Genomic DNA, 87,810 nt, shown 5'->3' with positions numbered 1-87,810 from the left:
TCAGTGCCGGGGCTCCGCATGTGCCGCCGGCCCTCGATGAGCAGCTGGCGGAGGGTGGCCGGTTGCTCATTCCTGTAGGAACGAAGGAAGAACAGATGCTGACCGTGTTCACCAAGAAGGGGGGGAGGCTGGAGCGCCGTGACATCACACCGGTCCGCTTCGTCCCCTTGATTGGGGCGGGAGGATGGCCGGGCTGACCGGCCATCGCCGGTTTCCCGCGCTGAAGGTTTGCGCCTCGCCTGGTTGCCGGTCATTTTCGCCTTTCTGCTGACAGTGTTCTTCACTGATGGCAGAGGTGTTCGCCACACCCCGAGTCATCATAGAGTTCGCCATGTCCACGCCTGCCGTGCCATTGAATCCCGAGATGGGATCCTCGCTGCCGTCACCCGCCGCTCTGCCGCCCTACGCCGCCCCGGTTGCGGGAGGTAACGCGAGTCAGGGATCGGCTCGACTGGCCGCGCCGTACGTGCCGGCGGCATGGCGCACTCATCGACCCGCCGCACTCGTCCAGCCGGCCGGCCTGATGGCATCAATGCCCACGAGTCCAACCCCAGTGGGCGTGGAGTCGTTGTTCGGGGTGGAAGAGGAAGCGGTCACGGTGGTGGAGCAGGGGGGGGCTCCTCTTGCGGAGCAGGAGAGCACCGACGATTCACTGCCCTGGATCGACGCGTTTCTGTCCACGACGCCGGCGATGGCCATGCCGGCGATCAGTGAAGAACCCGAAGAAGCCGCGTACGTTGAGGCCACCGCTCCCGCGGATACGGAACCGACGCTGGTGCAGGATGACGAACCGGCGCAGTCAGAGCTTCCCCCAAAGCCACTCAGCCGGGCCGAGCGGATTGCGGCACTCTTCACGCCGGTTGATTCGCCAGTGGTCGCCGCGAAGACGCCAAGCAGTACGGTCGCTGCCGATTCGGCACGGGTCGAAGCCAAGGTCGTGCAGGAGGCCGAGCAACTGGAGGCGCCTGCCACACCATTCGTGGAAGCGTTGGCCGAGCCGTTCATTGCCATCGACGAACCATCCGATGCGGCGGACGCGGAAGATTGGCCGTTGGCGCAGGCAGCCAGCGAGCTCGACGCCATGGCGCATCAACTCGAAGCGCTCGCTCCGGTTCAGAGCACCGAGCCGTCCGCGCTGTTCGCGGAGCCCGCTCAACCTGAACCGTTGCCCGTGTGGAGCGACGACGACATGGTGGACATCATGCCGGTTCGTCAGCCGTTGTTCACGCCGCGCGGACAGTCGGCGCTTCGCGTGAGTGGCCTCGGTGCCCAGGTCGCCCGCCGCGACGAGAACGCTGAAGCGGCCGCCCATGCGCTCGAACTGCTGGCCGGCCGAGTGCGTGCCGGTGAGCTGCCGTTGCCCGGCTACGAGCCCCGCATGGGTGATGCCGCCGCACTGGTAGCGGCGTTGGCCGCGTTGTTGGGCGTGAAGCTCAGCTGAGCTGAACTGCCGCAGATCGAAGCCTCAGCGTAGAGGGCGGGACAGGAGTCGCAGCGCTAGCTTCCCCACATGACTCTGCAGCAGCGCCTCGAAAAGACCATTCGGGATGTGCCGGACTTTCCCTCGCCGGGCATCCTCTTCAAGGACATTACGCCAGTGTTGGCGGACCCGGCGCTCTTCGCCGACGTCATTGCCGCGCTCGCTGACCCATTTCGCGGGCGCGCGATCACCCATGTGGTGGGGATCGAAAGCCGAGGCTTTCTATTCGGGGTCCCGGTCGCAATGGCACTTGGCGTGCCGTTCGCGCCTGCCCGCAAACCAGGCAAGCTGCCATGGCGATCGGAGCAGGAGGCCTACTCGCTCGAGTACCGCCAGGACGTGCTCGAGATGCACGTGGATGCGCTGGTCGAAGCCGCAAACACCCAACAGGCGGGCGGCGTGAAGCGTGTCCTGGTGGTCGATGATGTCCTGGCTACCGGCGGCACGGCGGCTGCGGCGAGTCGGCTCGTGGAACGGCTCGGCGGTGAGGTGACGGCCATCGCGGTCGCCATCGAGCTCGGGTTTCTGGGTGGCCGGGTCGCACTCGGTGATCGGCCGGTGCACAGTGTGCTGGCGTACTGAGGTATTGGACGCCGGGTGACGCCAAAGGCCCTGCCAAATAGATTGTGCGGTGATTGGCCCCCGTAGCTCAGTTGGATAGAGCAGCAGTTTCCTAAACTGTTGGCCGGAGGTTCGAATCCTCTCGGGGGCACTTCGTTGTGTCGAAGAATCAGCTATCTTATCTGACTACCCACGAAAAGCCTGTGTTTCGGCATCGTGGACGTCCGAACCTTCTACCGCTGGCATTTACGTATGGCCCAGGCGCCCCGTACTACGAGCACCCCAACGCACGCCGGTGACGATCCGATGGAAACGGTCGCCAACTGGTTCCAGGCGAACTCCAAGCCGATCGTCTATGTGATCGGTGCGGCAGCCGTGGTGACGGCGTCGATCTTCGTCTACCGGAACATGGCGGAGTCGAAGCGCGAGAAGGCGTCGGCGGCACTGTACGAGGCGCAGACGCCGTTCGCGCAGGGTCGGTTGGACGTGGCGCAGAAAGCACTGGAGAAGGTCACCAGCCAGTATCCCAGCACATCGTCGGGTCAGCAGGCCGCTGTGCTTCTGGCGCAGGTCCTGTACGAGCAGAAGAAGTACGACGACGGCATCAAGGTGCTGGAGAAGGCGCTGGGGAGCTCGAATACCGAGTTCAAGGCGAGCCTGGAGTCGCTGATCGCTGGTGGTTATGAGATGAAGGGCGACATGACGAAGGCTGCCGAGCACTACGGTAAGGCTGCGGTGGCGACGCCGTTCGAGGCTGAGAAGTACGCGTTCGAAGCGTCGCAGGCTCGCAGCCTGATGGCCGCCGGCAAGGTGGATGAGTCGCGCAAGCTGTGGGAAGCGCTGGCGCAGTTGGACGGCCAGCCGGTCCAGCAGGAAGCCAACATTCGTTTGGGCGAACTGGCGGCGAAGAAGTAAGGTTCGCGGCATCACAAGAATGGGGCGATCTGGTTTATCCAGATCGCCCTTTTTGTTTGGCCACGAACGGCCAGTAAGAGGCATCTATCGTGACAGCAACTGGGCAGTGCATTGTCTCATTCGAATCATACAAATGCGCATAATACATGTTATGTAAACTTTGTGTGGTGGATAACTGTGGGAAACCCGGAAGTGGAAATCCCCTGTAATTGTGGATGATGCGCGTAATCTGTTCTGCCGCAACGTTTTATGTCCAATCCTCTCACCTCGGGTGACGCGTATCTCTCACGAATGGTCGATCTGTCCACCTGTCCACATTTCCCACGACGTTTTTTGAGTGCTGTGATTCCTTCTTGTTTTGTTGAAAAAAAAAGGACGTGACCACTGTGCAATGTGATCACGTCCTGGTCCTGCCGGCGCAGTGTCTGCCTGCTACAAAGCCACGATACTCCCTTCAAAGACCACACGCCCTTCACCGCGCAATGTGGGCCGGAAACCCCGTACGCCGGCCTCCGACAGCGTCTCCAGCGACACCTCCACATCCCGGCCCGAACTGGTGCGGATGGTTGTGCTGGGCTCCGTGGAGAGGCCCCAGGCCGAAAGCAGCACCGCAGTCGCCACCGCTCCGGTTCCACAAGCCAAGGTCTCGCCCTCCACGCCGCGCTCGAAAGTGCGGTAACGCCAGCTGCCGTCAGCCCGAGGAGATACCCAGTTCACATTGGCGCCCGCAGCACCTGTGGAGGGATGCCAACGGAGCGACGGACCTGCCCCTGCCACATCCACCGCGTCAGCGTCGTCGCAGAGAATGACCAGGTGCGGGATGCCGGCGACAGCAAACCCCACGCGGTTGCCCTGGGTCATCTCGATGGGCACCCCGATCTCTTCGCGGATATCAGTGACGGGCTGCAACGAAATGGCCGGAAGGTGATCCAGTCTGCTATTGATGAGTCCGGCACCCGTGGAAAGTCGCATGCCGGAGGCGTCGGCCAGCCCCCAGCGTGCGCTGAGCGCAGTCGAGCACAGCGTGGCGTTGCCACACAAATCGGCAGGCGTGCCGTCGCTGTTGTAGTAGTGCACCCGCACATCCGCATCGTGCGACAGTGGCTCCAGGACGACCAACCCGTCTGCGCCTATCCCGTTGTAGCGATTGCAGATGGACTTAATCGCCTCAGGTGATGTCACAAGGTCGATAGGGGTCGTCCGACCATCAAAGAACACAAAATCGTTGCCCGACCCAGTCATCTTGACGAACGGCAATCCACGGAGGCGTTCGGTCAGTGTGACTTGTTCGGCAGATGCGTCCATCGCGTCAGTCTTGCTCACAGGCGCCCCGTCATGGCCCACCAACGCAGCCGCCACACCATCCAGATCGCCTCCCGGACGATGCGCTTGGACATCTTGGACTCGCCCTCTGTCCGGTCGTGGAAAACGATCGGGATCTCGGCAATGCGGAAGCCCTTCTTCCAGGCCCGGAAACTCATCTCGATCTGGAAGGCGTACCCATTGGACTTGACCTGATCCAACGGAATGGCCTGCAGAACTTCCCGCCGGAAGCACTTGAAGCCGCCCGTGCCGTCGCCGAGCCGCATGCCGGTGACGGCGCGGGCATAGATGTTGGCACCGTAGGAGAGCATCAGACGGGTCATCGGCCAGTTCACGACGGTCACCTTCCCGTCCCGATACCGGGATCCCAGTACAAGGTCGGCGTCGCGCACGGCCGCGAGGAACTCCTGCAGATGCATCGGATCGTGCGAGAAATCAGCGTCCATCTCAAAGATGTACGTGTAGTCCCGCGCCAATGCCCAGGCGAAACCGGCGAGGTAGGCACGTCCCAACCCCTCCTTCCCCGGTCGATGCAGCACATGAACCCGAGGATTGTCCGCGGCGAGCTCGTCAGCCAGCTGACCCGTACCGTCTGGGGAGTTGTCGTCCACCACCAGCACCTCGAGTCGCGGATCCTGATCGAGAATCCGTGGCACAATGCGGGTGACGTTTTCGCTCTCATTGTAGGTCGGCACAATGACCACCCCGCGCTCTTCACCCCGGAGGGCGCCGCGGGCCGGCGTCTTCATTCGGCTCATGCGTGTCCTCGACGATCAAGCACGGACCCGATGACCCACCACAGCACGGCGGCGCCAAGCGCCAGCAGCGTCAGCAGTTGGCCCGTGTGATATGGCGCGCTGTCGAAGCGGAGCTGCACCTTCTTCGCACCGGCCGGCAGTTCCACGCCGATCAATGTGAAGTCGGCTCGGTTGGTCGGCGTCGCCTTCCCGTCCACCGTGGCCTGCCAGCCCGGATAGAAATTCTCCGAGACGACGAGCGCGCTACCGGCCGGTGCCGGCCCCTCGAGCGTAAGGTCGATGGCGCCCGGTTCGTAGCGGTCCACCTGCACTCCAAACGTCACCGGCTCCGGCAACGGCGAGTTCACCGGCTGGGATTCGATCACGGCCGCCGTGTCAAAGATCGCTACCCGGCGCACGTCGAAATTGGGATTGAGCAGCGTCGCCTTGGTGGTCGGATCATCCAGCTTGACCTTCATCGGCGTGACCCACGCGGCGGGATGATCGCCGGGTAGCTCGTACAGATAGGTCATGGTGCCGGCGGCGTTGCGCACCGGACCAGCCACGAGGCGCGATCCTGGGAACGGCAGTCCCGGGGTGTTGGTGTAGAAAAACCGGGAGTTGGTCAGCGACCAGAAGTTCGGATTGGCCACCGACTGGTAGCCTTCGTTCTTTGCGTAGAGTTCCTGGAAACGGCCGAGTTCGTTTCCGTGATACCCCAGCACCCCGCGCACACCGTGGTGCATCAGGGCGTCGCCCACCAGGAACGGGTCGTGCGGCGCCATGTTGTCGCCCAATGGCAGCGCGATCACCCGCCCGGGGGCATCCAGCTTCTTGAGGTAGCGGATGACATCGTCCTCCGCATAGAGCTCACTGGCCGGTGCCGAGAAGCGCCAGTACAGCCGCTCGATGCTCCAGAGGTCGAGCGCGACGACGCCCACCAGCAGCCAACCGCCAAGGGTGGGCGTGAGCTTGTTGCGGGAGACTCCGAACAGCAGGGCCAGTGTGGCGATCACGGCCAGCGCGGAACGCCACGCGCCAACCACCACATCGGTGGCGTTGGCCAGAATCACCTCTCCCCGCGCATCCCCCAGCAGCGACATCGCAAAATTGGTGAGTCCACCCGTGGTGGCCAGCACGGCCACCAGCAATGCGAATGTCGACCAGCCAAGCATGTACCGTACCGAGGTCTTGCCCGCGATGGCCCGCTCGGCCCCGAACGCCGCCAGCACCGAAAACGCGAACGCACTTACGTACAGGATGGTGCTGGGAGCTCGGAAGAACTTGGACCCCGGGACGACCGCGTACACCAGATGGTAGAACGGCGTGTTGCCACCCCATGCCCAGAACAGGGAAACCACCAGCGCGCCGAGCCAGAACCAGGCGTGCGAACGGTGCCGGTTCAGGAGGCCGCCGCCGAAGGCGAGGAAGGCCAGCACCAGCACGCTGGCCCCGACGTACTCGCTGTGAAAGTGAATGCCATTGCGTCCCCAGTAGTTGTCCAGAATGCCGGAGAACTGGGGGAGGTACATGTTGATCGTTTCCTCGAGCGGGAACGAAAAACTCGTGGCGTAGTCGTATCCCTTTCCACCAGCGCGTGGCGACCAGGACACGTACTCCCGGACCGGCAGGTACTGAATCGCACCCATGATGCCGCCGAGGAGCACCGCTCCCAAGGCGAGACCGAGACGGGGAAACCGCGGCGTGGCGTCAGCCACGGGGCCGTCCTCGGTGATCACGGTCTGCGGCTTGAGTGCCAGCCACAAAGCGTAGGCGCCGGTCGTGAGCAGCATGTACTGGAGCAGCTGCGGGTGCGGTGACAGCACGCCCAGGCCAACGACGACGGCGAGTGCGCCCCAGGCCGCGCGGCGTCCGTCTCGCATCCCCAGCGTGAGCGCCCAAAGCGCAGCGGGCAACAGCGAACTGACGAACAGCTTGCCATCGTGGCCGGGCGACGCATACGAGGCCATCGCCCCGCTCAGCAGGTAAGCGACCGCGCCGATGCAGGCGGCGTGAAATCGCACACCCGCCGCACGCAGGAAACCATACGTGAACACGCCGGCCAGCATCATGTGGATGATGAAGCCCCACGTCATGGCGACGTCGGTGGGCAGGATCATCCGAAGAATGAAGGTCGGGTAGAAGATGTCGCCGTGCATGGCGGCGACGTACGGCATGCCCCCGAACTGGAACGGGTTCCAGAGCGGGAATCCGTTGCCCTCTCTCAGTGACCGGGCGGCAAACTCACGAAACGAGTAGCCGGCGATGTACTGGTCGGAGTTCGGATTGACGAGGAACGCTCCGCCGAGCGCGGGCCATGCCAGCAACAGAGTGGCGATGGCGCTGACGATCGCCGCGATGGCGAACGGGTGGCGCGGCGTGGTTGCTGTCTGGGGGGCGTCAGTTCGAGCCATGTATGCGGTCGATGTGAACAGCTCAACCCGATCGGCGAAGTCCTGTGCGCTGGGTCGGCGACAGGGCGATCAGGCTGACAATGCCCGGGAGCACTTCGAGGATAGTCAACCATACCCGCGAGGTCACACTGAGTATCACGGCGTCACCATTGCCTGCCGCGCCAAGCGCGACGAGGAGAGCGACCAGCGCGAACTCCCGGAATCCGAGTCCACCGGGTGCAAAAAGCACCAGGTAGCCCACGAGATAGGAAGCCGAGAAAACTGCGATGAACACCGCCGGATTGCTACTGACGGAGGGTGTGACACCACGGGCAAAGGCGGCAAATGCCATTCCATATCCGACCCATGAGGCAGCATTGATTGCGGTCGCGATCCAGAGCGTGCCCGCGCTGATGTGGCGTGCTACCGGTGGTAGTCCGCGCCAGCGGGCAAAACGATCCAGCATCGGCGGCAACAGCCACGGCAGCGCGATCACGCCAATCAGGAACAGCAGGGCGAGCAGTGTGGCGATGTTGCCCATACCGCGCCCGAGCGCGTCGAGTCCGCGTGCACCGCTCAGCACCACCACCGCGAAGCCCGCTCCGATATTGAGTGCCGTTCCGAGCAGTGCGGCGCCAGCGGCGGCGGTCCCTGAAACGCCAGCGTCTGCCGCGAGCACGCCCAGCGCCCCGACGCTCCAGACCTTGCCCGGGATCCAGCGCCCGAGATTGGCAATGGTCCAGATGCGGACGGCCTCCGGATACGGCAGTGCCCCGCCCCATCCCGCCAACAGCATGCGCCAGCTCTGGATGAGGGCGGCATAGGTGGCAAGTACGATCGCGGTGGCAAGGCCGATCCAGGTCCAGTCGATGGAGATGTCGCGTGCGGCCTCGCGCATCGCCTGCCATTGACCCGCCAATGCCCAGGCGATGTAGCCGAAGCTGATAGAGAGCAGCACCGCACGAACAACAGGCCGCCGCAGCCACCATACGATGCCACTCATGCGCGCCCCGTGGGCGGCGTACGCCGGGCAGCTTCCTGATAGTGATCGAGGTAACGCGCGGATACCGCTTCGGGTGTGAAGCGCGCCAGCATGTCTTCACGCGCCTGAGCGCCGAGCGATCGGGCGCTTTCGTTGCTGGAAATCACGCGCGCCAGGCCCGCCGCCAGCGCGTCGATATCACCGGTCGGCACCAAGGTGCCGCCGTGATCGGGACGTACCACATCTGGCAGTCCACCGTCGGCATAGGCGACGACGGGCGTGCGGCACAGCTGCGCTTCAACGGCCACGAGTCCGAGACCTTCCCCACGTGATGGCATCGCCACCACCTGGGCCGCACGATACAGGGGCACCAGAGCCGACTGCGACAGCACGCGATGCCAGGTGATGCGATCGGCGACATCGAGCGCGTGTGCCTGCGCCTCCAGCGCTTCGCGATCGGGCCCTTCGCCAACGACATGCAATGGAACGCCGGCAAGTGCCGGGCGCGCCATCGCGGTGATAAGATCGGCAATGCCTTTCTGGGCATTGAGGCGGCCTACGAACAACACACCGTGGCGAACGGTCGCATTTTCGTCCGCCGTGGCTTCGCCAAACAGGCGCATGTCCACAGGCATGGGTGACACCAAGACTGGCGTGCCGGCGATGCGCTGTGCTGTTTCGGCAAGCCACGTTGATACCGCGGTGCACACCGAAGCCTCACCCAGCACGGCGCGCATGATTGCATGCGCTGGCTTCGTGCTTTCGGCAAGGCGCACATCAGAACCGTGCATGGTGATCACCAAGGGCGTCCCGGGCGTGGTGCGCGAACGCAGACGCCACAATGACAACGCCGATGGGAACCACCAATGGGCGTGCACAATGTCGTACGGTACACCGGCGCGCCGCGCGTCCTGCAACGCCTTTGTGGTGGCGCGACGCAGGGCCACCATGAGCTGCAGCAATGACCGCTTGCCACGCCACGAGGCGCGCACCAGTTCGGCCATGTTGCCTTCGTAGGCGAGCGTCATGTGCGCATCATCATCGTAGCGCACCCTCGTGATCGTCACGCCTTCAAGTATCTCGCGTGTGGAGAGGTCCGCCGCACCCGGTGCGAGGATGTCGACGTGCGCGCCGCGCTGTTGCAGGGCATGCGCGAGACGGAGCACAAACGATCCCGCGGCGTCGCCTACATGGCGCGGCGCATTGTGCGTGACAAAGAGGACGCGCGGCGATCCGGACACCGCAGCCAAAGCCGTGAAGGTGGTCAGTCGCGCGACGAGACGCCGCGGCGATGGTCCAGCTGCTCGTTGATATCAGACCCGATGTCGTCGAGTTCGCGGCGCAGTTCGCGCACTTCCGATCTTTGCTGTGCGATCTGCTCGCCGAGCAGGCCGGTGGCGAAGAAAACCGAGCCGAGAATGAGGCAGGTCTGAATGACCGTCCACACCCAGCGCTGGCCCTGCCCGGTAACGGCCAGCCAGGCCAGTGCGCCGAATCCGGACAGCACGCCGAGGGCAAAGAGCGCCACGCCCAGCATGCCGAATGCGAGCAACGGCTTCTGGCCGAAGCGGAGCTCGAACCACACGGCGACCATGTCGAGCACACCGACGGGGATGCGCGAGAGGCCGAACTTGGAGCGACCGGAGTGCCGCGCATAGAGCGGGATGGGCACTTCGGTGACCGTGAATCCCTGCGCCGCGGCCATCACGATCATGTAGCGATGGAAATCGGGGCGCATGGGCAGCGCGGCCATGATGTCACGCGTGTAGGCCTTCACATTGTTGAGATCCCGCACCGGGATGTCGAACAGTGAGCGGCTCAAGCCGTTGTAAATGCGCGACACGAACGCCTTCTCGTACTTGCCCTGCTTGAAGCCCGTGACCATGTCCGATTCGCCGGCGAGAATCGGATTGACGAGGCTCGGGATGTCTTCCGGCTTGAACTGCAGGTCGGCGGGATAGAACACCAGCACTCGACCAGCGGCATGCAAGTATCCGGAGCGCAGCGCCTCCGCGATGCCGCGCTGCGCGCGGTGGCGTACGGGGTGCAGGAAGTCGTAGCGCTCACGCAGCTCCTGCAGCAGCGCCCAACTCCCATCGGTGGACCCATCGTCCACCACAATGACTTCGTAGCGTGCCGACTGCGTGCGGATCATCGCATCGCACAGTTCGACGAACAACGCGAGGTTCCCCGCTTCGTCCTTCGCCGGCACCAGCACACTGACGTCGACGGGTGCGCGTCCGATGCGGCGCACGAGACGTTCGTTTTCGGAGTGCTGAGGTGTGGTGCTGGCGGCCATGTCGTGGAGAAACGAGCGCAGGTGAAGGAGCGACGCGGCGCTTAGACGCGCTTGCGCATGCGCGCTGGCAGCACGCCGAGTTGGTCACGGTACTTGGCCACCGTGCGTCGCGCAATCTGCACACCGGTTTCCTGCAGGATCTCGACGATTGCCTGGTCCGTGAGTGGATTTCGCGGATCCTCACCCGACACGAGCTTCTCGATCTGATCCTTGATGCCGCGTGCGGACACATCGTCGCCGTCCGCCGTGGACAAGCCGCTGGAGAAGAAGAACTTGAGCGGCAACACACCGCGCGGTGTCTGCACGAACTTCTCGTTTGTCACACGGCTCACGGTGGATTCGTGCATACCCACCGCTTCCGCCACTTCACGCAACGTGAGTGGACGGAGCCCCTGCACACCACGTTCGAAGAAGTCGCGCTGCCGGTCGACGATGTAGTGCATGACCTTGAGCATCGTCTGCCGCCGCTGCTCGATCGCCTGGATCATCCAGTTGGCCGAGTTGAGCTTGCTGGCGATGAAATCCTTGCTCTCGGTGTCGAAGCGCTTCTTGTCGCGGGCGATCTCCTGATAGGTGCGCGAAAGCTTGAGGCGCGGGAGATTGCCGTCGTTCAGGAAGATGTGGTAGTGACCATCGATTTTCTCGACGACCATGTCGGGAATGACGTAGTTGTCGCTACCCGCGCTGAAGCGCAGACCCGGCTTGGGATCGAGCTTGGCGATTTCATCGGCGGCCGCTTGCACGGCCTGCGGGCTGATACCGAATCGCTTGGCCACTTCGCCCCAGCGACGCGCAATGAGTTCGTCGAACGCCTCGACGACCAGGCGTGCGGCAAGCGACTCGGCTTGCCCGTCCGCGCGGAGCTGCAGCATGAGGCATTCACGCAGGTTGCGCGCGCCCACGCCTGGTGGGTCGAGCTCCTGGATGATGTGCAGCAGGGTCTCGACTTCGTCTTCACTGAACTCCGGCACATCACCTTCGATCTCGCGCTCTTCGGCTTCGCGTCGCAACACCTCGTTGGCGCCATGACGAATCTCTTCGAGCGAGCAGGCGAGGTAGCCGTCGTCGTTGATGTTGCCGACGAACTCCTCAGCGAGGAACGCCTGACGCGGTGAGAGTTCGAGCAGGGAGAGCTGTTCCGTCAGGTGATCGGCCAAGTCGCGGCTGGCGACTGTGACCGGCTCGTACCACTCCTGCTGTTCATGCTCTTCGCGCTGGCCCCCGGTCTCGAAGCCATCGAGAAGGACGGCTTCCCAGTCCACGTCATCGTCGCCCGTCTTTTCGGGCTCCGGCTCGGCGACCGCTTCCGGCTCCGTGAGGTCCTGTGCTTCGGAGGCCTCTTCGGCCTCAGGCGATTCGTCGTCATCCTCTTCCGGCTCGACGAGCTCGAGGAAGGGATTGGTCAGCAGCTCCTGCTTGAGGTGCTGCTGCAGGTCGAGGAGGGGCATATACAGCAGATCCATCGCCTGGTACAGGCGTGGATTGACCTTGAGCTCCTGACGGAGTCCGGTGGTCTGCTGCAGGCCTGTCCTCATGCGGTGAGCACCTCCTCGGAGCTCTCGACCGATTCCTCGCTCTCGTCGAATCGCGCCCGGAGGCGCGCCGAGAGCGTGGGACCAAGATAGTCCTTGGCGACGGCTTCGTCGAACACGAGTTCGCGCACCGTGCCAGAGACCTTCACCTGACCCTCGAACATGATGTAGGCGCGATCGACGATATCCAGCGTCTGTTCGACGTTGTGGTCCGAAATCAGCACGCCGATGCCGCGCGTCCGGAGGTCCGCCACGATGGATTGAATGTCGTGCACCGCGATGGGATCGACGCCGGCGAACGGTTCGTCGAGCATCATGAACTTGGGTTCGGTCACCAGGGCCCGGGTGATCTCGAGGCGACGGCGCTCGCCACCGGAGAGTTGATACGCCCGGCTCTTGCGCAGGTGCTTGATCTTGAGTTCATCGAGCAGCGACTCGAGCCGCTTGGCCCGCTCCTCTTTCGAGAGGGGGAGCGTTTCGAGGATGGCCAGAATGTTCTCTTCCACGGTGAGCTTGCGGAAGATGGACGGCTCCTGGGAGAGGTAGCCTATACCCTGCCTGGCGCGCTGGTACATGGGCATCTTGGTGATGTCCTTCCCGTCCAGGCGAATGCGGCCGAGCTGTGGCTCGATGAGTCCGACCAGCATGTAGAACGTGGTGGTCTTGCCGGCACCGTTTGGGCCGAGCAATCCCACGATTTCGCCCTGCGCCACGCGAAGTGCCACGTCGTTCACGACTTTGCGGCCGCGGTAGACTTTGACGAGACCTTCGGCGCTGAGAATGGATCCCTGTTCGATCGGTCCACGCCGCGCAGCGGCAGGGGCTGGCTGAGGGGCCGCAGGCGCTGGCGCGGGGCGACGGTGCTCACCGGTCTGGCGGAGCTGCGCCGCGATGTCCGCGCGGCGCGGGGCGATGGCTTCCCAGATAGCGGGCCGAAGTCGGACCTGGCCATCCGGATCGGTGCCGGATTCCCACGGCTCGATCACCTGAGCGCCAGCGAGGCGCGGCAGCACGGAGGCCGCCAGATGCTGCCGGACTTCATCGGGCGCCAGCCGCTGCTCGTCGGGATGCCGCGCGATGAAGCGGGTCACCACATGGTGCAACGGCGTCGCGCCCGCATCGGACGCTCCGTCGATGATGCCCTCGAGTGCGATGGCGAGCGAACGATCGCCATGCACGGCGCGCTCCACCAGCGACAGGGCGTCGGCGGGCGGGGCGTACGGTGATGGGGTTTCGGGATCGCTCATGGACGTCGCTGGAGTGCGGTGAAGCGTTGCTGCGGAAGGAACGACAATGAAACCGTCGGTGCCCGATCGCGCTTCCCGGGAGGTGCAGCGGGATTCGCAGGAGACACGGGCGCCACCGTATCAGGGGGAGTGCCCGGAGGTCGTCCCCGGGTGGGGGCGCGCCGGGTGCTGTCTGCTTTGCGGGTGCTGTCAGATAGACTATCGGGCTCGGGTTCGAGATACAGACCCGATGCGGCGGAATCTACTCGCACGGTACGGACGGAACCGGTGTCGAAGTTGACAAAGATGCGCGCGCCGCGAACGTAGTTGATGCCGGGCGGTGCTTCCCTGCCCCGGCTGTTGGCCATGTGAAAGAGGGAGCTTGCGTTACCGAGTGCGCGAATCTCGCTGATCTGCGTCTTGCGCAGCGTATCGGCGCCGACGCGCGGGGTACTGTCGAAGTAGGCGAACACCTTGTCGCCGCGCAGCACATCCTTCTCGGTGGTCTTGATGCGCAGGGAATCCGGTGTGCCGATGGCGACGGCCCCGCCGACCGCATGCACCTCACGTACTCGCTTTTCTTCCAGGCGGATGCGCAGCGAATCGGCCTCCACGTCCTGCTGGGGGGTCTTCGCCTTGGCGCGCCCGGGCCCAAAGGCATAGGCGTCCTTCAGCAACTGCTCTTCGAGGCGCAGGTCGATGCGCTCCGCATCAAGCACCATGTCGTCGTTCGTCGCCGATCCCTTGTGCAGCGCGACCACACGATTGAGCTGCCGGTTGGTGCTGTACATGTCGATCGTGTCACCCACCAGTACGAAGCTCTGCGCGGTGTCACGGTTGGTGATACGCGCGCCGCGCACGAGTCGCGCGGTCTCCTTGAGCTTGTCGAAGGAGGATGAATCGGATTTTCCATTGAGCTTGTCGCGGTCGATGATCACGTCACCCCACGCCATGAGCAGCGAGTCGCCCGCGTCTTCGAACCGATTGGCCACGATGACGGTGGGCGTGCTCATGCGACCGAGACTGTCCTTCTCGATGAGGCGTGCGGTGGATCGCGTCGGCGCGATCATGCGTGACACGGGACGGTCAGGCATGGCGCGGTAGTACTCGATCGCCGGACCGGAGAAACTACTGCCGGTCGCCAACTGCGTGGCCGTGACATTGCCGTCGGCATACAGCCGTCCCTCACGCGTGAAGTACGTGGCGTGCGACGCCCGGATCTGCATCTTGCCCGGCTCTTCGTACATCACGTTGCCATACAGATTCACGATGCCGGGTGCCTGGAACTGCTCGGCGCTGTCGGCGCGAATGCGATTGTTCTCGCCCTGGCAGTGCCCCACGAATCCACCACCGATGAAGGTGTTGGAGATCGAATCGGTCACGCGGCTGTACAACAGGCGCGTTTCCGGCGGAGACTCGGAGAAGTCCATGACGCAGGGTCGGCTGGCCGGACGCGCCTTCTTTCGTGCTTCTGCGACGCGTGCAATGGAATCGACGCGCGCCGTACTGTCGCGAATGGCCTTGATTCGCGCGGCTTCTTCAGGTGAAACCACGGCGTTGGCCAAGCTGTCGGCACGGGCCGCAGAGTCGGTTGGCGGCGTAGGGCGCGGCGTGGAGTCGGGGCGCACCGGCACGCTGGGCGGCGCCGAATCCGGACGGGGAGGCGCGACGACCGCGCCCGGTGGAGTGGGCGTTGGCGTCTGTGTTGGCGCAGGTTTGGGCGTACTGGAGCCGCCACGACCAAACACGCCGCACCCAGCCCCGATGGTGAGCAGCGCCACCAGCACCAGGCGTGCACCGGCACGCAATCGTACCGACGCGGGAGCAATCACCGTGTCGGCACCTGCACCGGCGCCGCGCCCTTGCATTCCTTGAGGCAGCGGAAGTTGGTGAGCTTCGGGTCGGACTCGAAGCCGACACCGGTGAATACCTTGTTCGGTTCGTTGAGCACGAAGGCCGAGTCGGTGAAGAACTGATTGCGCACCTGGTCGAACACAAGCTGTTGTGATGTGAGGCGCTTGCCGTCTTCACGCACCACCACCACGTCGCCGCGCGCTTCGATGCGCGAGAGGCGCATGTTGTACGTGCCGGCGCGCGATGTCATGACGCCGTCCTTGAGACCCAGCGAGTTGTAGAACGTGAGGTTGACCCGGCGCATTTCGAGGCGCGTGCCATCGTCGTAGGTGAACGACGTGTCAGCCAACAACTCGCCCTTGTTCACACCCTTGTCGGTGAGCACCAGGCGCGTCCCGAACCCGATCTGGTCGGCGGAGTCCGGCAGTACCGACTTGGCCACGGCGACGGGCTTGGCTGGCTTCTTGCCAGCCCGTGGGCACGCTGCACCGACGAGTACCAGGGCACCGGCCAACGCCAAGGCTATCCGGGCAGTCCGCGGTCGCCAAATCGCATGCATCGATGCCAGCATCACACGGCTCCCGCGCGCATCAGGTCATGCAGGTGCACGACGCCCACCAAACGCTCTTCAGCGTCGATGACCGGCATTGCCATGATGCCATGTGTTTCCATGCGATGCACTACAGCACTCCCCAGTTCGTGATCCACTGCAAGTCGTGGCGTGGCCGTCATCACCGATGCGACTGGCATCGACAGGACGTCCGCCTGTCGCTGGAGCAGCCGCGACAAGTCGCCTGCGGTGACGACCCCGGACACCCGTTCCTGTTCCACCACCACTGCTATACCCCGGCGGCCCGCAAGCAGCACCACGGCTTCCCGCATCGTCGCGCCGCGGTCCAGCGTGGGCAGATTGGTCTGCTCCATCACATCCCGCACCCGGGTCAGCAGCTTACGACCCAGCGCACCACCGGGATGGAATCGGGCAAAGTCCTCGGCCTGAAAGCCCTTCTGCTGCAGCACGGCCACCGCCAGCGCATCACCGAGTCCCATGGTCACCGTGGTGCTGGTGGTCGGGGCGAGATCGTGCGGACAAGCTTCCTCTTTCACGAGGAGATCGAGCGTGACCGTGGCGTGACGCGCCAGGCGCGAGCTCGCCACCGCGGTCATCGCGATCATGCGTACGCCCAAACGGGCCAGCGCTTCGATCAGGCCAAGCAGTTCCTCACTTTCCCCACTCTTGGAGATGAGGATGGCCACATCGTCCGGTCCAACGATGCCCAAGTCACCGTGTACGCTCTCCACCGGATGGAGAAACATCGCCGGCGTACCGGTGGACGTGAATGTGGCGGCCATCTTGCGCGCGACCAGCCCCGACTTGCCCACGCCGGCTACGATCACGCGGCCACGGCATTCAGCCAGCAAGTGCACCGCCTGCACGAACTCTTCACCCAGAGCGGCTTCCGATGCGCGCAGGGCGTCGGCTTCGAGACCGAGCACGCGACGTCCGCGTTCGAGAATGATGGCTGCCTCCGACGTGATCATGCACTCGTTCCCGCGCCGGCCGTTTCTTCCACTGGCGTGCTGCGACTCTGCACGTAGCGCTCCAGGGCGTCGATCCATTCGCCGCGTGCGTCGAGCAGCGCCTCCGTGAATTCACGCACGGCGCCATGCCCACCATGTCGTGTGAGCTGCAGACGGGCGACGCGGCGTACTTCGGGAACGGCATTGCCCACAGCCACCGGCAAGCCCACCACGCGCATCACCGACAGGTCGGGCAAGTCGTCTCCCACGAATGCCACCTCATCGAGACCGATGCCGCGCTGAGCGCACAACGCCTTGAGCGCTGGCAGCTTTCTGGCGTGACGATCCTGAATGCACGTGTCGATCTGCAGTTCGCGGGCACGTTGCGCCACACTGTCGGACACGCGACCCGTGATGATCGCGAGTTCGAGACCGCACGCACGCAGCAGCACCGTGCCAAGTCCGTCCTGGATGTCGTAGCGCTTGAGTTCGAAAGGTGCCCGCGTGTCCGTTGTGCCTGCGCCGAGATAGATGCCACCGTCGGTGAGCACCCCATCCACATCGAAACATACGAGACGAATGCGCTTCGCCAGCGCGGGATCGATGCGCGGGACGTCTACCATCAGCGGCGGCAACTGATCGTTCGTGCTCATCGCGTGACGCGGTCCCAGATGTCGACGGCACGCGCGACCAGATCGCCCAACTTGTCGAGCGGCATCATGTTCGGCCCGTCACTGGGCGCACGATCGGGATCGGGATGCGTCTCGAGGAACAGGCCCTGCGCGCCAGCCGCCACCGCGGCCAATGTGAGCGAGGGGATGAATTCGCGCGCGCCACCACTGGTACCACCAACACCCTGCCCCGGACGCTGTACACTGTGCGTCGCATCGAAGATGGCTGGCACACCGCAGGCTTCACGCATGCGCGCAAAGGTGCGCATGTCGACCACGAGGTCACCGTAGCCGAAGAAGGAGCCTCGTTCGGTCACGGCCAATGCTCCCACCTCACGACCGGCGAGTGCCGCGCCCGCTTCCACTTTACGAATGGCGCCGCGCATGCCTTCGGGGTGCATCCATTGTCCCTTCTTCACGTTCACCGCCTTGCCGGTCGCACCGGATGCGAGCAGCAGGTCGGTCTGACGGCAGAGGAACGCGGGAATTTGCAACACATCGACCACCTGCCCTGCCGCCGCGCACTGCGAAGCTTCGTGCACATCGGTGAGGATGGGCAAGCCTGTCGCTGCACGCACGCGATCGAGCGCAGCGAGTCCGGCATCGAGACCGGGACCACGCACGCCGTCCACATTGGAGCGATTGGCCTTGTCGAAACTCGCCTTGTAGATGATGCCACCCGGTACGTTCTCCGCGAGGCGAGCCAACGTCTCTCCCACGCGGAGATTGAGCGCATCATCCTCGAGCTGGCAGGGGCCAGCAATCAGGAACAGGCGATCGGCGGGGAACCGCGAAGCGGGGCTCACTGCGCGACGTGCTCCAGCGGCGGGGACACGGCATCGGTCGACTGGCCGCCCGCTTCGTCGCGACGGCGACGCGAGGCGGCGGCCACGAACCCCGCAAACAACGGATGTGGACGCAACGGGCGCGACTGCAGTTCCGGATGGAACTGGCACCCGATGAACCAGGGATGCGAGGGGAGCTCGATCATCTCGACCAGCGTTTCGTCGGGCGACAGACCACTGAGGCGCATGCCCTGTTCGATGAATCGCTCGCGATACCGATTGGACACCTCGTAGCGGTGACGATGGCGTTCGCTCACTTCCGGCTGTCCATAGATCTCGGCCGCGCGCGAACCGCGCTGCAGACGGCACGGGTACGCACCAAGGCGCATCGTGCCGCCCTTGTCGGTGACTTCGCGCTGCGAATCCATGAGCGACACGACAGGGTCGCTGCACTCGGGGGCAAACTCGCTCGAGTGGCTGTCGCCGAGTCCGAGCACATGGCGCGAGAACTCGATGATGGCGACCTGCATGCCGAGGCAGATGCCGAAGAACGGCAACTGCATCTCGCGCGCCGCACGAATGGCTTCGATCATACCTTCCACACCACGCACACCGAATCCGCCCGGCACCAGCAGGCCGTGATACTGCGAGAGAATCTCGCGAGCCTTTTCGGGCGACGTGAAGTTGTCGCTCGAGGTCCAGGCGAGTTCCACGCCGACATCGTTCGCGATGCCGCCGTGAATCAGCGCTTCCTGCACGCTCTTGTAGCTGTCGATGTAGTCGGTGTACTTGCCCACCACGCAGATACGCACGCGCTCGCGTGGATTGGTCACGCGCTGCACCATGCTGCGCCACGCCGACAAGTCGGGCGTGGGTGCGGTGAGACGCAGACGCTCCATCACGCGATCCGCAAAACCCTGCTGTTCGAAGGACAGCGGGATCTCGTAGATGGTCGGCACGTCGGGGCTTTCGATGACGGCACCGAAGTCCACGTTGCAGAACAGACCGATCTTGCGCTTTACATCGTCCTGCAGCGGCTTCTCGCTGCGGCAGATGAGGAAGTCGGGTTGAATACCGATTTCCATGAGCTCGCGCACGGAATGCTGCGTGGGCTTGGTCTTGACCTCGCCTGCCGCAGCGATGTAGGGCACGAGCGTGAGATGCACGAACAGCGCGTTCTCCTTGCCCACTTCGCGGCGGAACTGGCGAATGGCCTCGAGGAACGGCAACGACTCGATGTCACCCACCGTGCCACCGATTTCGACCAGCACGACATCGTTGCCCGGCGCGATGCGCTTGACGGCGTTCTTGATCTCGTCGGTGATGTGCGGAATCACCTGCACCGTGGAGCCGAGGTATTCACCACGGCGTTCCTTGGTGATCACGTTGGAGTAGATGCGACCCGTCGTGATGTTGTTGGCCTGTGACAGCGGGCGATCGAGGAAGCGCTCGTAGTGCCCGAGGTCGAGGTCGGTTTCGGCGCCGTCATCGGTGACGAATACTTCGCCGTGCTGGAACGGTGACATGGTGCCCGGATCCACATTGAGGTAGGGATCGAGCTTCATCATGGTCACGCGGAAGCCGCGCTCGACGAGCAGGCGGCCGAGCGAAGCCGCGGCGATTCCCTTGCCCAGTGACGACACGACACCGCCGGTCACGAAGATGTACTTCGGGGCGGACGCCTGACCCGGTGGGGTGAGGATGGTGGACATCAGCGGGATCTCGCGAGAAAACGTGAACGTCGACGCATCAACTTCCGCATCATGCGGAGTGATACGCCGACGGATTGGCGGCGTGCAGGGCGTCCCAATGCGCATTGGCGCGCACCAGGTCGTCTTCGGTATCAATGCCCCCTTCCGTGGCTGCGACGGTGGTCACACCGATCGACAAACCGTGGGCGAGAGGCCGGAGTTGCTCGAGCCGTTCGATCAGCTCGAGAGGGTGTGGAGGCCAGCTGACCCATTGCTGCAGCGCGTGCCGCGCATAGGCATAGACCCCCACGTGTTGCCGGACGAGCGGAGCGAGCACCGCCGCGTCGGCGGTGTCCCGCAGGAACGGAATCGCCGCTCGTGAAAAATAGAGGGCGCGACGGTCATCGGCGCAGACCACTTTCACGACATCCGGCCGCTGCAGGTGGTCCGCAGGCACCGGGACGGCTGCCGTGCCGATGGGTGCCAGTCCGGACGTCACAATCTCCACCGCGCCGGCGAGGGCCTCCCCAGAGACAAATGGCTCGTCACCTTGCACATTGAGGAGAACGTCAAAACTGGAAAATTCCGGGCGGGCGGCGACTTCTGCGACACGATCGGTGCCGCTGGGATGCTCGGCGCTGGTCATCACCACCGGAATACCGTGACGGGCGCAGGCTTCCTGCACTTCGGCGTGGTCGGTGGCGACGACACAGTGGTCGGCGACTCCCAGCTGCACAACACGCTGGTAGACCCGGACCACGATGGGTTCGCCTCCGAGGAGGCGAAGCGGCTTGCGGGGCAACCTGGTCGCGCCGAGGCGCGCCGGAATCACCGCGAGGACAGGCATTGGCCTGGGCATCAGCCGAGGCACACGCCGAGGTGAGTGCCGGTGCATCGGGTCAGTGTTGCAGCAAATTTCACGCCAACTAAGATACGCCGTTCGGTCCACGAAGGCAAACAGGACCGGCCGTTACCTCCCTTCCCGCAGGCATGCCGACAACAACGTGGTGGATTGGCTTCAACGCCCTGGTGCTGTTTCTCCTGGCGCTGGATCTCGGGGTGTTCAATCGCAAGGCGCATGCGGTGTCCGTCAAGGAGGCACTGGGCTGGAGCGTGGTCTGGATTTCGCTCGCCGTGTCGTTCGGACTCTGGATCGGCCATGAAATGGGCCGCCAGTCGATGCTGGAGTTCTACGCCGGCTATCTGGTCGAACAGGCGCTGTCGGTGGACAACCTGTTCGTCTTCATCCTGATCTTCGGTTATTTCCGCATCCCGGCTGAATTGCAGCACCGGGTGCTGTTCTGGGGCATTCTGGGCGCGCTGCTCATGCGTGGCGCCATGATCGGAGCCGGTGCGGTGCTGATCGCCCAGTTCCACTGGGTCATCTACATCTTCGGCGCGTTCCTCGTGATCACCGGCATCCGCATGGCCATGGGCGGCAATGAGGAGATCGAGCCAGAGGCCAATCCCGTCATTCGTCTCGTGCGGCGGGTCATTCCCATCACCACGCGGTTTCACGGCGAGCACTTCTTTGTGCGGGAGTCGCTGACGCCCGGCGGAGCGGTGCGCCTGATGGCGACACCCCTGTTCGTCGTGCTCGTGCTGGTGGAAACCACCGACGTGGTGTTCGCTGTGGACTCGATCCCGGCCATTTTCGGCGTGACTCGGAATCCATTCCTGGTCTACACGTCGAACGTGTTCGCCATTCTGGGCCTGCGTTCGATGTACTTCGTGCTCGCGAACGTCATCACCAAGTTCCACCTGCTCAAGTACGGGCTCTCGGTGGTGCTGGTGTTCGTGGGCGTGAAGATGCTGGTGTCGGAGATCCGGCCGATCGGGATCGGCGTGTCGCTCGGCGTGGTCGCGGTGGTGTTGGTGTCGAGTGTGTTGCTCTCGCTCGTGATCCCGCCGAAGGAGCGGTCGTAGAACGCTATCGTTGGCTCGGGACCGCCGTCCTCGCCATCGTCAGAAAATTCACGAGCAATGTGCGGCCATGCTCGGTGAGAATCGACTCCGGATGGAATTGCACGCCCCACACAGGATGGGTGCGATGCTGCAGGGCGTGAATCTCGGACGCGTCGTCGGTGGCGACGGCGGTCACCATCAACTCGGACGGCAGGGTTTCGCGCTTCACCACCAGTGAGTGGTACCGCATGACGCCAAACGGCGACGGGACATTGGCAAACAGTCCCGTCCCGTCGTGCACGAGCTGCGACATCTTGCCGTGCATGACACGCGAGGCGCGCACCACGTCGCCGCCGTACGCTTCACCGATCGCCTGGTGGCCGAGGCATACGCCCAGCAGCGGGATTTCGCCGCCATAGCGCCGGATCACGTCCACCGAGATGCCGGCTTCGCGCGGAGAACACGGCCCGGGCGACACGACGATCGCGTCGGGCTCCATGTCGCCCACCTGATCCACCGTGAGCGCGTCATTGCGGTGCACTTCGATCTGCTCGCCGAGCTCGCCGAAGTACTGCACCAGGTTGTACGTGAACGAGTCGTAGTTGTCGATGACGAGCAGCATGACGGCGTGGGCTGGCGCGCTGGGCCGCTGGCTCAGGAGCGCGGGTGAAACTGGCGGTGCACACTCCGAAGATACTCACGATCCACGTGGGTGTAGATCTGGGTGGTCGCGATATCGGCGTGACCCAGCATTTCCTGCACGGCGCGCAGGTCGGCCCCGCCCTCCAGCAGGTGCGTGGCAAACGAATGGCGCAGCGTGTGCGGGGACACCGGCTTTTCGATGCCGGCCATCTCCACGTATTTGCGGACGAGCTTCCAGGCCCCCATGCGCGACAGGGGCGCGCCGCGGCCGTTGAGGAACAGGATGCCCTTGCCCCCGCCCCGCTCCAGCACGGGCCGCAGCTCGCGCATGTACACGGCCACCGCACCGATCGCACTGCGTCCAATGGGCACCAGACGTTCCTTGTTGCCCTTGCCCAGCACCCGCACCAGGCTGTCTTCCAGCATCACGTCTTTTACCGACATCCCGATCCACTCCGATACACGCAGGCCGGCACCATATGCCAGTTCCAACATGGCGCGGTCACGAAATGCCAGCCGTTCATCGAGACCCGGTGCGGCCAGCAGACGCGTGACTTCCTCCACCGACAGCACTTCTGGAAGTGTGCGCCACCGCTGCGGTGTATCCAGTCGCTCGGTGGGATCGGCCGTGACCAGACCCTCCGCCACCATGATGCGAAACCACGTGCGCAGCGCCGATATGTTGCGGCGAATGGAGCTGCCGGCGAGCCCCAGATCCTTGAGGTGGTAGACAAACTCCCGCAGTGCGGCGGGCGTGATGTCCTTGGCCTGTGTGATCCCCATGGCCCGCATCTGCGACGCACAGCGAATCACATCGCGCCGGTAGGCCTCGACGGTGCGCGGCGACGCGCCTTCTTCGATCTGCAGCGCGTCCTCGAACGCTTGCAGGTGAAAGCCGCGCCGGACGGCCAATTCTTCGGCCGACGGCATTGACGGCGCGTCAGCCGGCTTCCGCTCACTCATCGGCCGCCGCCATCGGCCACCGCCTGTCTGCGGCGGCGCCACACCCACCACACGAGCAGCAGCACCAACGCCACGCCAACCGCAATGCCGCCGATCAATCGCTGCTGCCCGGCCACACTGGCCAGGAGTGTGTCTGCGTTTTCGCCGGCGCGAAATGCCAGCAGGCAGACGATGCCGTACCAAGCGCCAGACGCCAGCGTCATCGCGATACCGGCGCGCACCGCGCCAATAGCCAGCGCACCGGCCACCGGAGGCACCACCGCGCGAATGGCGGGCAGAAAACGGCTTACCACGACAGCCAGCATACCCTGCGCCTTGAAGCGCTCAGCGAATCGCTCACTGGCGTCGGCCGGCAACAGCGCCGGGAATCGCCGCGACAGCCACGGCAGCCCGAATCGATGGCCTATCCAGTACATGAACATCGCGCCGCCAATGTTGCCCACCATGGTGGCCGCCCACACGCCAAGCGCGGTACCGTTGCCTCTGGCTGCCACAAAGGCGCCCAGCGCGATCACCGTGTCGGCCGGCAATGGGGGAAACACATTCTCGGCGAACGCGGCCAGCACGATCGCACCATACAGCAGTGGATCGGGCAGCGTCGACAGCCAGTCGAGCAGTTCACGCATGAGTTCCGGGCTCCCTTGGTGTTACGAGTGGTGCCCGGAGCGCAGCGCTTCCGGCCAGCGTCACATGCTGCCGGTGTCGACGGGCAGGATGGAGGCGGTGGCTATCACGCCAAGCCCTTCTTCCCGACCAATCCACCCGAGTCCTTCGTTGGTCTTACCCTTCACGAAGACTTCCGTGCTGTCCACGCCGAGCACCGATGCCAGTCGCTCGCGCATGGCCGCGCGATGGGGGCCGATCTTTGGACGCTGGGTGATGACCGTGACGTCCACATTGCCCACACGCCAGCCCGCGGCATGCAAACGCTCCACGGCGGCGGCGAGCATGATCACCGAGTCCTTACCCTTGTTGGCCGCGTCGGTGTCGGGAAACATCTCGCCAATGTCGCCCAGCCCGGCCGCGCCGAGGATGGCGTCGGTGATGGCGTGACAAATCGCGTCGCCGTCCGAGTGACCGGCACAGTGGCGATCCGCAGGGATGTCGATGCCGCCCAGGCGCATCGGCCCCCCCTCACCGAAACGGTGCGAGTCGTATCCGATACCCACCCGCATGGTGCGACCTGCGTTCATGCGGCAGCCGATGCGTCGGCGGCGACTGCGGGTGCCGCGACCGGATCGCTCGTGAGCAACGAATAGTCCTGACGACGACGTGCTGGTGTGAAGCCGGCATCGACGATGAGTCGATCCAGTTCGTTGGTCGTAGTGCGGTGCGTGGTGTTGGCCGCCGACACCACGTTTTCCTCGATCATCAGTGAACCGAAGTCGTTGCATCCGAAACGCAGCGCCATCTGCCCCACCTTCATGCCCATCGTCACCCAGCTCGACTGCAGATTGGGCACGTTGTCGAGCACGATGCGGGAAATGGCGACCGTGCGCAGATACGTGGTCGCGTCAGTCTTGGGCATGTGCGACATGGCCGGCGTATTCTCGGGCTGCAGCGGCCACGTGATGAACGCGGTGAAGCCATTGGTGCGGGCCTGGAGTTCGCGCACGCGCTGGAGATGCTCGATACGTTCGGCCAGGGTCTCGCCAATGCCGTACATCATCGTCACCGACGTCTTCATGCCCTCGTTGTGCGCGAGCTCCATGATCTCGAGCCAGCGATCGGCGCCGGCTTTCTTGGGCGCTGCGATGTCGCGCACGCGCTGCACGAGAATCTCGCCGCCGCCGCCCGGGATGGAGTCGAGGCCGGCCGCCTTGAGCTCGCGAATCACGTCACGCGCATCCATGCGGAAACGCGTCGCGAAGAAATCCACTTCGCTGGGCGAGAAGCCGTGGATATGGATGGGATGATGCCGCTTGATGTAGCGCATCAGGTCCAGGTACCACTCGAACGGGATGTACGGGTTGTGCCCACCCTGAATCAGGATCTGCACACCGCCGAGTGCCTTGGTCTCTTCGATCTTGTCGCCGATCTGCTCGTAGGAGAGGGTGTACCCTTCCCCGTGCTTCGGTCGGCGATAGAACGCGCAGAAGCCGCAGTCCGCCACACAGACGTTCGTGTAGTTGATGTTGCGGTCGACGATGTACGTCACGATCCCGTGCGGATGCTTGGCCTCACGGACGCGGTCCGCTTCGAGGCCCAGTTCCAGCAGGGGCGCATTCGTGTAGAAGTCGAGCAGGTCACGCATAGTGGCGACTCTTTGCTGGCAGATACGCGGTCAGGCGGCGGGGAGGAAGGCCAGCGTCCCATTGGGCACGCGACCCGCCAGCACCAGCCGACGGAAAAACTCGGTCAACCCCGCGAGGTGCGGGTACGACAGTCGGTAGTCGAGTCCTGCGAAATACTCGGCGCACGCCTCGATCGGCACGCCGCTCGCTTCCGACGCCTGCTGCGACAACACATCGAGATGCTCGAGTCCCCAGTCACGCGAGGCGATGAGCGACGCGTGCGCGGAGAGCGCTTCGTGCACCGGTGTGGCACGACGCGCCACCCACACGGCGAACACGAACGGCAACCCGGTCCATGCTTTCCACGCGGCGCCGAGATCCTCGCGCCAGGGATAGCGCTCGGCCCATGCGCCGCCACGCGTGCTGTCGTCGAAGAGCTTGAGCGCCGCATCGCCAATGACGAGACGGGCATCGTGTGGCTCGTCCTCGAAGCGCGCGATGTCCGACATCTCGGCGTCACCCGGCACAAATTCCGGACGGCAGCGCCACACATGTTCGAAGAGCAATTCGAGCAGCGCCACCGACGTCATGCTGCTGCGGCTCACCACCACACGGCGTCCGCCGAGGTCCTGCGGGGCGCGCTTGCTGAACAGCATCACGCTGCGCACGGGGCCATCACTGGTGATGCCGATTTCGGGAAGCAGCAACAGCTTGGTCGCATCACGCGCATACTCCACCGCCGACACGACACTCACGTCGAGCTCACCGGCTGCCATGAGCCGATTGAGGTCGGTGGGCACGCCATTCACCAGCGACCCCGCGAGCGGCACGATGCCACGATCGATGGCACCGTACACGGGGTAGCAGTTGATGTACCGGATGCGGCCGACGCGGAGCATGGAATCAGGACGCGGCGGCGGTGAGCACGTCCGATTCCGGCAACGCTGTCTCGCCAGTCTCGTCGGGGCCGAACTCCCGGAGCACGCGATAGAACGAATCGCGCTCAGCAGGCACCTTGCCGGCGCCGCGAATGAGCGTCAGCAACTGTGGCAACGTCATGCCCTGCGGCGTATGGGCGCCGACGGCGTGATAGATCTTCTCGCGCACCACCGTGCCCTCGATGTCGTTCACGCCGAAGTGCAGCGCGAGCTGCGACACAGCTGACGTCACCATGATCCAGTGCGACTTGATGTGCTCGAAGTTGTCGAGGAACAGCCGTCCCACGGCCAGGTTGCGCAGGTCGTCAGCGCCCGTCGTGGATGTGCCCTGGCGACCGAGTGTCTTGCCCAGCTCGTTGTCGTCGGGGTGATAGGCCAACGGGATGTACGCGAGGAATCCGCCGGTCTCATCCTGCAGGTCACGCAGCATTTCGAGGTGCTGCATACGGTCTTCGATGGTCTCCACGTGACCGTAGAGCATCGTGCAGTTGGAGCGGATCCCGAGCTGATGCGCGGTGCGATGTACGTCGATGTAGTCGGTGCCGCCGAGCTTCTTGTTGGCGATCACATCGCGCACGGCCGCACTGAATGTCTCGGCGCCGCCGCCGGGCAGTGTGTCGAGGCCGGCCTCGCGCAGGGCGATGAGCACATCGGCGCGGCTCATCTTCTCGATGCGCGCGATATGCGCGATCTCCACGGCCGTGAGCGCCTTGATGTGCACCTGCGGGTGCCGTTCCTTGAGCGCGCGGAAGAGCGTCTTGTAGTACTCGAGCCCCGCCTGCATATCGAGGCCGCCGACAATGTGGAATTCGCGGGTGATGGTGCCATCGGCACGATCGGATTCCGCGAGTGCCTGGTCGAGCGTGTAGCGATAGGCGCCCTCTTCCTTGGGCAGCCGCGCGTATCCGCAGAAGGCGCACGTGGTGCGCAACACGCAGATGTTGGTGGGATTGATGTGCTGGTTGGACGCGAACGTGACGCGGTCCCCATGGCGTGCGCGATTCGCGGCATCCGCCATGGCACCCACCCCGAGCAGATCGGGAGAGCGAAAGAGCACCACACCATCTGCAACGGTGAGGCGCTCCCCGTCGATCAGCTTCTGGCCGATCGGGAGGAGCGCCGAATCGCGCAGCCTGGACAGATCAAACGGGACAGCGAGCGGCATCAGGACATCCGGACGTTGGCGCGACGATCACGTCAGCTGATCATCGCGCGTCACCTCGACCGCGGTCCCGACGGTGCTATTCGGTAAACCGTCGGAGTGCGATCGAGACGTTGTGACCACCGAAGCCGGAACTGTTCGACATGGCGATGCGCACCGGACGCGCCTTGGGCGTGTTGGGCGTGACATCGAGGTCGCACTCCGGATCGGGAGTCGTGTGATTGATCGTGGGGGGAATCATGCCATCGCGTACAGCCAGTGCGCAGGCGATGAATTCCACGCCCCCGGCGGCGCCAAGCAAATGCCCGGTGGCCGACTTGGTGGAGCTGACGGACAGTGCCTTGGCATGCTCACCGAACACCGATTTGATCGCCTTGATCTCGTTCGCGTCGTTGAGCGGCGTGGAGGTACCGTGCGCGTTGATGTAATCGACCTCGGAGAGGTCGAACCCACCGTCCTTGATGGCCTTGCGCATGGCGCGCTGCAGGCCCTCGTGGGCATCAGGCTGGCCCGTGAGGCTGTAGGCGTCACCCGTGGCACCATACCCCACGACCTCGCCGTAGATGCGCGCGCCGCGGCGGCGTGCGTGCTCGAGTTCCTCGAGCACCACCACACCGGCCCCTTCGCCCAGCACGAACCCGTCACGCGTCGCATCGAACGGGCGCGACGCCGTTGCCGGCGTGTCGTTGCGTTCCGAGAGCGCCGTCATGTTGCCGAAGCCGCCAATGGCCATCGGCAGCACGGACGCTTCCGAGCCTCCGGTGATCATGACATCGGCGTCGCCGTACACGATGGTGCGGAAAGCCTCGCCAATGGCGTGGGCGCTCGTGGAGCAGGCCGACACCGTGGCGTAGTTGGGGCCCTTGGCACCAAAGCGCATCGACACCACACCGGCCGCGATGTCGACGATGTACATCGGCACGAAGAACGGCGAAATGCGACGATTGCCGGAGTTGATCAGCACCGAGTGCTGCTCTTCCATGGTGGCCAGACCGCCGATGCCACTGCCGATGATCACGCCGCAGTCCTCGGGCACAAAATCACCCGCTGCGAGGCCGGCGTCCTGCATCGCCTGCACGGACGCCGCCATCGCGTACTGCGTGTACAGGTCCGCGCGCTTCGCTTCCTTGCGGTCCATGTACAATCCCACATCGAAACCCTTCACCTCACAGGCGAAGTGCACCTTGAAGGCGCTGGCATCGAACTTCGTGATTGGTGCCCCACCGGACACCCCAGCCAGCAGCGACTGCCAAGTCGTCGCCACGTCGTTTCCGACAGGCGTGACCGCCCCGAGCCCCGTGACGACGACCCGCCGCCGCATCAGCCGCCGACCTTCGCCTCGAGATAGGCGACCGCGTCACCCACCGTGCGGAGCTTCTCGGCGTCTTCGTCGGGGATGTCGATGTTGAATTCCTTCTCGAACTCCATCACCAGCTCGACGATGTCGAGCGAGTCAGCGCCAAGGTCCTCGATGAAGCTGGCTTCGGGGGTCAGCTTCTCGCGCTCCACGCCGAGTTCCTTTTCGATGATGTCCTTGATCTTCGACGCGTGATCCGCCATGGGAACGGTTCCTCTGGAGTTGTTTGAAAGTGAGAGTGGGAAGTTAGCCGGTGCGCTGCGACACAGGGAGGGCCCGGGACGTCCCGGACCATCCTGACGGTCGCGTCACATTACGAGGCCACCATCTACCACGAAGACCTGGCCCGTCACATAGCTGGTCAGGTCAGAGGCGAGCACGAGTACCATGTTCGCCACATCGTCCGGCGTGCCCAGGCGCTCGAGCGGGATCCCGGTGCTCAGGGTCGCCCGCGCTTCGGCCGTCATCGCCGCTGTCATGTCTGTCTCGATGAACCCCGGGGCCACCACGTTGGCCAGGATGTTCCGCGACGCGAGTTCCTTGGCAATCGACTTGGTCATGCCGATCAGCCCCGCCTTGCTCGCGGCGTAGTTCACCTGCCCCTTGTTGCCCATGATGCCCACGACGCTGGCCATGTTGATGATCCGGCCCCAGCGACGCTTCATCATGCCGCGGGTGGCCGCACGACACGTCGCAAAAGCGCCGCGCAGGTTCGCGTCGATCACCGCGTCCCAGTCGTCGTCCTTGATGCGCATCATCAGGTTGTCGCGCGTCAGCCCGGCGTTGTTCACGAGGATGTCGAGCTGACCAAAATCCTTTTCCACCGCTTCGATCAATGCGGCAGCTTGCGCCGTGTCCGACACATCGGCGGCATAGCCGCGCGCTTCCGCGCCTGTGGCGGCGGTGATCTCCTGTGCGGCCGCTTCCGCCTTGGCCGCATCACGCCCAGTCACAGCGACGCGCGCGCCGGCGCGTGCCAGCGTCTCAGCGATCGCGCGACCGATGCCGCGCGTGGAACCCGTCACCAGCGCGACGCGCCCGGTGAGATCAATGGCTGGCTTCGACATCACGCCTCCTGCTGTGCGAGTTCAAGCAGTTTCTCCACGTCGGCCACGGTGCCGCACGCCATCGTCTTGACCGACGGCGCAATGCGACGGGCCAGTCCGGTCAGCACAGCGCCGGTGCCGATCTCCACGAACACGGCGTCGGGGTGACGGTCGGCCAGTGCGCGCATCACGCGTGTCCATTGGACCGGCGCAGTGAGCTGCTGCACCAGCAAGGCGCGCGCATCGGCGGCATTGCTGATGGCTTCGGCATTCACGTTCGCCACCACCGGTACCTGCGGATCCTGCCAGGCTTCTGCGTCGAGCGCCGCCGACAGCCCCGCTGCTGCGGGCTCCATGAGCGGCGAATGAAATGCCCCACTCACTGGCAGCGGCAGGCAGCGCTTCGCGCCGGCTTCTTTCGCCAGCTCCATCGCGCGTTCGACGCCCGCCACTTCGCCGGAGATGACCACCTGCTCTTCGCTGTTGTAGTTGGCTGGGACCACCAGCCCACGCTCACGGGTCGCCTGCGCGCACAGCGCATCGATATCAGCCGTAAGCACGCCGAGGATGGCCGCCATCGCGCCGGGACGGGCGATGCCCTGTTCGTACATGAGTGTGCCGCGCTGACGCACAATACGCGCGGCGCCGGCGGCTTCCAGTGCACCCGTCACGTGGTAGGCCGAGAATTCGCCCAGTGAGTGACCAGCCGCCGCGCGCAGGCGCGTGCCGATCGCATCGCGCACAACGGCCCAGACGGCCGCACTGTGTGCGAGCAACGCGGGCTGCGCATTCAGTGTGCGCGTCAACTCATCGGCCGGGCCTTCGAATGCCAGTGTGGACAGCGTACTGCCCACGGCGTCGTCGATTGCATGGTAGACCTCGCGCGCTGCGGGAAACGCATCGTACAGGTCCTTGCCCATCCCCACCTTCTGCGATCCCTGACCGGGGAGCAGCAGCACAAATTCGGTAGCCATCATCCAGAACCAGCGTTGGTCAGGTGAAGATCAGAAACGCACGACGAGCGAACCCCACGTGAAGCCGGCGCCAAAGGCGGCAAACAGGACGGTCATGCCCTCCTTCACGAGCCCTTGCTCCACTGCGTCGTTGAGCGCAATCGGAATGGACGCGGCCGACGTATTGCCGAACCGGTCGACGTTCACAAACACCTTCTCCATCGGGATGCCCGCGTGCTTCGCCGTGGCTTCGATGATCCGGACGTTCGCCTGGTGCGGAATGAGCAGGTCGACATCGGCTGCCGTCAGTCGCGCGGCATCCAGCGCGCGATCCGTGGCCTCGGCCATCGAGCGCACAGCGTGCTTGAACACTTCGCGTCCCGACATGTGCACATAGTGCTGGCGCTGCGCGAAGGTCTCGGGCGAAAACGGCAGAACTCCACCGCCTGCCGGACGCCACAGCAACTCGGCGAGCGCGCCATCGGATCGCATGAAGTGCGACAGGACGCCGCGCTGTCCCTCTGAGCGCCGCATCACCGTGGCGCCCGCACCGTCGCCGAACACGATACACGTGTTGCGATCGGTCCAATCCACGATGCCGCTCAAGCGCTCGGCGCCGATCACCAGAACCGTGTTGGCGGTACCATTGGCGATCAACGACTCCGCGACAATGGTGCTGTACAGCCAACCCGAACACGCCGCCGAGAGATCGAATGCCGCAGCGCGTGAGCAACCCAACGCCGTCTGCACTTCTACCGCGGTGGCGGGCAGCAAGTGGTCCGGTGACGCGGTGCCGAGAATGATGATGTCGACTTCACCGGGATGGACACCGGCGCGTGTCATGGCCTGACGCGCGGCATCGGCCGCGATCGAGGTCAGGGTCTCACCATCTCCGGCAATGTGCCGCTGACGGATGCCGGTGCGTTCGATGATCCACTCATCGTTCGTATCGACGCCCATGGCGGCGATGTCGGCGTTGGTGACCACACGGCGCGGGACAGCATGCCCCGTTCCCGCGATAAAGGCAGCGGGACGCTTCACGTGGTCGGACCGTTCTTGTTCGTCGCGTCGGGTACGGAGGACGCATCAGGGAGGGACTCGGCGAGACGACGACCGATTTCGTCGGTCATACCCGATTCCCAGGCGCGGATGGCGACAGCGATGGCATTCTTGATGGCCTTCGGAGAACTCTTGCCGTGCGAGATGATGGAGACGCCGCGCACACCCAGCAGCGGAGACCCACCGTACTCCTCGACGTCGAACTGCTTGAGCGCGCCCAGTACCTGACGCGGATCGAGGTTGCCGACTTTCGAGACCATGCCGATGAGCATGGGGCCGATGCTCTCGTAGAACTTGAGGAGCACGTTGCCGGTGAAGCCATCACACACCACGACGTCGATGGCGCCACGATCGCAGGCACCGCGCGGGAGATCCCGCCCCTCGACGTTGCCGAGGAAGTTGAGACCGGCGGTGAGCAGGAGTTGGTGAGCTTCCTTGACGGCGGTGTTGCCTTTCTCCGCTTCTTCGCCGACGGACAGGAGGCCAACGGCCGGGTTGTCACGGCCGAGCAGGGCCTTGGCGTAGACGGTGCCGATACGGGCGAACTGGACGAGTTCTTCCGGGGCACAGTCGACATTGGCGCCGACGTCCAGCACCAGAATGGGCTGCGCGGCGGTCGGGAAGATCGTGCCGATGGCGGGCCGTGTAAGGCCGGCGTGCAGCTTGAGCAGCATGAAAGACACGGCCATCTGCGCGCCCGTGCTACCGGCGGAGACGAAGCCCTGTGCTGCCCCGTCGGCGACGCGTTTGACGCCGACGACCATGGAACTGTTGGGTTTACGGCGCAGCGCAGCGGAAGGCTTGTCCGTCATCTCGATGACGTCAGGAGCCTCCACGATGGTGATCCGATCGCGGACGTACGCCAACTCGGCGAGCTCGCCCGCCAACAAGGCGTCGAGCTCGGATTCGATGACGGCTGTCTGGCCGACCAATTCGATGTCGTGCTGCGGGGGCAGCGCTCCGAGCGCCTGGAGCGCTCCCGCGATGGGGGCCCGGGGGGCGAAATCCCCCCCCATGGCATCCACGGCGATGCGCGCCAAGCTTATGCTTCCTGCGCTTCTACCCGCTGCTCACCCGCGTAGTAGCCGCATTCCGCACAAACACGATGCGGACGCTTGGCAGCGCTACACTGCGGGCACGACTGGATCACGATGGCGGGCGCGACCTTGTGCGTGTTGCGGGCGCGCTTCCGCCGCTTGGATGTACGGCGCTTCGGTACGGCCATGGGACTCTGACCTGAACGTTCGAGACAAAAAAGGCCGTCAGGATTCCGACTCGCGCATTGCGCGCAAGCCATCCCAACGGGGATCCGAGGGTGGAGGACAGGTGCACGCCTCCGAGTTGCGGTCGGCACCGCACGATGGACAGAACCCCTGACAATCCTCCCGGCACAGCGCGAACGCCGGAACGGCCAGAAGCCATTCCTCACGCACCACCGGACGAAGATCGAGTTCCCGGTCACCGGGCGGGATCAGTACGACATCATCTTCCTCGGCTTCGTCGTTTCCCGACTCGGCAAAGATCAGATGCACGTCGTCCGACACCGATACCGTGACTTCACACAGGCACCGCCTGCACTCCGCCACCGCTGCACCCTCGAATCGGCCACTGAAATAAAACCGACCGGCACCCGCACTGGACAGGCGACCAACCACGTGCACCCCGGCTTGCACCGGACGTGAATCGTCTTCCTGCCATACCGGATCCGACGCCTCGAGCGTCCCATCGACGCTCTCGGCATGCGCTTCCAGACTGCGAATGTCGAAGTACAGCATAGCCGTTGAAAATAGAGCGGCCTACCCACCTACACAAGGGTCCGGCCGCTCCAATTCTTATCGGTTCGGCGCGCTCAAGTCACGCGCCCATGCAGACTTAGCGCGACGAACCCGACCACGCCAGCCGGCCGGACTTTTCAGCCGGCCAGAACATCCGATTCCGCGAAGAAAAAGCGGGCTTCACGCTCCGCGTTCTCATCGGAATCCGAGGCATGAATCGCGTTCCGACCCTTCGATTCCGCGTACAGCTTCCGCACCGTGCCCTCGGCCGCTTCGGCCGGGTCCGTGGCACCAATCACCGTGCGCAGCGTCGCCACCGCGTCATCGCGCTCGAGCACCAGCGGCATGCACGGGCCGCTGGTCATGAATTCCACCAGCTCGGGGTAGAAGCCGCGCTCCTTGTGCACGGCGTAGAACTCGCCGGCCTGGGCCTGCGTCAGATGCATCACGCGTGACGCCTTGATCGTGAAGCCCGACTTCTCGAGCAGCGCGATGATGAGGCCCGCCTTGCCATTGCCGAAGGCATCCGGCTTCACGATGGTAAGTGTACGACGACCAGCCATGGGTCAGGATCCGATCAATTTGCGAACGATGTCCCCGCGGGTCAGAAAGCCGACCAGACGGTCGTTCTTCACCACGGGCACTCGGTCGACGTCCTTGTTGAGCATGAGGGACGCCACTTCGGCGAGCGGCTGGTCGGGAGCGACACACAGAACCTGACGGGTCATCAGGTCGCTCACCGTCCGGCGCGCCGTTGCGGGCGTCTGGGGAGTTGCGACGCCCCCAGCCCGCGGAAGATAACGGCTCAGGAGGTCCCGCAGCAGCTCTCTTTCGCTCAACATGCCGACGACCCGATTGTCGGCGTCCACGACCGGCAATCCGCCGAGTCCGGACCGCACCATCTCCAGAACGGCACTCTTGAGCGGAGCGTCCGGTTCGACCGTACGGGGCTTGGCCGTCATGAGCTCGCGCACGGTCAGTTGGGCGGGCAGTTCGGCCGCCGTGAGGAACGGCAGTCCCATGACGGCGCCTGGCGTCTCCGCCGCAAGCATCGCATCCACATGCGGCGGCTTGGAGAGCACGCGGGCGAAGGCACCGACCACCTGGAGGTGGCGGGCCAGTTGCCGCGGCGGCGAGCACACCAGAATGACGATGCGCGCGCACTGGGTCTCGTCGTCGTCGAGCACCCGGCACACCGACTTCTGCGCCCGGCCGAGGGCGACCACCAGATCCTTCACCGCTTCGGTGCGGTAGTGGACCACGAAGGCACGGTCGGCGAGCCCCACCACGTCTTCCGGGCGGGCCTCCTCGATGCGCTCCTGGAGCAGCTCCGGATTGGACAGGCTACCGCTCTCTTCGAGGCAGCGGGCCAGTTCGTGGGCCGCATCGGCCAGCGTCGCCGCGCTCATCGGCACGCGCAGGCGCGACGCAGACAGCAAGTCAGCGAGACGTGAGGGCATCAGGCAGTATGGGCGAAAACACGAGCGGGGTACAAGGGATCACCCTTGTACCCCGCTCTGCTGTCCGAGGGTCGGATCAGGCCAGGCGCGCCTTGATCAGTTCCACGAAGTCGATCGGACGCTGGGCCACGCCCATGCCCGCCGCCTTGAACGAATCGATCTTCTCGGCCGCCGTACCCGCCGAACCCGAGATGATCGCGCCCGCGTGACCCATACGGCGTCCCGGCGGGGCCGTCTGGCCGGCGATGAAGCCCACGACCGGCTTGGTCATGTGCTCCTTGATGAACGTCGCCGCTTCCTGCTCGTCCGTGCCACCGATTTCGCCCATCATGGCGACGGCCTTGGTGTTCGGATCCTTCTCGAACGCCGCGAGGCAGTCGATGAAGTTGGTACCGTTGATCGGGTCACCACCGATGCCGACGCAGGTACTCTGACCGATGCCGGCCTTGGTGAGCGCGTTGACGACTTCGTAGGTGAGCGTGCCGGAGCGGCTGACGACACCGACCGGGCCCGGCGTGCAGATACGGCCGGGGATGATGCCGACCTTGCTCTCACCCGGCGTGATCAGGCCCGGGCAGTTCGGGCCGAGCAGGCGCGCGCCATGCTCCTTCACGTACGGGTACACCTTGGTCATGTCGAGGACCGGCACGCCTTCGGTGATGCAGACGATGAACTTCACGCCTGCCGCCGCTGCTTCCATGATCGCATCGGCCGCATACATGGGCGGCACGTAGATCACGGAGGTGTTGGCGCCCGTCGCCTTCACGGCATCGTGCACGGTATCGAAGATCGGCGCGGTGCCTTCGAAGGTCTGGCCGCCCTTACCGGGCGTGACGCCGGCCACGACCTTCGTGCCGTACTCGATCATCTGCTTGGCATGGAACGAGCCGTCGCGGCCCGTGATGCCCTGCACCACCAGCTTGGTGCTGTTGTCGATGAAGATGCTCACGCGGCACCTCCCTTCGTCGCGAGTTCCACCGCGCGCTGCACGGCCGAATCCATGTCGCTCGACGCGGAGAAGCCATTCTCCTTCAGGATCTGCAACGCCAGTTCCTCGTTGGTGCCAGTCAGGCGGATGACGATGGGCACCTTCAGCGGGTTCGCCTTCGTGGCCGTGACGATGCCATTGGCCACGTCATCGGTGCGCGTGATGCCGCCGAAGATGTTGAACAGGATACACTTGACGTTCGGATCGGCGGTGATGATGCGGAGCGCATTCACCACCTTCTCCGGGTTCGACGAACCGCCGATGTCGAGGAAGTTGGCCGGATCGCCGCCGTAGTACTTCACGAGATCCATGGTGGCCATGGCCAGACCGGCGCCGTTCACGACGCAGCCCACGTTGCCATCGAGCTTGATGAACGTGAGGTTCGCGTTGCGCGCATCCACTTCGCTCGGCGCTTCCGACGATTCGTCGCGCAGCGCGGCGATCTGCGGCAGGCGATCGAGTTCGTTGTCGTCGATGACCATCTTGCCGTCGACCGCGATGAGTTCATTCTGCGGTGTGACGACGAGCGGATTGATTTCCGCGATCGAGCAGCCGGCGCTCATGAACGCCGTGTAGAGCTGCTGCATGATCTTGGCCGCCTGGCGCGCGAGCTTCACATCCTGGTACAGGAAGAAGCCCATGCGCATCGCTTCGAACGGCAACAGGCCGTAGCGCGTGTCGACCGGGTGGTACAGAATCTTTTCCGGCGTGGTGGCCGCGACTTCTTCGATGTCGATGCCGCCCGCAGCGGAGACCATGAAGACCGGCTTCTTGGTTGCGCGATCAACGATGATGCCGACATAGGCTTCCGACGCAATGTCGGCCGCCACCGTGACGAGGACCTTCTCGACGATCAGGTCCTTGATGGTCATGCCGAGGATGGCCGTGGCCTTTTCCTTCGCCGCCTCGGGCGTCGGGCAGAACTTCACGCCACCAGCCTTGCCGCGACCGCCGGCATGGACCTGGGCCTTTACCATCACGGCGGTGCCAAGCTTCTTGGCAATGGCCTCCGCCTGTTCCGGCGTCGTGGCGATTTCACCGGGCGGGATTGGCACACCGGCCACCCGCAGCAGATCCTTCGCCTGATACTCGTGTAGGTTCACGCGCTCTCCAAGATCGGGGAATGTGTTCGGTTCAATGCTAGAGGGTCGGACCCGGCCACAGCAACCGCTGGCGGCAGGTACGTTCCTCGCGGTCCACCCGCCGGAACCGGCGACGGGTGAATCCGGCCGCATTCACGGCGGCGTCCGTCCCAATACGCGCCCCAGGCTATCGAACGCTGTCCCGAATGCGCCCCAGTCTCCGCGGCGCAGCGCCTGGCGCATGGAGTCGTACAGCCGGCCCGGGGCATCCTCGGGCGAGGGGGTCAGGAGCGTCACGGGAGCGCCCAGATTGGACGGGGCCCCCACCGTGGTCTCTCCAATGCCGGCGAGCGCCTGAGCCAACGTGGCTCCGATGCCCACCCGTTCACCGTCCGTCACTCCCACGCGGGCGACGACGAGACTGCCGTCGCCGCGGGACCAGAGTACGGGTTGCACCACGAACAGTCCGCTGGCGGTCGCGACGGCCTCGGGCCGGGCCAGACGGAGCCGATTGTCCCGTCGGGCGCCATCGGGCACGGCGGCACGGGCGCTGTCGAGGGCGCCGCCAAGGCGCTCCAGCATTTGGCGCCAGCGGCGGTTGGGTACCGCTGCGCTGGTCCAGTAGGTGGCCCGCGCTGCGCCACCGGTGGCGGTCGCCACCCCATCCACCTCATCGCCCGCGTCGAGGAGAGGCACGGACCAGCCCATGACCATGTTGGCGCCGACCTGTTGGGCGACCGCCGGTGGCGCTCCCCCGACCAGCACGCTGTCCGGCAGGTGGCGCACGACGGAGCCCTCGAGGCGCGATCCGTAGCGGGCAAACGTCCGCAACTGGGCCGTCGCACCGTCAGTAGCTGGTGGCAACTGGTTGACGAGACTGGCCGGCATCGCCGTTGCTGGTGCGAACAGTGCCGGTAGTTTGGCCATCCAGGTGCGGGCCAACGCATCGGGCCGATCGACAGGAATGAACCGTACGCGCCCGGTGGACGCATCCACGACCGCGGTGGCGGCCAGCTTGAAGTACGAGAAGACCCCGCCGGCGACCTGCCATCGCTGACTCAACGGATAGCGATCGGATGCACTGTAGAGGTGCAGCACCCAGTACAGGCGGTCTCCGTCGCGCACGGGATATACGTCGTCGCCTTGCACGAACACTGGCGCGAGGCGCTCGACACGCTGGCGGACATCCCGGTGTGTCACGATACGCAGGTTGCGCGCGCCCAGCGTGTCGGCCCGCAGCAAGGCCGCATCGCGCAGCGCCCAGGCGTGGGCAACACGGGCCCGCAGGCCGGACAACGAGGCGCCGGGCACTCCCGGCAGATCCGCGGCATCGATCAGTCGTGCGCCACTGACGCCGGGCCCAACCAACGGCCAGGTCGCATCGTGTTCTTCGCTGCGCGCTTCCAGCGGATCGAGCGCACTATCCTGCACGGCGGGCCGCGTGGCGTCCACCAGCGACAGGCGCCACGGCTCACCGGCCACCACCGGTTGCCGCACCAGGAGGGCCGAGATCCGGCCATCGGTGAGCGTCCACCCGGTGGGAGTCGCATCGAGCTGACGCTGCATCGTGCGTCCCAGGCGCTCCGGTGAGCGCACGGCGGATTCACTGTCGCTGTCCGCGTTTCCATCGAGCGACCGCGCGTCACGCACTGGCGAGAGGCTCGCGCCAAGCCCGCCGATCAGCGTGCGATCATCCCAGAGACTGGTCCGCAACGCCATGGTCGACGCGGGCAAATCCAGAACGCCCGCACCGGGGCGAATCCCGTCGACATCAAACGCGCGGCGACTGAACAGCGCGCGCGATGCCACATAGTCCTGGTCGCGCCGCCCGGATTCGCCGAACAGCGCCGTGCGCGCGACCACGGTGGGAGCGATGTGACGCAAGCCGATCGCCGATACCAGCACCAGTGTCAACGCGAGGAACGCGGCGCGCAGCTGACCGGTCCATCCCGTGCGCAGTACCACCAGGGCGGCGAGGCTGCAGGCGGCGGAGAGCAGCCAATCCACGCGCAACGTGAACCGGTGATCGACGTGCAGGAAGAGGCCGTCGGGGCCACTGCCATACTGCAGCAGATCGAAGGCGTCGAGGCGGTAGCTCCATGCCAGCAACAGCAGCACCAGGGCGCCCAGCACACTCAGGTGCCGGCGCACGTGGGTGGAGGCCGCCACCCGGCGTCCTTCGAGTCGCAGCGAGCGTGTGAGGGCGTACAGCACCAGCACCATGGCCGTGAGCGACACGATGCTGACCAGCGACCACAGGTACAGCGCTTCCTCGAATGGCAACCAGTAGACATAAAATCCGAGATCGCGATCGAGGATGCCTTCGATTTCTCCGAACGGCAGACCATGCCGGACGAGCGCGAGATCGGTCCAGTTGGTCATCGGCAGCGCCAACAAGGCTCCGACGATCATCGACAGGATGATGGTCGCCGAGAGCAGGCGCCGATGAGGAACCATCGAGGTGAACTCGATGTTGGCGACCCGGGATTGCATCGCCACCGTGGCAATGGTGCGGCGCACGGCGTAGAGGTTGGCAAACGCAAAGGCCGATCCCACCACCCACGCGCCACCCTGCAGGAGTAGCGAGTCGATCACCTCTTCCCAGAAGAGGGCCGGCGCATCCATGGCCGTGAACCATGCGTGGTCCACGATGAGCGCTGTCGCGTTGCGGCCGACCAACAGCAGCACCGCAACCACGAGCAGTCCGGTGAGGAACCAGCCTCGTGTCCGCATGGTGGAAATCAACCGTGGCGGCCGGGCGTCAACATGCGATCACGGCGTGACACCCTGCTCACGCAGCCAGCCTTCCATCACGCCACGAATCTCGGCCAGTCGCTCTTCGCTGCGCGCTTCGTAGCGCGCGACGATCACGGGTTGCGTGTTCGAGGCGCGCAGCAGTCCCCAGCCATCACCGAACAGCACACGCACACCGTCCACATCGATCACGTCGTGGGTGGCCTTGAAGTGCGGCACGGCCTTGTCCATGATCGCGAACTTCGTGGTGTCGTCGGTGTCGATGCGAATCTCCGGCGTCGACACGAAGTGCGGCACATCTGCGAGCAGTTCATCCACCCGACGCCCCGAGTCCGCCACAATGCGCAGCAGGCGCGCCGCCGCGTACAGCGCGTCATCATGGCCATAGAAGCCTTCGGTGAAGAACATGTGCCCCGACATCTCTCCGGCGATGGGCGCATGCATCTCCTTCATCTTGTCCTTGATGAGGGAGTGGCCCGTCTTCCACATGACGGGCGTTCCGCCTGCGGCCGCAATGGCATCGGTGAGCGCCTGCGAGCACTTCACGTCGAAGATGATCGGCTGCCCTGCCCCGGTGCGCGCCAGCACGTCGCGCGCGTACAGGATCAGGATATGATCGCCCCAGATGATGCGCCCATTGCGATCGACGACGCCAATGCGGTCGGCGTCGCCATCGAATGCCACACCCAGTTCCGCGCCCGAAGAGGCCACTGCCGCGATACAGTCCTCGAGGTTTTCGGGAACGGTGGGATCGGGGTGGTGATTCGGAAACGTGCCATCGCTCTCCGTGAATAGCCCCGTGCCCTGCACGCCGAGGGCGTTCATGAGCTGCGGGGCCACCAGGGCGCCGGCTCCGTTGCCGCAGTCGTAGACGACCTTGAGCGGCGAACCGTCCGGGTGCGTCAGCGGACCGATCTTCGCCACGATGTCGGCCACGTAGCGGTCGATCACCTCGACGTGGCGTACCTGTCCACTGCCCGTCGGGAACTGGCCACCGACGATGAGCTGGTACAGGGTTTGAATATCCGCGCCGTGCAACGACGCGGTGCCGAGGCACATCTTGAAGCCGTTGTACTCGGGCGGGTTGTGCGAGCCCGTGATCTGGATGCCGCCCACCACCGACTCGTGGTGCAGCGCCCAGTACAGCAGCGGTGTGGGGACCACGCCGACATCGACCACATCGACCCCGCACTCGGTCAGCCCGCGCACCAGCGCATCACGCAGCGCGTCGCCACTGGGCCGGTTGTCGCGGCCGACGGCCACCGCACCCTGCACGCCCCGCTGGGCCAACAGGGCCGCGTAGCCGCGACCCAGGCCATAGGCCACATCTTCGGTCAGGTCCTGCCCCACGATGCCGCGAACGTCGTACTGCCGAAAGATCGTCTGACTGATGGCCATGGGCTGGTGGGGCAAAGGCGGGAACGGCGTGCCGCCCGAAGGCCGCACGCCGGAAGTCAACGCGGAACGCTTGCGGTCTGCAAACGTATCTCGCCGCGCGGAGCAGCGGGACTTGTACTGGGAGAGGTCGTCGTCACGGCGCGTCGGGCCACTTCCATCATCGGTGTGGGATAGAGGCCGAACACCAGCAGGACCACGGCGGCGGCCGCAATCAACGACTGATTGAGCGGCGTCGTGGAAGGCACGGGTTGGCCTTCCGGGCGCGGGCGCATGAACATGGCCGACACGACGGTCAGGTAGTACGCAGCCGACACGGCGCTGGTGAGCACGAGGACCACGGCGAGCACGGTCTGTGGCGCGGGCGCCTGCAGGGCTGCCTGCAGGATGTACCACTTCGCAAAGAAGCCCATGCCGCCGAGCAACGGCATGCCCATGAACGCCAACAGGAAGACCGTCATCGCGATGGCCAGCCACGGCCGTACCAACCACAGGCCAGAGATGTCATCCAGCGTTGGCGCCTTGTCGCGTCCAGCGTTGATCGTCACCAGCACACCGAAGGCGCCCATCGTGGACAGGGTGTACGAGACCACGTAGAAGACCAGCGCCGACGTGCCCGAGGCATCACCCACCACGATGGACACCAGCAGGTAGCCGGCGTGAGCGATGCTCGAGTAGGCGAGCATGCGCACCAGGTTGGTTTGCGAAAGGGCAAACACGTTGCCGACGACCATCGTGATGACGGCGAGCCACCAGAGGCCCATGTGCCAACGCGGCGCGGCGACGGCCAGTCCTTCGATCATGATGCGCGTGAAGACGGCAAACGCCGCAGTCTTCACCGTGGCCGACATGTACGCGGTCACCGGCAGGGGCGCACCGTCATACACATCGGGCGTCCACAGGTGGAACGGCGCGGCAGCCACCTTGAACGCCAATCCGACCAAGAGCAGCGCCACGCCCGCCATGAACAGTGGGGTCAGTATCGCCTGCGACGCCGCCCACTCGGCGATGTCCTGCAGACGCGTACTGCCCGTGGCGCCAAACAGCAGTGCCATGCCATACAGCAGGAAACCGCTCGAGATCGCACCCAGCAGGAAATACTTCACCGCGGCTTCTGCGCTGCGCGCGCTGCGCCGATTGACGCCAGCGAGCACGTACACAGCGAGCGACATGAGCTCGATGCCGAGAAACACGAACATGAGGTCACGGGCACCCGCCAGCACCATCATGCCGGTGGAGGCGAGCAGCATCAGGGCGGGCACTTCCGGCCCGAACGCGGCGCTGCGCTGATGCTCAGCCTCGAGCAGCGTGAGCGCGAGGGCGGTGCCGAGCAGGATCACCAGATCCACGGCCCAGCGGAATCCGTCACCGGCGATGCGGCCATCCGGTGTGCCGGATACACCATCGCCCCACGCGATCACCACCGCGAGACCCACCAACAGGCACAGGACCACGCCGAAGCGGGCCAGTACCGACGTCCGTTCGGCACCTTCCGCCGCACCGGTCTGGTTGCCTTGCGGCGACCAGACGGATGCCAGCAGCAGCAACATCGCGCCGCCGGAGAGGAGCATTTCGGGAAACAGGGCGCGAAAGATCGCGCCGGCAGACATGGCGTCGGGCATCGTCAGCGACTCTGCGACACGGGCGGAAGCGTCGTCGGGGCGTTGGGGCCGAACCGAACCGACTCGATCAGGGCCTGCGACGCACGATCGGCGCGCTGCAGGATGGCGTGAGGAGCCACGCCGAGATAGACCATGGCGGCCACCAGCGTGACCATGACAAAGCGCTCGCGACCCGATAGGTCAGGCAAGGCTCCGTTGGTTTCGGTGTCCACCTTCTCGAACAGCAACTGCTGCACGGCGCGCAGGCCGTACACAGCGGCAAAGATCACGCCGGACGTGGCAATGACGGCCAGCGCCGGATACTCGGCGTAGGTGCCGATGAGCACCAGGAACTCACCGATGAAGCCGATCGTGCCGGGCAAGGCCACGGTGGACAGCATCGCGACGATAAGGGCGACGCTGAACCAGGGCAGCACCCGCGCGAGCCCGCCAAACGCGGAGAAGGCGGTGGTGGCCCGGCGATCCTCGAGCATGCCGGCCAGCAGGAACAGCGCCGTGGTGGCGATGCCGCTGCTGATGATGCTCATCACGGCGCCCTGCACACTCTGCTGGGTGAGCACGAAGCTACCCAGCATGATGAGACCGAGGTGGCTGATGGAGCTGTAGGAGATCACGCGCTTGAAGTCACGCTGCGCCATTGCCACGAGCGCCCCATACACCACCGCAATCACCGACAGCACGAGGATGGTGGTGCGCACCGTGTGATCCATCGCCGCCGCGGGAAAGAGCGGGATGGCAAAACGCAGGATGGCGTACGCACCGACCTTGAGGCCGAGCGTCACGGCGGCCACCGTGGGCGCGGCGCCCTGTGCATCAGGCAGCCAGGTGTGGAACGGGACCAACGCGGACTTCACACCGAAAGCGGCGAAGAACGCCAGGAACATCCACAGCTGCGTGCGGGGCGACAGGGCCACCTGCAGCAGGTTGTCGAGGTGCAGCGACGTGCCGCCACCGGCGTTCCACAGCGCGATGATGGCCACCAGCATGAGCAGCGAACCGACCAGCGTGAACAACACGTAGCGCAGGCTGGCCCGCGACGTGCCCGCCGCACCCCACACACCCACCAGCAGGTAGGTGGGGATCAGCATCAGTTCCCACGCCAGGTAGAACGCCAGCAGGTCGAGCGTGATGAACACGCCGATGAGCCCACTGGTCAACAGCAGCAGCAGTGCGCCAAACGCCGGCGTGCGCACGCGCACGTTGTTCCACGACCCCAGCAGCGCGAGCGGCACCACAAACGCCGTCATCACCACCATCGGCAGCGACAGCCCATCCACGCCGAGACTCAGCGTGGCGCCGAGGTCGGCGAGCCACGCCAAGTCCACGCGGGCCTGCCAGCCACGGCCATCTGCATCGAACACGCCCCACAGGGCCACAGCCAGCAGTGCTTCGATAGCCAGGGCCGCGACGGTCAGGACGCGCGCGTCCGGGCCGCCGCTTGGCGCCTCACCACCAGCCTCGTCGCGCGAGACATCGCGACCGCCCACACGCACCAGCAGCGCCGCGAGCACAGGCCAGAACAACATCGCCGGCAACACCCAGCGATCGATTCCCAGGGAAAGCAGCATATCGCGCATCATCAGCTCAGCGTGAGGGCCGCAATCAACGCCAGGGCACCGACCGCGAGCAGCCACGCGTACTTGCCCACATCACCATCCTGCAACCTGCTCCCCATGAAAGACGCGGTACGGGACAGCAGTGAGCCGCCCAGTGAGAACGTCTGGTCCACGCCGCGTTCCACGCCGCGGGCGAGCACCGTGTCCGCCACCGCGCTCACCGGCTTCACGATCACCGTGTCGACGATGTCGTCCACGCCATAGGCGCGCGCCAGCAGGCTGTCGTCCACGGGCGCATGCGCCTTGTCGGCCATCGGCTTGCGGTACAGCACCGCGGCGATGACGATGCCCAGCACAGCCACACCAGTGGCGATGCCAACGAGCACCATCTCGATCTCGTGCGACAGGTGCCCTTCCCCGGCCAGTCGCGCGGCGCTCTCCGCCGTGACTGGCGAAAGCCAGTGTTCGAGCACGCCCACCGGACCGATCGGAATGAGTGCCGGCAGGTTGAGCCAGCCGCCGGCCAGCGTGAGCACGCCAAGAACAAGCACCGGCGCCGTCATGATCAGTGGCGCTTCGTGCAGTGCGCTGCGCTCGGCTTCACCCGTGCGATTCTCGCCGTAGAAGGCCATCAGCAGCATGCGCGTCATGTAGATCGCGGTCAGCAGCGCGGTGATGATACCGATGCCGTAAGCGGCGTAGAGCAGCGTGCTACCGGGAATGCCCAGCAGCGACGCGTTGGCCAGCGGCGAGCCGTGCGCGCGAGCGAACACGTTCGCGAGGATCTCGTCCTTGGAGAAGAAGCCCGCGAGCGGCGGCACACCGGCGATCGCCAGCGTGGCCAGCGTCATCGCACCGGCCGTGGCCGGCATGAAGCGCGCGAGGCCACCCATGTTGCGCAGGTCCTGCGGATCATCGTGCCGGTGCGTGTGATGATACGCGTGATGCATCGCGTGGATCACCGAGCCAGCGCCAAGGAACAAGAGTGCCTTGAAGAAGGCATGCGTGACGAGGTGGAACACACCCGCCGTGTACGCGCCGCTGCCCACGCCCACGAACATGTAGCCGAGCTGGGAGACGGTGGAGTACGCCAGCACCTTCTTGATGTCCCACTGACGCAGCGCGATGGTGGCCGCGAACAGCGCCGTCAGCGCGCCGATGCTGGTGATGACCAGCGAGGCTTCCGGGGCACCGGAAAAGATCGGCGCCGCGCGAGCGACCAGGTAAACACCAGCCGTCACCATGGTGGCGGCGTGAATGAGTGCCGAGACCGGGGTCGGGCCCGCCATGGCGTCGGGCAGCCAGATGTAGAGCGGCAGCTGCGCGCTCTTGCCAGCGCAGCCCACGAACAGGAACAGGGCGATGGCCAGCACCACCGGCGTGCCACCCATGGCGCCCAGCACTTCGTGCGCGCCCGCGAAATCGAGATGCTGGGTCGTGCTCCAGATCAGGAACATGGCCACCAGGAATCCGAAGTCACCGACGCGGTTCACCACGAACGCCTTCTTGCCAGCGTCCGCATTGGCCTTGTCGCTGAACCAGAACCCGATGAGCAGGTAGGACGCGAGACCCACGCCTTCCCAGCCCACGAACATCACCGGGTAGCTGCCACCCAGCACCAGCACGAGCATGAAGGCGACGAACAGATTGAGATACGCGAAGTAGCGTGCGTAGCCCGGGTCGTCCTGCATGTAGCCGATCGAGAACAAATGAATCAGCGAGCCGACACCCGTGATCACGAGCACCATCACCATGGACAACTGGTCGAGCTGGAAGCTCCAGTCGATGGCGAGATTGCCCACGGGCATCCACTGACCCAGCGACACGATGGCGGGACCGGTGATGCCCACGCGCATGCGCATGAACAGCGCCATCGCCACGGCAAACGCGGCAATGATGACACCAGGGCCCACGACGGTCACCAGCGGATGCCGCGCGGTGGTACGGTCGCCCGCTCCACCGGCACGCGACAGCGCCACGGCGCCATTCACCAGAAAGCCGAGCAGCGGCAGCAGGATCAGGAACGGAAGCAGGGCGGCGATCATCCGCGGAGGGTGCGAAGGTTCGACAGGTCCACGGTCCCGAAGTGCCGGTAGATCGCGATGACGATGGCCAGGCCAAGCGCCGCCTCGGCTGCCGCCACCGTCATCACCATGATCACGAACACGTGACCGGTGACGCCGTGCAGGCGCGAGAACGCGACAAAGCTCAGGTTCACGGCGTTGAGCATCAGCTCTGCGCACATGAACAGGATGATGGCATTGCGGCGCGTCAGCACGCCGACCACGCCGATGGCGAAGAGAATCGCCGAGACGATGAGGGCTTCGGTGATCATGCGGTCACCCGCTTCTTGGCCAGCAGCACGGCGCCGATCACGGCGACGAGCAGCACGAGGCTGGTCAGTTCGAAGGCCACCAGATAGTCGGTGAAGAGCAAGGCCGCGACCGGCTCGACCACGTTGTCCGTGGGCGGCGAGAACTCGGGCACGTCGATACGCTGGCGCAGGGCCAGCAGCAGGTTGGCCAGCAGACCAAGACCCACGAAGCCACTGCCCAGACGCGATCCCAGCGACCGGATGTCGGAAATCTCGGTCTTGCCGAGATTGAGGAGCATGACGACGAACACGAACGTCACCATGATCGCGCCGGCGTACACCAGCACTTGAATGGTGCCCACGAACGGCGCGTCGAGCATGACGTAGAGGCCGGCCAGCGCGAACATCACGTTCACGAGCCACAGCGCCGCCGGCACCGGGTTCTTGCGCGTCACGAACAGCAGTGCCGACGCGATGGCCAGCAGCGAGAAGAAGTAGAACTGGAACTGATAGAAGGCGTTCATTCGCCCTTCGGGTCAGCAGGGTCCCACAACTCGCTCACCGGATGCGTCTGCGCGGTAAGGCGCTCCAGATCGTAAATGAACGACGCGCGATCGTATTCGGCGTTCTCATAGTGGCGACCGAGATGGATGGCTTCCTCCGGGCACACTTCCTGGCAGTAGCCGCAGAAGATGCAGCGGAACTCATCGATCTCGAACACGAGCGGGTAGCGATTGCCCTGCTCGTCTTCGCCGGGCGTCAGCTTGATGCAGTTGGCCGGGCACACCGTGGGGCACAGGCCGCACGCGACGCACTTCGCCTTGCCGTCTTCCGTGGTGAGCATCCGGTGCGTTCCCCGCCAGCGCGGCGAGAGATCCCACTTCGTCTCCGGATACTCCATGGTGACCTTGTGCGGGTCGACCAGGTGCTTGAAGGTGGTGGCCATGCCCGCGAGCGTCGAGCGGATATAGCTCACGCGCTCGAGCGGACGATGCATGACCTTCACGCCGATCGCCATCAGTTGCCCCCTTCGGAAATCACACCGGCGGCGGCGTTGGCCGCGCCAGGCAGTGCACTCTGCGCCGCGAGCTTGCGGCGCGACAGGTCGAGACCACGCGCGCGCAGGCGCTCGAGGTCGGTCGGCGCCACGCGGGCGCTGGCCGGGCTGATCAGCTTCCCGCGGTCGAGCCAGGCGAGCAGGATGGCGATCAGCACGACGTTCAGGCCGAGCAGTGCCAGCGAGAACAAGGGTCCGCGGGCCACACCCAGCGCATCCAGGCCGAGCGAGGCGGTCGCAATGATGACGATGTACGCCAGCGCCACCGGCAGCATGATGCTCCATCCGAGCGACATGAGCTGGTCATAGCGGAAGCGCGGCAGCGTCCAGCGCACCCACATGAAGACGAAGATGAAGAAACCCGTCTTCAGCGCGAACGCGATCAGCGTGACCAGCGTCTTGAGCACCGTGAACGGCGCGACGTTGTCCCACTGCGTGAACGGCAGATCCCAGCCACCAAAGAACATGGTCGACGTGAGCGCACTCACCGTGATCATGTTCGAGTACTCGGCGATGAAGAACATCGAGAACTTCATACCGCTGTATTCGGTGTGGTAGCCGGCTACGAGTTCGGACTCGGCTTCAGGCAAGTCGAACGGCAGGCGGTTCGTTTCGGCGAACGCGGCCACGAGGAACGTGAACCACGCGATGGTCAGCGAGAACACATTCCAGCCCATGCCGGCCTGCTGCTGCACGATGGTGTTGAGCGAGACATTGCCGGCCAGCAGCAGCACCGGAATGGTCGACATGCCCATCGCGATTTCGTACGACACCATCTGCGCGCTGGAGCGGAGACCACCCAGCAACGCGTACTTGTTGTTGGACGCCCAGCCGGCCAGCACCATGCCGTACACGCCCAGCGACGAGATCGCGAGCACGAACAGGAAACCCACCGGCACCGGCGCCAGTGCCATGTCGATGAGGCCCCATGGCGTGGGAAGTGGTGCGGCGAGCGGAATCACCGCCCAGGTGAGCATGGCGGGGATGAATGCCAGCGCGGGGGCAATGATGAAGAGCCAGCGATCCGCGAACGGCGGGTTGGTCTCTTCCTTCATGAAGTTCTTGATGCCGTCGGCTACTGGCTGCAGGATGCCGCCCGGTCCCGCGCGATTGGGACCACGGCGGTCCTGAAACCACGCGGCGAGCTTGCGCTCGACCAGGGTCAGCATGGCCACGGTGCCCATCCACACGGCGAAGATCACCAGCATCTTCACTACGCTCGCGGCCACGAACGTGCCGATCGCATCCGGTGCCTGCTGCGAATCCGCACGCGGGAACCACGCCGCGAGGTCGATCGCGGCCATCACGGGCTTGGCGATCATACCGTCACCTCGGCGGACGCCGTCGCACCCTGCGGCGCGAGCGGCAGGCCACGCAAGCCGAGGGCCTCGTAGTCGAGACCGGCGAACGTGGTGTGGGTGGCGCTGAGCGCCGCGAACACTTCCGACGGCAGATAGAACCGACCGTTGCCGCCGATGGCAACCAACAGATCGGCCAGCACATACCACGTCGGACGCGCCACACCTGGAGCGGTGCGCGCCTGCAGGTAGCGCTGCACACGACCACGGAGGTTGGTGAACGTGCCCTCTTCTTCGAGCGTGTTCGTCACGGGCAACACCGCAGTGACCGTTCCCGCGATGGACGCCGGCAACGCCGTGCCGATGTACACCACGCTGCTGGCCCCGGCGAGTTCCGACGCGTCGATGCCATCGAGCTGATCGCCCACCACGAACACCGCATCACCGCTGCGCACCGCATTGGTGAACTGCGTGACTTCGCTGAAGCCCAGCGAGCGGGCGCCCGTGGCATTGGCCGCGCGCTCGGCGCGCAGTGCGAGGTCCTTCGCGCCGGGCAACACCGACTCACCACCACGCGTCAGGCGGAACACACCCGCGCCGTTGCGCTCGCCGATCATGCGCTCGAGCAGGAACAGCGATTCGTTGGACAGGTTGGGCGATGCAATGACCACCAGACGACGACCTTCCGTGGTCTGAGCGGCGGCGTTGATCGCGTCTTCCCAGTCCGATACCTGCAACTGGCCGTTCAGGCGCACCAGCGGCTGATCGGCACGATCGCGGCGATTGAAATCGCGATAGCCCTGACGGCCCACTTCGCACATGTAGTACTGGTTCACGTCCTCATTGGGACGTGGCTTGAGGCGCACCACCACGTTGTCACGCGTTTCGGCGACGGCGTTACATCCCTGGCTGCAGCCCGTGCACACCGTGGGGGCCCGATCGAGCTCCCACGCACGCGCCTTGTTCAGGAAGTCCTTGGACAGCAGCGCACCCACGGGGCACAGGTCGACGACATTTCCCGCCCACGGGTTGGTGAGGTCGTGCCCTTCCGCCTTGCCGATGAAGGCCCGATCACCGCGCTCCGACACGTTGAGCACGGGCTCGTGCACCACGTCATCCATGAAGCGCACGCAACGGGTGCACAGAATGCAGCGGTTCTGCACGTACAGCACATCGCCGCCAAAGTCTTCCACCGGATTGAACCGCTTCGGCTCGCGATAGCGCGAATCGGCGCGGCCTTCGGCAAACGTGTAGTCCTGCAGTTCACACTCGCCGGCCTGATCGCAGATCGGGCAATCCAGCGGGTGGTTGATGAGCAGGAACTCGAGCACGCCCTTGCGCGCTTCGAGCGCCTTGGCCGAATGCACGTGCACCACCTGCCCTTCGCCAACCGTCGTGGCGCAGGCCGGTGCCAGCTTGGGGAACTTCTCCACTTCGACGAGGCACATACGGCACACGCCAGCCACCGGCAGACCCGGATGGTAGCAGTAGTGCGGCACGAGCACGCCGGCGGACTTCGCCGCTTCCAGGATCGAGGTGCCGTCCGGTACGGTGACCGGGCGGCCTTCGATCGTGAGCGATACCATCTTCACGTCAGCCATGATGACCTCACGCCGCGGAGGCGCGTGGCGCCCCCGGCACGGTGACCATCGAACGGTTCGCGGCAATCTTGGCCTCGAACTCGTGACGGAACTTCTTGAGGCCAGACACCACCGGCGTGGCGCACGAGTCGCTCAGCACGCAGATCGTCTTGCCGCTCATGTTGTCGGCGATGGACAGCAGCGTGTCGAGATCTTCCGCCGTGCCCTGCCCGTCGCGAATGCGCTCCATGATGCGCGTGGTCCACGCCGTGCCTTCACGGCACTGCGAGCACTGCGCGCAGCTCTCGTGTGCATAGAAGCGCGTCAGGCGCGCGATCTGGCGCACCATATCCTGACGATCATCGAACACGATGACACCGCCCGACCCCAGCATCGTGCCGGCGGCAACCATGCCTTCGTAGTCCATCAGTGCGCCTTCGGCTTCTTCCCGCGTGAGAATCGGCACCGACGATCCACCGGGGATCACGGCCTTGATCTCACGACCCGGCAGCGGACCGCCGCAGAGATCGTACAGGAATTCCTTGAACGGAAAGCCCAGCGCGACTTCGTAGTTGCCCGGACGGCTGATGTTGCCACACACGGAGAACAGCTTGGTGCCGATGCTCTTCGGGTTGTCGGCGCGACCGAACTGCTTGTACCACTCGGCGCCGTTCTTCACGATGTGCGGCACGGCGGTCAGCGTTTCCACGTTGTTGATCGTGGTCGGCTTGCCGAACAGCCCCGCCACCGCCGGAAACGGCGGCTTGATGCGCGGGTTGCCGCGACGGCCTTCGAGCGAATTCATCAACGCGGTCTCTTCACCGCAGATGTACGCGCCGGCCCCGCGGTGCACATGCACATCCACGCGCTTGCCAGTGCCCATCGCGTTCGCGCCAAGAATACCGGCGGCGTACGCCTCGTCGATGGCCGCGGCCACGCGGGCGTACGGTTCGGTGAACTCGCCGCGGATGTAGATGTACGCCGTTTCAGCGTAGATCGCGTGTGCACCCAGTGCGACACCTTCCACGAGCGCATGCGGCGTCCAGCGCATGATCTCGCGGTCCTTGAACGTGCCCGGCTCGGATTCGTCGCCGTTGCAGCAGAGGTAATGCGGCTTGCCGTCGGGCTTCATGAACGACCACTTCATGCCCGTCGGGAAGCCCGCGCCGCCACGGCCGCGCAGCCCCGAATCCTTCACCAGGTTCTGGATCTCCACCGGGTCGGTGGCGAGCGCCTTCTCCAGCGCTTCATAGCCGCCCCGCGCACGCCAACCAGCGAGCGTGCGCGCCTCGGGATCTCCGAAGTACTTCGACAGCACCGGCGTCTCGCGCGGGTGCGACGGATGCGGATAACCCATTACTTCAGCTCCGACAGAATGCGCGGCACCGACTCGGGCGTCACGGATTCGACGTAGTCGTTGTTGATCTGCACCGGCGTGGCAAAGCCGCAGGCACCGAGGCATTCCACCTCAATGACCGTGTACTTGCCGTCCGGGCTGGTGAGGCCGAGGTCTTCGCAGCCGGTGTGCTCGAGGAACGACTTCACCACGTCTTCGGCGCCGCACACGTTGCACGGCGTGGTGGTGCACACCTGGATGAAGTACGTCCCGACCGGATGCTGGTGGTACATCGTGTAGAACGTGACCACGCCCTTCACGTAGGCCGGCGTGATCTCGAGTGCGGCGGCCACTTCTTCCATGCCGGCTTCACTCACCCAGCCACGGGCGTCCTGCAGCATCCACAGGGCTGGCAGCAGCGCCGCCTGCTTGTTGGGATAGCGCGCCAGAATCTTGTCGAGCTCCGCACGCGTCGCGCCCACGAATACGGGCTCGTGCGGCTCGTCATGATGATGGCCGTGCGGTGGCGCGGCGACGATGGCGCCGCCGCTGGCAGATGGGCCGTGGCTCACCGGTCGATCTCTCCCATCACGATGTCGATACTGGCGTTGATCGCGATCACGTCCGAGAGCAGATGGCCTTCCACCATCTTCGGAATCGCGGACAGGTTCACGAACGACGGCGGACGGATGCGCCAGCGCACCGGCTTCGACGTCCCATCGCTCACGAAGTAGTAGCCCTTCTCACCCTTCGGGCTTTCCACCGGCACGTAGCACTCACCAGCCGGCGGACGCGGGCCTTCCATGACGAGCTTGAAGTGATGGATCATCGATTCCATCTCGCTCGTCGCCTTGTGCTTGGGCGGCAGGATGAGGCGCGGGTCGTCGATGTTGACGGGGCCGTCGGGCAAGCGCTGAATGGCCTGCTCGATGATGCGCACGCTCTGCCGCATCTCTTCCACGCGCACGAGGAAACGATCATACACGTCGCCCGTGGTGCCCACCGGTACCTCGAAGTCGTACGTCTCGTAGTCGAGGTACGGGAAGTCCTTGCGCACGTCGTACGCCACACCCGAGGCGCGCAGCATCGGACCGGATAGACCCGCGTTCACGGCGTCATGCGCCGAGATGGTGCCGAGGCCCACCGTGCGACCCGCCCAGATGGCGTTGGTCTCGAGCATGCGGACGGATTCGTCGAGGGTCTTCGTGAAGCCCTTGAGGAACGCCTTGAGGCCATCGAGCCAGCCATCGGGGATGTCCGCCGCCATGCCACCCACGCGCGTGGCGGTGGTGGTCAGGCGCGCGCCCACCCAGCCTTCGAGCAGGTTGTACACGTTCTCGCGTTCCTGGAACATCCATAAGAACGGCGTGAACGCGCCGATGTCCACCGACGTGGTGCCGAGCCACACGTTGTGCGAGATGATGCGCGAGAGCTCCATCAGGATCACGCGCAGCACCTTGCACCGCTCGGTCATCCCAACGCCAAAGAGACGTTCGGCCCCCAGTGAGAAAGCGACGTTGTTCCCGGGTGAGTTGAGGTAATCCTCACGATCGGTCCACGGGATGATCTGATTGTACTGCCGGTACTCACCGATCTTCTCGAAGCCACAATGCAGGTAGCCGATGTGCGGAATGCACCGCACGACGGTTTCGCCATCGAGTTCGAGCACCAGCCGCAACACGCCGTGCGTGGCGGGGTGCTGCGGACCGATGTTGATCAGCATGTGATCGGATGCGAGATCGGGCTCCGGAATCTGCGGCGACTCGAGCGCCACGGCGCGGCCACCCTGCGCCACGAGCGGGGCGCGCAGCGGCTGTCCCTGCGCGTCGAGACCGCTGGTGCCGAGGGCGACTTCGATGGTGCGACGGGCGCTCATTCGCCTTCTCCGAGTTCGCCGTGCGCGGCACGGTCTGCGATACGGCGCTTCATGTCTTCGGGCAGCGAATCGAAGGCGTCGGCGATGGAGAGTTCCTCCATCGAATAGCGCGCTTCGGGATCGGCCGACAGTGCCTGCTTGAGCTGCTCCGAACGCGAGAAGCGGCCACGCAGCGGGAAGTCTTTCCGTAGCGGATACCCTTCGCGGTAGGCCTCCCACAACAGGAGGCGGCGCAGGTCGGGGTGCCCAACGAAGCGAATGCCGAACATGTCGTAGCACTCACGCTCGAGCCAATCCGCACCGGAGTAGATGTCGAACACGCTGGGCACATCGAGTGGGCCGCGCTTCGGCAGTTCGACCTTGAGACGCAGGAAGCGGCGATGCTGCAGCGCGCGCAGATGCCACACCACTTCGATGGCGCGGTCGGCGTCGCGATACTCCACGGCCGTCACGTCGACGAGGTAGTCGTAGCGCTCGGACGGCTCGTCGTGCAGCCAGCGCACGATGTCGTGCAGGCGGGCCTTGGTGACGTAGACGGTGGTCTCACCCCAGATCACTTCGGTGCGCAGCACATCCGCGCCGAAGCGGTTGGCCAGCACGGCGGCCGTGGGGTTGGCCGGCGCTCCATGGCGCGGCACGTTGACGGGCGTGATCGGTGCGCCGTTGGCATCTTCGGCGACGGACGCATGGATCACAGGGGCCGGTGCCGCGTTGGCGGCAGGAACCGGCGCGGTCACGGGGCCGATCGAGTCTGATGGACCGAGTTGCCGAACGGCTCCGACAGTTCGTCGATGCGCGACGGAGGGATGTACAGCTGACTCGTCGGATCCGGATCGATCTCGACGTGTCGGGTGCTGTCCTTGAGACGCTCCTGCATGACCTTCTTCTGGAGCATGATGATGGCGTGCATCAACGCTTCCGGGCGCGGCGGGCAGCCGGGCACGTAGACGTCGACGGGGATGATGGTGTCGATCCCCTGCACCACGGCGTAGTTGTCGAACATGCCGCCCGTGGACGCGCAGGCGCCCATGGAGATGACCCACTTGGGCTGCGGCATCTGCTGATAGATGCGGCGCAGCACGGGAGCCAGCTTGAGCGGCACGCGGCCAGCGCACAGCAGCACGTCGGCCTGGCGCGGCGAGTAGCTCAAGCGCTCCATGCCGAAGCGCGACAGGTCGAAGCGGCTGGCCGCCGTCGCCATGAACTCGATGGCGCAGCAGGCCGTGCCGAACGGCATGGGCCAGAGCGAACCTGCGCGGCCCCAGTTGACGAGGAAATCGAGGCGCGTGGTGATCCAGCCGTCGTGCCCACCGGCATCGACCTGCGTGATCGAGGACGCGCCGCGTCCCTCAGCGGACGGAATCAGTCCCACGTCAGTGCTCCCTTCTTCCAGACGTAGACGAAGCCCACCACGAGGATGGCGACGAAGACCAGCATCTCGCCCAGTCCGAAGAACGAGAGTTCTCCGGCCGGACAAATGCCATTGACCATCGGTACGGCGCACGACAGCTGCCGGTAGTACACACCCCATGGGATCATGAACACCGTCTCGATATCGAAGACGATGAAGAGCATGGCCACGAGGTAGAACTTGACCGAGAAGCGTTCGCGCGCATCGCCCAGCGGAGTGATGCCGGACTCGTACGGGATCGACTTTACCGGTGTGGGCTGCGCTTTGATCGTCATGTGCGAGATGCCGAGGATCAGCACCGCGTTCATGATCACAAAACCGAGGAGCAGCAGGACCGGGAGAAAAGTGCGTAGCATCGCGTTGTGGTACTTTCTGGGTACTTCGTGAAAGAATTCACAAAGAGAGTGCCGGAAGCTACCAAAGGGACCAGAATCCCTCAACGGCATGTGGCACTCTCTTTACGGTCCCTCGTCCATTCCCTCCGGACCGTGTCAGCGCCATGGCACCGACCCAGACCGTCCCCTAGTTTACCGACCGGCGTGCCGCCGGTTTCGCGGCCGGAAATCCTCCACCTTTTGCCCGACCCGCCTCATGGGGCTCTGCTCTGACCGCTGGATCACGCGCATGGCGCGCGAGCACGGCATGATCGAACCGTTCGAGGACCGTCAGGTCCGCCAGGGAGTCATTTCCTATGGCGTCAGCTCGTACGGATACGACATGCGGGTGGCCCGCGAGTTCAAGATCTTCACCAACGTGCTGAGCTCGGTGGTGGACCCGAAGGCGTTCGATCCGAAGAGCTTCGTCGAGTTCGATGGGGACGTCTGCATCGTGCCGCCCAACTCCTTCGCCCTGGCCCGCAGCGTGGAATACTTCCGTATTCCGCGCGACGTGCTCACGCTGACCGTGGGCAAGAGCACCTATGCCCGGTGCGGCATCATCACCAACGTGACGCCCTTCGAGCCGGAATGGGAAGGCTACGTCACGCTCGAAATCTCCAACACGACCCCGCTGCCGGCCAAGATCTACGCCAATGAAGGCATCGCCCAAGTGGTGTTTTTCACGGGTGACGAGCCGCCCGAGGTCAGCTACGGGGACAAGAAGGGCAAGTACCAGGGCCAGCACGGCGTCACCCTGCCGCGGATCTAAGCGGCCGCGAAGATGATTCCTGCGCTGCTCCGGTCTTTTGACCTGCGACGGGATCAGCGCGACCCGGAAGCCATCCACGAGGCGGTCGAAGCCGGAGTGCGTTCGGCCGGCACCAATCTTTGGGTGCTCATTTTTGCCATATTCATCGCCTCGATCGGCCTGAACGTCAATTCGACGGCGGTAATCATCGGGGCGATGCTTATTTCGCCTCTCATGGGCCCCATTGTCGCTGTGGGTTATGGAGCCGGGGTGAGCGATTTTGCGCTCATCAAGCGGGCGCTCCGCACCTTGCTGCTCTTCGGGTTGATCAGCCTTGCCACAGCGACGATCTACTTCCTCCTGACGCCGCTGGCGCAGGCCCAATCGGAACTGCTCGCCCGGACGACGCCCACGCTCTGGGACGTGCTCATCGCGTTCTTCGGCGGTGCGGCCGGTATCGTCGCGCTCACACGACGGGAGACCTCCAATGTCGTGCCGGGTGTTGCCATTGCCACAGCACTCATGCCGCCCATGTGCACGGCGGGCTACGGCTTGGCACAGGGAAAGCTCGAGTACTTCGGTGGGGCGTTGTATCTGTTTTCGATCAACGCCGTGTTCATCGCGTTTTCGACGCTACTCATCGTGCGGGTACTGCGACTGCCGCAACGTCAGACCGTTCATGAGTCCGTGCGGCGGCGAGCCCGTCTGCTCATTGGGACGGCCGTGTTCGCTACGCTGCTGCCCAGTGCCTATCTCGCTTGGGACCTCGTGCGACAAGAGTTCTTCCGGGAGGCGGCCGGCAAGCTGCTGACTGAGGCCGTGGCCGATCCGCGCATCCTGGTGTTGGCCAACACGGTGGATGCTCGGGCGCGGACGCTCACACTCACCCTCGCCGGTCCCCCGCTCGACTCGATCGTCGAACGGGAACTGCAAGGGCACCTCGCCGACATGGCCCGCGGAAAGGCGCAGTTGGCGTTTCGCTACAAGAGCGCTGGCCAGATCGACCTGTCGACGCTCAAGCAGGAGCTGAGACAGGATCTGGCGGCTGGGCTGCCGAATGACGCGCAGCAGCGTCGCCTGCAGGAGGCACAGATGGCGTTGACCGGATTCACCAATGCCCAGCAGCGGCGGCGCGAAGTGCTGCGGGAACTGCAGGCAGAATTTCCTGAGGCAACGGAAATCACCGTGGCCGAGGGGGAGCAGCGGTTGGCCACCGACTCGGTGCCCCAACCCACTCTCGTTGTCGGAATGCGACTCGCTCGGCGTACCGTCGCTCCAGACCCCAAGCGTCTCGAAGCACGATTACAAGCACGATTTCCCGGCGAACGGGTTTCCTTGCTCATTTCGAATCTGCGCTGACGCTCGTTCGCCAGCGTTTCACTGCGTGTTCGCCGCAGTACCCGAGAGCACCGCGCTCCCTGGTTCTCTTCAGCCGCCGGCGTAGATGTAGCGACAGCCGCGATCCTGGGCCTGCTGCAGCGTCACGATCATCGCGGGCACCACGTCCACGCCGGGGAGCAGGTTGGCCTTGGCCTCCTCGGCAAATGCCGTTCGCGCCGCCGCGTCGCCCTGCTGGGCCACAGGCAGGAACCGCGACCCCGACGCCCGCAGCGAGTTGTTGCACGCCAGCACGATGACCCCACGCGGAATCAACGAGGCGACCAGTGGCGTGTGCGGGTTTTTGCCACCGGGCGCCCCCATGACCTCGCCAATGGTGGGATACTTGGCCCACAAGGCATCGTTGAAGAGCCAGCCGATGGAACGGCCATTGAGCCCCACCACCACGCTCGAATCGCGGTCGGTGAAGCCGTAGGTACTCTTCTGCGTGTCGAGGAACGTTTGTGCCCAGCGAATCGCCAGGCCATCGGTGGGCATGTGCGAATGGAACACCACCCGGTGTTTGCCGCTCAGCTTGGCCACCCACGGATCGTCGCCGGCCCGCACGGCGTCCAGTGCCGTCGACGCGTCCGCAAGGCGCGGAGTCGCGAGCCCGAGCGCAGCACCGAGACCGGCGAGCCGGGTGAGAAAAGAACGGCGATCGCGCGAGGGCGCGTGGTCAGGCGATGGCGTGGTCATTTGCTGAGCGAGTCCGGGGACACACGACGGGGAAGCAGCTGACGTGCCGGGGGCATGGGCTTGCCCGCTCGGCTCGCCGAATCGGTTGCATAGGCAACGTCGGCCGGCGGATCGCCGTTGGGCCAGTCCCGTTCCTTGCCTGGATGGTCCTGGCGGGCCTGCGTGAGCACGAAGGTCGCGATATCCGCCGCCTGCTGGTCGGAGAGTACCGTGGCCCGGTCATAGGGCATGGCGTGGCGCACGAACGTGGCCAGCGTGAACTGCCGCGCCATGCCAGCACCCACCGAGTAGCTCTCGGGGCCCCACACTGCCGGGGCCAACCCCTTCACGCCTTCTCCGTTGACGCCGTGGCATCGCGCGCACTGGCCGGCGTAGCCATCGCGCCCCGACGCCACCTGTCCCACGAGTTTGACCTGAGCCGGATCGGCAGGACGTGGGCGGTCACGCAACGATTCCATGTACGCCACCATGTCCTGCATGTCGCGTCCCGCCTCGGGAATCATCTTGCCGGCGAGACTGCGCGCGATGCACTCGTTGATGCGACGTTCCATGTTCTCCGAATAGCCCGGTCGCGCACGGTACTGCGGATATTTCGTCGCGCTCCCCAGCCACGGCAGGCCGCGCGTGCCATTGTCCAGGTGACAGCTCGTGCAACGCAGTGCATTGCCACTGTGCCCCGGCAACGAGTCGCGGAAGTTGTTGAGCAGCGCCAAACCGCGTTGTGCGTTCCCGGCATGCGCTACCGTCGTGGACACTGTGGCGGAATCGCCGAGCACGCCGGTGGCGGCTCGGCGTTTCGCCGCGATCGTGGTCTGTGCATTGCGCAGTACCAGCACGACGCCAAGCACCACGATGACGAGTGCCGCAATACGGATGGAAGAGCGAGCAGGCATGACCGGAAGCTAGGGAGAAAAACGAAGCGGCGACAGCATCAGAAGACGCTGTCGCCGCTCGATAGGTTGCCAGAACTCGATCAGCCCGAACCCGTGGCTGCCCGCGGTTCCTGACGACGTGCACTCGCCATGAGGTAGTCGCGGTTCATGCGCTTGATCACGTCGATGCTGATCTCCTTCGGGCACGATTCCTGGCATTCACCAGTCAGCGTGCAGTGACCGAAACCCTCGAGGTCCATCTGCTCGACCATGGCCAGCGCGCGCTTGTCACGCTCCGGCTGACCCTGCGGCAAGAGGCCGAGGTGGCTGATCTTGGCGCCAGTGAACAGCGAGGCGGACGCATTCGGACACGCCGCCACACAGGCGCCGCAACCGATGCACGCCGCGGCGTCCATCGACTCCTCGAGGATGTCCTTGCCGATGAGAATCTCGTTGGCGTCACGGGCACCGCCCGTGTTCACCGAGACGAATCCACCGGCCTGAATGATGCGGTCGAACGAACCGCGATTCACCACCAGGTCCTTCACCAGCGGGAACGGCGAGGCACGCCACGGCTCCACCGTGATGATGTCGCCGTCCTTGAAGGCACGCATATGGAGCTGGCACGTCGCCGCGCCCTTCCACGGACCGTGCGCCTGGCCGTTGATCATCATCGCGCACGAGCCACAGATGCCTTCGCGGCAATCATGCGCAAAAGCCACCGGCTCCTTGCCCGCTTCCGTCAGTTGCTCGTTCAGCATGTCGAACATCTCGAGGAACGACATGTCCGCGCTCACGCCATCGAGCGTGTACGTCTCGAGCTTTCCGGCTGCCTGCGACGCGGGCTGACGCCACACGTTCAGAGTGAGCTTCATTACTTGTAGCTCCGTGTGGAGAGATGCACGTTCTCGTACACCAGCGGTTCCTTGTTGAGAATCTGCGGCTTGCCTTCACCAGCGTATTCCCACGCAGCGACATAGGCGAACTCGTCGTCGTTGCGCTTGGCTTCGCCTTCTTCCTGGTACTCGGAGCGGAAGTGTCCACCACAGGACTCTTCCCGGTGCAGCGCGTCACGGCACATCAGCTCACCGAGCTCGATGAAGTCCGCCACACGCCCCGCGCGCTCGAGCGACTGGTTCAGCGACTCGGCACTGCCCGGCACGTTGAGGTTGCTCCAGAACTCTTCCTTGAGCGCGGGGATCAGTTCCAGCGCCTTGGAGAGGCCTTCACGCGTGCGCGCCATGCCGCAGTACTCCCACATGATCTTGCCAAGCTCCTTGTGGAAGGAGTCGACCGTGCGCTTGCCCTTCATGCCGAGGAACTTGTTCTGCTGCGCGCGGATGGCTTCTTCGGCTGCGCGGAACTCGGCGTGCGAGGCATCCACCTTGTCCAGCTTGTTGCTGGCGAGGTAGTCACCGATGGTGTACGGCAACACGAAGTAGCCGTCGGCCAGACCCTGCATGAGCGCGGAGGCACCCAGGCGGTTCGCGCCGTGATCGGAGAAGTTGGCCTCACCGGCGACGTGCAGGCCCGGGATGGTGCTCATCAGGTTGTAGTCCACCCAGAGGCCGCCCATCGTGTAGTGCACGGCCGGGTAGATGCGCATCGGCTGCTCGTACGGATTTTCATCCGTGATGCGCTGATACATGTCGAACAGGTTGCCGTAGCGTTCGGCGATGGTCTGCTTGCCGAGGCGCTTGATGGCATCGGCGAAATCGAGGTATACGCCGAGTCCACCCGGGCCCACACCACGGCCATCGTCGCACGCTTCCTTGGCCGCGCGCGACGAGATGTCACGCGGCGCCAGGTTACCGAAGCTCGGATACTTGCGCTCGAGGTAGTAGTCGCGCTCGTTCTCGGGGATCGCCGACGGAGCGCGGTTGTCGCCCTGCTTCTTGGGCACCCACACACGGCCGTCATTGCGCAGCGACTCCGACATCAGCGTCAGCTTCGACTGATGCTCGCCGTGCACCGGAATGCACGTCGGGTGAATCTGCGTGTAGCACGGGTTCGCGAACGCGGCGCCCTTCTTGTGCGCGCGCCACGAGGCCGTGACGTTTGAGTACTTGGCGTTGGTGCTCAGGAAGAACACGTTGCCGTACCCACCCGTCGCCAGCACCACCGCATCGGCGACGTGCGACTCGATCTTGCCGGTCAGCAGGTTGCGCGTGATGATGCCACGCGCCTGACCGTTGATGACCACGACATCGAGCATTTCCTCGTGCGTGTGCATCTGCACCTTCTTGAGGCCGATCTGTCGCTCGAGCGCCTGATAGGCGCCGAGCAGCAGCTGCTGGCCCGTCTGGCCACGCGCATAGAACGTACGCGACACCTGGGCACCGCCGAACGAGCGGTTGGCCAGCAGGCCGCCGTACTCACGCGCGAAGGGTACGCCCTGCGCCACGCACTGGTCGATGATGTTCACCGACACCTGCGCGAGGCGGTACACGTTCGCTTCGCGGGCGCGGAAGTCACCGCCCTTGATCGTGTCGTAAAACAGGCGGCGCACGGAGTCGCCGTCGTTCTGGTAGTTCTTGGCGGCGTTGATGCCACCCTGCGCGGCGATGGAGTGCGCGCGACGCGGGGAATCGTGGAAGACGAAGCAGGAGACGTTGTAACCCAGCTCGGCCATCGTGGCCGCAGCCGCGCCGCCGGCCAGACCGGCGCCCACCACGATGACGTGGTGTTTCCGCTTATTCGCCGGGTTCACCAGCTTCATGTTGAAGCGGTGGTTTTCCCACTTCTGTTCGAGCGGTCCGCTCGGAATCTTGGCGTTCAGTTCGAGCATGTCAGTGCGTCTCCGCCGCGGGCATCTCTTGCAGCGCCGGCGCTTCGGGGAAAAGACCGGCCAGCGTGGCAATCGGGATGATCGCGAAGCCCAGCGCGACGACGATCGCCAGCACCACCGCGATGCGACGCTTGAGGGGCTGCTGCGACGGACGCGCCACACCGAGCGTGCGCGTCACGGCCCAGGTGCCGTGGAAGAGGTGCAACCCGAGCGCCGCCATGGCGACGATGTAGAAACCGGCCACCAGCGGATTGGCGAGGCCGATGCGCAGGTTGTTGTACGGATCGAGGTGCGTGAACTGCGGATGCACCGTGCCCAGCGTCATGTGCAGGATGTGGTACACGATGAACACCAGCAGCAGGACACCGCCCCACTTGATGGTCTTCGCCGCGAAGGTCGTAACCTGCGGCTTGCGCGTCGCATAGTCCTGCGGACGCGCGGCCTTCGAGATCATGGTGAGCTGATAGGCCGAAACGACGTGCAGCATGACCGCCACAAGCAACCCGATGCGCACCGCCCACAGGAGCGGCATGCTGGTGCGGAGGAGGAGCGCGTACTGGTGCATCGCCTCCTGCCCCTTGAACATCAGGAAGTTGCCGGACATGTGGCCGATGACGAACAGGACCCCGATGATCCCGGTCACCGCCATCACGATCTTCTTGCCGATCGTGCTCTGCCAGAACTGCTTGAGACCGTACATAGGCGAGGTAGGTGATGAAACCGGCGCGACCATCGTGGTGGCCGCGCCGGTTTCGTCAGATCAGAGGGAGAGCACCGACATCGGTTCGCGCACCGCCTGAGCGGAGCGTTCGAGGGCGGCGCGTTCGTCGGCGGTGAGCTCGATTTCGAGGACCTTCTCGAGGCCGTTCTTGCCGAGCTTGCAGGGCACGCCGAGGAACAGATCCGACATGCCGTATTCGCCCTGCAGCCAGGCCGCGCACGGCAGGATGCGCTTGCGGTCGTGCACGATTGCATCGACCATCTCCACCGCGCCCGACGACGGGGCGTAGTACGCCGAACCCGTCTTGAGATACTTCACGATCTCGGCGCCGCCGTCACGCGCACGCTGCACGATCGCGTCGAGCTGCTCGCGCGGCATGAGCTGCGTGATCGGGATACCGCTGATCGTCGTGTACGAGATGAGCGGCACCATCGTGTCGCCGTGACCACCAAGCACCATGGCCTGGATGTCGCGCACCGACACGTCGAGCGCTTCAGCGATGAACGAACGGTAGCGCGCCGTGTCGAGCACGCCGGCCATGCCGATCACGCGCTCGCGCGGGAAGCCTGTCACATGCTTCGCGACATGGCACATCACGTCGAGCGGATTGGACACGACGATGATGATCGCGTTGGGCGACGTTGCCTTGATCTGCTCCGCCACCGACTTCACGATGCCGGCATTCGTGTTCAGGAGATCGTCACGCGACATGCCCGGCTTGCGCGCGATGCCGGCCGTGATGACGACGATGTCCGAACCAGCGGTCTCCTCGTATCCGTTGGAGCCGATGACACGCGTGTCGAACCCTTCGACCGGCGCCGACTCCCACTGATCAAGGCCCTTCCCCTGCGGGATGCCTTCCACGACGTCCACCATGACGACCGTGCGTCCGAGCGACTTCTCGGCGATACGCTGTGCCGTGGTGGCGCCGACATTACCCGCGCCTACGACCGTGATCTTGTTGACCATGTTGTGCCGGTTCTCCGTACGGCTGACGAAGCTGCAGAACGTGTACGTGAACTGGAGCGCCGCGGCAGGAGGGGCATGGCCACGTCAGGTCATACTCGACCGGGCGTCCAGATGAGTGCGTTTTCGCAACTTAGGGTGGCGTGGCCATGCGAGCAACTCACAACAGAGGGATCAGCCGCCGACCTCGCTCAGGGCACGCAGCCCGCCCACACGCAGCTGCAGCAATGCGTGCTCCTTCGGCTTCTCCGCCAATGCCTTCGCAAAAAGTGGGGCGAGCGGTTCACCCCGCCGCAGCGCGTCACGCAACGGCACTTCATGGTCACCGAAGAGACAGGTGCGCAGCCGACCATCGGCCGTCAGCCTAACCCGATTGCATCGCTCGCAATACGTATGTGTCATGGGCGTGATGACACCCACCGAGCCGGGGGCACCGGCGTAGCGGTAGTACACCGCCGGTCCGTTGCCATGCACGGGTGCGGCGTCTGGCTCGAGCGCCTGCACCGCATTCAGGCGCGCCAGGATATCGTCGCTGGGCACGACATGATCGGTCGTGAGACTGGCCAGCTCGCCGACCGGCATCAGCTCGATGAAGCGCACATGCCAGGGGTGGTCACGGGTCAGCGCCGCGAAGTCGGCGACCTCATCGTCATTGATGCCACGCATGACCACGACGTTGATCTTGATCGGACCGATGCCAGCCCGCTCCGCTGCCAATGCCGCCGTGCGCAGGTCGAATCCGAGATCCCGCCGGGCAATGGCCACCACCCGATCCGGGCGCAGGGAATCAGCGCTGATGTTCACGCGGTGCAGGCCCGCATCGGCGAGGGCGCCCGACATCGTCGGCAACTTCACGCCGTTGGTGGACAGGGCGATGTCGTCGATGCCGGGGATGTCGCGCAGCATGCGGATCAGGCGCGGCAACTCCGGCCGGATCGTGGGCTCACCGCCGGTGATGCGGAGTCGCTTGAGGCCCAGTGGCGCGAGCTGCGCCACCACATCGGCGATCTCCTCGTAGCGCAGAATGTCGCCCTTCGGGAGCCACGGCAGCCCCTCCACCGGCATGCAATACTGGCAGCGGAAGTTGCAGCGATCGGTGACCGAGATGCGCAGGTACTCGATCTGGCGCCCGAATTGATCACGCATTACTCGGAACCCTGCGTCGGCACGGACATGTCGGCGGCACCCTGCCCCTTGGTCGGGTCGATCCACACGCGATCCCCGTCCACGTAGTGCTCGCGCTTCCACACCGGCACGCGCTGCTTGAGCGACTCGATGATGGCCCGGGCACCGTCGCAGGCCTGCGCCCGGTGCGCGTGGGCCGCCACAATGGCCACACTGACGTCGCCGATACCGAGCGTGCCGATGCGGTGCTCCAGCGCCACGCGCAGCCCCGGGGTGGCCGCACACACCTCTTCAGCCACCGCCGCCAGCTCTTTCGCCGCCATGCCCTCGTAGGCCTCGTAGTCGATGCCCGTGACCGGCCGTCCGTCGTTGAGGTCGCGCACGGTGCCCAGAAACACTGACAGCGCGCCCACGCCGGTGTCCTGCGCACGCAGAATCAGCGCCGACACGTCGATCGGTGCGGAGACAATGGCGGCATGCAGCAGAGCCATGAGTCAGCCTCCTGCGACCGGGGGGATCAGCGCGACTTCGTCACCCGGCTGCAGCACCGCCGCGGTGTCGGCCAAGCGCTGGTTCACGGCCACGAGCACGCGCGGGGGAAGACGGTCACCGCCAGGCATGCCGCGCAACGTGTCGACCAAGGTCTGCACCGGACAGGGGGCTTCGACGGGCACCTCAAGCTCGCGGGTACCGAACGCGTCCGCATACGAAGCGAAGAGCAGGACAGGAATGCTCATGTTTCCTCAAGATACCCCGGATTGCGCAAGAACGCCCCGTCAGCGGGCTGACAGGGCGTTCGGCGACCAGCCAACGAGGCAGACTCAGCTCTCGTCGTCGTCGTCCTCGAGGAGGTTGGCATCGATGCCGGCCACCATGGCGCGCAGTTCTTTGCTGGGCTTGAACACCGGCACCGGACGGGCGGACACTTCCACCGGTGAACCCGTGCGCGGATTGCGCGCCATGCGAGTCTTGCGCTGACGGATCTTGAACGTGCCGAACCCTCGTACCTCGATGTTCTTCTGCTCCTGCAACGCGTCCTTGATCGCATCGAGGAAGGCGTCGACGACGCGCGCGCAGTCCTTCTTGGAAATCGTCGGTCCGGCCGTTTGGGCAATGCGAGCCGTGACGTTTTCGACGAGGTCGGCTTTGGTCATGGGGCGAGCGATGAGTACGGAGCAGAAACGCGTGCGGGCACCAAGCAGTGGCTCGGTGCCCGCAGCGAACGTATGGCCTTAGTGCTTATCAGTCAAGCGTTTGGGCCTCTTCACCCCGACGTCGTCTCAGTGCCGACAGGAACTGATCGAACAGCGGCACGGCATCATGCGGGCCTGGCGCCGCCTCTGGATGGTACTGCACCGCGAAGATCGGGAGGCTGCGGTGGCGCAGTCCTTCCACGGTGCCGTCGTTCAGGTTGATGTGCGTCACGGCCAGATCCGGAGCACCTTCCACACCGTCCGGCGAGCCAGCCACGGCAAAGCCATGGTTCTGGGCGGTGATCAGCACCTGCCCTGTGGCCAGATCCTTCACCGGCTGGTTTCCGCCCCGATGCCCATACGGCATCTTCACCGTACGACCGCCGAAGGTGAGCCCCAGCAGCTGGTGGCCGAGGCAGATACCGAAAATCGGTACCTCGGCCTTGGCAATCGTGCGGATGTTGTCCGGCGCGTAGGTGACCGCGGCCGGGTCGCCCGGGCCATTGGACAGGAACACGCCGTCCGGGTTCATCGCCAGCACCTGATCCGCAGGCGTCTCCGAGGGCACCACGGTCACGCGGCAGCCGTGCGCGTCGAACAGCCGCAGGATGTTGCGCTTGATGCCGTAGTCGTAGGCCACGACGTGATAGGGCGCCTGTGAGTGCCCCCAGTCGTAGCGCTCCTGCGTGGAGACCACCGTGGCCAGGTCGAGCCCTTCCATGCTCGGGCAGGCCTCGAGTGCCGCCAAGGCCTCGGCCGAGGGCGTTTCTCCCAGGGCGATCACCCCACGCATCACGCCAACGCTGCGCAGGTGCTTCGTGAGGCGACGGGTGTCGACTTCGGTGAGCACCGGCACTTCCGCGGCGGCCAGCCAGTCCTGCAGGCTGCCCGTGGCGCGCCAATTGGAATAAGTCGGCGAGAGCTCACGGCACACCACGGCGGCCACCTGCGGACGCGCCGATTCGGGGTCGTCCGTGTTGATGCCGTAGTTGCCGATCTGCGGCGAAGTCATGACGACGGTCTGGCCACGGAACGAGGGGTCGGTGAAGACCTCCTGGTATCCGGTCATGACGGTCGTGAAGACGATTTCCGCAACGGTGGGCGTGGTCGGCCCCACCAGCCGTCCGAGAAAAAGGGTCCCGTCCTCGAGGAGGAGGAACCCCTTTGGAGGCAGCGCGTTCACCGCGTCCTTACGGCTTGGCGGGCGTCGCCGGCTGACCGGCGGGAGCTGCTGCGGGAGCCGCTTCCTGCGTCAGCGGAGCGGCAGGTGCGGCCGTGTTGCCGTTGCTGGGGGCCACCGGGGCCGCCTGCGTGGCGGGCGCGGCCAGCTGGTCGAGCACCGACTTGGGCGCCGACGAGCGGGTGCTCATGATCTGGAGGATGAACGCCAGACCGAGGAAGATACCGCCGCACCACCAGCTCGCCTTCGTGAGCAGGTTCCCCGCCTGACGGGAGCCAATGACGGAGTCCGCCGACGAGCTGGCACCGCCGAAGCTGGCCGCCAGACCGCCACCCTTGCCCGACTGGAGAAGGATCGCCGCAGCCAACACCACCGCGTCGAGGATGAGGAGAATCAGCAGGAACGTGTACATGGGCAGAGCCGAGGCGATGTCCTAGAGCGCAAAGAGGGAATGCGCCCGAATGAGCCTCATAAGATCACCAGTTGCGGATGGTGAAACAAGGGAGCGGGCGCACTTCCGTCAGGTCAGGCGCGCACGATCCCGGCCCAACCGTCGGCGTCCAGCGACGCCCCGCCCACCAGCAACCCGTCCACATCGGACGCGGCGAGCAGCTGTGAGGCATTGCCGCGGTTCACCGAGCCGCCGTACAGGATCGGGATACCGCTTGCCACCTTGTCCCCCACACGCGACGCCAGGGCCTGCCGCAGCACGCCGTGGATTTCGGCCGCGTCGTCCGGCGTGGCCGTGCGGCCCGTGCCGATCGCCCACACCGGCTCGTAGGCGAGCATGATGGTGCCGACCTGATGGTCGTCGAGCTCCTTGAGCCCAGCCGTGAGCTGACGCTGCACCACCTCTGCCGTGTGCCCCGCCTCACGCTCGGCCAGCGTCTCGCCCACGCACAACATCGGCGTCAGCCGGGCCTGAGCAATGAGCGCCATTTTTTTTGTGGTGGTCTCGTCGCTTTCCCCAAACACATGACGACGTTCGGAGTGACCCACCAGCACCACACGCGCACCGGCGTCACGCGCCATGAGGACCGAGTTTTCACCCGTGTAGGCACCCTGCGCTTCTGAGTGCACGTTCTGCACACCCACCCAGATCTCCGGGCGATCGCGCAGCCCTTCGGCGACCGTGGTGAGCGTGATGGCGGACGGGAAGAAGATCACCGTCCGGTCGTTCAACCGAGGCGCCTGCGCGAGGAAACGCTGCAGAAACGCCTTCGCGTCCGTGGGGCCGTGGTTGAGCTTCCAGTTGGCCGCGATAACCGGCTTGAGATGCATGAGAGTGCGCGAAGGGAGTACGGAGAACGAACGGTGAGTACGAATCAGCGCTGATCGAGCGCGGATACGCCGGGAAGGTCCTTGCCCTCGAGAAACTCGAGCGAGGCGCCACCGCCCGTGGACACATGCGACATCTGCGATTCGAGTCCGGCTTCGGCCACCGCTGCCGCGGAGTCACCACCGCCAATGATGGTCGTGGCGCCCTGCCCTGTGGCGTGAGCCATGGCATCGGCCACGCTCCGGGTGCCAGCGTCGAACGGGGGCTTTTCGAACACACCCATCGGGCCGTTCCAGAGCACCGTCTTCGCGCCTTCGATCAGCGTGCGGTACTGCGCGGCGCTGGCTGGTCCGATATCGAACATCGCCTGACCGGCAGGAATGGCATCACGGGCCACCGCCGAGGCCTGCGCACCGGCGTCCATGGCCGGGGCAATCGTCGCATCCGCCGGCAGGACCAGCTTGTCGCCGCCGCGCGTCAGCAGATCACGCGCCATGTCGAGACGATCCGGTTCGACCAGCGAGTTGCCGGTCTCGAAGCCCATCGCGCGGAAGAACGTGCATGCCATCGCACCGCCGATCAGCAGGTGATCGACCTTGGGCAACAACGCTTCGACCACGTCGATCTTGCCGGAGATCTTGGAGCCGCCGAGGATGGCCACGAACGGTCGCTGCGGATTGGCGAGTGCGCCGCCGAGATACGCGAGCTCCTTCTCCATGAGCAGGCCGGCCACGGCCGGACGGCAATACTTCGCCACACCAGCGGTGCTGGCATGCGCGCGATGCGCCGCACCAAACGCGTCGTTGACGTACACATCGCCGAGCTGCGCGAGCTGCTGTGAGAGGGCGTCGTCGTTCTTCTCTTCGCCCGGCAGGAAGCGGGTGTTCTCGAGCAGCAGCACTTCGCCGGCGGCGAGCGCTTTCGACGCTGAGACCGCAGCGTCACCCACGGTTTCCCCGAGGAAGTGCACGGGGCGCGGCAGCAGCTCCCTGAGGCGGGCCGCGACGGGCGCGAGCGAATACTTGGCTTCGGGCGCGCCCTTGGGGCGTCCGAAGTGCGCCAGCAGAATCACGCGGGCGCCACCGTCGAGCAGTGTGGTGATGGTCGGCAGTGCCGCTGTGATACGCGTGTCGTCGGCCACCTGGCCAGCGTCGTTGAGCGGCACGTTGAAGTCGACGCGCACAAGCGCACGCTTGCCCTGCAGATCGGCAGGCGCGAGGTCGCGAATGGTCTTGGTGGTCATCACCGAATGCGAGGCGGGAAATAGAACCGGGAAAACGACAGGGAGACCCGTCCGTGCGGTCTCCCTGTCGTCAGGCCTGTGGCAGGCCGATGTCTCCGTGTGCGCTTAGAGGCGCGAGCCGACGAAACGCAGCAGGTCGACGCAGCGCGACGAATAACCCCACTCGTTGTCATACCAGCCCGAGATCTTCACCATGGTGCCATTGATGACGATCGTGCTCAGTGCGTCGAGCGTGCACGAGTTCGGGTTGCCCACGTAGTCGATCGACACGAGCGGCACTTCGCTGTAACCCAGCACGCCTTCCAGGGCGCCCGACTCCGACGCGGCCTTGAACGCGGCGTTGACTTCTTCCTTGGTCACCGGACGCTCGACAATGCACGTCAGGTCGGTGAGCGACACGTCGGGCGTCGGCACGCGCACGGCGATACCGTCGATCTTGCCCTTCACTTCGGGGATCACGAGCGACGTGGCCTTGGCGGCACCCGTCGTGGTCGGGATCATGGACACGGCAGCCGCACGCGCGCGGCGCAGGTCCTTGTGCGGCAGGTCGAGGATGCTCTGGTCATTCGTGTAGCTGTGGATCGTGACCATCGAGCCATGCACGAAACCGAAGTTGTCGCGGATCACCTTCACCATCGGCACGAGGCAGTTCGTCGTGCACGACGCGTTCGAGATGATGTGATGCGACGCCGGATCGTACTTGTCGCTGTTCACGCCCATCACGACCGTGATGTCTTCGTTCGTGGCCGGGGCCGAGATGATGACCTTCTTCGCGCCGGCTTCCATGTGCTTGCGCGCATCGGCGGCCGCGGTGAAACGGCCTGTCGACTCGAGCACGATGTCGACGCCGAGTTCCTTCCACGGCAGCTTGCCGGGCTCGCGCTCGGCGAGAATGCGGATACGATCGCCGTCGATGGTGATGGCGTCGGCTTCATGACCGACCTGACCGTCGAACTTGCCGTGCACCGAGTCGTACTGGAACAGGTGCGCCAGTGTCGCGGTGTCGGTGAGGTCGTTGATCGCGACGAAATCGATATCCGCCACGCCCTGCTGCTTCGCGGCGCGCAAAACCTGGCGCCCGATGCGGCCGAAGCCGTTGATGCCAACCCGAATGGCCATTCGTGTCAGTTCCTGAGTGAGTCGTCGTCGGGAACGGTGCGGTCGCCGGTATCCGGCGCCCGACCGAAGGTGACACAGCTGATGATGCGCGCGCCGCCCTCGAGCAAAGCCTGGGCAGCGGCGTTGAGCGTCGCGGCTGTGGTGATGACATCGTCCACCAGGACGACGTGCTGGCCGCGCAGCATCGCGCGCCGGGAATCCGGCACGGTGAACGCCCCGGAAACGTTGCTCGCACGCTGGGAGGGTGTCAACCGGACCTGTGATTGTGTATGGCGCGCACGTACGAGGACATTTGACCGGAGGGGGACGCGCCAGAGGGGCGCGAGGGCACGAGCCAACTCGCCGGCCTGATTGTAGCCGCGCTCTCGCAGCCGCTGTTCCGAGAGCGGCATAGGCACCACCGCCGCACGCTCCTCGAGGACATCCGTGGGCCAGTCGAGTCGGGCCATGCGACGGGCCATCGGCACCGCCACCGCGTGCCACCCCTGGTACTTGAGGGCGTGCACCAGCTCGCCACCGCTGCCGTCATCCATGCGGCAGACCGAGCGCACCGCGCGGATCTCGGGCGAGAGCCGCGCACACCAGCGACAGGGCATCAGTTCCTGCTCCGAAGCCAGCGCCACCGGTCCGCGCGTCGGACGGGCGGCGGGGAGTGGCACCGTCAGCGAGAGACGCGGGTGACCGCATCGCATGCACAGTGGCAGCGCGAGTGGCACCAGCCGGGCCATGCAGGTGCCACACACGATGCCATCGGGCGTGCTGTGAGAGGCATGGGCCCGCCGGCACAGCACACACGCGCCGGGCAGCAGGAAATCGAGCGCGCCCTGTGCGAAGCGGGACCACGCGGACATCGCCGATAGACCGCTGGAGCCTCTGCTGTGGTGAGGCGTGGGTGTGCGATCGCTGTGCCGTACCCCGACATGATCGTTGCTTCTCATGCAGCGCCACTCAGGGGCGAGGTCGGTCCGGCGCAGGCGCCTGCTCGCCAAGCGCCTGCCACATGACGTCGCGCGGTGCGTCGATGCCAAACCAGCTCCGAAACGCGGAAGCCCCCTGCTCCACCAGCATGCGCAGTCCGTCCTCTGCGGCGAGTCCATGCGCCCGCGCGGCACGCACCCACGGCGTGCCACCGGACTGACCAGCCGTCCGTCCGCGATACACCAGGTCGAAGACTGCGGCATGCGGAGACAGCGCACTGGGTTCGACCGGGAGCGCATCGTCGTCACGCAGTCCCAGCGGCGTACTGTTCACCACGAGGTCCGCGTTCCCCAGCGCGCCAGGAGCATCATCGTGTGCGTCCAACACGACACCACTCACTCCGGTGCGCGCGAGCAGCGCATGCGCGCGGGCTGGCGTGCGTGCGACGATGGCGATCTCGGTCGCGCCCATCTCGGCGAGTGCGAGCAACACGGCCGCAGCCGAACCGCCGCTGCCGAGCAACACGGCACGTCGCGCAGAACGACCGGCCATCAACGCCTGCATGGTCGCGCGCGCGCCATCCACATCGGTGTTGTGTCCGTGCAGGAGGCCACGCTCGAACCAAAACGTGTTCACCGCGCCGGCACGCCTGGCTGTCTCGGACAGCCGATCGGCCTCTGCCGCCACCGCTTCTTTGTGTGGGATGGTGACGTTGCCGCCGGTGTTGGTATCACGACACGTATGCAGTGCCTCGCGCAGACGCTCCGGGGGCACATCGCGGCGCGTGTACGTGAGCGCCAAGCCACTGGCTGCCAGCGCGGCGCCCTGAAACACCGGCGAGAGCGAGTGGGCCACGGGGTGACCCAGAATCACCAAGCCTGAGGGGCGCTCGCCGGCAATCATCGTCTATCAGGCCTGCCGACCGGCGCGATCAGCCACGACCTTGTCGAGGATCGCGCCGATCTCCTGTTCCAGTTCGGTATAGGTCGCGCGGTACACGTCGAGGTCACCACCAAACGGATCACTCACCGGCCTCGCGGCCTGCCCGGTGTAGCCGGTGAGCATCCACGCGCGCCCAGCGCCACCGAGGGCCTCCACGCGATCAAGATGGTGCGGGCCCATGGTGAGAATGAGATCGGCGCTGGCCACCACTTCGGGGGCCAGTGCCGTGGCGCGGTGCCCGCCGAGTTCGACGCCGTGCTCCAGTGCCACCAGCAGTGCGCCGTCGGACGCCGATGCGCCGGGCCATGCACTGGTGCCTGCACTGCCGATGGTGACGTCGGGAATGCCCCTCTGCGCCACGAGGAGCCGTGCTATGCCCTCGGCCATAGGACTGCGGCAGGTGTTGCCCGTGCAGACGAAGAGAAGGTGCATCAGGTATCTCCGATGAGATCAGCAACACAGGTGCGCAGCAATGAAGCCGGCAACGCCCCAGGGCGAATGACACGCGGTCTACGCCCCGTGCAATCCACCACCGTGGACGATTCCGATGGGGCGAGTCGACCGCCATCGAGCACACGCAGCGTGCCGCGATGAATCTCCGCGGGCCACTGCGATACAATTTCCGACGCGGTCATAGCGGGTGGCACCCGTGGGCGATTGGCACTCGTGCTCGTAATCGGCTCGCCATAGGCGGCGAGCAACCGCTGCAAACCCGGATGTGGTGTGAGTCGTACCGCCACACCACCTTCGGGGCCACGAGCACGTGCCGGCACCCGATGATCGCCACCGCGCAACACCAGCGTGAGGGGGCCGGGCCAGAAACGCGCGGCCAGCTGTGCGGCGTATGTGGGCAGATGCAGGTCGAGTCGCGCCACCTGTCCCGGGTCACCGATCAGGAGCAGGAACGGCTTGCCCGGTGGACGTCCCTTCATGCGCACCAGGGCTTCGACGGAGTCGTGATCGACGGCGGTGCCGAAGCCGTAGACAGTCTCGGTGGGATAGGCGAGCACTCCGCCGGCATCGAGGTGCTGGAGGGTGTCCCGCAACGACGCCTCGATCTCGGCCGGTGACCAGAACGGCGTCGACAGTTCGCTGAGGTTGATCACGCGCACCGCATGGTCGACGTCAATCCCGCAGGATGCTGAGCGCTTCCGCGCGTGCGAAGTCACCTTCTTCGGTGATCTTCATGCCGCGTTCACTGCCACGGACCACCACCACCGGATGCCCAAGACGCTCGAGCAAGGCGGCGTCGTCGGTGGCACCGATGCGATCACGCCGGGCGGCCACATGGGCTTCCTCGAGCAGCTCGCGGGGGAACGCCTGCGGGGTCTGCGCGCGCCAGAGATGCGTGCGGTCGACCGTGCGCACGATGCGACCGTGTTCGTCCACTTCCTTGAGCGTATCGACCACCGGCAGCGCCGCCACCGCACCATGTCCCTTGCGCGCCTCGGCAATCACGCGATCGATCGTGTCGTCGGTGACCAGCGGCCGAGCGGCATCGTGCACGACGGCCACCGTCACCTCTTCCGGCAGATCTTCGAGACCATTCACCACGCTCTGGTGTCGTTCGGCGCCGCCGACGGAGACCAGCAGACGATCGACATCACACTGGAACAACCAGGGCGGCGGATCGGCGGCGTAGGCCTTGGGCAACACCACGACCACGACGGCGACATCTTCACGAGCCATGAACGCCTGCACGCTGTGCAGCAACGCCGGCTTGCCGGACACCCATCGGAACTGCTTGAGCTCCGCGCTGCCCGTGCGCGATCCCGAACCACCGGCAACGATCACCACGCCCACATCGCGAACGGTATTGCTGGTTGGTGAGGCTTCTCCGCGCGAGGCAATCACAGGCGGCGGAATGATGCGTCGCGGCGGTTGCAGGCTGTCACTCATGAAATCTCTCGTTCCACACAGATCGTTGTACGCCGTTGCACATCACGCGGCGTCCTTTCCGACGGTGCGCTGCAGCACGTCATTAAGAGTACGCACGCCGATCACCGTGATATCGCCCGGAATGCGGCGCGGGATGGCGCGATCCGACATGTAGGCGGTGGTCATGCCCAGCTTGGCCGCTTCAGCAAGCCGTCGCTCGGCCTGCGAGACAGGCCGCACTTCCCCGCCCAGTCCAAGTTCTCCCAGGAACACCGCGTGTGACGGCAGCGGCCGGTCGACCACGCTGGACGCCAACGCGGCGACCACCGCCAGATCGACACTGGGCTCCTGCACCCGCATACCGCCCACCACGTTGCAGAACACGTCGAGCTGCGTGCAGGGAAACCCGCCGCGCTTGTCGAGTACCGCGAGCAGCAATGCCAAACGACGTGCGTCGATGCCATTCGCCACGCGCTGCGGCGTACCAAACCCTGCGCGTGCCGCCAGCGCCTGCACTTCCACCAACACGGGGCGTGTGCCTTCCATCAATGCGCACACCGCGCTGCCGCTGGCAATCTCCCGCCGGTCGCCAAGGAACAGCGCCGACGGGTTCTCCACGGGCACCAGTCCCGTGCCCACCATGCGAAACACACCAATCTCGTCGACACTGCCGAAGCGATTCTTCGTTGCCCGCAGTACCCGGTGGTCGAGTGTGCTGTCACCCTCGAAATACAGCACCGTGTCGACGATGTGTTCGAGCGTCTTGGGGCCCGCGATGCCGCCCCCCTTGGTGACATGGCCGATCACGAACACCGTGGTGCCCGTATCCTTGGCAAATCGCATCAGGCGCGCGGCGCACTCACGCACCTGCCCCACGTTGCCCGGCGCTCCTTCGAGCAGCTCGGTGTGCACCGTCTGGATGGAATCGACAATGAGCGCCCGCACCGGCCGGCCATCTGCTGTGGGCTGCGCCGCCGTGGCCAGAATCGTCTCGAGTGATGTCTCGGTCAGCAGGCTCACCGCACTCGCATCTTCAGCCAGCCGCTCGGCGCGCAGGCGCACCTGCAGCGCACTTTCCTCGCCGGAGACGTACAGGGTGGCTTGTCCGGACGCCTCGAGTCGCGCTGCTGCTTGCAGCAACAGCGTGCTCTTGCCGATACCAGGCTCGCCGCCCACCAGCACCATGCTGCCCGGCACGATACCGCCGCCCAGCACGAAGTCGAATTCGTCGAGACCCGTACGCCAGCGTGGCGTATCTGCGGCCGTGACCGAACCCAGAGTGACCGTGCGACCGGCCACCCCACCCGCCGCGCGCGCTGCGGTGCGCTTGCTCGTGGCCACCGGCGCCACGATCTCTTCCGCCAGGGTATTCCACGCACTGCAGCTCTCGCACCGGCCAGCCCACTTCGGGAACTCGGCGCCGCAGTCGGTGCAGCGATAGACCGTGCGCGTCTTCGCCATCAGAACGGCGTGCCGTTGAAGTCGTCCGGACCACGCACGAGTTTGGGCCCGCCAAAGCCGCCACCGTCGCTGTATCCCGTGTCCTGACGCGGCGAGAAGTTGTCGAAGCGCGTGTACTGCTTGTGGAAGAACAACCGCGCACTGCCGATCGGACCGTTACGCTGCTTGCCGATGATGATCTCGGCCCGCCCCTCGAGGGTAGGGTCCTTGAGCCGACCATTCTCGTCGCGCTCGGCGTACACTTCCTGACGGAAGATGAACATGATCACGTCGGCGTCCTGCTCGATGGCGCCCGATTCACGAAGGTCGGACAGCTGCGGACGGCCCTTGTCGTCGCCGGTACGCTGCTCGGGCGCACGCGAAAGCTGGGAGAGCGCCACCACCGGCACACCCAGCTCTTTCGCGAGGGCCTTGAGACCGCGCGAAATCTGCGAGACTTCCTGCTGACGGTTCTCCACGCCGGCGGGGCCCGTCATGAGCTGCAGGTAGTCCACGATGATGAGCCCAAGGTCGTGTTCGGCCTTGAGCCGCCGCGCCTTGGCGCGCATATCGAGCAGCGTGATGCCCGGCGTGTCGTCGATGAAGATCGGTGCATGGCTCAGAATACCAGCCGCCTTCGCCAAACGTGGCATCGATTCATCGAGCGCCCTACCACCTTTACGCAACGCCTGTGCATCGATGAGCGCTTCGGAGGCGAGCATACGCTGCACGAGCGATTCCTTGCTCATTTCGAGCGAGAAGAACGCCACGGGCACCTTGGCCGTGATGGCCGAATGCTGCGCGATATTGAGCGTGAACGCCGTCTTGCCCATGGACGGACGGGCCGCGACGATGATCAGGTCGGCCGGCTGGAAGCCCGACGTCATGTGATCGAGCTCGATGAAGCCCGTTGGCACGCCCGTGATGGCCTGGTCACGCTGCGAAAGCAGCTCGAGCTTTTCCATGGCCGGCCAGAGCAACTCCTTGATGCGCGCGAAGCCCGTGCGCTCCTTGCTCTGTCCAAGGCCGAAGATCCGTGACTCCGCGCTGTCCAGCAGGTCGGTCGCCATGACGCGTCCTTCGAACGCCTCTTGCACGATCTCAGTGCTGACTTCGATCAGCCGGCGCAGCAACGCCTTCTCCTTCACGATGCGCGCGTGGTACTCCACGTTGGCCACCGTGGGCACGGCATCGAGCAGGAACGCGAGATACTCTCGTCCACCCGCGTGCTCGAGCTCACCGCGACGTTCGAGTTCATCGGCCAGCGTGAGCGGATCCACCACGTCGCCACGCTCGGTGATGGCAATCATCGCGCGGTGCAAGCGGCGATGGCCTTCCCGATAGAACATCGTATCGTCGACATGCTCGGCGGCGCGCATGATCGCATCGGCATCGAGCAGCATCGCACCGAGCACCGCCTGCTCGGCTTCTTCGGACCAGGGTGGGCGGCGTTCCTTGTAGGGATCGCGTGAGGCCGGCACCTGTGCTGCGGCGGCGGGAACAAGACTGGTCATGTCAGCGAGACTCCAGCGTCGACGTGCCACCGGCTTCGCCATTGGCGGCGAGGGCAGCGTCGAGTACGCGGCGGGCCAGCTTCACGTCTTCCCAGGTGGGACGCTTCCACGACTCGTTGCGCAGCAGCGCCGCCGGGTGGTAGGTGACGATGAGAGGCACGCCATGAAAACGATGAATGCGCCCACGCAGCGCACTGATGGACGTGGTGGTCTGCAGCAGTGTCTGCGCGGCAAAACGACCCAGCGCGAGGATGACCTTGGGCCGCACCAATTCCACCTGACGCAGCAGGTAGGGCTGGCACGCCAGCACTTCATCCGGCAGCGGATCGCGATTCCCAGGCGGCCGGTGCTTGAGCACGTTGCAGATGTAGACGGACTCGCGGGTCAGCTGGATCGCACCGAGGATCTTGGTGAGCAACTGGCCGGCATCGCCGACGAAGGGACGGCCCTGAGCGTCTTCGTTTGCCCCGGGCGCCTCGCCGACGCAAAGAAAGTCGGCAGTCGGATTGCCTTCTCCGGGCACGGGATTCTTGGCCGACGCGTGGAGCGCGCACCGCTGGCAGCTCGCCACGTGCTGGGTGAGCGCTTCCAGCGATGGCAGCAGCGCCACCTCCGGGGCCAACGATGCCGATGTCGCGCCCGCTTCGAGTCCTGCTGGCAGACCCAGTGCCTCGAGCCAGGCCGGAAGCTGGGCCGGATTGCCCGCGGGCGCGGCTGAACCCTTGGACCGCTCTGCGGCGGACGGCGCCGCGTCGGCGCGAGCGGCTTCTGGATTGGACGATGTTGGCGCGCGATCGGCTTTGGCCGCCGGCTTCTGCGCGGCTGAGGGATCGAGACCCCGCAACGCCGTACGCCAGTCAGCGCTGGTGTCGGCATCGAAGCGCGGCGCAGGCGGCGGTGGCGCGAAATCCTGCACTGGCGGCGACCCTTCCGCTCCGCCTCTCTCGTCTGACACCTGATAGTCAGACGGCGGTGCAGCGGGCGTTGGTGCGCGGCTGCTCCCCGCGACGGCGCCACGGGAAGCCCCGCTATCCGCAGCCGGGCGGCGCGCTGGTGACGTGGACTTCGCCCCCACGATGTCGAGCACTGAATCCACCGACAGTCCGTCGAGTACGTACTCGGATTCACCGAGCTCGCGGCGCTGCTCGAGATATCGGCGTAGTCGGTCCCTGGCGTCCATGGTCAGTCCGTGCCCTCAGGTGTTCAACAAAGATGACGGACGACGCGGTGCGGACACGAAGGTGGGAATCTGGGGGACAGGGGTGGAAAAGGCGCCGCGCCGAACGCAAATCGCTTCGGCACGGCGCCTGATACTGCAGGGCGCAAAGGCTCAGCCCGGGCGACGGCGCGGCTGCACCTTGAACTCGATATCGCCGTCCGTCAGCTCTTCGAGCGCGCGCGTCGTGAGCTTCTTTTCGTTCAGCGAACGATCCCGTGGGAACTCGTTGAGCACCCGCGCGAACTTCGCGGCGATCAGCACGCTCAGGTACTTGTTCGTCGCGTGCTTCGTAACGTCCGTCGGCGTGAAAACCTGCATGCGTCAGTCGCCCCTGCTGAATGCGTGAATTTCCTGTTCGAGCTGCGCAATGAGCGCCTCGACCTGCGCTTCGACCGCGTGAACGCGATCATGGCGCAATCCTTCGGCATCGATGATGGCACTCACCTGGTCCACCGCCCGATCGAGATTGTCGTTCACGACCACGTAGTGGTAGCGACCAACTTCTCCCAACTCGGCGCGCGCATTGCGAAGACGGACCAGGAGCTTCTCCTGACTTTCGCTTTTGCGCGCCGACAGCCGGGACTTGAGCACTTCACCCGACGGCGGCAGGACAAAAATGAGCACGGTATCCGGGAACGCCGCGTGGAACTGCCGCGCGCCCTGAACGTCGATGTCCATGAGCACATGCCGGCCACCGGAGAGCACACGCTCCACCTCCGACCGCAGTGTCCCATAAAAATTGCCGTGTACCTCAGCCCACTCGGCGAACTCACCCGCATCACGCGCGGACAAAAACGCTTCCGGACTCAGGAACCGGTAATCGCGCCCGTCGACCTCTCCCTCACGGGGCGCCCTCGTCGTGCAACTAACAGAATAACCCAAATCGCTCCGCCGCTCCAGCAACCGGCGTGCAATTGTGGTCTTTCCCCCACCAGATGGGGCGGACAGGATGACCGGAAACGTGCTCACTCGAGGTTCTCGACCTGTTCTCGGATCCGTTCCAGCTCCTCCTTGAGTCCGACCACCTCATGGAGGATCGCGGCGTCCGCCGCCTTGCTACCCGTCGTGTTGGCCTCGCGCAGCATCTCCTGCAGCAGAAAGCCGAGGCGCTTGCCCACGGGCTCACCCGGCTCGGCCAGCGTGCCGCGGAACGCCGCCAGATGGGCGTGGAAACGGTCCAGCTCCTCGGCCACGTCCATCCGATCGGCCAGAATGGCGATTTCCTGGGCCAGACGGGTTTCGTCCACCGCCACGCCCTCGGCCAGTTCCTTGACCGACGCCCGCAACCGGTCGCGGTGAGCGACGATGCGCTCCGGAGCGCGGGCGGCGATGCGCCCGAGGGCCGCCTCCACCTGATCCACACGCTGGCGCAGCACCTCAGCCAGTCTCGCTCCTTCTTCGGCCCGTGAGCGAGCCAATGCATCGAGCGCCTGGCTGACAATCGTGACCAGGTCGGCCGCAGACCCCGTCTCATCGTCATCACGCGGCGCCGACATGACGTCGGGCATGCGGAGCACGCTGGCCAGATCCACACCGCCCGTGAGCCCGTGGCGTTCCACCAGCCCCTTGAGCTGGCTGGCGACCGCACTGAACCGGGCTTCGTCTATCGTGATGGCCGTCTCAGCCTGCCGCTCGGAGCGCACGGTGAGGGTCACGTGGCCCCGGCTGACCTTCTGGCGCATGGCCTCGCGCACGTCGGCTTCCCACCGTGCGAAACTCCCGGGCAGCTTGATGCTCGGCGAGAAAAATCGATGGTTCACGGTGCGCACGTCGACCACCACGTGCAGCGTGCCCATCGCCCCTTCGGCCTGGCCGAAGCCTGTCATCGAACGAATCATGTGGCGCTCATGGATTCGGCAATGAAATGCGCCACGGCATACCCGTCAATTGCAGGAACGTCAATCCGCCGCGAATCGGTCCGCTGCGGCCTCAGTTCCAGAATTCCCAGCGCATGCCATACATCTGCACGGCCGGCGGCATGGTGATGCCCCGAATCTGCTCGTACTGACCACCGGACAGATTGCGATACTGGTAAAAGAGCGTGCCCTTCTGGATGCGGATCTCGAGATGCGCGGTCGCCACCTGTGCCTTTTCCGTGACGCGAATGTCCGGCTCTTCCTCCTCGCCACGCACGCCGTAGTAGAACGGCACACCGCCTCGCATCTCGTAGCTGATGCGGGCATTGATGCTGAACTCGCCCTTCGGGAACCGGCGGCGCCAATCGCTGATGAGTGCCAGGTCGGCACGAATGGTCGACGGCGGGCGCTGGAACTGCTCGGTATCCCAGCGGATCGACTGGACCTCGAACTGCACGTCCTTGTACAGACGACCGCGGGCGCCGATCAGCATGCCCTGCGCGGCGGGTGCATCGAGCATCACGCCCGGGAGATTGAGCAGTTCGATATTGGCATAGCGCACCGCGTCCTCGCGCAGTACGCCACCGCTCAACCAGATATTCTTGTATCGCACCGCGGCTTCGGCGCGCAGGCTCGAGGACGCAATGCGCAGGCTGGAGTCGACGGGCGTGCGCGAGGCGTGCGACCCATTGACCACGAACCACGAAGTCGGCCGGAATTGTGCGACGACTTCGGTACGATCAGTGGAGTCGGGTCCCGAACGCTCGACCCATCCACCCAAGGAAAACGCGCGCCAGTTGGCGCTGCCGCGCGCTACAGGCGCATGTACCGACTGACCATTCAGCGGTCGGATCCGGTCGGTGAGCGAAACCGCCCAGTTGTTCGTGCGGTAGCCGACAGCCACGACCTGCTGCGTACGCGCGGTGATGGTATCAGGGCGCGGCAAGGCCCTTCCGCTGACATCGAGCACCGCAATGAACGTGTCTGGTTCGATCTTCACCCGCAGCGACTGCACCATGGCCTGCGACCAGAAACCGCGCAGCGTGTCACCGTAGCCCACCCGCACGTACCCTTCGCGATGCGATCCCTTGTAGCCAGGCAGATTGTTGAACAGGCTCGTATCGCGCGACGTGTGACGGTCACGATCACGTGCCCCACCCTGCCCGTACGCATCCACGCTCCACTTGCCGCGCGCCCAACCCAGTCGACCCAGGAACAACTGCACACTGCCATCGCTGCGAAGGCGCTGCCCCGTGTTGCCATCAAACGCGGTCACGCGCCCGGATTGTGTGGCCACCTGCTGACCACCTGCCTGAAACATCAGGCCATTGCGCCAACGCCGCGCCACAAACCCGCGGAAGGCGTTGGTGTTTAGGTCACCGGTGAAAATGTCCACGCGGGAATAGGGCGTGGTGTGTGTGGCCGCCACGGTGCGCATCCACACACGGATCTCACCGGCCCCTCGTTCAATCACGAGGTCCTCGAGCGTCCAGATCGGGATGTTCACGAGATCGATGGCACCAACACCACGCGTATCCACGCCATCCACTTCGATGCCATCGATGAAGTAGCGGATGCGTCGGGCGTCGCCGTTGTATGCGGCCGCATGGATACCGGCCAGCCATCCACTGCGGAATGTGGAGACCCCTGGAACGCGGTCCAACAGGTCGGCCAGCGTCATCGCACTCGATGACAGAATGGCGTTTCGATCGAAGCGCAGACGTTCGGAGATATCCAGCGCCGCCGACGGCATTTCAAAACGCGCGACCGGCGTCTTGATGGTGTCGCCGAGCATGAGGTTCCGGATGCTGTCGCTGCGCGCGAGGATGCGGGCCTGCATCGCCGAATCTGCTGCGGCGGAATCCCGCGGCGGGATCGGCAGTTCTACTCGCACGGAATCACGCCGCGTAGAATCGGGGCGCACCTGCGCCAAGACGAACGCCGGCATCAGCAGCAGGGCCGATGCCACACTCGCGACGAGCCGCCAGGCGCCGCGTCGTACGATGTTCTGCCTCGATTGGCGCACGGCGGGTGTGGTCACTGACGCGTGCGGGCGCGAACGATTTCGACGAACGTGCCCACGGGTGTCCCGGTGGGTCCCTTCGGAATCCAGCCGAGGTCCGTCTGCGAATACGCCGTGCCGGCCACATCGAGGTGCACCCACGGATAGCCGTCGACAAATTCCTGCAGGAACAGCGCGGCCGTGATCGAGCCCGCCGCCCGGCCGCCGGTGTTCTTGAGGTCGGCCACGTCGGACTTGATTTGCTCCTTGTAGTCATCCCACAGCGGCAGCGCCCAGCCGGGCTCACCGGCCGCCTGCCCGGCGTTGATCACTTCATCGATCGCACTCTGATCGTTGCCGAACACGCCGACGGCATTGTGGCCGAGACCGATGACGATGGCGCCAGTCAGCGTCGCCGCATCGATGGCAATGGCCGGATCGAAACGCTTGGCGAACACCAAGAGGTCGGCCAGTACCAGACGCCCTTCCGCGTCGGTGTTGATGATCTCGACGGTCTTGCCGTTCGACGCGCGCACGACGTCACCGGGCTTCACAGCTTCACCAGACGGCATGTTGGTCGTCGAACCGATGATGCCGACGACATTCACCGGCAGCTTGAGGCGGCCGATGGTTTCCATCGCCCCCATCACGCCGCCCGCGCCCGACATGTCGAACTTCATCCACTCCATCTCCGGCGCCGGCTTGATGGAGATACCGCCCGTGTCGAAGCAGAGTCCCTTGCCGATCAGCACCACCGGCTTCTGATCCGCCGGGCCGCCACGGTGCTCGAGTGCCACGAGCTTGGGATCCTGCGTGGTGCCCTGCGCCACACATAGGAACGACCCCATGTTCGCCGCGGCCAGCTGTTCGCGGCCCCACACGGTGAGCTCCATGCCATGCCGCTCGGCGATCTCGCGCCCCACTTCGGCGAAGGTATCCGGCGTGCAGACATTGCCCGGCATCTGGCCGAGACGCTTGGCGATGGCCTGCCCTTCCGCCATCGCGACGCCGACTTCGAAGCCAGCGGCGGTGGGCGCGCCGGCGGGCGCGACGATCGTGATCGACGACACGCGGGCGCGGCGATCCTTCTCCGGGGGCTGTGTCTGCAGGTCGGGATAGCTCCAGCTGCCTGCAGCGGCGCCGATCACCAGTCCTTCGGTGGCGCTGCCATCCGTGGTGGAATCGTCCGGCAGCAGCAGTGTGAGTGCGCCTGTGCCCAGCTTGGTGGCCTGCCGAGCGGCAATGGCCGCGGCGCGGCGCGCCGTGGTGCGCGTGAGCGGTGCACTGCCCCGACCCACGAGCAAGAGGCGTTGCACACCGGTCTCACCACCGACCAGCAACAGCGTTTCGTCACGACCGCCGCGGAAATCGCGCCGAGTCAGCGAGCGCCCAATGGCGCCATGCAGCTGTGCGTCCAGTTCTCCAAGGGCACCGCCAAGCACACCGTCCTGCAGCGAAGCGTCCTGCGGCAGGATGACCGCCAGCAGGGGGGTGTCAATCGACGCAGAGGCAGCGTGGGAAAGCTGAAACGAAAGCGACATGGGAACCGGGTAAGAGATGTCCGGAAGCTATACGACAGGGCTACAACGCACGATGCCCGGTGTTCCCTTGCGGGACACCGGGCATCGTGGGAAGCTGGGGCGGGTGGACTCGAACCACCAACCGTCCGATTAACAGTCGGATGCTCTGCCATTGAGCTACACCCCATCGGTTACTGTCCAGCAGCAACGGCCGAACAATAATCACACGGCCAGTGTACGCGGGAGTCCCCCTCACCGTTGAGATTGTAATTGGCCTCAATCCGGATGTTTTTGTGAATCCTTTGCAACTGCACCGCGGCGACCGAGCTACCCCTCGCCCCGCCATGACAACCTGGCGCCTTCTGATTCTGAGCGCCGGGGCCACGCTGCTGTCGTCGTGCTCCTTGTTTCGGGGAGACTGTGTGCTGGTCGGGACCTACGGCGTGAGCGTCTATGTGACGGATGCCCAGACCAAGAAGGCTCCCGACCCTGCACCGACGATGCGAATCATCAACGGCGACTACGTCGAAACGGCGCGCGGAATGCCGCAGGGCGACGCGCTGCTCTACGTCGCGGCAATGGAACGTCCCGGCCGGTATCGCGTCGAATTGGAGGCGCCGGGCTACGTCAGTGAGGTGCGGGATTCAGTGAGGTGCGGGATGAGGTTGAGGTGTCGCGGGGTGGCCACTGCGGCTATCTGCGCAGCGCCCGACTCGATATCAGTATGCGTCGAACGAACTGACCCGATGCAAGCACGATCCCGCCATGGCGGCGAACGCGCGCCCTGAGTACACTTGGATCTTCGTTGTAGCCCGGATGGCGGAATTGGCAGACGCAGGGGACTCAAAATCCCCCGAAGGCAACTTCTTGTGGGTTCGACCCCCACTCTGGGCACTGCAGGTATCAAGACAAGCGGGGAGCATCGGCCAATCGGCGATGCTCCCCGCTTTTGTTGTGCGCCCAACCCGGCCGCTCTTACCGGTCGCCCGGTTCCCGCTTGCGCGGCATTTCCGAGTCGCGCGGCACCCGGGCCTTGCTCGAGTCGTCCATGCCCATTCGGCGCCGCTGCATCTCCTGCATACCGCGTCGCAGTTCTTCCTGCAGGCCGAAGTACCGCACGCGCTGGATGGGTGACAGGAACTTGGCCAGTTCCTTCTGCTCGCGCTCCATGAGCTCCAGCCGGCGTCGCTCGAGGCCGGGCATCTGGTCGAGCAACTCGCCCACGCGCGTTTCGCTGGCTTTCTCGCCCGCCATGAGTTCGCGGCGCATCGCCATGCGCACCGACATTTCGTCGCGACGCAGCTGCCGCCGCGATTCTTCCGTGCGGCTCGCCACCTCCCGAAGCTTGGCGTGCTGCTCGTCGGAAAGACTCAGGCGCTGCTTCACGATCTCATCGAGCCGCTCCTGAAAGCGACGCTCGAGTTGCTCGCGCTGCGCCATCTCGTCACGGCCGGGACGACCCATCTTCCCCGGTTGCCCGCCCGATGGCGGACCGCCCTGTGCCTCGAGTGACGACGCGGCCGACAATGTCACCACCGCTGACAGCAGCACGACCAGCGTGCGCACAGCGGTCATAGCGCGCCTCCACGCGTGCCGACAATGGGCACCGCGGGCATGGGATCCGTGCTCGTGGCCCCGTCCCACTGATCCAGACGATCCAGCATCGCCTGCAACTCTTCCTCGGTGTAGTCGCCGAGATCTCCGTATGACACTGGCACATCCGGCTGCGACGCCAGCACACCGCGCGCATCGGTGCCCTGCACAGCCGACAACGACTCCGCCAGCAATGCCGGCATCTGCAGGCTTTCGGCGGCGGCCAGCTGAGACATCGGTGCCGTGCCGGACTCCGCGCCGCGACGCGCCACCAGCAAGGACGTGGCACCGGCCACCATCACCGTCATCGTGGCGGCAATGCGCCAGAGTGTGGGCCCGCTCGGCATACGCCGACGCGGACGGGTGTGAATGGACGGCGGTGTGGCGACCGGCGCAGTGGCACGATCGGTACCGGGCTTCTCGTCGACGGTACGCACCAGCATCGGCCGCGGCGGATGCGCCGTGACGGGCTGCTGCGGCGGTTTCGGGAGTGCCGCCACGATACGTGACAAGCGGGCGGCATCCAGCGCGACGGCCTGCGGACGCAAACCGCGCACGGTGCGCAGGAGCGCGACATCACCGGCGCACGCCGAGCACGTCACCAGATGCGCATGCACCTGCGACCGTTCCGCGTCGCCCAGCAACTCCGCCACGTAGTCGGGGAGCAGATCCTGCAGCTCCGGCGCTTGACACTCAGTCATCGAGAAACTCCTTCACCGCGCGTATCGCGTTGTGATAGTGCACCCGGGCCGACCCTTCCGTCGTGTCGAGAATCTCTGCGATCTCCCGGTAACTCCTGCCTTCCTGAACACGCAGCAGGAACACTTCCCGTTGCATGCGCGTCAATCGAGCCATCGCGTCCACTACCCGCTGTGAGGCTTCATCAGCCACCAGCGTGTCGAGTGCGTCGTACTCGGTTGCCATGTGTGCGTCTTCGACAGCCACCTCGTGCCCCCGTCGCGACTGCGCGCGCCGTCGGTCGATCACCAGTCGGCGTTCGATCGTGAACAACCAGGTTCGCAGCGAACTGTCCGACCGGAACGAGTCCAGCGCACCGAACGCGCGAATGAACGTTTCCTGCACCAACTCGTCGATGTCTTCCGTGATGCCGAGACGTACCGCAAACCGACTCAGCGCTTCCGCATGCCGCTCCACGATCGCCGTGGCCGCCCGCTCATCACCCGACTTCCACTGCTCGATGAGCTGACTGTCCATCGAGGCATCGTCCCGGGGATCGGCATGGATCATACGCTCCACCCTCTTGGACGGGACGAAGCGCGGGGCGTTAAGGCCGAATTCCGGGACGTGGATCCGGACGGGACGAACGGGCAGCCGGTGGCCGCCGACAGGGGGTCCGGAGCCGGGGACGAATGGAGCCGATTGACCCTGCCGCGCAGCGGGGGCAGGTTGCGGAGTATGACCGCCATGTCACGTCGTCGAAATCGGGTTCCCGGCATCCCTGAGATCATCGCGCATCGCGGCGCGTCGCGCGAGTGCCGGGAGAATAC

General features: G+C 65.2%; 88 protein-coding genes, 3 tRNA genes and 2 pseudogenes. 10 read left to right on the top strand and 83 right to left on the bottom strand.

Going from position 1 to position 87,810, the window contains the following annotated elements:
• The 5 genes and pseudogenes from VGE27_RS10040 to VGE27_RS10020 form a co-directional block, all read left to right on the top strand.
• A pseudogene (locus VGE27_RS10040) lies at positions 1-197 on the top strand (protein-L-isoaspartate O-methyltransferase); the annotation flags it as partial.
• A gap of 134 nt (positions 198-331) precedes the next feature.
• Complete coding sequence (locus VGE27_RS10035) at positions 332-1,441, top strand: hypothetical protein (RefSeq protein ID WP_331049515.1); 1,110 nt, start codon at positions 332-334, stop codon at positions 1,439-1,441.
• Positions 1,442-1,510: 69 nt separating this feature from the next.
• Positions 1,511-2,062, top strand: a complete 552-nt coding sequence (locus tag VGE27_RS10030) for an adenine phosphoribosyltransferase (RefSeq protein ID WP_331049514.1) — start codon at positions 1,511-1,513, stop codon at positions 2,060-2,062.
• Positions 2,063-2,118: 56 nt separating this feature from the next.
• Positions 2,119-2,192 (top strand) — tRNA-Arg (locus tag VGE27_RS10025).
• A 155-nt stretch (positions 2,193-2,347) separates the two neighbouring features.
• The gene (locus tag VGE27_RS10020) at positions 2,348-2,956 is read left to right on the top strand and encodes a tetratricopeptide repeat protein (protein WP_331049513.1); all 609 of its coding nucleotides are present in this window, start codon (positions 2,348-2,350) and stop codon (positions 2,954-2,956) included.
• Positions 2,957-3,388: 432 nt separating this feature from the next.
• Here the strand turns inward: VGE27_RS10020 and dapF are convergent, their stop codons facing one another.
• From dapF to kdsB, 15 genes are all read right to left on the bottom strand, one after another.
• Positions 3,389-4,279, bottom strand: coding sequence for a diaminopimelate epimerase (dapF, locus tag VGE27_RS10015; protein WP_331049512.1), 891 nt, complete (start codon positions 4,277-4,279; stop codon positions 3,389-3,391).
• Positions 4,276-5,028, bottom strand: a complete 753-nt coding sequence (locus tag VGE27_RS10010; protein WP_345788005.1) for a polyprenol monophosphomannose synthase — start codon at positions 5,026-5,028, stop codon at positions 4,276-4,278. Before VGE27_RS10010 ends, dapF begins: the two co-directional genes overlap by 4 nt.
• A 5-nt stretch (positions 5,029-5,033) precedes the next feature.
• Positions 5,034-7,430, bottom strand: coding sequence for a YfhO family protein (locus VGE27_RS10005; RefSeq protein WP_331049510.1), 2,397 nt, complete (start codon positions 7,428-7,430; stop codon positions 5,034-5,036).
• A gap of 22 nt (positions 7,431-7,452) precedes the next feature.
• On the bottom strand, positions 7,453-8,412 hold the full coding sequence (locus VGE27_RS10000; RefSeq protein WP_331049509.1) for a lysylphosphatidylglycerol synthase domain-containing protein: 960 nt from the start codon (positions 8,410-8,412) through the stop codon (positions 7,453-7,455).
• Positions 8,409-9,632 (bottom strand): glycosyltransferase, encoded by a 1,224-nt coding sequence (locus VGE27_RS09995; RefSeq protein WP_331049508.1) that lies wholly within the window; start codon positions 9,630-9,632, stop codon positions 8,409-8,411. Before VGE27_RS09995 ends, VGE27_RS10000 begins: the two co-directional genes overlap by 4 nt.
• Positions 9,633-9,655: 23 nt before the next feature.
• On the bottom strand, positions 9,656-10,690 hold the full coding sequence (locus tag VGE27_RS09990) for a glycosyltransferase family 2 protein (protein WP_331049507.1): 1,035 nt from the start codon (positions 10,688-10,690) through the stop codon (positions 9,656-9,658).
• Between the two features lie 41 nt (positions 10,691-10,731).
• Positions 10,732-12,225, bottom strand: a complete 1,494-nt coding sequence (gene rpoN, locus VGE27_RS09985) for an RNA polymerase factor sigma-54 (RefSeq protein ID WP_331049506.1) — start codon at positions 12,223-12,225, stop codon at positions 10,732-10,734.
• Positions 12,222-13,019 carry an LPS export ABC transporter ATP-binding protein gene (lptB, locus tag VGE27_RS19490; RefSeq protein ID WP_414653555.1) on the bottom strand — a complete coding sequence of 266 codons (798 nt, stop codon included), beginning with the start codon at positions 13,017-13,019 and terminating at the stop codon, positions 12,222-12,224. The genes rpoN and lptB overlap by 4 nt, the downstream gene beginning before the upstream one ends.
• 446 nt (positions 13,020-13,465) lie before the next feature.
• Positions 13,466-15,316, bottom strand: coding sequence for a hypothetical protein (locus tag VGE27_RS09975; RefSeq protein WP_331049504.1), 1,851 nt, complete (start codon positions 15,314-15,316; stop codon positions 13,466-13,468).
• The gene (gene lptC, locus VGE27_RS09970) at positions 15,277-15,816 is read right to left on the bottom strand and encodes an LPS export ABC transporter periplasmic protein LptC (protein ID WP_331049503.1); all 540 of its coding nucleotides are present in this window, start codon (positions 15,814-15,816) and stop codon (positions 15,277-15,279) included. The genes VGE27_RS09975 and lptC overlap by 40 nt, the downstream gene beginning before the upstream one ends.
• A gap of 56 nt (positions 15,817-15,872) precedes the next feature.
• A complete protein-coding gene (locus VGE27_RS09965; RefSeq protein ID WP_331049502.1) occupies positions 15,873-16,844 on the bottom strand; it encodes a KpsF/GutQ family sugar-phosphate isomerase in 972 nt (323 codons plus the stop codon).
• Positions 16,841-17,476 carry a KdsC family phosphatase gene (locus tag VGE27_RS09960; RefSeq protein WP_331049501.1) on the bottom strand — a complete coding sequence of 212 codons (636 nt, stop codon included), beginning with the start codon at positions 17,474-17,476 and terminating at the stop codon, positions 16,841-16,843. The genes VGE27_RS09965 and VGE27_RS09960 overlap by 4 nt, the downstream gene beginning before the upstream one ends.
• The gene (gene kdsA, locus VGE27_RS09955; RefSeq protein WP_331049500.1) at positions 17,473-18,300 is read right to left on the bottom strand and encodes a 3-deoxy-8-phosphooctulonate synthase; all 828 of its coding nucleotides are present in this window, start codon (positions 18,298-18,300) and stop codon (positions 17,473-17,475) included. The genes VGE27_RS09960 and kdsA overlap by 4 nt, the downstream gene beginning before the upstream one ends.
• The gene (locus VGE27_RS09950; RefSeq protein ID WP_331049499.1) at positions 18,297-19,991 is read right to left on the bottom strand and encodes a CTP synthase; all 1,695 of its coding nucleotides are present in this window, start codon (positions 19,989-19,991) and stop codon (positions 18,297-18,299) included. The genes kdsA and VGE27_RS09950 overlap by 4 nt, the downstream gene beginning before the upstream one ends.
• Before the next feature lie 49 nt (positions 19,992-20,040).
• On the bottom strand, positions 20,041-20,817 hold the full coding sequence (gene kdsB, locus VGE27_RS09945; protein WP_331049498.1) for a 3-deoxy-manno-octulosonate cytidylyltransferase: 777 nt from the start codon (positions 20,815-20,817) through the stop codon (positions 20,041-20,043).
• Between the two features lie 143 nt (positions 20,818-20,960).
• Between kdsB and VGE27_RS09940 the strand changes: the two genes are divergently transcribed.
• On the top strand, positions 20,961-21,896 hold the full coding sequence (locus VGE27_RS09940) for a TerC family protein (protein WP_331049497.1): 936 nt from the start codon (positions 20,961-20,963) through the stop codon (positions 21,894-21,896).
• A gap of 4 nt (positions 21,897-21,900) precedes the next feature.
• Here VGE27_RS09940 and VGE27_RS09935 read toward each other — a convergent pair whose 3' ends face one another.
• The 36 genes and pseudogenes from VGE27_RS09935 to VGE27_RS09765 form a co-directional block, all read right to left on the bottom strand.
• Positions 21,901-22,497 carry an aminodeoxychorismate/anthranilate synthase component II gene (locus tag VGE27_RS09935; protein ID WP_331049496.1) on the bottom strand — a complete coding sequence of 199 codons (597 nt, stop codon included), beginning with the start codon at positions 22,495-22,497 and terminating at the stop codon, positions 21,901-21,903.
• 32 nt (positions 22,498-22,529) lie between these two features.
• Positions 22,530-23,480 (bottom strand): site-specific tyrosine recombinase XerD, encoded by a 951-nt coding sequence (gene xerD / locus VGE27_RS09930; RefSeq protein WP_331049495.1) that lies wholly within the window; start codon positions 23,478-23,480, stop codon positions 22,530-22,532.
• Positions 23,477-24,106, bottom strand: a complete 630-nt coding sequence (locus tag VGE27_RS09925) for a DedA family protein (RefSeq protein ID WP_331049494.1) — start codon at positions 24,104-24,106, stop codon at positions 23,477-23,479. The genes xerD and VGE27_RS09925 overlap by 4 nt, the downstream gene beginning before the upstream one ends.
• Before the next feature lie 60 nt (positions 24,107-24,166).
• The gene (gene ispF / locus VGE27_RS09920) at positions 24,167-24,673 is read right to left on the bottom strand and encodes a 2-C-methyl-D-erythritol 2,4-cyclodiphosphate synthase (protein ID WP_331049493.1); all 507 of its coding nucleotides are present in this window, start codon (positions 24,671-24,673) and stop codon (positions 24,167-24,169) included.
• Positions 24,670-25,734, bottom strand: a complete 1,065-nt coding sequence (gene mqnC, locus VGE27_RS09915; RefSeq protein ID WP_331049492.1) for a cyclic dehypoxanthinyl futalosine synthase — start codon at positions 25,732-25,734, stop codon at positions 24,670-24,672. The genes ispF and mqnC overlap by 4 nt, the downstream gene beginning before the upstream one ends.
• 30 nt (positions 25,735-25,764) lie before the next feature.
• The gene (locus VGE27_RS09910) at positions 25,765-26,613 is read right to left on the bottom strand and encodes a menaquinone biosynthesis protein (protein ID WP_331049491.1); all 849 of its coding nucleotides are present in this window, start codon (positions 26,611-26,613) and stop codon (positions 25,765-25,767) included.
• 4 nt (positions 26,614-26,617) lie between these two features.
• A complete protein-coding gene (locus VGE27_RS09905; protein WP_331049490.1) occupies positions 26,618-27,817 on the bottom strand; it encodes a CofH family radical SAM protein in 1,200 nt (399 codons plus the stop codon).
• Between the two features lie 76 nt (positions 27,818-27,893).
• Positions 27,894-29,135, bottom strand: coding sequence for a beta-ketoacyl-ACP synthase II (fabF, locus tag VGE27_RS09900; RefSeq protein ID WP_331049489.1), 1,242 nt, complete (start codon positions 29,133-29,135; stop codon positions 27,894-27,896).
• Positions 29,135-29,374: an acyl carrier protein gene (locus tag VGE27_RS09895; protein WP_012683125.1), complete on the bottom strand. Its 240-nt coding sequence runs from the start codon at positions 29,372-29,374 to the stop codon at positions 29,135-29,137. Before VGE27_RS09895 ends, fabF begins: the two co-directional genes overlap by 1 nt.
• Positions 29,375-29,479: 105 nt before the next feature.
• Positions 29,480-30,238 (bottom strand): 3-oxoacyl-[acyl-carrier-protein] reductase, encoded by a 759-nt coding sequence (gene fabG / locus VGE27_RS09890; RefSeq protein ID WP_331049488.1) that lies wholly within the window; start codon positions 30,236-30,238, stop codon positions 29,480-29,482.
• Positions 30,238-31,191, bottom strand: coding sequence for an ACP S-malonyltransferase (fabD, locus tag VGE27_RS09885; protein WP_331049487.1), 954 nt, complete (start codon positions 31,189-31,191; stop codon positions 30,238-30,240). The genes fabG and fabD overlap by 1 nt, the downstream gene beginning before the upstream one ends.
• A gap of 30 nt (positions 31,192-31,221) precedes the next feature.
• Positions 31,222-32,211: a beta-ketoacyl-ACP synthase III gene (locus tag VGE27_RS09880; RefSeq protein WP_331049486.1), complete on the bottom strand. Its 990-nt coding sequence runs from the start codon at positions 32,209-32,211 to the stop codon at positions 31,222-31,224.
• On the bottom strand, positions 32,208-33,269 hold the full coding sequence (gene plsX, locus VGE27_RS09875) for a phosphate acyltransferase PlsX (RefSeq protein ID WP_331049485.1): 1,062 nt from the start codon (positions 33,267-33,269) through the stop codon (positions 32,208-32,210). The genes VGE27_RS09880 and plsX overlap by 4 nt, the downstream gene beginning before the upstream one ends.
• Before the next feature lie 2 nt (positions 33,270-33,271).
• Positions 33,272-33,454, bottom strand: coding sequence for a 50S ribosomal protein L32 (rpmF, locus tag VGE27_RS09870; RefSeq protein WP_331049484.1), 183 nt, complete (start codon positions 33,452-33,454; stop codon positions 33,272-33,274).
• Between the two features lie 37 nt (positions 33,455-33,491).
• Positions 33,492-34,004 (bottom strand): DUF177 domain-containing protein, encoded by a 513-nt coding sequence (locus tag VGE27_RS09865; RefSeq protein WP_331049483.1) that lies wholly within the window; start codon positions 34,002-34,004, stop codon positions 33,492-33,494.
• A gap of 137 nt (positions 34,005-34,141) precedes the next feature.
• Positions 34,142-34,567 carry a nucleoside-diphosphate kinase gene (ndk, locus tag VGE27_RS09860; RefSeq protein ID WP_331049482.1) on the bottom strand — a complete coding sequence of 142 codons (426 nt, stop codon included), beginning with the start codon at positions 34,565-34,567 and terminating at the stop codon, positions 34,142-34,144.
• A gap of 3 nt (positions 34,568-34,570) precedes the next feature.
• The gene (locus VGE27_RS09855) at positions 34,571-35,443 is read right to left on the bottom strand and encodes a CBS domain-containing protein (protein ID WP_331049481.1); all 873 of its coding nucleotides are present in this window, start codon (positions 35,441-35,443) and stop codon (positions 34,571-34,573) included.
• Positions 35,444-35,540: 97 nt separating this feature from the next.
• Positions 35,541-36,413 carry a succinate--CoA ligase subunit alpha gene (gene sucD / locus VGE27_RS09850; RefSeq protein ID WP_331049480.1) on the bottom strand — a complete coding sequence of 291 codons (873 nt, stop codon included), beginning with the start codon at positions 36,411-36,413 and terminating at the stop codon, positions 35,541-35,543.
• The gene (sucC, locus tag VGE27_RS09845) at positions 36,410-37,555 is read right to left on the bottom strand and encodes an ADP-forming succinate--CoA ligase subunit beta (protein WP_331049479.1); all 1,146 of its coding nucleotides are present in this window, start codon (positions 37,553-37,555) and stop codon (positions 36,410-36,412) included. The genes sucD and sucC overlap by 4 nt, the downstream gene beginning before the upstream one ends.
• Before the next feature lie 132 nt (positions 37,556-37,687).
• Positions 37,688-40,267, bottom strand: coding sequence for a UPF0182 family protein (locus VGE27_RS09840; protein WP_331049478.1), 2,580 nt, complete (start codon positions 40,265-40,267; stop codon positions 37,688-37,690).
• A gap of 39 nt (positions 40,268-40,306) precedes the next feature.
• Positions 40,307-41,686: a phosphomannomutase/phosphoglucomutase gene (locus VGE27_RS09835; protein WP_331049477.1), complete on the bottom strand. Its 1,380-nt coding sequence runs from the start codon at positions 41,684-41,686 to the stop codon at positions 40,307-40,309.
• Between the two features lie 56 nt (positions 41,687-41,742).
• Positions 41,743-43,305 carry an NADH-quinone oxidoreductase subunit N gene (locus tag VGE27_RS09830; protein WP_331049476.1) on the bottom strand — a complete coding sequence of 521 codons (1,563 nt, stop codon included), beginning with the start codon at positions 43,303-43,305 and terminating at the stop codon, positions 41,743-41,745.
• A 2-nt stretch (positions 43,306-43,307) separates the two neighbouring features.
• Positions 43,308-44,882 (bottom strand): NADH-quinone oxidoreductase subunit M, encoded by a 1,575-nt coding sequence (locus VGE27_RS09825; RefSeq protein ID WP_331049475.1) that lies wholly within the window; start codon positions 44,880-44,882, stop codon positions 43,308-43,310.
• Between the two features lie 2 nt (positions 44,883-44,884).
• Positions 44,885-46,906 (bottom strand): NADH-quinone oxidoreductase subunit L, encoded by a 2,022-nt coding sequence (gene nuoL / locus VGE27_RS09820; RefSeq protein WP_331049474.1) that lies wholly within the window; start codon positions 46,904-46,906, stop codon positions 44,885-44,887.
• The gene (gene nuoK / locus VGE27_RS09815; RefSeq protein ID WP_012683141.1) at positions 46,903-47,196 is read right to left on the bottom strand and encodes an NADH-quinone oxidoreductase subunit NuoK; all 294 of its coding nucleotides are present in this window, start codon (positions 47,194-47,196) and stop codon (positions 46,903-46,905) included. Before nuoK ends, nuoL begins: the two co-directional genes overlap by 4 nt.
• Positions 47,193-47,699, bottom strand: coding sequence for an NADH-quinone oxidoreductase subunit J (locus tag VGE27_RS09810; protein WP_331049473.1), 507 nt, complete (start codon positions 47,697-47,699; stop codon positions 47,193-47,195). The genes nuoK and VGE27_RS09810 overlap by 4 nt, the downstream gene beginning before the upstream one ends.
• Entirely contained in the window at positions 47,696-48,193 is a 498-nt protein-coding gene (locus VGE27_RS09805) for an NADH-quinone oxidoreductase subunit I (protein WP_331049472.1), read from the bottom strand. The genes VGE27_RS09810 and VGE27_RS09805 overlap by 4 nt, the downstream gene beginning before the upstream one ends.
• Positions 48,193-48,438: a hypothetical protein gene (locus VGE27_RS19550; RefSeq protein ID WP_414653554.1), complete on the bottom strand. Its 246-nt coding sequence runs from the start codon at positions 48,436-48,438 to the stop codon at positions 48,193-48,195. Before VGE27_RS19550 ends, VGE27_RS09805 begins: the two co-directional genes overlap by 1 nt.
• Positions 48,396-49,440: pseudogene (gene nuoH, locus VGE27_RS09800) on the bottom strand (NADH-quinone oxidoreductase subunit NuoH). Before nuoH ends, VGE27_RS19550 begins: the two are co-directional and overlap by 43 nt.
• 110 nt (positions 49,441-49,550) lie before the next feature.
• Positions 49,551-51,131, bottom strand: coding sequence for a 2Fe-2S iron-sulfur cluster-binding protein (locus tag VGE27_RS09795; RefSeq protein WP_331049470.1), 1,581 nt, complete (start codon positions 51,129-51,131; stop codon positions 49,551-49,553).
• Between the two features lie 7 nt (positions 51,132-51,138).
• A complete protein-coding gene (gene nuoF / locus VGE27_RS09790; protein WP_331049469.1) occupies positions 51,139-52,467 on the bottom strand; it encodes an NADH-quinone oxidoreductase subunit NuoF in 1,329 nt (442 codons plus the stop codon).
• A complete protein-coding gene (locus tag VGE27_RS09785) occupies positions 52,467-53,018 on the bottom strand; it encodes an NAD(P)H-dependent oxidoreductase subunit E (RefSeq protein ID WP_331049468.1) in 552 nt (183 codons plus the stop codon). The genes nuoF and VGE27_RS09785 overlap by 1 nt, the downstream gene beginning before the upstream one ends.
• On the bottom strand, positions 53,015-54,169 hold the full coding sequence (gene nuoD, locus VGE27_RS09780; protein WP_345788003.1) for an NADH dehydrogenase (quinone) subunit D: 1,155 nt from the start codon (positions 54,167-54,169) through the stop codon (positions 53,015-53,017). The genes VGE27_RS09785 and nuoD overlap by 4 nt, the downstream gene beginning before the upstream one ends.
• 149 nt (positions 54,170-54,318) lie before the next feature.
• A complete protein-coding gene (locus VGE27_RS09775) occupies positions 54,319-55,059 on the bottom strand; it encodes an NADH-quinone oxidoreductase subunit C (protein WP_331049466.1) in 741 nt (246 codons plus the stop codon).
• Positions 55,056-55,652 carry an NADH-quinone oxidoreductase subunit B family protein gene (locus tag VGE27_RS09770; RefSeq protein ID WP_345788002.1) on the bottom strand — a complete coding sequence of 199 codons (597 nt, stop codon included), beginning with the start codon at positions 55,650-55,652 and terminating at the stop codon, positions 55,056-55,058. Before VGE27_RS09770 ends, VGE27_RS09775 begins: the two co-directional genes overlap by 4 nt.
• A 32-nt stretch (positions 55,653-55,684) precedes the next feature.
• A complete protein-coding gene (locus VGE27_RS09765) occupies positions 55,685-56,089 on the bottom strand; it encodes an NADH-quinone oxidoreductase subunit A (protein WP_331049464.1) in 405 nt (134 codons plus the stop codon).
• Between the two features lie 235 nt (positions 56,090-56,324).
• On the opposite strand from VGE27_RS09765, the gene dcd reads away from it, so the two are divergent.
• Positions 56,325-56,879, top strand: coding sequence for a dCTP deaminase (gene dcd, locus VGE27_RS09760; protein WP_331049463.1), 555 nt, complete (start codon positions 56,325-56,327; stop codon positions 56,877-56,879).
• A gap of 12 nt (positions 56,880-56,891) precedes the next feature.
• The gene (locus VGE27_RS09755) at positions 56,892-58,217 is read left to right on the top strand and encodes a DUF389 domain-containing protein (protein WP_331049462.1); all 1,326 of its coding nucleotides are present in this window, start codon (positions 56,892-56,894) and stop codon (positions 58,215-58,217) included.
• A 69-nt stretch (positions 58,218-58,286) separates the two neighbouring features.
• Here the strand turns inward: VGE27_RS09755 and VGE27_RS09750 are convergent, their stop codons facing one another.
• From VGE27_RS09750 to VGE27_RS09610, 29 genes are all read right to left on the bottom strand, one after another.
• The gene (locus VGE27_RS09750) at positions 58,287-58,934 is read right to left on the bottom strand and encodes a twin-arginine translocation signal domain-containing protein (protein ID WP_331049461.1); all 648 of its coding nucleotides are present in this window, start codon (positions 58,932-58,934) and stop codon (positions 58,287-58,289) included.
• Positions 58,931-59,827 (bottom strand): c-type cytochrome, encoded by an 897-nt coding sequence (locus VGE27_RS09745; RefSeq protein ID WP_331049460.1) that lies wholly within the window; start codon positions 59,825-59,827, stop codon positions 58,931-58,933. The genes VGE27_RS09750 and VGE27_RS09745 overlap by 4 nt, the downstream gene beginning before the upstream one ends.
• A gap of 80 nt (positions 59,828-59,907) precedes the next feature.
• Positions 59,908-60,681, bottom strand: coding sequence for a succinate dehydrogenase/fumarate reductase iron-sulfur subunit (locus VGE27_RS09740; RefSeq protein WP_331049459.1), 774 nt, complete (start codon positions 60,679-60,681; stop codon positions 59,908-59,910).
• Positions 60,681-62,594: a fumarate reductase/succinate dehydrogenase flavoprotein subunit gene (locus VGE27_RS09735; protein ID WP_331049458.1), complete on the bottom strand. Its 1,914-nt coding sequence runs from the start codon at positions 62,592-62,594 to the stop codon at positions 60,681-60,683. Before VGE27_RS09735 ends, VGE27_RS09740 begins: the two co-directional genes overlap by 1 nt.
• Before the next feature lies 1 nt (position 62,595).
• Positions 62,596-63,294, bottom strand: a complete 699-nt coding sequence (locus tag VGE27_RS09730; RefSeq protein WP_331049457.1) for a succinate dehydrogenase cytochrome b subunit — start codon at positions 63,292-63,294, stop codon at positions 62,596-62,598.
• A 60-nt stretch (positions 63,295-63,354) separates the two neighbouring features.
• On the bottom strand, positions 63,355-64,284 hold the full coding sequence (gene mdh / locus VGE27_RS09725; RefSeq protein WP_331049456.1) for a malate dehydrogenase: 930 nt from the start codon (positions 64,282-64,284) through the stop codon (positions 63,355-63,357).
• Positions 64,285-64,455: 171 nt separating this feature from the next.
• Positions 64,456-65,427 carry a GTP 3',8-cyclase MoaA gene (gene moaA, locus VGE27_RS09720; protein ID WP_331049455.1) on the bottom strand — a complete coding sequence of 324 codons (972 nt, stop codon included), beginning with the start codon at positions 65,425-65,427 and terminating at the stop codon, positions 64,456-64,458.
• On the bottom strand, positions 65,427-65,897 hold the full coding sequence (locus tag VGE27_RS09715) for a molybdenum cofactor biosynthesis protein MoaE (RefSeq protein WP_331049454.1): 471 nt from the start codon (positions 65,895-65,897) through the stop codon (positions 65,427-65,429). The genes moaA and VGE27_RS09715 overlap by 1 nt, the downstream gene beginning before the upstream one ends.
• Before the next feature lie 3 nt (positions 65,898-65,900).
• The gene (locus tag VGE27_RS09710; RefSeq protein ID WP_331049453.1) at positions 65,901-66,143 is read right to left on the bottom strand and encodes a MoaD/ThiS family protein; all 243 of its coding nucleotides are present in this window, start codon (positions 66,141-66,143) and stop codon (positions 65,901-65,903) included.
• 84 nt (positions 66,144-66,227) lie between these two features.
• Entirely contained in the window at positions 66,228-66,560 is a 333-nt protein-coding gene (locus tag VGE27_RS09705) for an HU family DNA-binding protein (protein WP_331049452.1), read from the bottom strand.
• An 88-nt stretch (positions 66,561-66,648) separates the two neighbouring features.
• On the bottom strand, positions 66,649-67,782 hold the full coding sequence (carA, locus tag VGE27_RS09700; protein WP_331049451.1) for a glutamine-hydrolyzing carbamoyl-phosphate synthase small subunit: 1,134 nt from the start codon (positions 67,780-67,782) through the stop codon (positions 66,649-66,651).
• 7 nt (positions 67,783-67,789) lie between these two features.
• Positions 67,790-68,191, bottom strand: a complete 402-nt coding sequence (secG, locus tag VGE27_RS09695) for a preprotein translocase subunit SecG (RefSeq protein ID WP_331049450.1) — start codon at positions 68,189-68,191, stop codon at positions 67,790-67,792.
• 113 nt (positions 68,192-68,304) lie between these two features.
• On the bottom strand, positions 68,305-69,060 hold the full coding sequence (gene tpiA / locus VGE27_RS09690; protein WP_331049449.1) for a triose-phosphate isomerase: 756 nt from the start codon (positions 69,058-69,060) through the stop codon (positions 68,305-68,307).
• A gap of 44 nt (positions 69,061-69,104) precedes the next feature.
• A complete protein-coding gene (locus VGE27_RS09685) occupies positions 69,105-70,301 on the bottom strand; it encodes a phosphoglycerate kinase (protein ID WP_331049448.1) in 1,197 nt (398 codons plus the stop codon).
• Positions 70,302-70,406: 105 nt separating this feature from the next.
• On the bottom strand, positions 70,407-71,420 hold the full coding sequence (gene gap / locus VGE27_RS09680) for a type I glyceraldehyde-3-phosphate dehydrogenase (RefSeq protein WP_331049447.1): 1,014 nt from the start codon (positions 71,418-71,420) through the stop codon (positions 70,407-70,409).
• Between the two features lie 5 nt (positions 71,421-71,425).
• Positions 71,426-72,271 carry a ComF family protein gene (locus VGE27_RS09675; protein WP_331049446.1) on the bottom strand — a complete coding sequence of 282 codons (846 nt, stop codon included), beginning with the start codon at positions 72,269-72,271 and terminating at the stop codon, positions 71,426-71,428.
• Positions 72,272-72,368: 97 nt separating this feature from the next.
• A complete protein-coding gene (locus VGE27_RS09670; RefSeq protein WP_331049445.1) occupies positions 72,369-73,241 on the bottom strand; it encodes a shikimate dehydrogenase in 873 nt (290 codons plus the stop codon).
• A 6-nt stretch (positions 73,242-73,247) separates the two neighbouring features.
• Positions 73,248-73,712, bottom strand: coding sequence for a low molecular weight protein arginine phosphatase (locus VGE27_RS09665; RefSeq protein WP_331049444.1), 465 nt, complete (start codon positions 73,710-73,712; stop codon positions 73,248-73,250).
• Positions 73,712-74,386 (bottom strand): L-threonylcarbamoyladenylate synthase, encoded by a 675-nt coding sequence (locus tag VGE27_RS09660; RefSeq protein ID WP_331049443.1) that lies wholly within the window; start codon positions 74,384-74,386, stop codon positions 73,712-73,714. The genes VGE27_RS09665 and VGE27_RS09660 overlap by 1 nt, the downstream gene beginning before the upstream one ends.
• Positions 74,387-74,405: 19 nt before the next feature.
• Positions 74,406-75,179, bottom strand: a complete 774-nt coding sequence (ispD, locus tag VGE27_RS09655) for a 2-C-methyl-D-erythritol 4-phosphate cytidylyltransferase (protein WP_331049442.1) — start codon at positions 75,177-75,179, stop codon at positions 74,406-74,408.
• Between the two features lie 42 nt (positions 75,180-75,221).
• Positions 75,222-76,619 carry a DNA repair protein RadA gene (gene radA / locus VGE27_RS09650; RefSeq protein WP_331049441.1) on the bottom strand — a complete coding sequence of 466 codons (1,398 nt, stop codon included), beginning with the start codon at positions 76,617-76,619 and terminating at the stop codon, positions 75,222-75,224.
• Positions 76,619-78,112 (bottom strand): replicative DNA helicase, encoded by a 1,494-nt coding sequence (gene dnaB / locus VGE27_RS09645; protein WP_331049440.1) that lies wholly within the window; start codon positions 78,110-78,112, stop codon positions 76,619-76,621. Before dnaB ends, radA begins: the two co-directional genes overlap by 1 nt.
• 1 nt (position 78,113) lies before the next feature.
• Positions 78,114-79,292, bottom strand: a complete 1,179-nt coding sequence (locus VGE27_RS09640; RefSeq protein WP_331049439.1) for a uracil-DNA glycosylase family protein — start codon at positions 79,290-79,292, stop codon at positions 78,114-78,116.
• A 150-nt stretch (positions 79,293-79,442) separates the two neighbouring features.
• Positions 79,443-79,649: a DNA-directed RNA polymerase subunit omega gene (locus VGE27_RS09635; RefSeq protein WP_331049438.1), complete on the bottom strand. Its 207-nt coding sequence runs from the start codon at positions 79,647-79,649 to the stop codon at positions 79,443-79,445.
• Between the two features lie 3 nt (positions 79,650-79,652).
• Complete coding sequence (gene gmk / locus VGE27_RS09630) at positions 79,653-80,300, bottom strand: guanylate kinase (RefSeq protein ID WP_331049437.1); 648 nt, start codon at positions 80,298-80,300, stop codon at positions 79,653-79,655.
• The gene (locus VGE27_RS09625) at positions 80,297-81,169 is read right to left on the bottom strand and encodes a YicC/YloC family endoribonuclease (RefSeq protein ID WP_331049436.1); all 873 of its coding nucleotides are present in this window, start codon (positions 81,167-81,169) and stop codon (positions 80,297-80,299) included. Before VGE27_RS09625 ends, gmk begins: the two co-directional genes overlap by 4 nt.
• 91 nt (positions 81,170-81,260) lie before the next feature.
• Positions 81,261-83,228: a hypothetical protein gene (locus VGE27_RS09620; protein WP_331049435.1), complete on the bottom strand. Its 1,968-nt coding sequence runs from the start codon at positions 83,226-83,228 to the stop codon at positions 81,261-81,263.
• Positions 83,225-84,730: a leucyl aminopeptidase gene (locus VGE27_RS09615; protein WP_331049434.1), complete on the bottom strand. Its 1,506-nt coding sequence runs from the start codon at positions 84,728-84,730 to the stop codon at positions 83,225-83,227. Before VGE27_RS09615 ends, VGE27_RS09620 begins: the two co-directional genes overlap by 4 nt.
• A gap of 94 nt (positions 84,731-84,824) precedes the next feature.
• A tRNA-Asn gene (locus VGE27_RS09610) sits at positions 84,825-84,896 on the bottom strand.
• 157 nt (positions 84,897-85,053) lie between these two features.
• On the opposite strand from VGE27_RS09610, the gene VGE27_RS09605 reads away from it, so the two are divergent.
• Positions 85,054-85,497 carry a hypothetical protein gene (locus VGE27_RS09605; protein ID WP_331049433.1) on the top strand — a complete coding sequence of 148 codons (444 nt, stop codon included), beginning with the start codon at positions 85,054-85,056 and terminating at the stop codon, positions 85,495-85,497.
• A 22-nt stretch (positions 85,498-85,519) separates the two neighbouring features.
• A tRNA-Leu gene (locus VGE27_RS09600) sits at positions 85,520-85,603 on the top strand.
• Between the two features lie 81 nt (positions 85,604-85,684).
• Here the strand turns inward: VGE27_RS09600 and VGE27_RS09595 are convergent.
• From VGE27_RS09595 to VGE27_RS09585, 3 genes are read right to left on the bottom strand one after another with little or no spacing between them, the layout of a single operon-like run.
• Entirely contained in the window at positions 85,685-86,284 is a 600-nt protein-coding gene (locus VGE27_RS09595) for a Spy/CpxP family protein refolding chaperone (RefSeq protein WP_331049432.1), read from the bottom strand.
• Complete coding sequence (locus VGE27_RS09590; RefSeq protein WP_331049431.1) at positions 86,281-87,003, bottom strand: zf-HC2 domain-containing protein; 723 nt, start codon at positions 87,001-87,003, stop codon at positions 86,281-86,283. Before VGE27_RS09590 ends, VGE27_RS09595 begins: the two co-directional genes overlap by 4 nt.
• Complete coding sequence (locus VGE27_RS09585) at positions 86,996-87,550, bottom strand: RNA polymerase sigma factor (protein ID WP_331049430.1); 555 nt, start codon at positions 87,548-87,550, stop codon at positions 86,996-86,998. Before VGE27_RS09585 ends, VGE27_RS09590 begins: the two co-directional genes overlap by 8 nt.
• Positions 87,551-87,810 lie beyond the last annotated feature (260 nt).

Origin of the sequence: Gemmatimonas sp. (assembly GCF_036405635.1) — a bacterium.
Taxonomy (GTDB): Bacteria; Gemmatimonadota; Gemmatimonadetes; order Gemmatimonadales; family Gemmatimonadaceae; genus Gemmatimonas.
This window is presented reverse-complemented; position numbering and strand designations above follow the sequence as displayed.

What these genes read in the sequence shown, in the direction of transcription:
- VGE27_RS10035 (WP_331049515.1), top strand. Translation starts at nt 332, where the DNA reads ATGTCCACGCCTGCCGTGCCATTGAATCCCGAGATGGGATCCTCGCTG.
- VGE27_RS10030 (WP_331049514.1), top strand. Translation starts at nt 1,511, where the DNA reads ATGACTCTGCAGCAGCGCCTCGAAAAGACCATTCGGGATGTGCCGGAC.
- VGE27_RS10020 (WP_331049513.1), top strand. Translation starts at nt 2,348, where the DNA reads ATGGAAACGGTCGCCAACTGGTTCCAGGCGAACTCCAAGCCGATCGTC.
- VGE27_RS10010 (WP_345788005.1), bottom strand. Translation starts at nt 5,028, where the DNA reads ATGAAGACGCCGGCCCGCGGCGCCCTCCGGGGTGAAGAGCGCGGGGTG.
- VGE27_RS10005 (WP_331049510.1), bottom strand. Translation starts at nt 7,430, where the DNA reads ATGGCTCGAACTGACGCCCCCCAGACAGCAACCACGCCGCGCCACCCG.
- VGE27_RS10000 (WP_331049509.1), bottom strand. Translation starts at nt 8,412, where the DNA reads ATGAGTGGCATCGTATGGTGGCTGCGGCGGCCTGTTGTTCGTGCGGTG.
- VGE27_RS09990 (WP_331049507.1), bottom strand. Translation starts at nt 10,690, where the DNA reads ATGGCCGCCAGCACCACACCTCAGCACTCCGAAAACGAACGTCTCGTG.
- rpoN (WP_331049506.1), bottom strand. Translation starts at nt 12,225, where the DNA reads ATGAGGACAGGCCTGCAGCAGACCACCGGACTCCGTCAGGAGCTCAAG.
- VGE27_RS09975 (WP_331049504.1), bottom strand. Translation starts at nt 15,316, where the DNA reads ATGCAAGGGCGCGGCGCCGGTGCAGGTGCCGACACGGTGATTGCTCCC.
- VGE27_RS09965 (WP_331049502.1), bottom strand. Translation starts at nt 16,844, where the DNA reads ATGATCACGTCGGAGGCAGCCATCATTCTCGAACGCGGACGTCGCGTG.
- VGE27_RS09960 (WP_331049501.1), bottom strand. Translation starts at nt 17,476, where the DNA reads ATGAGCACGAACGATCAGTTGCCGCCGCTGATGGTAGACGTCCCGCGC.
- VGE27_RS09950 (WP_331049499.1), bottom strand. Translation starts at nt 19,991, where the DNA reads ATGTCCACCATCCTCACCCCACCGGGTCAGGCGTCCGCCCCGAAGTAC.
- kdsB (WP_331049498.1), bottom strand. Translation starts at nt 20,817, where the DNA reads ATGCCTGTCCTCGCGGTGATTCCGGCGCGCCTCGGCGCGACCAGGTTG.
- VGE27_RS09940 (WP_331049497.1), top strand. Translation starts at nt 20,961, where the DNA reads ATGCCGACAACAACGTGGTGGATTGGCTTCAACGCCCTGGTGCTGTTT.
- VGE27_RS09935 (WP_331049496.1), bottom strand. Translation starts at nt 22,497, where the DNA reads ATGCTGCTCGTCATCGACAACTACGACTCGTTCACGTACAACCTGGTG.
- xerD (WP_331049495.1), bottom strand. Translation starts at nt 23,480, where the DNA reads ATGAGTGAGCGGAAGCCGGCTGACGCGCCGTCAATGCCGTCGGCCGAA.
- VGE27_RS09925 (WP_331049494.1), bottom strand. Translation starts at nt 24,106, where the DNA reads ATGCGTGAACTGCTCGACTGGCTGTCGACGCTGCCCGATCCACTGCTG.
- ispF (WP_331049493.1), bottom strand. Translation starts at nt 24,673, where the DNA reads ATGAACGCAGGTCGCACCATGCGGGTGGGTATCGGATACGACTCGCAC.
- mqnC (WP_331049492.1), bottom strand. Translation starts at nt 25,734, where the DNA reads ATGCGTGACCTGCTCGACTTCTACACGAATGCGCCCCTGCTGGAACTG.
- VGE27_RS09910 (WP_331049491.1), bottom strand. Translation starts at nt 26,613, where the DNA reads ATGCTCCGCGTCGGCCGCATCCGGTACATCAACTGCTACCCCGTGTAC.
- VGE27_RS09905 (WP_331049490.1), bottom strand. Translation starts at nt 27,817, where the DNA reads ATGCCGCTCGCTGTCCCGTTTGATCTGTCCAGGCTGCGCGATTCGGCG.
- fabF (WP_331049489.1), bottom strand. Translation starts at nt 29,135, where the DNA reads ATGCGGCGGCGGGTCGTCGTCACGGGGCTCGGGGCGGTCACGCCTGTC.
- VGE27_RS09895 (WP_012683125.1), bottom strand. Translation starts at nt 29,374, where the DNA reads ATGGCGGATCACGCGTCGAAGATCAAGGACATCATCGAAAAGGAACTC.
- fabG (WP_331049488.1), bottom strand. Translation starts at nt 30,238, where the DNA reads ATGTCGAAGCCAGCCATTGATCTCACCGGGCGCGTCGCGCTGGTGACG.
- fabD (WP_331049487.1), bottom strand. Translation starts at nt 31,191, where the DNA reads ATGGCTACCGAATTTGTGCTGCTGCTCCCCGGTCAGGGATCGCAGAAG.
- rpmF (WP_331049484.1), bottom strand. Translation starts at nt 33,454, where the DNA reads ATGGCCGTACCGAAGCGCCGTACATCCAAGCGGCGGAAGCGCGCCCGC.
- VGE27_RS09865 (WP_331049483.1), bottom strand. Translation starts at nt 34,004, where the DNA reads ATGCTGTACTTCGACATTCGCAGTCTGGAAGCGCATGCCGAGAGCGTC.
- ndk (WP_331049482.1), bottom strand. Translation starts at nt 34,567, where the DNA reads ATGGCTGGTCGTCGTACACTTACCATCGTGAAGCCGGATGCCTTCGGC.
- VGE27_RS09840 (WP_331049478.1), bottom strand. Translation starts at nt 40,267, where the DNA reads ATGCGGACACGAGGCTGGTTCCTCACCGGACTGCTCGTGGTTGCGGTG.
- VGE27_RS09835 (WP_331049477.1), bottom strand. Translation starts at nt 41,686, where the DNA reads ATGGCCATCAGTCAGACGATCTTTCGGCAGTACGACGTTCGCGGCATC.
- VGE27_RS09830 (WP_331049476.1), bottom strand. Translation starts at nt 43,305, where the DNA reads ATGCCCGACGCCATGTCTGCCGGCGCGATCTTTCGCGCCCTGTTTCCC.
- VGE27_RS09825 (WP_331049475.1), bottom strand. Translation starts at nt 44,882, where the DNA reads ATGCGCGATATGCTGCTTTCCCTGGGAATCGATCGCTGGGTGTTGCCG.
- nuoL (WP_331049474.1), bottom strand. Translation starts at nt 46,906, where the DNA reads ATGATCGCCGCCCTGCTTCCGTTCCTGATCCTGCTGCCGCTGCTCGGC.
- nuoK (WP_012683141.1), bottom strand. Translation starts at nt 47,196, where the DNA reads ATGATCACCGAAGCCCTCATCGTCTCGGCGATTCTCTTCGCCATCGGC.
- VGE27_RS09810 (WP_331049473.1), bottom strand. Translation starts at nt 47,699, where the DNA reads ATGAACGCCTTCTATCAGTTCCAGTTCTACTTCTTCTCGCTGCTGGCC.
- VGE27_RS09805 (WP_331049472.1), bottom strand. Translation starts at nt 48,193, where the DNA reads ATGGCGATCGGCGTGAAGGTCATGCATCGTCCGCTCGAGCGCGTGAGC.
- VGE27_RS09795 (WP_331049470.1), bottom strand. Translation starts at nt 51,131, where the DNA reads ATGGCTGACGTGAAGATGGTATCGCTCACGATCGAAGGCCGCCCGGTC.
- nuoF (WP_331049469.1), bottom strand. Translation starts at nt 52,467, where the DNA reads ATGGGTTATCCGCATCCGTCGCACCCGCGCGAGACGCCGGTGCTGTCG.
- nuoD (WP_345788003.1), bottom strand. Translation starts at nt 54,169, where the DNA reads ATGCTGATCAACATCGGTCCGCAGCACCCCGCCACGCACGGCGTGTTG.
- VGE27_RS09765 (WP_331049464.1), bottom strand. Translation starts at nt 56,089, where the DNA reads ATGCTACGCACTTTTCTCCCGGTCCTGCTGCTCCTCGGTTTTGTGATC.
- dcd (WP_331049463.1), top strand. Translation starts at nt 56,325, where the DNA reads ATGGGGCTCTGCTCTGACCGCTGGATCACGCGCATGGCGCGCGAGCAC.
- VGE27_RS09755 (WP_331049462.1), top strand. Translation starts at nt 56,892, where the DNA reads ATGATTCCTGCGCTGCTCCGGTCTTTTGACCTGCGACGGGATCAGCGC.
- VGE27_RS09750 (WP_331049461.1), bottom strand. Translation starts at nt 58,934, where the DNA reads ATGACCACGCCATCGCCTGACCACGCGCCCTCGCGCGATCGCCGTTCT.
- VGE27_RS09745 (WP_331049460.1), bottom strand. Translation starts at nt 59,827, where the DNA reads ATGCCTGCTCGCTCTTCCATCCGTATTGCGGCACTCGTCATCGTGGTG.
- VGE27_RS09740 (WP_331049459.1), bottom strand. Translation starts at nt 60,681, where the DNA reads ATGAAGCTCACTCTGAACGTGTGGCGTCAGCCCGCGTCGCAGGCAGCC.
- VGE27_RS09735 (WP_331049458.1), bottom strand. Translation starts at nt 62,594, where the DNA reads ATGCTCGAACTGAACGCCAAGATTCCGAGCGGACCGCTCGAACAGAAG.
- VGE27_RS09730 (WP_331049457.1), bottom strand. Translation starts at nt 63,294, where the DNA reads ATGTACGGTCTCAAGCAGTTCTGGCAGAGCACGATCGGCAAGAAGATC.
- mdh (WP_331049456.1), bottom strand. Translation starts at nt 64,284, where the DNA reads ATGGTCAACAAGATCACGGTCGTAGGCGCGGGTAATGTCGGCGCCACC.
- moaA (WP_331049455.1), bottom strand. Translation starts at nt 65,427, where the DNA reads ATGCGTGATCAATTCGGGCGCCAGATCGAGTACCTGCGCATCTCGGTC.
- VGE27_RS09715 (WP_331049454.1), bottom strand. Translation starts at nt 65,897, where the DNA reads ATGGCTCTGCTGCATGCCGCCATTGTCTCCGCACCGATCGACGTGTCG.
- VGE27_RS09710 (WP_331049453.1), bottom strand. Translation starts at nt 66,143, where the DNA reads ATGAGCATTCCTGTCCTGCTCTTCGCTTCGTATGCGGACGCGTTCGGT.
- VGE27_RS09705 (WP_331049452.1), bottom strand. Translation starts at nt 66,560, where the DNA reads ATGACCAAAGCCGACCTCGTCGAAAACGTCACGGCTCGCATTGCCCAA.
- secG (WP_331049450.1), bottom strand. Translation starts at nt 68,191, where the DNA reads ATGTACACGTTCCTGCTGATTCTCCTCATCCTCGACGCGGTGGTGTTG.
- tpiA (WP_331049449.1), bottom strand. Translation starts at nt 69,060, where the DNA reads ATGCATCTCAAGCCGGTTATCGCGGCCAACTGGAAGCTCAACCACGGC.
- VGE27_RS09685 (WP_331049448.1), bottom strand. Translation starts at nt 70,301, where the DNA reads ATGACCACCAAGACCATTCGCGACCTCGCGCCTGCCGATCTGCAGGGC.
- gap (WP_331049447.1), bottom strand. Translation starts at nt 71,420, where the DNA reads ATGGCCATTCGGGTTGGCATCAACGGCTTCGGCCGCATCGGGCGCCAG.
- VGE27_RS09675 (WP_331049446.1), bottom strand. Translation starts at nt 72,271, where the DNA reads ATGTCCGCGTGGTCCCGCTTCGCACAGGGCGCGCTCGATTTCCTGCTG.
- VGE27_RS09670 (WP_331049445.1), bottom strand. Translation starts at nt 73,241, where the DNA reads ATGATTGCCGGCGAGCGCCCCTCAGGCTTGGTGATTCTGGGTCACCCC.
- VGE27_RS09665 (WP_331049444.1), bottom strand. Translation starts at nt 73,712, where the DNA reads ATGCACCTTCTCTTCGTCTGCACGGGCAACACCTGCCGCAGTCCTATG.
- ispD (WP_331049442.1), bottom strand. Translation starts at nt 75,179, where the DNA reads ATGAGTGACAGCCTGCAACCGCCGCGACGCATCATTCCGCCGCCTGTG.
- radA (WP_331049441.1), bottom strand. Translation starts at nt 76,619, where the DNA reads ATGGCGAAGACGCGCACGGTCTATCGCTGCACCGACTGCGGCGCCGAG.
- dnaB (WP_331049440.1), bottom strand. Translation starts at nt 78,112, where the DNA reads ATGACCAGTCTTGTTCCCGCCGCCGCAGCACAGGTGCCGGCCTCACGC.
- VGE27_RS09640 (WP_331049439.1), bottom strand. Translation starts at nt 79,292, where the DNA reads ATGGACGCCAGGGACCGACTACGCCGATATCTCGAGCAGCGCCGCGAG.
- VGE27_RS09635 (WP_331049438.1), bottom strand. Translation starts at nt 79,649, where the DNA reads ATGCAGGTTTTCACGCCGACGGACGTTACGAAGCACGCGACGAACAAG.
- VGE27_RS09625 (WP_331049436.1), bottom strand. Translation starts at nt 81,169, where the DNA reads ATGATTCGTTCGATGACAGGCTTCGGCCAGGCCGAAGGGGCGATGGGC.
- VGE27_RS09615 (WP_331049434.1), bottom strand. Translation starts at nt 84,730, where the DNA reads ATGTCGCTTTCGTTTCAGCTTTCCCACGCTGCCTCTGCGTCGATTGAC.
- VGE27_RS09605 (WP_331049433.1), top strand. Translation starts at nt 85,054, where the DNA reads ATGACAACCTGGCGCCTTCTGATTCTGAGCGCCGGGGCCACGCTGCTG.
- VGE27_RS09595 (WP_331049432.1), bottom strand. Translation starts at nt 86,284, where the DNA reads ATGACCGCTGTGCGCACGCTGGTCGTGCTGCTGTCAGCGGTGGTGACA.
- VGE27_RS09590 (WP_331049431.1), bottom strand. Translation starts at nt 87,003, where the DNA reads ATGACTGAGTGTCAAGCGCCGGAGCTGCAGGATCTGCTCCCCGACTAC.
- VGE27_RS09585 (WP_331049430.1), bottom strand. Translation starts at nt 87,550, where the DNA reads ATGATCCATGCCGATCCCCGGGACGATGCCTCGATGGACAGTCAGCTC.